99 protein-coding genes and 3 tRNA genes (2 of these 102 cut by a window edge) are annotated in these 115,343 nt (G+C 68.5%); 40 read left to right on the forward strand and 62 right to left on the reverse strand.

What is annotated here, in order from left to right; translation table 11 throughout:
• Positions 1-64, forward strand: the final stretch of a protein-coding gene (locus OHB23_RS04400; RefSeq protein ID WP_027505916.1) for a histidine phosphatase family protein. It extends 554 nt beyond the left edge of the window; the window shows 64 of its 618 coding nt (coding positions 555-618); the start codon falls outside the window, past its left edge; the stop codon is at positions 62-64.
• An 87-nt stretch (positions 65-151) separates the two neighbouring features.
• Positions 152-1,744: a phage infection protein gene (locus OHB23_RS04405; protein ID WP_328810965.1), complete on the forward strand. Its 1,593-nt coding sequence runs from the start codon at positions 152-154 to the stop codon at positions 1,742-1,744.
• A 1-nt stretch (position 1,745) separates the two neighbouring features.
• On the opposite strand, the gene OHB23_RS04410 is transcribed toward OHB23_RS04405, so the two are convergent.
• Positions 1,746-2,030 (reverse strand): putative quinol monooxygenase, encoded by a 285-nt coding sequence (locus OHB23_RS04410; RefSeq protein ID WP_027505918.1) that lies wholly within the window; start codon positions 2,028-2,030, stop codon positions 1,746-1,748.
• A gap of 97 nt (positions 2,031-2,127) precedes the next feature.
• Entirely contained in the window at positions 2,128-2,994 is an 867-nt protein-coding gene (locus OHB23_RS04415) for an NAD(P)-dependent oxidoreductase (RefSeq protein WP_328810966.1), read from the reverse strand.
• A 114-nt stretch (positions 2,995-3,108) separates the two neighbouring features.
• Here OHB23_RS04415 and OHB23_RS04420 point away from each other — a divergent pair, with 114 nt between their 5' ends.
• Positions 3,109-4,620 carry an MFS transporter gene (locus tag OHB23_RS04420; protein WP_027505920.1) on the forward strand — a complete coding sequence of 504 codons (1,512 nt, stop codon included), beginning with the start codon at positions 3,109-3,111 and terminating at the stop codon, positions 4,618-4,620.
• Positions 4,621-4,698: 78 nt separating this feature from the next.
• On the opposite strand, the gene OHB23_RS04425 is transcribed toward OHB23_RS04420, so the two are convergent.
• The 3 genes from OHB23_RS04425 to OHB23_RS04435 form a co-directional block, all read right to left on the reverse strand.
• Positions 4,699-6,165, reverse strand: coding sequence for a glutamate synthase subunit beta (locus tag OHB23_RS04425; RefSeq protein WP_027505921.1), 1,467 nt, complete (start codon positions 6,163-6,165; stop codon positions 4,699-4,701).
• Positions 6,158-10,759 (reverse strand): glutamate synthase large subunit, encoded by a 4,602-nt coding sequence (gene gltB, locus OHB23_RS04430; protein WP_222632497.1) that lies wholly within the window; start codon positions 10,757-10,759, stop codon positions 6,158-6,160. The genes OHB23_RS04425 and gltB overlap by 8 nt, the downstream gene beginning before the upstream one ends.
• Positions 10,760-11,203: 444 nt before the next feature.
• A tRNA-Leu gene (locus OHB23_RS04435) sits at positions 11,204-11,289 on the reverse strand.
• 275 nt (positions 11,290-11,564) lie between these two features.
• On the opposite strand from OHB23_RS04435, the gene OHB23_RS04440 reads away from it, so the two are divergent.
• From OHB23_RS04440 to pknB, 7 genes are all read left to right on the forward strand, one after another.
• The gene (locus tag OHB23_RS04440; protein ID WP_328810967.1) at positions 11,565-13,214 is read left to right on the forward strand and encodes an FhaA domain-containing protein; all 1,650 of its coding nucleotides are present in this window, start codon (positions 11,565-11,567) and stop codon (positions 13,212-13,214) included.
• 138 nt (positions 13,215-13,352) lie between these two features.
• On the forward strand, positions 13,353-13,814 hold the full coding sequence (locus tag OHB23_RS04445; RefSeq protein ID WP_027505924.1) for an FHA domain-containing protein FhaB/FipA: 462 nt from the start codon (positions 13,353-13,355) through the stop codon (positions 13,812-13,814).
• The gene (locus OHB23_RS04450) at positions 13,811-15,271 is read left to right on the forward strand and encodes a PP2C family protein-serine/threonine phosphatase (protein ID WP_328810968.1); all 1,461 of its coding nucleotides are present in this window, start codon (positions 13,811-13,813) and stop codon (positions 15,269-15,271) included. The genes OHB23_RS04445 and OHB23_RS04450 overlap by 4 nt, the downstream gene beginning before the upstream one ends.
• Positions 15,271-16,755: an FtsW/RodA/SpoVE family cell cycle protein gene (locus OHB23_RS04455; protein WP_222650098.1), complete on the forward strand. Its 1,485-nt coding sequence runs from the start codon at positions 15,271-15,273 to the stop codon at positions 16,753-16,755. The genes OHB23_RS04450 and OHB23_RS04455 overlap by 1 nt, the downstream gene beginning before the upstream one ends.
• Positions 16,752-18,239, forward strand: coding sequence for a penicillin-binding transpeptidase domain-containing protein (locus OHB23_RS04460; protein ID WP_222637829.1), 1,488 nt, complete (start codon positions 16,752-16,754; stop codon positions 18,237-18,239). Before OHB23_RS04455 ends, OHB23_RS04460 begins: the two co-directional genes overlap by 4 nt.
• 7 nt (positions 18,240-18,246) lie before the next feature.
• A complete protein-coding gene (locus OHB23_RS04465) occupies positions 18,247-19,659 on the forward strand; it encodes a serine/threonine-protein kinase (RefSeq protein WP_328810969.1) in 1,413 nt (470 codons plus the stop codon).
• Complete coding sequence (pknB, locus tag OHB23_RS04470) at positions 19,656-21,590, forward strand: Stk1 family PASTA domain-containing Ser/Thr kinase (RefSeq protein ID WP_222646461.1); 1,935 nt, start codon at positions 19,656-19,658, stop codon at positions 21,588-21,590. Before OHB23_RS04465 ends, pknB begins: the two co-directional genes overlap by 4 nt.
• 18 nt (positions 21,591-21,608) lie before the next feature.
• Here pknB and OHB23_RS04475 read toward each other — a convergent pair whose 3' ends face one another.
• Positions 21,609-22,241 (reverse strand): aminodeoxychorismate/anthranilate synthase component II, encoded by a 633-nt coding sequence (locus tag OHB23_RS04475; protein ID WP_222632479.1) that lies wholly within the window; start codon positions 22,239-22,241, stop codon positions 21,609-21,611.
• A 126-nt stretch (positions 22,242-22,367) separates the two neighbouring features.
• Between OHB23_RS04475 and crgA the strand changes: the two genes are divergently transcribed.
• Entirely contained in the window at positions 22,368-22,631 is a 264-nt protein-coding gene (gene crgA / locus OHB23_RS04480; RefSeq protein ID WP_027505930.1) for a cell division protein CrgA, read from the forward strand.
• 78 nt (positions 22,632-22,709) lie between these two features.
• Positions 22,710-23,171 carry a PH domain-containing protein gene (locus OHB23_RS04485; RefSeq protein ID WP_328810970.1) on the forward strand — a complete coding sequence of 154 codons (462 nt, stop codon included), beginning with the start codon at positions 22,710-22,712 and terminating at the stop codon, positions 23,169-23,171.
• On the opposite strand, the gene OHB23_RS04490 is transcribed toward OHB23_RS04485, so the two are convergent.
• Positions 23,168-24,061 (reverse strand): rhomboid family intramembrane serine protease, encoded by an 894-nt coding sequence (locus tag OHB23_RS04490; protein ID WP_328810971.1) that lies wholly within the window; start codon positions 24,059-24,061, stop codon positions 23,168-23,170. The two genes, OHB23_RS04485 and OHB23_RS04490, sit on opposite strands and share 4 nt — an antisense overlap.
• 39 nt (positions 24,062-24,100) lie before the next feature.
• Positions 24,101-24,628 (reverse strand): peptidylprolyl isomerase, encoded by a 528-nt coding sequence (locus OHB23_RS04495; RefSeq protein ID WP_027505933.1) that lies wholly within the window; start codon positions 24,626-24,628, stop codon positions 24,101-24,103.
• 41 nt (positions 24,629-24,669) lie between these two features.
• On the opposite strand from OHB23_RS04495, the gene OHB23_RS04500 reads away from it, so the two are divergent.
• Entirely contained in the window at positions 24,670-25,032 is a 363-nt protein-coding gene (locus OHB23_RS04500) for a hypothetical protein (RefSeq protein WP_056695686.1), read from the forward strand.
• A 14-nt stretch (positions 25,033-25,046) separates the two neighbouring features.
• Here OHB23_RS04500 and OHB23_RS04505 read toward each other — a convergent pair whose 3' ends face one another.
• The 14 genes from OHB23_RS04505 to dnaA form a co-directional block, all read right to left on the reverse strand.
• Positions 25,047-26,360: an alpha/beta hydrolase gene (locus OHB23_RS04505; RefSeq protein WP_328810972.1), complete on the reverse strand. Its 1,314-nt coding sequence runs from the start codon at positions 26,358-26,360 to the stop codon at positions 25,047-25,049.
• Between the two features lie 110 nt (positions 26,361-26,470).
• Complete coding sequence (locus OHB23_RS04510) at positions 26,471-27,466, reverse strand: GGDEF domain-containing protein (RefSeq protein WP_231476347.1); 996 nt, start codon at positions 27,464-27,466, stop codon at positions 26,471-26,473.
• 121 nt (positions 27,467-27,587) lie between these two features.
• Positions 27,588-27,660, reverse strand: a tRNA-Ala gene (locus OHB23_RS04515).
• Positions 27,661-27,792: 132 nt separating this feature from the next.
• Positions 27,793-27,866 (reverse strand) — tRNA-Ile (locus OHB23_RS04520).
• 98 nt (positions 27,867-27,964) lie between these two features.
• Complete coding sequence (locus OHB23_RS04525) at positions 27,965-28,930, reverse strand: DUF3566 domain-containing protein (RefSeq protein WP_328810973.1); 966 nt, start codon at positions 28,928-28,930, stop codon at positions 27,965-27,967.
• Positions 28,927-31,449 (reverse strand): DNA gyrase subunit A, encoded by a 2,523-nt coding sequence (gene gyrA / locus OHB23_RS04530; RefSeq protein ID WP_222649992.1) that lies wholly within the window; start codon positions 31,447-31,449, stop codon positions 28,927-28,929. Before gyrA ends, OHB23_RS04525 begins: the two co-directional genes overlap by 4 nt.
• A 37-nt stretch (positions 31,450-31,486) precedes the next feature.
• Positions 31,487-33,526 carry a DNA topoisomerase (ATP-hydrolyzing) subunit B gene (gyrB, locus tag OHB23_RS04535; protein WP_027505936.1) on the reverse strand — a complete coding sequence of 680 codons (2,040 nt, stop codon included), beginning with the start codon at positions 33,524-33,526 and terminating at the stop codon, positions 31,487-31,489.
• Between the two features lie 253 nt (positions 33,527-33,779).
• A complete protein-coding gene (locus tag OHB23_RS04540) occupies positions 33,780-34,874 on the reverse strand; it encodes a PDR/VanB family oxidoreductase (RefSeq protein ID WP_222632697.1) in 1,095 nt (364 codons plus the stop codon).
• Positions 34,875-34,900: 26 nt separating this feature from the next.
• A complete protein-coding gene (locus OHB23_RS04545; RefSeq protein WP_231476351.1) occupies positions 34,901-35,764 on the reverse strand; it encodes a metal-dependent hydrolase in 864 nt (287 codons plus the stop codon).
• A gap of 154 nt (positions 35,765-35,918) precedes the next feature.
• On the reverse strand, positions 35,919-36,464 hold the full coding sequence (locus OHB23_RS04550) for a DUF721 family protein (RefSeq protein ID WP_027505939.1): 546 nt from the start codon (positions 36,462-36,464) through the stop codon (positions 35,919-35,921).
• A complete protein-coding gene (gene recF / locus OHB23_RS04555; protein WP_222632468.1) occupies positions 36,461-37,726 on the reverse strand; it encodes a DNA replication/repair protein RecF in 1,266 nt (421 codons plus the stop codon). The genes OHB23_RS04550 and recF overlap by 4 nt, the downstream gene beginning before the upstream one ends.
• Positions 37,727-38,632, reverse strand: a complete 906-nt coding sequence (gnd, locus tag OHB23_RS04560) for a phosphogluconate dehydrogenase (NAD(+)-dependent, decarboxylating) (protein WP_027505941.1) — start codon at positions 38,630-38,632, stop codon at positions 37,727-37,729.
• 46 nt (positions 38,633-38,678) lie between these two features.
• On the reverse strand, positions 38,679-39,863 hold the full coding sequence (dnaN, locus tag OHB23_RS04565; RefSeq protein ID WP_027505942.1) for a DNA polymerase III subunit beta: 1,185 nt from the start codon (positions 39,861-39,863) through the stop codon (positions 38,679-38,681).
• Between the two features lie 498 nt (positions 39,864-40,361).
• On the reverse strand, positions 40,362-41,924 hold the full coding sequence (gene dnaA / locus OHB23_RS04570) for a chromosomal replication initiator protein DnaA (protein ID WP_027505943.1): 1,563 nt from the start codon (positions 41,922-41,924) through the stop codon (positions 40,362-40,364).
• Between the two features lie 549 nt (positions 41,925-42,473).
• Between dnaA and rpmH the strand changes: the two genes are divergently transcribed.
• The 9 genes from rpmH (at position 42,474) to OHB23_RS04615 (ending at position 49,076) form a co-directional block, all read left to right on the forward strand.
• Entirely contained in the window at positions 42,474-42,617 is a 144-nt protein-coding gene (gene rpmH, locus OHB23_RS04575; RefSeq protein ID WP_027505944.1) for a 50S ribosomal protein L34, read from the forward strand.
• Between the two features lie 24 nt (positions 42,618-42,641).
• Complete coding sequence (gene rnpA / locus OHB23_RS04580) at positions 42,642-43,064, forward strand: ribonuclease P protein component (protein ID WP_051613399.1); 423 nt, start codon at positions 42,642-42,644, stop codon at positions 43,062-43,064.
• A gap of 65 nt (positions 43,065-43,129) precedes the next feature.
• Entirely contained in the window at positions 43,130-43,453 is a 324-nt protein-coding gene (yidD, locus tag OHB23_RS04585) for a membrane protein insertion efficiency factor YidD (RefSeq protein ID WP_037186004.1), read from the forward strand.
• Positions 43,454-43,457: 4 nt separating this feature from the next.
• On the forward strand, positions 43,458-44,561 hold the full coding sequence (yidC, locus tag OHB23_RS04590) for a membrane protein insertase YidC (RefSeq protein WP_027505946.1): 1,104 nt from the start codon (positions 43,458-43,460) through the stop codon (positions 44,559-44,561).
• 71 nt (positions 44,562-44,632) lie between these two features.
• The gene (locus OHB23_RS04595; RefSeq protein WP_081821301.1) at positions 44,633-45,238 is read left to right on the forward strand and encodes a Jag family protein; all 606 of its coding nucleotides are present in this window, start codon (positions 44,633-44,635) and stop codon (positions 45,236-45,238) included.
• A gap of 188 nt (positions 45,239-45,426) precedes the next feature.
• Positions 45,427-46,131: a 16S rRNA (guanine(527)-N(7))-methyltransferase RsmG gene (rsmG, locus tag OHB23_RS04600; protein ID WP_027505948.1), complete on the forward strand. Its 705-nt coding sequence runs from the start codon at positions 45,427-45,429 to the stop codon at positions 46,129-46,131.
• A 37-nt stretch (positions 46,132-46,168) separates the two neighbouring features.
• The gene (locus OHB23_RS04605; RefSeq protein ID WP_027505949.1) at positions 46,169-47,164 is read left to right on the forward strand and encodes a ParA family protein; all 996 of its coding nucleotides are present in this window, start codon (positions 46,169-46,171) and stop codon (positions 47,162-47,164) included.
• Positions 47,161-48,153 (forward strand): ParB/RepB/Spo0J family partition protein, encoded by a 993-nt coding sequence (locus OHB23_RS04610; protein WP_222632466.1) that lies wholly within the window; start codon positions 47,161-47,163, stop codon positions 48,151-48,153. Before OHB23_RS04605 ends, OHB23_RS04610 begins: the two co-directional genes overlap by 4 nt.
• Before the next feature lie 212 nt (positions 48,154-48,365).
• Positions 48,366-49,076 carry a hypothetical protein gene (locus OHB23_RS04615; protein ID WP_056440849.1) on the forward strand — a complete coding sequence of 237 codons (711 nt, stop codon included), beginning with the start codon at positions 48,366-48,368 and terminating at the stop codon, positions 49,074-49,076.
• 30 nt (positions 49,077-49,106) lie between these two features.
• Here OHB23_RS04615 and OHB23_RS04620 read toward each other — a convergent pair whose 3' ends face one another.
• The 8 genes from OHB23_RS04620 to OHB23_RS04655 form a co-directional block, all read right to left on the reverse strand.
• Positions 49,107-50,291 (reverse strand): N-acetylmuramoyl-L-alanine amidase, encoded by a 1,185-nt coding sequence (locus tag OHB23_RS04620; protein ID WP_027505952.1) that lies wholly within the window; start codon positions 50,289-50,291, stop codon positions 49,107-49,109.
• A gap of 187 nt (positions 50,292-50,478) precedes the next feature.
• A complete protein-coding gene (gene trxA, locus OHB23_RS04625; RefSeq protein WP_027505953.1) occupies positions 50,479-50,811 on the reverse strand; it encodes a thioredoxin in 333 nt (110 codons plus the stop codon).
• 45 nt (positions 50,812-50,856) lie between these two features.
• Positions 50,857-51,846 (reverse strand): thioredoxin-disulfide reductase, encoded by a 990-nt coding sequence (gene trxB / locus OHB23_RS04630; protein WP_328810974.1) that lies wholly within the window; start codon positions 51,844-51,846, stop codon positions 50,857-50,859.
• Between the two features lie 134 nt (positions 51,847-51,980).
• On the reverse strand, positions 51,981-52,658 hold the full coding sequence (locus tag OHB23_RS04635) for a hypothetical protein (RefSeq protein ID WP_307108039.1): 678 nt from the start codon (positions 52,656-52,658) through the stop codon (positions 51,981-51,983).
• 60 nt (positions 52,659-52,718) lie between these two features.
• The gene (gene sigM / locus OHB23_RS04640) at positions 52,719-53,297 is read right to left on the reverse strand and encodes an RNA polymerase sigma factor SigM (RefSeq protein WP_056440861.1); all 579 of its coding nucleotides are present in this window, start codon (positions 53,295-53,297) and stop codon (positions 52,719-52,721) included.
• A 76-nt stretch (positions 53,298-53,373) separates the two neighbouring features.
• Positions 53,374-57,195: a murein biosynthesis integral membrane protein MurJ gene (gene murJ, locus OHB23_RS04645; protein ID WP_442973031.1), complete on the reverse strand. Its 3,822-nt coding sequence runs from the start codon at positions 57,193-57,195 to the stop codon at positions 53,374-53,376.
• Positions 57,196-57,321: 126 nt separating this feature from the next.
• Positions 57,322-59,736, reverse strand: a complete 2,415-nt coding sequence (locus tag OHB23_RS04650) for a DUF6049 family protein (RefSeq protein ID WP_328810976.1) — start codon at positions 59,734-59,736, stop codon at positions 57,322-57,324.
• Positions 59,733-60,455: an NUDIX hydrolase gene (locus OHB23_RS04655; RefSeq protein ID WP_328810977.1), complete on the reverse strand. Its 723-nt coding sequence runs from the start codon at positions 60,453-60,455 to the stop codon at positions 59,733-59,735. The genes OHB23_RS04650 and OHB23_RS04655 overlap by 4 nt, the downstream gene beginning before the upstream one ends.
• 78 nt (positions 60,456-60,533) lie before the next feature.
• Between OHB23_RS04655 and OHB23_RS04660 the strand changes: the two genes are divergently transcribed.
• Entirely contained in the window at positions 60,534-61,985 is a 1,452-nt protein-coding gene (locus OHB23_RS04660) for a CCA tRNA nucleotidyltransferase (RefSeq protein ID WP_328810978.1), read from the forward strand.
• Here the strand turns inward: OHB23_RS04660 and OHB23_RS04665 are convergent.
• Positions 61,930-63,270: an MFS transporter gene (locus OHB23_RS04665; RefSeq protein WP_328810979.1), complete on the reverse strand. Its 1,341-nt coding sequence runs from the start codon at positions 63,268-63,270 to the stop codon at positions 61,930-61,932. The genes OHB23_RS04660 and OHB23_RS04665 overlap by 56 nt on opposite strands.
• 73 nt (positions 63,271-63,343) lie before the next feature.
• On the opposite strand from OHB23_RS04665, the gene OHB23_RS04670 reads away from it, so the two are divergent.
• A complete protein-coding gene (locus OHB23_RS04670; protein WP_027505973.1) occupies positions 63,344-63,949 on the forward strand; it encodes a YqgE/AlgH family protein in 606 nt (201 codons plus the stop codon).
• A gap of 14 nt (positions 63,950-63,963) precedes the next feature.
• On the opposite strand, the gene OHB23_RS04675 is transcribed toward OHB23_RS04670, so the two are convergent.
• Together OHB23_RS04675 and OHB23_RS04680 are read right to left on the reverse strand one after the other, a co-directional pair.
• Positions 63,964-65,340 carry a glutamate decarboxylase gene (locus OHB23_RS04675; protein ID WP_328810980.1) on the reverse strand — a complete coding sequence of 459 codons (1,377 nt, stop codon included), beginning with the start codon at positions 65,338-65,340 and terminating at the stop codon, positions 63,964-63,966.
• A 49-nt stretch (positions 65,341-65,389) separates the two neighbouring features.
• On the reverse strand, positions 65,390-66,019 hold the full coding sequence (locus tag OHB23_RS04680) for a UdgX family uracil-DNA binding protein (protein WP_027505975.1): 630 nt from the start codon (positions 66,017-66,019) through the stop codon (positions 65,390-65,392).
• Positions 66,020-66,092: 73 nt separating this feature from the next.
• Between OHB23_RS04680 and OHB23_RS04685 the strand changes: the two genes are divergently transcribed.
• Positions 66,093-66,986, forward strand: a complete 894-nt coding sequence (locus OHB23_RS04685) for a glucose 1-dehydrogenase (RefSeq protein WP_204869424.1) — start codon at positions 66,093-66,095, stop codon at positions 66,984-66,986.
• Between the two features lie 82 nt (positions 66,987-67,068).
• Complete coding sequence (locus tag OHB23_RS04690; RefSeq protein WP_328810981.1) at positions 67,069-67,470, forward strand: hypothetical protein; 402 nt, start codon at positions 67,069-67,071, stop codon at positions 67,468-67,470.
• Here OHB23_RS04690 and OHB23_RS04695 read toward each other — a convergent pair.
• Together OHB23_RS04695 and OHB23_RS04700 are read right to left on the reverse strand one after the other, a co-directional pair.
• Positions 67,445-68,443: a bile acid:sodium symporter family protein gene (locus tag OHB23_RS04695; RefSeq protein ID WP_328810982.1), complete on the reverse strand. Its 999-nt coding sequence runs from the start codon at positions 68,441-68,443 to the stop codon at positions 67,445-67,447. The two genes, OHB23_RS04690 and OHB23_RS04695, sit on opposite strands and share 26 nt — an antisense overlap.
• Before the next feature lies 1 nt (position 68,444).
• Complete coding sequence (locus OHB23_RS04700; RefSeq protein ID WP_027505979.1) at positions 68,445-68,858, reverse strand: SdpI family protein; 414 nt, start codon at positions 68,856-68,858, stop codon at positions 68,445-68,447.
• A 66-nt stretch (positions 68,859-68,924) separates the two neighbouring features.
• Between OHB23_RS04700 and leuS the strand changes: the two genes are divergently transcribed.
• Complete coding sequence (gene leuS, locus OHB23_RS04705; RefSeq protein ID WP_328810983.1) at positions 68,925-71,780, forward strand: leucine--tRNA ligase; 2,856 nt, start codon at positions 68,925-68,927, stop codon at positions 71,778-71,780.
• Positions 71,781-71,837: 57 nt separating this feature from the next.
• On the opposite strand, the gene OHB23_RS04710 is transcribed toward leuS, so the two are convergent.
• From OHB23_RS04710 to OHB23_RS04725, 4 genes are all read right to left on the reverse strand, one after another.
• Positions 71,838-72,632 carry a DNA/RNA non-specific endonuclease gene (locus tag OHB23_RS04710; RefSeq protein WP_328810984.1) on the reverse strand — a complete coding sequence of 265 codons (795 nt, stop codon included), beginning with the start codon at positions 72,630-72,632 and terminating at the stop codon, positions 71,838-71,840.
• A 141-nt stretch (positions 72,633-72,773) separates the two neighbouring features.
• Positions 72,774-74,279 carry a tripartite tricarboxylate transporter permease gene (locus OHB23_RS04715; RefSeq protein ID WP_222646446.1) on the reverse strand — a complete coding sequence of 502 codons (1,506 nt, stop codon included), beginning with the start codon at positions 74,277-74,279 and terminating at the stop codon, positions 72,774-72,776.
• Positions 74,279-74,827 carry a tripartite tricarboxylate transporter TctB family protein gene (locus tag OHB23_RS04720; RefSeq protein WP_328810985.1) on the reverse strand — a complete coding sequence of 183 codons (549 nt, stop codon included), beginning with the start codon at positions 74,825-74,827 and terminating at the stop codon, positions 74,279-74,281. The genes OHB23_RS04715 and OHB23_RS04720 overlap by 1 nt, the downstream gene beginning before the upstream one ends.
• Entirely contained in the window at positions 74,824-75,807 is a 984-nt protein-coding gene (locus tag OHB23_RS04725; protein WP_231476358.1) for a Bug family tripartite tricarboxylate transporter substrate binding protein, read from the reverse strand. Before OHB23_RS04725 ends, OHB23_RS04720 begins: the two co-directional genes overlap by 4 nt.
• Positions 75,808-75,984: 177 nt before the next feature.
• On the opposite strand from OHB23_RS04725, the gene OHB23_RS04730 reads away from it, so the two are divergent.
• Positions 75,985-76,371, forward strand: coding sequence for a universal stress protein (locus OHB23_RS04730; protein WP_328810986.1), 387 nt, complete (start codon positions 75,985-75,987; stop codon positions 76,369-76,371).
• Positions 76,372-76,395: 24 nt separating this feature from the next.
• Here the strand turns inward: OHB23_RS04730 and OHB23_RS04735 are convergent, their stop codons facing one another.
• Both OHB23_RS04735 and OHB23_RS04740 read right to left on the reverse strand, forming a co-directional pair.
• The gene (locus OHB23_RS04735; protein ID WP_027505985.1) at positions 76,396-77,067 is read right to left on the reverse strand and encodes an SDR family oxidoreductase; all 672 of its coding nucleotides are present in this window, start codon (positions 77,065-77,067) and stop codon (positions 76,396-76,398) included.
• A 9-nt stretch (positions 77,068-77,076) separates the two neighbouring features.
• Entirely contained in the window at positions 77,077-77,535 is a 459-nt protein-coding gene (locus OHB23_RS04740) for a MarR family winged helix-turn-helix transcriptional regulator (protein ID WP_328810987.1), read from the reverse strand.
• A gap of 99 nt (positions 77,536-77,634) precedes the next feature.
• On the opposite strand from OHB23_RS04740, the gene OHB23_RS04745 reads away from it, so the two are divergent.
• The 3 genes from OHB23_RS04745 to OHB23_RS04755 are packed head-to-tail and all read left to right on the forward strand — an operon-like array spanning position 77,635 to position 79,599.
• The gene (locus OHB23_RS04745) at positions 77,635-78,141 is read left to right on the forward strand and encodes a VOC family protein (RefSeq protein WP_027505987.1); all 507 of its coding nucleotides are present in this window, start codon (positions 77,635-77,637) and stop codon (positions 78,139-78,141) included.
• Positions 78,142-78,186: 45 nt separating this feature from the next.
• The gene (gene wrbA, locus OHB23_RS04750; protein WP_027505988.1) at positions 78,187-78,786 is read left to right on the forward strand and encodes an NAD(P)H:quinone oxidoreductase; all 600 of its coding nucleotides are present in this window, start codon (positions 78,187-78,189) and stop codon (positions 78,784-78,786) included.
• Positions 78,787-78,816: 30 nt separating this feature from the next.
• A complete protein-coding gene (locus OHB23_RS04755) occupies positions 78,817-79,599 on the forward strand; it encodes a pirin family protein (protein ID WP_027505989.1) in 783 nt (260 codons plus the stop codon).
• A gap of 14 nt (positions 79,600-79,613) precedes the next feature.
• On the opposite strand, the gene OHB23_RS04760 is transcribed toward OHB23_RS04755, so the two are convergent.
• Both OHB23_RS04760 and OHB23_RS04765 read right to left on the reverse strand, forming a co-directional pair.
• Positions 79,614-81,044: an amino acid permease gene (locus OHB23_RS04760; RefSeq protein WP_328810988.1), complete on the reverse strand. Its 1,431-nt coding sequence runs from the start codon at positions 81,042-81,044 to the stop codon at positions 79,614-79,616.
• A 23-nt stretch (positions 81,045-81,067) separates the two neighbouring features.
• The gene (locus OHB23_RS04765) at positions 81,068-82,009 is read right to left on the reverse strand and encodes a universal stress protein (RefSeq protein ID WP_328810989.1); all 942 of its coding nucleotides are present in this window, start codon (positions 82,007-82,009) and stop codon (positions 81,068-81,070) included.
• A gap of 133 nt (positions 82,010-82,142) precedes the next feature.
• On the opposite strand from OHB23_RS04765, the gene ggh reads away from it, so the two are divergent.
• Positions 82,143-83,480, forward strand: coding sequence for a glucosylglycerate hydrolase (gene ggh / locus OHB23_RS04770; protein WP_204869410.1), 1,338 nt, complete (start codon positions 82,143-82,145; stop codon positions 83,478-83,480).
• Between the two features lie 27 nt (positions 83,481-83,507).
• Here ggh and OHB23_RS04775 read toward each other — a convergent pair whose 3' ends face one another.
• On the reverse strand, positions 83,508-85,562 hold the full coding sequence (locus OHB23_RS04775) for a PhoX family protein (protein ID WP_027505992.1): 2,055 nt from the start codon (positions 85,560-85,562) through the stop codon (positions 83,508-83,510).
• 153 nt (positions 85,563-85,715) lie between these two features.
• Between OHB23_RS04775 and OHB23_RS04780 the strand changes: the two genes are divergently transcribed.
• A complete protein-coding gene (locus OHB23_RS04780) occupies positions 85,716-86,546 on the forward strand; it encodes an alpha/beta fold hydrolase (RefSeq protein WP_328810990.1) in 831 nt (276 codons plus the stop codon).
• Positions 86,547-86,592: 46 nt separating this feature from the next.
• Here the strand turns inward: OHB23_RS04780 and fdhA are convergent, their stop codons facing one another.
• The 3 genes from fdhA to OHB23_RS04795 all read right to left on the reverse strand — a co-directional run bounded on the left by fdhA (position 86,593) and on the right by OHB23_RS04795 (position 90,508).
• Positions 86,593-87,813 (reverse strand): formaldehyde dehydrogenase, glutathione-independent, encoded by a 1,221-nt coding sequence (fdhA, locus tag OHB23_RS04785; protein ID WP_056440903.1) that lies wholly within the window; start codon positions 87,811-87,813, stop codon positions 86,593-86,595.
• A 112-nt stretch (positions 87,814-87,925) separates the two neighbouring features.
• Positions 87,926-88,681: an amino acid ABC transporter ATP-binding protein gene (locus OHB23_RS04790; protein ID WP_056440906.1), complete on the reverse strand. Its 756-nt coding sequence runs from the start codon at positions 88,679-88,681 to the stop codon at positions 87,926-87,928.
• A gap of 3 nt (positions 88,682-88,684) precedes the next feature.
• Positions 88,685-90,508, reverse strand: coding sequence for an ABC transporter substrate-binding protein/permease (locus OHB23_RS04795; protein ID WP_222632432.1), 1,824 nt, complete (start codon positions 90,506-90,508; stop codon positions 88,685-88,687).
• A 190-nt stretch (positions 90,509-90,698) separates the two neighbouring features.
• On the opposite strand from OHB23_RS04795, the gene OHB23_RS04800 reads away from it, so the two are divergent.
• Positions 90,699-92,063: an ammonium transporter gene (locus OHB23_RS04800; RefSeq protein ID WP_027505997.1), complete on the forward strand. Its 1,365-nt coding sequence runs from the start codon at positions 90,699-90,701 to the stop codon at positions 92,061-92,063.
• A 3-nt stretch (positions 92,064-92,066) separates the two neighbouring features.
• On the opposite strand, the gene OHB23_RS04805 is transcribed toward OHB23_RS04800, so the two are convergent.
• The 4 genes from OHB23_RS04805 to OHB23_RS04820 form a co-directional block, all read right to left on the reverse strand.
• The gene (locus tag OHB23_RS04805) at positions 92,067-92,834 is read right to left on the reverse strand and encodes an LLM class F420-dependent oxidoreductase (RefSeq protein ID WP_328810991.1); all 768 of its coding nucleotides are present in this window, start codon (positions 92,832-92,834) and stop codon (positions 92,067-92,069) included.
• 52 nt (positions 92,835-92,886) lie between these two features.
• Complete coding sequence (locus tag OHB23_RS04810) at positions 92,887-93,405, reverse strand: TIGR04338 family metallohydrolase (protein WP_328810992.1); 519 nt, start codon at positions 93,403-93,405, stop codon at positions 92,887-92,889.
• On the reverse strand, positions 93,402-94,217 hold the full coding sequence (locus tag OHB23_RS04815; RefSeq protein WP_056440912.1) for a DUF2786 domain-containing protein: 816 nt from the start codon (positions 94,215-94,217) through the stop codon (positions 93,402-93,404). Before OHB23_RS04815 ends, OHB23_RS04810 begins: the two co-directional genes overlap by 4 nt.
• A gap of 113 nt (positions 94,218-94,330) precedes the next feature.
• Complete coding sequence (locus tag OHB23_RS04820) at positions 94,331-97,780, reverse strand: ATP-binding protein (RefSeq protein ID WP_328810993.1); 3,450 nt, start codon at positions 97,778-97,780, stop codon at positions 94,331-94,333.
• 134 nt (positions 97,781-97,914) lie between these two features.
• On the opposite strand from OHB23_RS04820, the gene OHB23_RS04825 reads away from it, so the two are divergent.
• Positions 97,915-98,457 carry a hypothetical protein gene (locus OHB23_RS04825; protein ID WP_027506002.1) on the forward strand — a complete coding sequence of 181 codons (543 nt, stop codon included), beginning with the start codon at positions 97,915-97,917 and terminating at the stop codon, positions 98,455-98,457.
• Positions 98,458-98,524: 67 nt separating this feature from the next.
• On the opposite strand, the gene OHB23_RS04830 is transcribed toward OHB23_RS04825, so the two are convergent.
• From OHB23_RS04830 to OHB23_RS04845, 4 genes are all read right to left on the reverse strand, one after another.
• On the reverse strand, positions 98,525-99,616 hold the full coding sequence (locus OHB23_RS04830; protein ID WP_027506003.1) for an inositol-3-phosphate synthase: 1,092 nt from the start codon (positions 99,614-99,616) through the stop codon (positions 98,525-98,527).
• Entirely contained in the window at positions 99,609-100,247 is a 639-nt protein-coding gene (locus tag OHB23_RS04835; protein WP_027506004.1) for a PadR family transcriptional regulator, read from the reverse strand. Before OHB23_RS04835 ends, OHB23_RS04830 begins: the two co-directional genes overlap by 8 nt.
• 127 nt (positions 100,248-100,374) lie before the next feature.
• Complete coding sequence (locus tag OHB23_RS04840) at positions 100,375-101,214, reverse strand: DUF1707 SHOCT-like domain-containing protein (protein WP_328810994.1); 840 nt, start codon at positions 101,212-101,214, stop codon at positions 100,375-100,377.
• 9 nt (positions 101,215-101,223) lie between these two features.
• Entirely contained in the window at positions 101,224-102,021 is a 798-nt protein-coding gene (locus OHB23_RS04845) for a DUF1707 SHOCT-like domain-containing protein (protein WP_328810995.1), read from the reverse strand.
• Positions 102,022-102,159: 138 nt separating this feature from the next.
• Here OHB23_RS04845 and OHB23_RS04850 point away from each other — a divergent pair, with 138 nt between their 5' ends.
• From OHB23_RS04850 to OHB23_RS04860, 3 genes are all read left to right on the forward strand, one after another.
• Positions 102,160-102,579, forward strand: a complete 420-nt coding sequence (locus tag OHB23_RS04850; RefSeq protein WP_056695695.1) for a DUF5318 domain-containing protein — start codon at positions 102,160-102,162, stop codon at positions 102,577-102,579.
• A gap of 631 nt (positions 102,580-103,210) precedes the next feature.
• Positions 103,211-105,325, forward strand: a complete 2,115-nt coding sequence (locus tag OHB23_RS04855) for a transglycosylase domain-containing protein (protein ID WP_328811588.1) — start codon at positions 103,211-103,213, stop codon at positions 105,323-105,325.
• A gap of 125 nt (positions 105,326-105,450) precedes the next feature.
• Complete coding sequence (locus OHB23_RS04860; RefSeq protein ID WP_222632688.1) at positions 105,451-106,968, forward strand: glycosyltransferase family 87 protein; 1,518 nt, start codon at positions 105,451-105,453, stop codon at positions 106,966-106,968.
• On the opposite strand, the gene OHB23_RS04865 is transcribed toward OHB23_RS04860, so the two are convergent.
• The 7 genes from OHB23_RS04865 to OHB23_RS04895 are packed head-to-tail and all read right to left on the reverse strand — an operon-like array spanning position 106,931 to position 114,431.
• On the reverse strand, positions 106,931-107,398 hold the full coding sequence (locus OHB23_RS04865) for a universal stress protein (protein WP_027506008.1): 468 nt from the start codon (positions 107,396-107,398) through the stop codon (positions 106,931-106,933). The two genes, OHB23_RS04860 and OHB23_RS04865, sit on opposite strands and share 38 nt — an antisense overlap.
• A 22-nt stretch (positions 107,399-107,420) precedes the next feature.
• The gene (locus OHB23_RS04870) at positions 107,421-108,650 is read right to left on the reverse strand and encodes a TerD family protein (RefSeq protein ID WP_328810996.1); all 1,230 of its coding nucleotides are present in this window, start codon (positions 108,648-108,650) and stop codon (positions 107,421-107,423) included.
• Between the two features lie 38 nt (positions 108,651-108,688).
• On the reverse strand, positions 108,689-109,516 hold the full coding sequence (locus OHB23_RS04875) for a hypothetical protein (protein ID WP_056442152.1): 828 nt from the start codon (positions 109,514-109,516) through the stop codon (positions 108,689-108,691).
• A gap of 44 nt (positions 109,517-109,560) precedes the next feature.
• Positions 109,561-110,670 carry a cysteine protease StiP family protein gene (locus OHB23_RS04880; protein ID WP_328810997.1) on the reverse strand — a complete coding sequence of 370 codons (1,110 nt, stop codon included), beginning with the start codon at positions 110,668-110,670 and terminating at the stop codon, positions 109,561-109,563.
• Positions 110,667-111,941, reverse strand: a complete 1,275-nt coding sequence (locus OHB23_RS04885; protein ID WP_222646435.1) for a phosphoribosyltransferase family protein — start codon at positions 111,939-111,941, stop codon at positions 110,667-110,669. The genes OHB23_RS04880 and OHB23_RS04885 overlap by 4 nt, the downstream gene beginning before the upstream one ends.
• Positions 111,938-113,122, reverse strand: coding sequence for an HpcH/HpaI aldolase/citrate lyase family protein (locus OHB23_RS04890; RefSeq protein ID WP_328810998.1), 1,185 nt, complete (start codon positions 113,120-113,122; stop codon positions 111,938-111,940). Before OHB23_RS04890 ends, OHB23_RS04885 begins: the two co-directional genes overlap by 4 nt.
• Before the next feature lie 16 nt (positions 113,123-113,138).
• Positions 113,139-114,431: a hypothetical protein gene (locus OHB23_RS04895; RefSeq protein ID WP_056440935.1), complete on the reverse strand. Its 1,293-nt coding sequence runs from the start codon at positions 114,429-114,431 to the stop codon at positions 113,139-113,141.
• A gap of 77 nt (positions 114,432-114,508) precedes the next feature.
• Between OHB23_RS04895 and OHB23_RS04900 the strand changes: the two genes are divergently transcribed.
• Both OHB23_RS04900 and OHB23_RS04905 read left to right on the forward strand, forming a co-directional pair.
• Complete coding sequence (locus OHB23_RS04900; RefSeq protein ID WP_027506015.1) at positions 114,509-115,084, forward strand: TerD family protein; 576 nt, start codon at positions 114,509-114,511, stop codon at positions 115,082-115,084.
• A 171-nt stretch (positions 115,085-115,255) separates the two neighbouring features.
• A protein-coding gene (locus OHB23_RS04905) for a DUF475 domain-containing protein (RefSeq protein ID WP_027506016.1) crosses the window boundary here: on the forward strand, positions 115,256-115,343 show its 5' portion. The gene runs 1,028 nt beyond the window's last position; the window shows 88 of its 1,116 coding nt (coding positions 1-88); its start codon is at positions 115,256-115,258; its stop codon lies beyond the right edge, outside the window.

The following is a 115,343-nucleotide window of genomic DNA, read 5'->3' on the forward strand; positions in this document are numbered from 1 at the left end:
CGAGACGCAGCACGTGTGGGATCTGCTCCCCCGGAACCGTGCACGATCCTCACCGACTTCTTAATCGCGCAGGTCACCGGGCATTACGGGCGCGATCGGCGCTCGGCACGGTCCGTCGAGCGCGTCGGCACCGGTTAGCCTGAGCAGTATCATGACTTCTCCCTCAGCACACGGTGCCCCGCGTTCGGGTCTCGTCGCCACGTTGTCGCGGCCCGTGATCGTCGTTCTCGTGATCGCCCTCCCCCTGCTCCTGGCCGGCCTCTACGCGTCGTTCAGCGGGAACGACGTCGTTCCCCTGGCCTCGCAGAGCAGTTCCGAGACCACCACCTCGGCAGACGGTTCCGAGGCCACGGACGGCGGCACCCCCGCTGCGGGAGACCCGCTGGCGAAGACGCGCTCGGCTCTCACCCAGACGCAGTTGCCCCTGAGCCTGCTCAGCGGTGGACTCACTCAGCTGACCGACGCGGCGCCGCAGCTCACCGACGGAGTCACGCAGCTCTCCGACGGCCTCGGGCAGGCGCGCTCCGGGTCGCAGCAGCTCGCGGACGGCAACTCCCAGCTGGCAGGCGGACTCGTGCAGCTGCAGGGCGGAGTGGGCCAGCTCGGTGACGGCGCCGTGCAGATCAGCGGCGGCGTGAACCAGCTGACGACGCCCCTGCTGGCGCTCGGCGAGAAGCAGGCTCAGGTCACCTCGTCCATCGCGGACGTCGCGAACCGCATCGAGGTGCTGAACAACCCGATCACCACCGACGCGGCACGGCAGCTGCGTGAGCTCATCGACACGCTGAACGCGCAAGGCATCGGCCCCGACACCGTCTCCCAGATCAACCAGCTGCGCGACGGCGCCGCCCTGCTCGCGTTCCAGCTCGACGATCCGTCCAGTGAGTTCGTCACCGGCGTGAACACTGCCGTCGACGGCAGCGCGCTGCTCTCCACGGGCGCCGGCCAGCTGAACGACGGCATCATCCAGCTCGACGACGGCGGCAAGCAGCTCAAGGCGGGCACCGACCAGATCACGACCGGCATCGAGCCGATCGGCGGCGTCGTCAGCAGCCTGCAGACCAACGTGAAGACCGCGCAGACCTCGCTGCCCGCGGCCAACGCAGTAGCGGCGACCACGACCACCGACGAGAACGGTCAGACGCAGACCACCCTCGTCGTGCAGGGAAGCACCCCGTCGAACTACTACCTGCTCGCGGCACTGGTGGCCGTGGCCGCGGCTGCCGCCGTGAGCCTGATGCACCTGCTGACGCGTCGGGACCGCGTGGCGCGCATCGCACCCGTCCTCGGGGCCCTCGCGGTCACCGCAGCTGCGGGTATCTCCTACTGGTTCGTCGGCGACGGTCTCAGCTTCGGCTCGCTCCTCGGCGGCATCGTCTTCCTGTTCCTGGGTTCTGCGGCGTTCCTCGCCGCGGCGGGCGCCGTGCAGATGGCGTTCGGCCGTGCCGTCGGCCAGTCGATCAACCTGGTGCTGCTGCTCGTCCAGCTGGTCCTGGCAGGCGGAGCCCTGGTGGGGTCGCCCGACAGCTCCGTCTTCGGCAAGGCCGCGTCCTTCACGCCCGTCGGGTGGCTCGCCGCCGGACTCGAGCGCATCGCGGCGGACGCCATGGACTCGACCGGCTGGCTCGCCGTCCTCGTGATGGTCGCCCTGCTCGCGGTGTCCGGTCTCGTCTACTCGCTCGTCGCCCGGTCCGACCCGGAGGACGACCGCGCGGCCTACCGGGACGAACCGCGCCTCGCCTGACTCAGGCGGGCGTCAACGGGTGGATCGCCAGGGCGCCCAGCTTGGCGCCGTGGCGACCCATGACGTCGGCCATGTGCGGTGACGCCATGTGCCCGTCGAGGGCCGCCTGGTCCCGCCACACCTCGACGGTGACGATGGTGTCGGGCGCCGCGTTCGAGGTGTAGACGTCGTACTCCAGGCAGCCGTCCTCCTCGCGCGTGAGAACGGCGAACTGCCGCATCGCCTCCAGCACCTCGTCGAAGCCGTCCGTCACCGGAATGGTGGCCACCACGTGCAGATCACTCATCGTCGTTCTCGTCTCGCTCGTTCGTCATCGGTCCACCCGAACGTACGGCGAGGAGCGGCGGCGGGCGTCGGTTATCGCCCGACTGCCCCCTGACGACTCAGCCCTGGAACCCCTCGTCGTTCTCGAAGGCCGTGACGACGGCCGCCAGATCGTCGGCGCCGTGCCCCGCGACGCTCGCGTCCACGTACGCACTGCGCACGGCCTGCAGCAGGCGGGAGGTGCGCGGATCCACCGCATCGATCATCAGGTCGACGTCCTTGACCACGCCGTCGATCCCGAACGACGGGGTGAAGTCGCGCTCGATCATCGAGCGGCCCTTCATCTGTGTGTACGGCGCGTTGATCGGACCACCGTCGAGCGCCTCGAGGACGAGCGAGGGCTCCAGGCCCAGTTCCGACGCCATCGCGAGGGACTGCGCCGTGGCCGCCGTGAGCGTGGACACCATCGCGTTGCACGCCAGTTTGAGCGCACTCGCCCGGCCGGGTTCCGTCCCCGCGTTCACGATCTTCACCGTCATCGACTCGAGCACCGGGCGCACCGACTCGAGCGCCTCGGCGCGTCCGGAGGCCAGCGCCGTGAGCTTTCCCGACTCCGCCGGCTCCTTGGTCCCCAGCATCGGGCAGTCGAGAAAGGCGACCCCGTGGTGCTGCGCCAGATCGGCCAGCCGTCGGGCGCCGGCCGGACCGACGGTCGCGGACTGGACCCACACGGCGCCGTCCTTCACCGCTGACAGGAAGGTGGTGGCCGTGTCCGCGGTGGCCGACTCGTCGTAGAGCATCGTGACGATCACGTCGGCGTCGGCGACGCAGGCCGCCGGATCGTCCGCGAGGGTCGCCCCCTGGTCCTTCAGCGGCGCCGCGCGATCGGCGTTGCGGTTCCACACCGTCACCCCGTGGTCGTCGCGGAGCAAAGACCCCGCCATGCCCGCGCCCATCGTTCCGGTTCCCAGTACTGCCACCCGCATGTTCGTTCCCTCTCACCGGCTGGAGCGGATTCTTTTCCGACCCGCTCCGTGTGTTGCAATGCAGGGTGTTCCCCTCACGGAGCACCACCACACGCACTCTCGAACGGATCACGCATGACCAGCACCGACACGCCCGCCACCGAACGGGCGGGGCGTCGCGAGTGGTGGGGTCTCGCCGTCCTCGTCGTCCCCATCGTCCTCGTCTCGATGGACATGTCGGTCCTGTACCTCGCCCTGCCCTCGCTGACCGAGGACCTCCAGCCGAGCAGCTCGCAGCAGCTGTGGATCCTCGACATCTACAGCTTCATGCTCGCCGGCCTACTGGTCACGATGGGCTCGCTCGGCGACCGCATCGGCACCCGTCGGCTGCTCATGATCGGGTCGCTCGTCTTCGGCATCGCATCCGTCGCCGCCGCCTTCTCGCACACCCCGGAGGCCCTCATCGCCTCGCGGGTGCTTCTCGGGATCGGCGGCGCCACCCTCGCGCCGTCGACACTGTCGTTGCTGCGCAAGCTCTTCGTCGACCCCGTGCAGCGCGGTGTCGCCATCGGAATCTGGACGGCCGGATTCGCCGGCGGTGGCTCGTTCGGCCCGGTCATCGCGGGCGCGCTGCTCGAGTACTTCTGGTGGGGCTCGGTGTTCCTCATCAACATCCCGATCATGGTGGTCCTGCTGATCGCCGCGCCGGTGATGCTGCCCGAGGCGAAGAACCCGAACCCCGGCCGCTTCGACCTGCCCGCCGTCGGCGCCTCGATCGTCGCGATGCTCGGTATCGTCTACGCGCTCAAGCACGCCGCGCAGAACGGCCTCGACTGGCAGGTGGCCGCCGCGCTCGCGGTGGGGCTCCTCGTCGGCTGGTGGTTCGTGCGACGTCAACGCGCGAGCACGCACCCCGTCATCGAGTTCGACCTGTTCCGCACCCCGGCCTTCTCCGTCGCGGTGATCGTCATCCTCGTGTCGGTCTTCATCATCACGGGCTTCAATCTGATGCTGTCGCAATATCTTCAGCTCGTCATGGGGCTCGGCACCCTCGAGGCGGGACTGTGGTCGCTGATCCCGGCGATCGCGACGGCCACCGCCTCACTGACGGCCCCCCTGATCATGAAGCGCCGCCCGCCGGCCGTCATCCTCGTCGGCGCCATCTCCGTCATGTTCGTCGGTGCCGTCGTGATCGGTGCGGTGGCCCTCCCCTCGGACGTCGGGTCGGGCGCCACGCTCGCGATCCTGCTGTGCGGCATGGTGATCGCTGCGTTCGGTGTGGGTACCGGCACGACGTTCGGCTCGGATCGGGTGCTCGCCACCGCGGCACCGGAGAAGGCGGGCGCGGCCGGTGCCGTGTCGGAGACGGGCGCGGAACTCGGTGGGGCACTGGGCATCGCCGTGCTCGGCTCCATCAGCGTGGCCACGTACCGCCTGGTGCTGGGGCCCGCCGACACGTCCGGAGACGGCACGCTCGCCGGCACCCTGGCCGAAGCCGGCCGGATGTCACCCGACGTCGGGCCCGACCTCGCGTCCCGCGCCCGCGAGGCGTACGTGGACGGCATCGTCGCCGCGTCCGGGGCCACGCTCGTCACGCTGCTGATCGCCGGCAGCGCGGCCGCCGTCCTGTTCCGTCGAGCGCGCTGACGCACCGACTCCCGACACAGAACACCCCCTGCAGCAGGCTGCAGGGGGTGTTCTGTTCGTACCGGGTGTGTGGGCTCGCTACCGCTGGGGTGCCTGGGTGGGCACGATCGGCGCGGGCAGCGCCGTCTTTCCCATGAGGAACGAATCGACCGCGGACGCGCAGGAGCGGCCCTCGGCGATGGCCCACACGATGAGCGACTGACCGCGGCCCATGTCGCCGGCCACGAAGACACCGTCGACGTTGGTGTTCCACTTGTCGGTCCGCGACACGTTGCCGCGCTCGTTGAGATTCACTCCGAGATCGGTGAGCAGGCCCGGCTTCTCGGGCCCGGTGAAGCCCATCGCGAGGAACACGATGTCGGCCTCGAGGTGGAAGTCCGACCCCTCGACCTTGGCGAAGCGACCGTCCTTGAACTCGACCTCGTGCGCGTCGAGTCCGGTGACCATGCCGTTCTCGCCCGTGAAGCGCTCCGTGTTGACGGAGAAGACGCGCTCGCCACCCTCCTCGTGAGCCGAGGACACGCGGTAGACCAGCGGGTACGTCGGCCACGGGGTGGATCCGGCGCGCTCCTCCGGCGGGCGGGGCATGATCTCGAACTGGTGGACGCTGGCCGCGCCCTGACGGTGCGACGTGCCGAGGCAGTCCGCGCCGGTGTCGCCGCCGCCGATGATGACGACCTTCTTGCCCTTCGCCGTGATGGGCGGCTGGCCGTACTGGTCGACGACGTCGTCGCCGAGCTGAACACGGTTGGCCCAGGGCAGGAACTCCATCGCCTGATGGATGCCGCCGTACTCGCGGCCGGGGACCTCGAGGTCGCGGGCCTTGGTGGCACCGCCCGACAGGACGACCGAGTCGAACTCCTCTCGGAGCTCGTCCGCGGTGATGTCGACACCGACGTTGACACCGGTTCGGAAGATGGTGCCCTCGGCCTCCATCTGCGCCAACCGGCGATCGATGTGGCGCTTCTCCATCTTGAACTCGGGGATGCCGTAGCGCAGGAGTCCGCCGATGCGATCCGCTCGCTCGAACACGGTGACGGTGTGGCCGGCACGCGTGAGCTGCTGCGCTGCAGCGAGACCCGCGGGACCGGAACCGACGACGGCCACCTTCTTGCCGGTGAGGTACGTCGGGTAGACGGGCTGGACCCATCCCTCGTCGAAGGCGCGATCGATGATCTCGACCTCGACCTGCTTGATGGTCACCGGGTCCTGGTTGATGCCCAGGACGCACGACGCCTCACACGGAGCCGGGCACAGCCGGCCCGTGAACTCCGGGAAGTTGTTGGTGGCGTGCAACCGGTCGATGCTCTCGCGCCACCGGTCCTTGTACACCAGGTCGTTCCACTCGGGAATCAGATTCCCGAGCGGGCACCCGTTGTGGCAGAACGGAATGCCACAGTCCATGCACCGGCTGGCCTGGGTGCGGAGGGTGTCCGTGGAGAAGTCCTCGTACACCTCCTTCCAGTCCATCAGGCGCAGGTCGACGGGACGCCGCGACGGGAGCTCCCGCGACGTGTTCTTCAGAAATCCTTGTGGATCACCCACGAGCTGCCTCCATGATCGCCTCGTCCACGTCCGCGCCGTTCTTCTCGGCCTCGGAGATCGCGAGCAGTACCTTCTTGTAGTCGCGGGGCATCACCTTCACGAAGTGATTGACCTGCTGCGACCAGTCCGCGAGGATGCGCTCGGCGACCTCGGACCCGGTCTCGTCACGATGCCGCGTGATCGCATCCTTGAGCCACGCGAACTCGTCACCCTGGAGCTCCTCGATGTCGACGAGCTCGGTGTTCAGGTTGTCCTCGAACGTCGAGTTCGGGTCGAAGACGAACGCCACACCGCCGGACATGCCGGCACCGAAGTTGCGGCCGGTCTCGCCGAGAATGACGACCTTGCCACCGGTCATGTACTCGCACCCGTGGTCACCGACACCCTCGACCACCGCGACGGCGCCCGAGTTACGGACGGCGAACCGCTCACCGACGACACCGCGGATGAGCGCCTCACCCTCGGTGGCACCGAAGAGGATCACGTTGCCGGCGATGATGTTGTTCTCGGCGACGAAGCTCGAGTTGGCCTGGAGCGACGGGCGTACGACGATCCGCCCACCGGACAGACCCTTGCCGACGAAGTCGTTGGCGTCGCCCTGCAGTCGCAGCGTCATGCCCTTGGGCACGAACGCTCCGAAGCTGTTACCGGCCGATCCGGTGAAGGTGATGTCGATCGTGCCTTCCGGCAGACCGTCCTCGCCGTACGCCTTGGTGACCTCGTGGCCGAGCATCGTGCCCACGGTGCGGTTCACGTTGGTGATCCGCGTCGAGAACTCGACCTTCTCGCCCTTGTCCAGTGCCTCGCGGCTCTGCGCGATGAGTTGCTGGTCGAGAGCCTTGTCCAGTGCGTGGTCCTGCGTGCCGGTGCAGTAGAGATCCTGGTTCATGAACGCCGACTCCGCGACGTCCAGGATCGGCGACAGATCGAGCTTCGACGCCTTCCAGTGATCCTTCGCCGCGGTGGTGTCCAGCAGCGCGACCTGGCCGATGGCCTCGTCGAGCGTGCGGAAACCGAACTCCGCGAGGTACTCGCGGACCTCCTCGGCGATGTACAGGAAGAAGTTCTCGACGAACTCCGGCTGACCGGCGAACCGCTTGCGCAGCAGTGGGTTCTGCGTCGCCACGCCCACCGGGCAGGTGTCGAGGTGGCAGACGCGCATCATGATGCAGCCCGAGACCACCAGCGGCGCGGTGGCGAAGCCGAACTCCTCACCACCGAGCAGCGCGGCGACCATGACGTCGCGACCGGTCTTGAGCTGACCGTCGACCTGCACCACGATGCGATCGCGAAGACCGTTGAGCAGCAACGTCTGCTGGGTCTCGGCCAGGCCGAGCTCCCACGGTGCGCCGGCGTGCTTGACCGACGTCAACGGGGTGGCGCCCGTGCCGCCGTCGTGGCCCGAGATGAGCACCACGTCCGCGTGCGCCTTGGAGACACCGGCGGCGACCGTACCGACACCGACCTCGGAGACGAGCTTCACGTGGATGCGCGCCGACGGGTTGGCGTTCTTCAGGTCGTGGATCAGCTGAGCCAGATCCTCGATCGAGTAGATGTCGTGGTGCGGGGGCGGCGAGATGAGGCCGACACCCGGCGTCGAATGACGCACCTCGGCCACCCACGGGTACACCTTGTGCGCCGGAAGCTGGCCGCCCTCACCGGGCTTGGCGCCCTGCGCCATCTTGATCTGGATGTCGGTGCAGTTGGTCAGATAGTTCGACGTGACACCGAAACGACCCGACGCGACCTGCTTGATGGCCGAACGACGCCAGTCACCGTTCTCGTCGGGGAGGAAGCGTGCGGTGTCCTCGCCGCCCTCACCCGAGTTCGAGCGACCACCGAGGCGGTTCATCGCGATGGCCAGCGTCTCGTGCGCCTCGGCCGAGATGGAGCCGTAGCTCATCGCACCCGTGGAGAAACGCTTGACGATGTCGCGTGCCGACTCGACCTCGTCGATCGGGATCGGGGTGCGACCCTCGGTCTTGAAGCGAAACAGGCCGCGCAGCGACGCGAGCCGCTCGGACTGGTCGTCCACCATGCGGGTGTACTCCTTGAACACGGAGTACTGACCGGTGCGGGTCGCATGCTGAAGCTTGAACACCGTGTCCGGGTTGAACAGGTGGTACTCGCCCTCGCGGCGCCACTGGTACTCGCCGCCCGTCTCGAGCTCGCGGTGCGCGCGCTCGAACTTGTTGTCCAGGTATGCCACTCCGTGACGCACCGCGACGTCGGCCGCGATCTGGTCGAGGTCGATGCCGCCGAGCGGCGACTGCACGCCGTAGAAGTACTCGTCGACCAGGGCCTGCGACAGGCCGATGACCTGGAACAGCTGGGCGCCGGTGTACGAGGCGAGCGTCGAGATGCCCATCTTCGACATCACCTTCAGCACGCCCTTGCCGGCGGCCTTGATGTAGTTCTTGACGGCACTGTCGTAGTCGATGCCCTGCAGGGTGTCGCGATCGATCATGTCCTCGATCGACTCGAACGCCATGTAGGGGTTGACCGCTGCGGCACCGAAGCCGACGAGGGTGGCCATGTGGTGGACCTCGCGGGCGTCACCGGCCTCGACGATCAGCCCCACCTTGGTGCGGGTCTTCTCTCGGACGAGGTGGTGATGCACGGCCGAGGTCAGCAGCAGCGACGGGATCGGTGCCAGCCGCTCGCTCGACTCGCGGTCGGACAGGATGACGATGCGCGCGCCGCCGTCGATCGCCGCGGAGACCTGCGAACGAATGATCTCGAGCGAACGACGTAGTCCCTCACCGCCTTCGGCGACCGGGTAGAGGCCGCGGACCACCACGGAGCGCAGTCCGTCCTGGGTGCCGTCGTCGTTGATGTGGACCAGCTTGGCCAGCTCGTCGTTGTGCAGGATCGGGGACTTCAGCACGATCTGCCGGCATGCTTCGGCACTGGGCTGCAGGAGATCTCGCTCGGGACCGATGGTGCCGCCGAGGCTGGTGACCACCTCTTCCCGGATGGCGTCCAGGGGCGGATTCGTCACCTGGGCGAACAGCTGGGAGAAGTAGTCGAACAGCATGCGCGGGCGGTTCGAGAGCACGGCGACGGGCGTGTCGGTGCCCATGGACCCGATGGCCTCGGCGCCCGCCTTGGCCATGGGAGCGACCAGCATGGTCAGTTCCTCGGTGGTGTACCCGAAGATCTGCTGACGGATCAGCACGCGGTCGTGCGTCATGTGGACGTGCGGGCGCTCGGGCAGGTCGTCGATCTCGACGAGACCCTCGTCGAGCCACTCCTGGTAGGGGTGCTCGGCGGCGAGCTCGTCCTTGATCTCGTCGTCGCTGACGATGCGGCCCTGCGCGGTGTCCACCAGGAACATGCGACCGGGCTGCAGGCGGACCTTGCGCACGATCTTCGACGGCTCGATGTCGAGGACGCCGACCTCGGACGCCATGATGACCAGGCCGTCCTCGGTGACCCAGAGACGGCTCGGACGCAGGCCGTTGCGGTCGAGGACCGCGCCGATGACGGTGCCGTCGGTGAAGCACACCGACGCCGGTCCGTCCCACGGCTCCATCAGAGTCGAGTGGTACTGGTAGAACGCCCGGCGAGCCGGATCCATCTTGTCGTGGTGCTCCCACGCCTCGGGGATCATCATCAGCACGGCGTGCGGCAGGCTGCGACCGCCGAGGTGCAGGAACTCCAGCACCTCGTCGAAACGCGCGGTGTCCGACGCTCCGTGCGTGTTCACCGGGAAGATCTTCTCGAGCTTCTCCGGGCCACCGAAGACGTCCGACTCGATGAGGGCCTCGCGGGCACGCATCCAGTTCTCGTTGCCGGTGACGGTGTTGATCTCACCGTTGTGCGCGACACGGCGGAACGGGTGTGCCAGCGGCCACGAGGGGAACGTGTTGGTGGAGAAGCGCGAGTGCACCAGACCGAGGGCACTGACGACGCGCTCGTCCTGCAGATCGAGGTAGAAGCCTCGCAGCTGCGGCGTCGTGAGCATGCCCTTGTAGACGATGGTCGAGGGCGACAGCGACGGGAAGTACACGGACTCGCGTCCGGGACCGTCCTTGCCGGGGCCTTCGAGGCCGAGTTCGTGCTCGACGCGCTTGCGCACGACGAACGCGCGGCGCTCGAGATCGATGCCGGACAGTGCACGGTCGGGAGCGGCGACGAACAGCTGGCGGAACGTCGGCATGGCGTCGCGCGCCAGCGCGCCCAGGGAGGCGTCGTCCGTCTCGATGTCGCGCCAGCCGAGAACCTCGAGGCCCTCCTCGGTCACGACACGCTCGACACCGGCGACAGCCTCGGCGGACGCGGCGCGCGCCTGCGGGAGGAACGCGATACCGGTGGCATAGGAACCCTCGGGCGGCAGATCGAAGTCGACCACGGCGCGGTAGAACGCGTCCGGGACCTGGATCAGGATGCCGGCACCGTCACCCGTGTTGGGCTCGGCACCCGCAGCGCCGCGGTGTTCGAGATTGATCAGCGCCGTGATCGCCTTGTCGACGATGTCGCGGCTCCGTCGGCCGTGCATGTCGACCACGAACGCGACACCGCAGGAGTCGTGTTCGTTGGCGGGATCGTAGAGGCCGCGCGCTGATGGGTACCGGTGTCCGGGAAGCTGCATGTGTCTTGCCTAACTGACGAGTCGAGCCAAGATCCGCGAGAGCGCGGCCACGTCCGAGATTCGACGCGAGCCACCGCGGGGCGATGCGAGAGCGGGTTCACCGTTGAACACGCACTCCGATGGGGCTCCGGCCACTCTCGGACAACGATCCGTTCCGAGGTGGTGACCGAGTGTTTTCGGGCAGGGGCGATCCTTGTGGGTCGACCCCGCAGCTGAACGATAAGTCAGGAACCGGTCGAATTCACAAATCAGGGCATCCTCATTCGGGCCTGACCTGGTCGTTCCCCCGGCGGTGTGGGTGTGTGCGCGACGTTGCGCGGTACCTCGGCGTTCGTTCACGAGAATACTCCGGGAGCGCACGAGCTCGACGTCGGAGATCTCACACCGAGACGTACGTCCGATGAAAGACTACTGGCCGTAGCGATTTCTCGGCTACGGCCAGTGTGGTGGGCGAAGGGGGACTTGAACCCCCACGTCCCGAAGGACACTGGCACCTGAAGCCAGCGCGTCTGCCATTCCGCCACTCGCCCGAGCGACGGGACGAGATTAACACGACCCGTCACTCGGGCAGAAATCCATACCGTCGGTCCGGGTTTCCGGTCCCGAGGCGGGGCCGGGAACCGGTTCCGGGCGTATAGCATGGATCGGTAGTCGCACGACGGAAGGACACGCGAGGCCGCACGGCCTGCGCGGACGTCGGCGGCGTGGACGCCTCGGGGACGGTTCCAGCATCATGAGTCTCCGACGCACGGACGCAGTACCGATGTGAGACGCAGTACCGACGAAGACGGAGAAGGAGGGTGTCGTGGGAGTGGTTCAGCGATTCGAGAGAAAGCTGCAGAGTGCTGTCGGTGACGCCTTCGCTCGCGTCTTCGGTGGCGGTGTGGTGCCGCAGGAGGTCGAGGCGGCCCTCCAGCAGGAGGCCACCATGTCGGTCCGCACGCTGGACGGCGGACATCTGCTGGCACCCAACGCCTACGTCATCACCATCAGCCCGTCGGATCACGACAGGCTCGCGTCCGACCACGACCTCACCACTCGCGCCTTCTCACGCCATCTCCAGGACTTCATCACCGACCAGGGATGGCAGACGTACGGGCGCGTGGTGGTCCGCTTCGAACCGTCCACCACACTGCACACGGGACAGTTCCGCACGTCGGGAACAGTCGATCCCGACGCGTCACCCCAGCAGAGCGCTCCACCTCACCAGTCCACTGCACAAGACCGACCGTCGTCGACATCAGGAGCCGGCCCCATGACCCAGAACTCAGGGACTCAGAACCAGGGCGACGAGCCCGACCGCGACAACGATCGGCCCGCATCGGGCGTCGCCGCCCGTGCCCCCCGCAACGGCAGCGCGTACCCGTCCGAGGCGTACGACCCCGAGGCGTCGGGCCGCGTCGACCCGGCGGCGGAGAATCGGGTGCGCCCGCCCCGCGCGTACGGCGACTCCGAGCAGGACGCCCGCGGCTACGGCCGCCCGCCCGCCGGTCAGGAGCAGAGCGGATACGGACGCGCACCGTACGGACAGGGTCACGATCAGCAGGGCTACGGCCAGGCCGGGTACGACCAGCAGGGGTACGGCCAGGCCGGGTACGACCAGCAGGGTCACGAGCAGGGCGGCTACGACCAGGGTTACGGACGCCAGCCGCAGAACCGCGCCCCCTACGACTCGCGTGCCTACGGCCAGCAGCCTCCCGCTCAGCAGCCGTACGACCGCCAGGCCTACGGACAGCCGGCGGCGGATCCGCGCGGTCACGGCCGTCCTCAGTACGACCAGGGTGGACCCGATCCCCGCGCCTACGGCCAGCAGGGCTACGACCAGGGCGGGTACGACCAGCGCGGGTACGACCAGGGCGGCTATGACCAGCGCGGTTACGACCAGGGTGGTTACGACCAGCGCGGGTACGACCAGGGCGGGTACGACCAGCGCGGCTACGACCAGGGCGGCTACGACCGATCGGGCTACGACCAGCACGGTCAGGACCTGCACGGTCAGGACCGTCAGCAGGCGTACGGCGACTACGACCAGCGCGGTTACGCCGACGGTGGCCAGGCCGCACAGCCGCGGGCGTACGGCGCTGCGGCGGCGTACGACCAGCCGGCCACACAGGGCTACCAGCAGGTCGCGGACGGGGACGACTACGACCGCCCGGCCGCGTCTCGCGGGCTCGCCGCCACCCTGCAGCTCGAGGACGGCAGCGGCCGTCACTACCAGCTGCGCGAGGGCGGCAACGTCGTCGGTCGCGGCCAGGAGGCCCAGTTCCGGCTCCCCGACACCGGCGTCTCGCGTCGGCACTTCGAGATCCGCTGGGACGGCCGGGTGGCCATGCTGTCCGACCTGGGTTCCACCAACGGCACGACCGTGAACGGTGCACCGGTCCAGGACTGGCAGCTGGCCGACGGCGACATCGTCCGCGCCGGACATTCGGAGATCCTCGTCCGCATCGTCTGACACGACCGGACCGGCGACGGGTGCGACGGCCGACACCGGCCGTCGGCGCCTGCCCTTATGATGCTCCGAGACGGGACGTCCCCGGGCGACCGAGAAAGCCGTGACCCGGCTTCTGGTGACACGAGGAGGTGACACGCTGTGCAGGGATTGATTCTGCAGCTCACTCGAGCTGGCTTCCTCCTGATCCTGTGGTTGTTCGTCTGGGCAGTGCTGCGCACCCTGCGGTCGGACATCTATGCGGCCTCCGGGCTGCGCGTGGCACCGCGCTCCCGCACGTCACCGGTGTCGCTGCAGGGCCGCAAGGCGAAGGTGGCCAAGCAGCTGGTGGTCACGCAGGGTTCGCTGGCCGGTACCCGCATCACGCTCGGGTCGCAGCCGGTCCTCATGGGTCGGGCGGACGACTCGACGTTGGTCCTCACCGACGACTACGCGTCCACGCGCCACGCACGGCTGTCTCCTCGCGGGGGTGACTGGTACGTCGAGGATCTCGGTTCGACCAACGGCACCTACCTCGACCGGGCCAAGGTCACGACGGCGGTGCGCGTCCCGCTGGGCACGCCCGTCCGCGTCGGCAAGACCGTGATCGAGCTGCGCCCGTGACACTGGTTCTCCGCTACGCCGCGCGCAGCGATCGCGGTCTCGTGCGATCCAACAACGAGGACTCGGTCTACGCCGGTGCGCGCCTGCTCGCTCTCGCCGACGGCATGGGAGGGCACGCCGCCGGTGAGGTCGCGTCCCAGCTCATGATCGCGGCGCTCGCCCACCTCGACGACGACGAGCCGGGAGACGATCTCCTGGGCAAGCTCGAACGGGCGACGCGCGAGGGCAACGCCACCATCGCCGAGCAGGTCGAGGAGGATCCCGAGCTCGACGGCATGGGCACGACCCTGACGGCGATCCTGTTCGGCGGCAGAAAGATCGGGCTCGTCCACATCGGCGACTCGCGTGCCTACCTGCTGCGCGACGACGAGCTGACGCAGATCACGCGAGACGACACGTTCGTCCAATCCCTGGTCGACGAGGGCCGGATCACGGCCGAGCAGGCGCACTCGCACCCGCAGCGGTCGCTCATCATGCGCGCGCTCACCGGTAACGAGATCGAGCCGACGCTCACGGTGCGGGAGGCCCGCGCCGGGGATCGGTATCTCCTGTGCTCGGACGGCCTGTCCGACGTCGTCAGCAGCGAGACCATCGCCGACACGCTCCGCGAGGGCGAGAACGACGAGTGCGCCGATCGGCTCATCGAGCTGGCGCTGCGCAGCGGTGGCCCCGACAACGTCACCGTCGTCGTCGCCGACGTCATCGATCTGGACTACGGCCAGTCGCACCCCATTCTCGCCGGAGCCGCGTCGATGTCCGACGAGGAGGACGCGCCGCCGCCGAACACGGCAGCCGGCCGCGCCGCCGCCATGCGGCCGCCCCGCACCACCCCGAAACGTGTCGTGGCACCGCCGCCCGTGCCGGAGAAGAAGTCGCACAAGCTCCGGTGGTCACTCGCCGGCCTCGGCGTGGTCGCCCTTCTCGTCGTCGGTCTCGTCGTGGGATGGCAACTGCTGCAACGTAACTACTACGTCGGAACCGACGACGGTCGCGTGGTGGTGATGCGCGGAGTCTCCGGTTCGGTGCTCGGCTTCTCGCTGCAGGAGGTCGATCTGGTCGGCTGCGTACGCGACGGGGCGACGGCCACCGAGGACGCGACGGTCGAGCTGCGCGCTCCCGGCGATGCCGACTGCACGATCCTGGGTGTCGACGATCTCCAGCCCTCGGCACGCGAACAGGTGCGCTCGGGTCTGCCGTCGGGCACCCTCGACGACGCGCGCACCCAGGTGGCGCGACTCGCGTCCGGTGACCTGCTGCCCCCGTGCACGCCGCCGGCGAGCACCACCACCACGCCGAGCGCCACTCCCGAGGCCACGCCTGCTCCCACGGCCGCACCGCCCGCTCCGGACCCGGCGGTGCCCGTCGATCCGGCGGCTCCCGTGACCACCACGATCGAGCCCACCCCGGCACCGACGCCGACGCTGGTGGCGGGCCAGACCTGCAGGACGGGTTCGTGATGTCCGCTCCGAACCTGCCGACCCCGAACCGGCCCACCCCCAGCCAGTCGTCCGCCTCGTTCCCCAGCCCGCCCGGTGGGTTCGCCCCCGCCCCGCCGCAGTCGACGAGACGCGGTGTCGAGGCGGCACTGCTCGGCGCAGCCGCGGTCATCACCACGGTGTCGCTGGTGCTCGTCGAGGCGAGCCAGGAGCAGGCCATCACCTGGGACCTGGCGAAGTACGGCCTCGCCTACCTCGCGATGTTCGCGGTCGCCCACGCCGCGGTCCGTCGATTCGCCACCCACGCGGATCCGCTGCTGCTCCCGGTCGTCGCCATGCTGAACGGGCTCGGACTGGTGCTCATCCACCGGCTCGACCTCGCGGCGCAGCAGTCGGCGGTGTACCTCGGCATCGAGGAGCCGTCGGCCGACGCCACGCAGCAGGTGCTGTGGACGGCCCTGGGCATCGCCGGGTTCATCGCTGTCCTCGTGCTGGTCCGCGACTACCGCACCCTCGCGCGGTACGGCTACACCCTGGGCCTCGGCGGTCTGGTGTTCCTGGCCCTGCCGGCCGTCCTGCCCTCCTCGTTGTCCGAGGTCAACGGCTCGAAGATCTGGATCCGGTTGCCCGGCTTCAGCATCCAACCCGGTGAGTTCTCGAAGATCCTGCTGCTCATCTTCTTCGCCTCGGTGCTCGTGGCGAAGCGCGAGCTCTTCACCACCGCGGGCAAGCACGTGCTCGGCATGGACTTCCCGCGCGCCCGCGATCTCGGCCCCATCGTCGTCGCGTGGATCGTGTCCATCGGCGTCCTGGTGTTCGAGAAGGATCTCGGCACGTCGCTGCTGATCTACTGCACGGTCCTGGTGATGATCTACGTCGCCACCGAGCGCGTCGGCTGGATCGTCGTGGGTGTAGCGCTGCTCCTGCTCGGCTTCCTGCTCGCGTACCAGTTCTTCGGGCACGTGAAGATCCGCACCGACACGTGGCTGGATCCGTTCGCGGACTACAACGACACCGGCTATCAGATCTCGCAGTCGCTCTTCGGTCTGGCGACCGGCGGCATGGGCGGTACCGGGCTCGGCAGTGGCCGGCCGTCGCAGGTGCCGTTCGCGAGCACCGACTTCATCATCGCGACCATCGGCGAGGAGCTCGGCCTCATCGGCCTGGCCGCCGTGTTGATGCTCTATCTGGTCTTCGTGCTGCGCGGGCTGCGCACCGCCCTCGCGGTGCGCGACAGTTTCGGCAAGCTGCTCGCCGCCGGACTGTCCGTCACCATCGCGGTGCAGCTGTTCGTCGTCGTCGGCGGCGTCACCAAGCTCATCCCGCTCACCGGTCTCACCACACCGTTCATGTCCTACGGAGGATCCTCGCTGCTCGCGAACTACGCTCTGGTCGCCCTGCTCATCAAGATCTCGGACGCCGCGCGGGCGCCCGTCGTGCCGCAGAGACGCGGACCGGCGGCTCCGATCGGTGACGCTCCCACCGAGGTGGTGAAGCGCCCGTGAACACACCTCTTCGCAGAGTCGCCATCGGCGTCATGGCGATGATCGTCGTCCTGCTCGCCAACGCGACGTACGTCCAGGTCATCAAGGCGGACGACCTCCGAACGGATCCGCGGAACTCGCGGGTGCTGCTCGACGAGTACGCACGCCAGCGTGGGCAGATCTCGAGCGGCGGCCAGGTGCTCGCGGCCTCCGTCGCGACGGACGATCGCTACAAGTACCTGCGGACGTACCCCGCCAACCCCGCGGCACCGTCCAGCCCGGCCGCCAACGCACCGGTCACCGGCTTCTACTCGATGCTGTACTCGAGCACCGCTCTCGAACGGTCCGAGGACGCAGTGTTGAACGGCTCGGACAACCGACTGTTCGGCAAGCGGTTCTTCGACCTGCTCTCCGGTCGCGACCCCCGCGGCGGCAACGTCGTCACCACGATCGATCCGGTGATGCAGCAGGTCGCCTACGACCAGTTGACGTCGAAGGGCTACACCGGCTCCGTCGTGGCCATCGAGCCGTCCACCGGCAAGATCCTGACGATGGTGAGCACGCCGAGCTACGACCCCAACGAGCTCGCGACGCACGACGGCGAGACGTCGACGCAGGCGTGGGAGCGACTGAGCAGCGATCCGGGCGAGCCCCTGGTCAACCGCGCGGTCTCCCAGACCTACCCGCCCGGTTCGACGTTCAAGGTGGTCGTCACCGCGGCGGCGCTGGCGGCCGGCTCCACCCCGGACACCCAGCTCACGGCGGCGCCGACCATCACGCTGCCCGACACGTCGACGACGCTCGAGAACTACAACGGCTCCACGTGCGGCGGCGGCGCCACCGCGTCGTTGCGCGAGGCGTTCGCGCGCTCGTGCAACACCGCCTTCGTGGAACTCGGTATCGACGCCGGCACCCAGAACGTCAAGGACACCGCGTCCGCGTTCGGCATCGGCGAGGCGAACCAGGCCGTGCCGATCCCGGTCGCCGACAGCACCGTCGGGGAGATCCCGGACGACGCCGCCCTCGGTCAGAGCAGCATCGGCCAGCGCGACGTCGCACTGACACCGCTGCAGAACGCCGAGATCGCCGCCACCATCGCGAACGGTGGCGTGCGCATGGCGCCGCACATGGTGGCCCAGCTGCAGGGTCCGGATCTGTCGACCCTCGACACCACCGAGCCCACGTCACTGGGCCAGTCGATCTCTCCCGAGGTCGCGTCCACGCTCACCGATCTGATGGTCGGCTCGGAGAACAACTCCGGCGGCGAGGGCAAGATCGCGGGGGTGCAGATCGCATCCAAGACCGGCACCGCCGAGCACGGCAGCGATCCGCGCAACACCCCTCCGCACGCCTGGTACATCGCGTTCGCGCCGGCACAGGACCCGAAGATCGCCATCGCGGTCATCGTCGAGAACGGTGGTGACCGCGCACTCGCCGCCACCGGTGGGTCCGTCGCGGCACCAGTGGCGAGAGCAGTGCTCGGCGCCGGATTGCAGGGGAGGTGAGCCCCGCATGAGTGGAGGCCTGGGTAACGGAGCAGTGGTCGCCGACCGCTATCGACTGCTCCGACTGATCGCGACCGGTGGAATGGGACAGGTCTGGGAAGCGACGGACAACCGGCTCGATCGCCGCGTCGCCGTCAAGATCCTCAAGCCGGAGTTCTCGGACGACCCCGAGTTCGTCGAACGGTTCCGCGTCGAGGCGCGCACGACCGCGCTGTTGAACCATCCCGGCATCGCCAACATCTACGACTACGGCGAGGTGCGGGACGCCAACGGGCAGTCGCTCGCGTATCTCGTCATGGAGCTCGTCATCGGCGAGCCCCTCAACACGGTGCTCACGCGCATGGGTCGGCTTCCGCTGGTCCACGCACTGGACATGCTCGAGCAGACCGGCCGCGCCCTGCAGGCCGCGCACCGCGCAGGCATCGTCCACCGTGACGTGAAGCCGGGCAACATCATGATCACGCCCGACGGGACGGTGAAGATCACCGACTTCGGCATCGCGAAGGCCGTGGACGCCTCGCCCGTCACGCGGACCGGCATGGTCATGGGCACCGCGCAGTACATCGCCCCCGAACAGGCGCTGGGTCAGGACGCGACGTCCGCGTCCGACGTGTACTCGCTCGGCGTCGTGGGCTACGAGGCCATCAGCGGGACCCGTCCGTTCGTCGGCGACGGCGCGCTGACGGTCGCGATGAAGCACGTGCGGGACGCCGCGCCGCCGCTTCCCGGCGATCTGCCGCAGCCGGTGCGGGAGCTCATCGAGATCACCATGACCAAGGACCCGGCCGCACGGTACGAGAACGGCGGGGAGTTCGCCGACGCGGTCGCTGCCGTGCGCGCCGGCCGGCGCCCGCCCGCCCCGGGCACGGCGTCCGGTACCGGTCGGGTCGCCCCGCCCGTCGGCGCCGTCGGTGGGCCGTCCAGCACCCGCATGATGACCACGTCCGCCACCGGCTACGCCGCCGCGGCAGCGGCCACACCACGATCACCGGAACCTGATCGTGACCGCGAATCGGGCATGACCCCCGGGCAGAAGGCCCTGGCCTGGGCTGCCGGTGGACTGCTCCTGCTCGCCGCCGTCGTCGCGTTCGGGCTGTTCGTCTTCACCGAGAGCAACGGTTCGACGCCCGTCGTCACCTCGACCACCACGGCGGCGCCCACCACGGAGCCGACCACCACCACGACGCGGCCGACGACCACCACCACCGAGCCCACGACGACGACCACCACCACCCCCACGACCACCACGACGACGGAACCGACGACGACCACCACCGAGCCCACGACCACCGAGCCGACGACCACCACCACGACCACGACCGACGGGGGACTGTTCACCATCCCCGGTCTCGGCGGCGGGAACGGCAACGGCAACGGGGACGGCAACCCCTTCAACTACGCACCGGGAGGATCGCGATGACCACACCGCGCAAGCTCTCGTCCCGGTACGACCTCGGGGAGATCCTCGGTTTCGGTGGCATGTCGGAGGTCCACCTCGCGAAGGACGGCCGTCTCGATCGCGACGTGGCCATCAAGGTGCTGCGTCAGGATCTGGCACGCGATCCCACGTTCTACCTGCGGTTCCGCCGCGAGGCGCAGAACGCTGCGGCACTGAACCATCCGGCGATCGTGGCGGTGTACGACACGGGTGAGGCGGAGACCGAGACGGGTCCGCTGCCCTACATCGTCATGGAGTACGTCGACGGCGACACGCTGCGCGACATCGTCCGCGCCGAGGGGCCGATGGCTCCCAAGCGTGCGATGGAGGTCATCGCCGACGTCTGCGCCGCCCTCGACTTCAGCCACCGCAACGGCATCGTGCACCGCGACGTCAAACCGGCCAACGTGATGATCAACCGCGCCGGTGCGGTAAAGGTCATGGACTTCGGCATCGCGCGGGCCATCGCCGACAGTTCGTCTCCGATGACGCAGACCGCTGCCGTCATCGGTACCGCCCAGTACCTGTCGCCAGAGCAGGCTCGCGGCGAACAGGTCGATGCGCGATCCGACGTCTACTCGCTGGGCTGCGTGCTGTTCGAGATCCTGACGGGCGAGCCGCCGTTCACGGGTGACTCCCCGGTCGCGGTCGCGTACCAGCACGTCCGGGAAGATCCGCGACTGCCGTCGTCGGTGAATCCGGACATCCCGCGGGAGCTGGACTCGATCATTCTCAAGGCGATGAGCAAGAACCCGGCCAATCGGTACCAGAGCGCCGCGGACATGCGCACCGATCTCATCCGCGTCCTCGGTGGCCAGCGGCCCAGTGCGCCGATGGTGATGAACGACGAGGATCGCACCACCATCCTCGGCTCGATGGATGCGCCGCGGTCCGGCGCTCGGCCGGCGTCCGACAACTCCGGCGAGCCTCGCCGGATCGCCCGCCACGCGCATCCCGACGCGGACGACGACGGAGACCGACCGCGCCGCAAGGGCGTGCGCGTCGCCGTCATGGCGCTCGCCGCCCTCGTGGTCGTCGGCATCGTCGGCGTCTTCCTGTGGAATCTCGGCCCCGGTGCGGAGGCCCGTTCGGTGACCGTCCCGGACGTGTCCGCGCAGACCGCCGACGCCGCCCGCACCACCCTCGAGAACGCGGGCTTCCGCGTCGACGTCCAGCAACGCTCCGACGCGACGGTGCCCGAGGGGTCCGTCATCGGCACGCGACCCGTGTCCGGCACGACGGTCGACGAGAACAGCACCCTCGTTCTCGAGGTGTCCACCGGTCCGGAGCAGATCCAGGTCCCCCAGCTGGCAGGACTGACGCAGAGCGCTGCGGAACAGGCACTGGTGCAGGCCGGTCTCGCTCTCGACCCGTCGATCGGCCGGGCCGCGTCGTCTCGCGCGGACGTCGACAAGGTCATCGGTCAGGAGCCGGCTCGCGGATCGTCGATGGCTCAGGGCTCGTCGGTACGCATCACGCTCGGATCGGGACCGCGTCAGGTGCGGGTCCCCGACGTGGTCGGTCAGAACATCGAGGTCGCTCAGCCCAACATCGCGGGTGCCGGTTTCCTCGTCGACCGCCAGAACGTCGACTCGACGCTCCCGGCCGGTCAGGTGGTCGCCACGACGCCCGCGGGCGGCAGCAACGCCACCGACGGCGACACCGTGGTGGTGCGGGTGTCCAACGGATCGCAGTTCGAGATCCCGGACCTGGCAGGCCAGACCCCGGTCCAGGCCGTCGACCTCCTCCGCGCTGCCGGCTGGGAGGGCACCATCGCCGAGATCGACCAGGTCGACGTCCAGACGTCGGACCTCACGCAGGTCAACCGCGTTCAGCAGCAGGCGGTCGCGCCGGGGACGGCCATCGCCAAGACGGCGCGCGTCAACGTGACCGTCGGCAAGTTCGGGCTCTGACCCGACGCGGCGCCGTGCTCAGACGCGGGCGGCGCTCTCGAGCTCGGCCACCAGGCCCGGTTCGGGAGCCTCGCCGCACACGGCGAGCCAGTTCGCCAGCATGCGGTGACCACCCTGCGTCATGACCGACTCGGGGTGGAACTGCACGCCGTGGATCGGCAGCTCCCGGTGGCGCATCGCCATGACGATGCCGCTCTCGGTGCGCGCGGTCACCTCGAGGTCGTCCGGGATCGTGTCCTCCCGCACCGTCAACGAGTGGTAGCGCGTCGCGGTGAACGGATCCGGCAACCCTGCCAGCACGCCGTCTCCGGAGTGGTGGACGACGCTGGTCTTACCGTGCAGAAGTTCCGGCGCGCGTTCGACCACGCCGCCGAAGGAGGCACCGATGGCCTGGTGTCCGAGGCACACGCCCAGCAGGGGCGTTCCCGACGAGGCGCAGGCCTGCACCATGTCCATGGTGACGCCGGCGCGCTGCGGCGTGCCGGGTCCGGGACTGAGCAGCACTCCGTCCACCTCCGCCACGGCGGCCTCGACATCGAGCACCCCGGGGTCGTCGTTCCGCAGCACTCGGGCCCGTGTCCCCAGCTGGCCGAGGTACTGGACCAGGTTGAACACGAAGCTGTCGTAGTTGTCGACGACGAGGATGCGCATGTCACAAGACTAATGCCGCACGGGTGGGAGCTCGGCTGCAGGTTATCGTGGACGTGAGCAGTGAGCGTCCCCACCGTGGCTCACACCCGCCCGCCTGCAGTCCGGTACGAGAGTTCGAGGTCATCCATGCCCAAGTCGAAGGTCCGCAAGAAGCCCGACTACACGATCGATCCGGCGTCGCGGACGCCCGTCAAGGTCAAGGCCGCGCCGTCGAGCACGCTGTATCTGTCGGTCATGTTCGGTTTCATGGTGCTCGGTCTGGTGTATCTCATCGTGTACTACCTCGCCCAGGACAGCATCGGCTGGATGTCGGATCTGGGGGCCTACAACCTGCTGATCGGCTTCGGTTTCTGGATTGTCGGTCTCGTCATGACGATGAAATGGCGCTGACCGGGGCTTCCTCCGCCATGCGCGCCGAAATTACACGCGTGTTGTTCATCCACACTGTGGATAACTTCTGTGGATAACTTGTCCACAGGTGGCCGCGAGGCGCCGCAGTCCTGGTCCACACCCCTCGCCGCCGTGGCCGCGCTGGTGGTGGGAGCCGCTGCACTCGCCGCCGCTGCCGTCGCCACGACGGGTGATCCGGCCGGCCGCGCGCTCATCGGACTCGCCGCACTGGCAGCCCTGGCGCTGGCTGTGCTGGCCGCGGTCCAACGTCCGAAGTTGAGTGTCGACGGCGACGTCCTGCGCATCAGAACTCTGCGCGGAACCCGCGACTACGGGCGCGACGACGTGCTCTCACTGCGTCTGGTCCCGTACCCGCGGCTCGGTCGACGGGTTCCGATGCTGGAGATGGACGTGACCGACGGCGACGACGAGCGACTCGTCATCTTCGGTCGCTGGGACCTCGGGGCCGATCCGCGCGCCGTGTTCGACACCCTCGAGCTGCACGGGTGGGTCGACGCGGGCTGGTCGCAGCGGGACTAGCCCGCCACGAGAGTCGGAGCGAGCGTCGCGGCACGCAGACCGATCAGCGCCAGTGCGAGCAGCCCGACGCCGGCGATGCCGAACCATCCCAGTCGGCGTGACCGACGAGCGTCCGAACCGGTGACGAACAGCACCGCGGCCGTGGCGGCGGCACCGGCGGCGAGCCCGCCGAGGTGTCCCCACAGGGAGATCCCGGGGATCGCGATGCTCAGCACCACGTTGAGCCCGATCACGACGAGCACCGGGGTGGGACTGCGGCGCAGCCGGACGAGGATCACGGCCTGTGCACCGAGGAGGCCGAACACGGCGCCGGATGCTCCGACCGTCGCCACCAGGGGGCTGGACAGCCACATCACCGCCGCGGCGCCGCCCAGCAGCGCGACGACGTACACGGCGAGGTATCGCGACCGTCCGAGCACCAGTTCGCAATCGCGGCCGATGACGTACAGGGCGAACATGTTCACGGCGAGGTGCACGATGCCGGAGTGCAGGAAACCACTGCCCAGGATGCGGACGACATCGCCGTCGGCCACCAGGAGCGGAACGAGCTGCCAGCTGCGGAACAGCGAGCTCGACTGGTTCGCCAGGCCGCCGGACTGAGCGGCCGTGAGGGCGAACACGAGGATGTTCAGTGCCATCAGCGCGTAGGTGACGACGGGGGTGGAGACGGTCCTGCTGACACCGCCGGCCATCGTGCGGGCACGCGGGATCGACCCTGCTGCCTGTGCCACGCAGTCGACACAGTGCTGACCCACCGCGGCGGGCCGCAGGCATTCCGGGCAGGCCGGTCGGTCGCACCGGGTGCAGGACAGGCGGGTGGGCCGATCGGGGTGGCGCACGCAGGCAGGGAGGGGCGGCACCGGAGCGCCGCCCCATCCTGGTCCTGTCATGTCACACCGATCTCGCGACGGGGGACCGTGTCGGTCGAATCAGGCAATGGTGACGGATTCGATGACGACGTCGTTCACGGGGCGATCGCCGCGGCCGGTCGCGGTCGAGCCGATCTCGTCGACGACCTTCTGCGACGCGGGATCGATGACCTCGCCGAAGATGGTGTGACGACGGTTGAGATGCGGCGTCGGGCCGACGGTGATGAAGAACTGCGAACCGTTGGTGCCGGGGCCCGCGTTCGCCATGGCGAGCAGGTACGGACGGTCGAACGACAGCTCGGGGTGGAACTCGTCACCGAACTTGTATCCGGGACCACCCGTGCCGGTGCCGGTGGGGTCACCACCCTGGAGCATGAAGCCCGCGATGACGCGGTGGAAGATCGCGCCGTCGTAGAAAGGTCCCTCGGAGGAGCCCGACGCGTTCTTCGTGCTGTAGTCCTTGGTGCCCTGCGCGAGACCGACGAAGTTCTCGACCGTCTTCGGCGCGTGGTTGCCGAAGAGGGCGATCACGATGTCGCCGTGATTCGTGTGCAGGGTCGCGGTCTGAGTCTGTAGAGGTGAGGTCACAACACCATCGTGCCACCCGGGGAATGTGCAAGGGTGAACGGATGACGTCAACACCCGACAGTGCCACCGCCAAGAAGGCGCTCGGCATCGCCCGTGACACCGCCCTCACGCTCGCGAAGGGCCCCGCAGCAACAGGTTTCGTCGTCACTCGCAAGGGGGTGTCGGTCCTCCGGTCACGACGCGCCCAGCAGCGTGCCGCTCGTCCCGCACCCGTGCGTGCGGCGGCGCCCGTTCGACGCGGTCGGTTCGTGCCCGGCCGCCGCGCCGGCGTGATCGGACTGCTCGTCCTCCTCGGCGCCGGCGCTGTCGCGTTCTCCCGCTCGCGCCGCACCGAGCTGCCCCCTCCCGCCGCCGAGCCGCCGAGCCTGGGCACGCCGACGACCAACGGTCACCAGGCGCCCTGACACTGCTCCGCCGGTCAGAGCATCCCGAGCACGAACCGCGCCACGTCGGCCAGGTCCATGGTTCGTGGGCCGGGTGGGCTCGGCACTCCGGCCACCACCTCGGCCACGGCCCGCGCCGACACGCTTCCCGGTTCCAGGTAGTCGGCATGGCCCACGGTGCCCGCCGTGTCCAGCGCCTCGGTCTCGGGTCGCTCGCTGGGATCGGGCCCGAACCGTCCCAGGTCGGCGACGGGGTCCCACGCCGCCTCGGCGACGTGCACCGGGCCCGGCGCGGCTGCGGCGGCGCGGTCGCTCCATCCGGGCGAGCCCATCACCACCACGGCGTCGACGGGGGCACCGGCCTCGATGGCCTGCGCCGCGACGACGGTGCCGTAGGAGTGCGCCACCAGCGTCACCTCCGGAGCATCACCACCGTGTCGACGATCGCCGAGCGCCTCGAGAACGCCGACGAGTGCCGGCGCGCCGGCCGCGGCCGGTGCGGTCGAGGCCACGCTGCGCCCGGGCTCGACGAGCTCCGTGTTCCATTGCGGCGCTTCGTATCCGAGCCACGACACACCTGCGGTGACGGAGCCGGGTGACAGCGCACCCGCCTCGGTGACGAGTGCCGCCGTCTCGCCGTCGTGTCGCGCGATCGACCCCGCCACCGTGGTCCCGGCGCCCGGAACCACCACCGCCACCCGATCCGCACCGTCGAGGTCGCCGACGGACACCGCCGCCAGGGTGCGGCGCGCACCCGCCTCGTAGTGCACGAGACGGCGCTCGGGTCGCGCGAGCACCTCGATCAGCGCGTCGATGGCCGCCAGGCGCTGCCGCGTCTCGGCGAGTCCCGCGTCCACGTTCGAGAACGCGCCCCCGAACGCGGCGTCGAGTCGCGCGGACAGGTCCCGTTCGGCGACGACGAGGCGCTCACGGTCCTCGGCCATCCGCGCCCGGTTGGCGGTGTCGAGCACCGCCGCGGCCCTCGTGGGCGCCGAGTCCGGCGGCGCGTCTCCGCCTGCCCTGGTCAGGTCCTCGGCGACCGTGCGATCCAGTTCGGCGAGGGCGCCCGTCCGATCCGCGGGATCCCATCGCGACAGGGCTGCACGGTCGTCACCCGCGCGGGCGAGGACGTCCGCGATCCGACCCAACACGTCCGCTCGCGTCGACAGCTCCGCCGCCGTACCCACGACGGCCGACCGAGCGGCGTCGGCCGCCGCTCCCTCCCACCCGGGCAGCCGCCCGATCGCGGTCGTGCGATCGACCAGCACGCGCAGGCGAGTCCCCGCGGACACCACCCTCGTGTGCATGTTCCACATGTCCGGTGCTGTCCAGACCACCGACTCGCTCACGCCGACCCCCGTCGTTCCCGGACGGCACGTGGAGGCCGCCTCGAGCGGACAGTGGACCAGATGGAGCCGGCGGGCCTCGCTGCGTCGTCCACAGCCCGGGGAACGAGCCGTCAGCGCCGCTCGGCGGGCACTCCGGTGTCCTCGATGACGGCCCTGGGCACCGGCGTGGACATCTGCTGGGCACCTCGGCTGCGCTTGGCCTTGTAGAGCTCGGCGTCGGCGGCCCGGTAGATCTCCGACCACTTGCGCACGGTGGGCATGCAGACCAGTCCGACGCTCCACTCGGCCGAGTGCGCTGCCCGCAGCCGCTCCAGAAGGGTCGCCGCCTCGCCCTCACCGGTTCCCGGCATGAACAGCACGAACTCGTCGCCGCCGAGACGGCCCAGGACGTCGCCCTTGCGCAGCTGACCGCGCCACGCTGCCGAGACCCGCTCGAGCAGTACGTCGCCGGCGATGTGCCCGTAGATGTCGTTCACGGTCTTGAAGTTGTCGAGATCGAGAACCGCCATGCTCACCGGCAGACCACGAGAGGCGAAGACCGGGAGCAGTTTCTCGACGCGGTCCTCGAGGCCCTGACGGTTGAGGAGTCCGGTCAGGGCGTCCCGCGACGCCGAGTGCCGCATGCGCCGCGAGTGGGAGCCGAAGAACTCGGCGGCGGCCACGATGCCCAGCGCGGTGAGGACGTAACCCACCATCGGCATGGTCGACGGCGACAGCGCGGCCGCCACGACCGATCCCACCGTCAGCACGCTCACCCACACCCAGCCGCCGCGCTCACTCCAGTACCCCGCGAGCTGCATGCCCAGGAACATCGCCGCCTGACTCAGCAGCAGGTACGCCACCGGGCCGTCCGACGTGAGGAACATCGCGCACAGCGACGCGACGGCGCCGCCCGTCACGATGCCCAGCGTGCGAGGCGAGGTCGGACGCGGGCCGAAGTGCAGGACGGCCGCACCGAGGAGTTGGAGACCTGCCGCGAGGACCATGACCACGGTTCCGGTGGTCGTGCCCGAGAACGCGACGGCACCGGCGATGAAGAGAACGGCGGTGGGACAGAGATAGACCACCATCGCGGTGCTCGCTTCTGTTCCTCGTCCGGGGTTCACGCGTCAAGTATCGACGATGAGGCGCGCAGTGGTGGACGAAGCATCGCCGGTGGGCATGGTGACATGTCCAGAGACGAGAACACCCTGCTCCGGCATGCGGAACAGGGTGTGGTCGTGACTGTGGAGCCTAGGAGATTCGAACTCCTGACATCTGCCTTGCAAAGGCAGCGCTCTACCAACTGAGCTAAGGCCCCGGATCGACATCCGGCAGACGATGCCACCGCGTACTCTCCACGCGGATCGCGCGAACAGTGACGGCAACGACGACCGACGTCACGAGGGCGGGGAGAAGAATCCTCACGGACATCCTTTCTCGCTCTCGTTCGTGGGCCTAGGAGGACTTGAACCTCCGACCTCTTCCTTATCAGGGAAGCGCTCTAACCGCCTGAGCTATAGGCCCGCACTCGGCTCGCAGAGCACGGTGGAACGTGCTGTGCTGACCGAGGAACGAGATTACCGCACACACGGCGCGAGACCAAAACGCCGGTGTGCGGTGGGTCAGTCCCGGTCCGCCAGCGTCACTTCCAGGCCACCGACGAGGTCGGAGCACAGGTTGTAGATGAACGTGCCGATGGTCGTCAGTGCTGTGAACAGCACCACGTTGATGAGACCGATGACGGCGGCGTAACCGAAGATCTGGCCGGCCGACACCAACCCGGACTCGCCGGACGTGGCGACGATGTCGGAGAAAGCATTGTTCAGTCGATCCCACACGCCCATGCCGTCGAGCACCATGTACAGCAGCCCGACGGCCACCATCCAGACGAAGAACAGCGACACGGAGATCACGAGCGACAGCTTCAACATCGACCACGGATCGATCTTGCGCACCTGGACGGTCGCGCGCAGCGGCTCACCGGACTCCGACGGTCGCGCCGTCATCATCGGGGTGGCGCGCTCGGTGCGCTGCTCCTCCTGCTGCGGGTGACGGACCGTCGAGAGGTCCGGCATGTCGGTGGGCAGGTCGTTCCGCGCGATGTTGCGCGTCGGCCCGTCGATCACCGCAGCCTTGGCCGTCGCCTCGGCGGGACGCCCCTGGCGGGGACGGTCCTGACCGTCCGTCGGACGTGCAGCGGGCTGCACGGTCGTCCGGGCCTGACCCTGGTCCGGACGAGCCTGCTCGGGAGCGCGGCCCGTCGGAGCGGGACGGCTCTGCAGGTTCGTCTGCGGCTGCCGCTGAGGTGGCTGCTGCTCCCGCACGGGAGCCTGCTGGGAGTCCGGTGTCCGAGCCGGACGGGGACCCTGATGGCCGGGGTCCTGCCGAGCAGGGTCCTGTCGAGCGGAGTCCTGCTGCACCCCGTCCTGGCGTGCGCCGTCCTGCTGGGCAGGCGGCCACGCCGCGGGCGGGCGAGGTGCCGGGGGTCCGCCGGCAGGCCGTGGGGCCTGACGGTCGGACGTGGTGCTCGGCGCGGGGCGTCCGTTTCCGGTGGACCCGGGCTGTTCGGGAGTACTCACTGCGCTCATGACTCCTTGGATCCGTCGGCCTCGGCGATCGCGAGGTCCTCCGGCTCGTCCGCGTTGCGTGCGATGGCCAGCAGGTTGTCGCCGTCGCCGAGGTTCATCAGCCGAACGCCCTTGGTCTGGCGTCCTGCCTTGCGAACCTGACGAGCCGCGGTGCGGATGACACCGCCGCTCGAGGTGATGGCGTAGAGCTCGTCGTCGTCCTCGACGATGAGCGCTCCCACCAGGGTGCCACGACGCGGGTCGTACTGAATGGTCAGCACGCCCTTGCCACCGCGGCCCTGCGGGGGGTAGTCCTCCATCGCGGTGCGCTTCGCGTAGCCACCGGACGTGGCGACCAGCAGGTACGTGCCGTCCTTCACCACGTTCAGGGAGAGCAGTGCGTCCTCGCCGTTGAAGCGCATTCCCTGGACACCCGAAGTGGCGCGGCCCATCGGGCGCAGCACCTCGTCGGTGGCCGAGAAGCGGATCGACTGGCCCTGAGCGGACACGAGCAGCAGGTCGTCCGAATTGGTGCACAGCACGGCTCCGACCAACTCGTCGTCGCCACGCAGGTTGACGGCCACGATGCCACCGGAACGGTTGGAGTCGAAGTCGGCCAACTTGGACTTCTTCACCAGACCGGCCTTCGTCGCGAGCACCAGGTACGGCGCGTCGTCGTAGGTCTTGATCTGAATGATCTGCGCGATCCGCTCGTCCGGCTGGAACGCCAACAGGTTGGCGACGTGCTGTCCGCGGGCCGTGCGGTTGGCCTCGGGGAGCTCGTACGCCTTGGCCCGGTAGACCCGGCCCTTCGTGGTGAAGAACAGGATCCAGTCGTGCGTCGAGCAGACGAAGAACTTGCTGACGATGTCGTCCTGCTTGAGACCCGCGCCCTGCACACCCTTGCCGCCGCGCTTCTGCGATCGGTAGAGGTCGGTCCGCGTGCGCTTGGCATACCCCGTCTCCGTGATGGTGACCACGACGTTCTCACGCGCGATCAGGTCCTCGTCGCTGACGTCGCCGTCGGCCGCGATGATCCGGGTACGACGATCGTCGCCGAACTTGTCGACGATCTCCTTCAGCTCCGAGCGCACGATCTCCCGCTGACGCTCCGGACGGTCCAGGATGTCCTGCAGGTCCGCGATCTCGATCTCGATCGCGGCGAGCTCGTCGACGATGCGCTGCCGTTCGAGGGCAGCGAGGCGACGCAGCTGCATCGCGAGGATGGCGTCCGCCTGGATCTGGTCGACGTCGAGCAGGTCCATCAGGCCCTGGCGTGCGACATCGGCGTCGGCGGACCGGCGGATCAACGCGATGACCTCGTCGAGGGCGTCGAGCGCCTTCACCAGTCCGCGCAGGATGTGGGCCCGCTCCTCGGCCTTCCGCAACCGGTACCGCGTACGACGGACGATCACGTCGAGCTGGTGGGTCACGTACAGCTTGATCATCTGGTCGATCCGCAGGGTGCGCGGAACGCCGTCGACGATCGAGAGCATGTTGGCGCCGAAGCTCGTCTGCAACTGGCTGTGCTTGTAGAGGTTGTTCAGCACCACCTTCGCGACCGCGTCGCGACGCAGCTTGATGACGATGCGCATACCGACGCGGTCGGACGACTGGTCCTCGATGTCGGAGATGCCGGCGATGCGGCCGTCCTTGAGCTGCTCGGCGATCGAGGCGATCATGTTGTCCGGGTTCACCTGGAACGGCAGCTCGGTGACGACGATCTGCGTGCCGCCGCGCTCCCCCTCCTCGATGTCGACCACGCCGCGCATGCGGATCGATCCGCGACCTGTGCGGTACGCGTCCTCGATGCCCTGCGATCCGACGATGAGACCGTGAGTGGGGAAGTCCGGTCCCTTGATCCGCTCGATCATCGCCTCGAGGGCGATCTCTTCACTGGCCTCGTAGTTGTCCAACATCCAGTACACACCCTCGGCGAGTTCCCGAAGGTTGTGCGGCGGAACGTTGGTCGCCATGCCGACCGCGATGCCGCCACTGCCGTTGGCGAGCAGATTGGGGAAGCGGGCGGGCAGCACGGTCGGCTCGAGGGTGCGGCCGTCGTAGTTCGCGATGAAGTCGACGGTCTCCTCCTCGATGTCCGCGAGCATCTGCATCGCGAGAGGAGTGAGCCGACACTCGGTGTACCGCATGGCCGCCGGGCCGTCGTTGCCGCGGGAACCGAAGTTGCCCTGACCGTCGACGAGCGGGTACCGCATGGACCACGGCTGCGCCATGCGCACGAGGGTGTCGTAGATCGAGCTGTCGCCGTGGGGGTGGTAGTTGCCCATGGTCTCGGCCACCGGTCGAGCCGACTTCACGTATCCGCGATCGGGTCGATATCCGTTGTCGAACATGGCGTACAGCACGCGGCGGTGCACGGGCTTGAGACCGTCGCGCACCTCCGGGAGTGCTCGACCGACGATGACGCTCATCGCGTAGTCGATGTAGCTGTTCTGCATCTCCTGCTGGATGTCGACCAGCTCGATGCGGTCGGACGTGGGTCCGTCGCCGCCGGTGGGGGGCAGGGTGGTGTCTGTCATTGCATTCTCCTAGCGCGGCGCTCGGGGCGCGGAGCGCCTATACGTCGAGGAAACGAACGTCCTTGGCATTACGGGTGATGAAGCTGCGGCGGGCCTCGACGTCCTCACCCATGAGGATGGAGAAGAGTTCGTCGGCGGCGGCAGCGTCGTCCAGAGTCACTTGACGCAGCACGCGCACGCTCGGATCCATCGTGGTCTCCCACAGTTCCTTCGCGTTCATCTCGCCCAGGCCTTTGTAGCGCTGGATGCCGTCGTCCTTGTTGATCTTCTTGCCCGACGCCAGGCCGGCCTCGATCAGTCCGTCGCGCTCCCGATCGGAGTAGGCGAACTCGGGATCCGCACCTCGCTGCCACTTGAGCTTGTACAGCGGCGGCATGGCCAGGTAGACGTAGCCGTGCTCCACGAGAGGCCGCATGAAGCGGAACAGCAAGGTGAGCAACAGAGTCGAGATGTGCTGGCCGTCGACGTCGGCGTCGGCCATCAGCACGATCTTGTGATAGCGCAGCTTCGCGATGTCGAACTCGTCGTGGATGCCGGTGCCGAACGCCGTGATGATCGACTGGACCTCGGTGTTCTTGAGGACACGGTCGATGCGGGCCTTCTCGACGTTGATGATCTTGCCGCGCAACGGAAGAATGGCCTGATACATCGAGTCGCGACCGGACTTGGCGGAGCCGCCGGCCGAGTCGCCCTCCACGATGTAGATCTCGCACTTCGACGGATCGTTGGAACGGCAGTCCGCGAGCTTGCCCGGCAGTCCACCGATGTCGGTGGCGCTCTTGCGCCGCACCAGATCTCGCGCACGACGAGCAGCTGTGCGCGCCTGCATCGAGGCGACGGCCTTGGAGATGATGAGCTTGGCCTCGGCGGGATTCGCCTCGAACCAGTGCGTGAGGTGTTCGCCGGCGGCCTTCTGCACGAAGGACTTCACCTCGGTGTTGCCGAGCTTGGTCTTCGTCTGGCCCTCGAACTGCGGCTCACCGACCTTGACGGAGATGATGGCGGCGAGACCCTCGCGGATGTCGTCTCCGGTGAGGATGCCGTCCTTCTCCTTGACGAGCTTCTTCTCGTTGGCGTACTTCTTCACGACGTTGGTCAGCGCGGAGCGGAACCCCTCTTCGTGCGTACCGCCCTCGTGCGTGTTGATCGTGTTTGCGAACGTGTGCACGGACTCCGCGTACGTCGAGTTCCACTGCATCGCGATCTCGAGTTCGTGGCCCGGGCCCTTGGCCGAGAAACCGATGACCGACGGATGCTGCGGCGTCTTCGCACGGTTGATGTAGCGGACGTAGTCCTCGAGACCACCGGGGTAGTGGTAGGTCCGGGTCTTGATCTTGGCCGGTGCTCCCGACGGCTCCTCGGCGTCCGCCTTGGGCGTCTCCGCCAGCTCGCTCTCGGAGGCCTCGTCGGCGATGCGCTCGATGTCCGAGGCGCGCTCGTCGGTGAGGACGATGGTGAGTCCCTTGTTCAGGAACGCCATCTCCTGCAGGCGACGCGCGACCGTGTCGAACTTGAAGACGGTCTCCTCGAAGATGTCCGCGTCCGGCCAGAACGAGATCGCCGTACCCGTGCGCTTCGTCGGCTCGCCCTTGATCAGCTCGCCGGGGACGGATCGCGTGTAGGTCTGCTCCCAGTGGAAGCCGTCGTTGTCGACCTGCGCGAGCAGGGTCGTCGACAGAGCGTTGACCACGGAGATACCCACGCCGTGCAGGCCGCCGGACACCGCGTAGGAGTCGGAGTCGAACTTGCCGCCGGCGTGCAGCTGAGTCATGACGACCTCGATGGTCGGGATGCCCGAGGAGTGCATGCCGACGGGGATACCGCGACCGTCGTCGACGACCCGCACGCCGCCGTCGGCGAGAAGGGTGACCTCCACCGTGGTGGCATGACCTGCCATCGCCTCGTCGACGGAGTTGTCGACGACCTCCCAGATCAGGTGGTGCAGGCCGCGCTCTCCGGTGGAACCGATGTACATACCGGGTCGCTTGCGTACCGCCTCGAGTCCTTCGAGGACGGTGATCGACGACGCGTCGTATTCCTTCGGCTTGTCGCTCTTGCCTGCCTTGGGGTCAGCCACGGTCAGCTGTTCTCCTTCTCGACTACGCTCCCCCGACACTCACCTCGCTCGGTGAGGACGGCAGAGGACCTCGACCCGAAAAAATGCGCTCGGGGACGCATGCCCCTCGCGCTCGGTGGTCTTTACCGGTCCATCGTACCGGTAAAGCGTGGGTCGCGGCTCACGTCGACACCCGAAACGGCCCCTCATTGCGTCGGAGACGGACTTTTCTCGTGTTCCGCGGTTCATTTCGTGGGTACGAGGGCTCCGCGCGTCAGAGATCGAGCGTCAGCCGCTCGCCCGCGGAGCGCGACACACAGATCAGCATGTGATCCTCGCGCTCGTCGTCGGCGAGGCGTCGGTCCCGGTGCTCGGGAGCGCCGGCCAGAACCTTCACCTTGCACGTTCCGCAGAAGCCCTGGCGGCACGAGTACGGCACACCCGGGACGACCTCGCGGATCACGTCGAGTGCCGTCCGGTCCGCCGCGACGTCGAGCACCGTCCCGGAGGACGCGAGTTCGACACTGAACGGGGATCCGGCGACGACGGGCGGCGGCGAGAACCGCTCGTAGTGCAGACGCGTCGCTCCCGTCGCCGGGACACCCTCGCGCACCAGAGCCAGCATCGGGGGCGGACCGCAGCAGTAGACGGATCCGCCGTCCGGCGCGTGGCGGAGAAGATCCGCTGCGGTGGGCAACCCGTCGACGTCGTCGGTCCGGACGGTCACACGCTCCTGGTCCCACGTCGACACCTCGTCGAGGAACGGCATCGACTGCCGTGAGCGTCCGCTGTAGACCAGATGCCAGTCCATGCCGAGGGCACGGGCCCGCCGCACCATCGGGATGATCGCGGTGATGCCGATACCACCGGCCACGAACAACGCGGATCCGGACGCGTAGAACGGAAAAGCGTTGCGCGGACCGGTGACCGAGAGTCTGTCTCCCACCTCGAGGGTGTGCATCTCGGCCGAACCGCCGCCGCCGTCCGGTACCAGTCGCACCGCGATCGAGTACGCGTCCTTCTCGAGCGGGTCACCGCACAGCGAGTACTGCCGGCGACGCCCCGAGGGGAGCACGAGGTCGAGGTGGCTGCCCGGATGCCACGGCGGGACGTCGCCGCCGTCGACTCGGCGAAGCGTCAGCCCGACCACGTTCTCGTCCCGGCACAGCGTGAAACGCTCGGAGACCGCCATCGTGTGCGTCCGCGTCTGGACCGGCGCCGCACGCGCCTTGTACTTCGAGTGATCCAGGATGGCGAACAGCTTGTCCAGCCCGTCCGTGATCTGCGCCAGCGATTCGTCCATGCCGCCCTTGCCGAGCAGATCCTCGGGAATCGTCCGGGACGCGCGGTACTCGCGCACGGCCGCCATGGCTCGTGCGAACGTGCGATCGCCCATCAGACCGTGGCGGCCCTCGCCGCCGGGGAGGTGGCGAGGTACGCGACTGCCAACGAGGTGGATCCCTCCTTGGACGGGTGGTAGTCCTTCCGCAGGTACCGCACGGACGCCTTGCCGACGGCCTTGGCGGTGGGGAACAACCCGCGCTGCGTGACGGCCCTGATCTGCTTCAGCGTGTAGCTGCGCTGATCGTCCGTCAGCGTCGGATCGTTCTTCATGAGGAAGCGGAGACCGCGGCCCCACATGACCACGACGGTCGGTGCGACGAGAAGGTAGGTACGCGTGCGGCGGAACCGACGCGTGTCGAAGTACTGCAACACGTCGTAGGCCACGGCGCGGTGCTCCACCTCCTCGGCCCCGTGCCAGCGCACGAGGTCCAACATGCGGGGATCCACGTCCGCCTCGTCCAGGCCCTTCTCCGTCAGCACCCACATGCCGAGGAACGACGTGAGGTGCTCGATGGCGGCGATGAGAGCCAGGCGCTCGACGAGGCTGTTCTTGGTGTTCGTCGACCTCTTGTCGAGAGCGACCCGGAAGACGTACTCCATCTGCTTCACGTACGGCGCCGGGTCCAGGCCCTGGTCGGCCAGGAACGTGTGGATGCCGGAGTGCGCCTGCGCGTGCATGGCCTCCTGGCCGATGAAGCCGATCACGTCGGCGCGGAGCTTCTCGTCGTGGATCAACGGCAGCGCCTCCTTGAACACGCGCACGAACCACTCCTCGCCCTCGGGGAGGAACAGGTGCATCACGTTCATGAGGTGCGTGGCCAGGGGGTCACCGTCCATGTAGTGCATGCGCATGGACTCCCAGTCGAACGAGACGTTGCGCGCCTGCAGGACGACGGGTCCTGGATCGTCGTTCATCATCGGGTCCTTTCGTGGCTGATCATTCGATCATTCGCCGCAGAGCGCGAGTTCGGATCGGATCCACCGTGACGCTGTCCCCGATCACCACGTCCGGTCGTTTCCCCGTGAAACGCTACGCACCCTCGTGACATCGATCAATGGGCCCGGGGGTTCACCCGTAGGTGTCACGAGGTCCGCGACCCGACACGTGACGGTCGCCCTTCTTCCAACTGGGCGCAGCCGGGCCGGTGATACGGAGCGACGTGACCACACCGTGGCCCACGGACGCGGCGATCTTCGCGAGGATCTGCGACTGCATCAACCGCAACTGGGTCGCCCACGCCGTGGACTCCGCCGACACCGCCAGCACGCCGTCCCGGACGGACACCGGCTCCGCGTGTGCCGCGATGTCCTCACCCACCACCTGGGGCCACCGGCCGAGCACCGTGCCCTCGTCCACCTTCGCCGACCAGCCACGCGACGCGGCGAGCGTCTTCGCGAGCGACCCGAGTGCCTGCGGATCACGGTCGTCGGGCCTCGAGCCGGACCAGGTGCGCGACCGTCGCGGCCGGCGTTGCGTCGACGCGCGACCCTGCCCCACGGCCTTGCCGTTGGCCTTGGCCGCCGCACGCGCGTTCTCGAGCGCACGCCGCGCGATGTCCGCTCCGCGCAGCGGGGGCTCGGCCGGATCGCTGCCGGACGGCGTCTCGTCCGTCATGACTCCTCCTCCACGTGGCTCGTGTCGACATCAGTATCGGACGTGCCTCCGACAGAATCCGACCCGGACACCTCGGTCAGTTCCGATCTGCGTGCACCCTCGGTCTCGTGGGCACGCACGTCCATGCGGCGCGCTCGCAACTCGGGCGGCACGTCCTCGGGCACTGCCGCGGTCACCAACACCTGCTCCGCCGTCACCGCGACCCCCGCCAGGGCGGTCCGCCGCGCACGATCGAGTTCGGCGAAGACGTCGTCGAGGAGGAGCACGGGATCCGAACCCTCGGAACGCAGCAACTCGAAAGCGCCGAGCCGCAGGGACAGTGCGAAGGACCACGACTCGCCGTGACTCGCGAACCCCTTGGCAGGATCGGTTCCGAGTACGAGGTCGAGATCGTCACGATGCGGGCCGACGAGGGTGACACCGCGTTCGATCTCCCGTGTCCGCATCACCGAGAGCTGTTGCAGGAAGGCTGCTTCGAGCACCTCGACGTCGTCCGGTTCCTCCGTTCGATCCAGCGCGAGCATCTCGGGGGGCATGGCGTCGGCGAGACTGCTCCGGTACGCGATGGCCGCAGGCCGCGACGACGGTGCGATCCGGCGGTAGGCGTCGACGACGAAGGGACCGACGTCGCGTACCGCGCGCAGCCGGTGCTCCACGATCTCGGCACCGAAGCCGGCGAGCTGCCCGTCCCACACGTCGAGCGTGGCCAACGCGTTCGCGCCGTCGCTCGACGACGATCCGCGTCGCAGAACCCCGCTCGCGCTCTTGAGTAGCGCGGACCTCTGCCGGAGAACGCGGTCGTAATCCGCACGGACAGCGGCCATTCGAGGAGACCGCGCGACGATCAGCTCATCGAGGTAGCGGCGCCGCTCGCTCGGATCGCCGCGCACCATCGCCAGATCCTCGGGTGCGAACAGCACCGTGTTCAGGATGCCCAGCACCTCCCGTGTCCGCCGCACCGGAGAAGTGTTGATGCGAGCGCGATTCGCCCGCCCGTCGTTGATCTCCACGTCGACGGTGAGCTCGCGACCGAGGTTGACGACGGACGCCCGCACGAGAGCGCGTTCCGCACCCGTCCGGATGAGCGGAGCATCGGCCGACACCCGGTGCGACGACAGCGTCGCGACGTACCCCAGTGCCTCGAGAATGTTGGTCTTCCCGTGGCCGTTGGGACCGACGAACACCGTCACCCCCGGCGCGAGATCCACCGAGAGTTGTTGCCAGGAACGAAAATCGACCAGGGTCGCCGAGCGGACGAACACTTACGCGCCGGTGCTCTCCGTGTTGGGGGCACGCTGCACCGCGTGTCCACCGAACTGGTTGCGCAGCGCGGACACCGCCTTCATGGCGGGCGAATCCACCTGTCGCGACGCGAATCTCGCGAACAGTGCCGCGGAGATGACGGGAGCCGGCACCGAGTGTCGGATCGCCTCCTCGACGGTCCAGCGTCCTTCACCGGAATCCTGTGTGTAGCCGGAGATGTCGGTGAATCCCGGATCTTCCTGCAGAGCCTTCACCAGGAGATCGAGCAACCACGACCGTACGACGGTGCCCTTGGTCCACGCACGCACCACACCGGTGACGTCCTCGATGAGATCCTCCGCGGCGAGGAGCTCGTACCCCTCGGCGTAGGCGTGCATGAGGCCGTACTCGATACCGTTGTGCACCATCTTCGCGTAGTGACCCGCGCCCACCGGGCCGGCGTGGACGAAGCCGTCCGCCCGCTCGCCCTCGGGACGCAACGCATCGAACACGGGCATGGCGCGCTCGACGTCCGCAGCAGCACCGCCGACCATGAGGCCGTACCCGTTCTCCAGGCCCCAGACGCCGCCCGAGACGCCGGCGTCGACATAGCCGATGCCCTTCGCGGACAACAGTTCCGCGTGCACCGCGTCATCGGTGAAGCGCGAGTTGCCGCCGTCGATCACGAGGTCGCCCTCGGACAGCACGCCGGCCAGAGTGGTGACGGTGTCGCGTGTGACGGGGCCGGACGGCACCATCACCCAGACGATGCGGGGAGCGGGGAGCGCGGCGGCGAGGGCCTCGAGCGACTCGACGTCGGTGACCTCCGGCCGCGGATCGTAACCGGTGACCTCGATGTCGTGGCGCCGCAGGCGCTCACGCATGTTGAAGCCCATCTTGCCGAGACCGACCAACCCGATGTTCATGCGTGGCTTCCTTTCGATGGACCTGCGCCGGTGCCTCGCGAGCGACTCAGCCCGGAAGGCGTACCGGCATGAGCAGGTACGTGTACGCACTCTTCGGTGCGCTGAACGTTCCGGTCTCGTCCGGCTCGAGCTCGTCCTCACCCGCCGGGCGCAGCACTGCGGGCCGGCTCGGTGTGGTGAACCCGAAGGACACCCGCTCGGAGTGCAGCGAGTTGAGACCGTCGATGAGATACCCGGGATTGAACGCGATCACCAGGGGCTCGCCCTGGAAGTTCGCCTCGATCGACTCCTCGGCCCGGCCTGCATCGTCGCCGCCGGCGGACAGAGTGACCGTGTCGGCCGAGAACTCGAGGCGGACCTGCGCCCCACGCTCGGCGAGCAGAGCGACACGCTTGATGGCCTCGAGGAGGGGAGCGATGGGCACGCTGGCGACCGCGGTGTGCTCGGACGGCAGCAACTGCCGGAACTTCGGGAACTCTGCGTCGAGCAGACGGGTGGTGGTGCGGCGGCCGTCGCTGACGATGCCCAGGAGGCCGTCGTTGCCGATGTGCGATGCGGAGCCCAGAGCGAGCTCGACGCCCGATTCCGCGCCGCCACCAATGCTTTTCGCGGACTCGGACAGGGTCTTGGCGGGGATGAGGACCGCGGCGGCCGTGCCGGGTGCGGCCGGAGTCCAGTCGAGTTCGCGCACGGCGAGACGGAACCGGTCGGTAGCGGCGAGCACCACGGAGTCGCCGTCGATCTCCATGCGGATACCGGTGAGCATCGGGAGCGTGTCGTCACGGCCCGCGGCGATGGCCACCTGGCTGATGGCCTCGGCGAACACGTCGACCGGGACGGTGCCCGTCTGCGACGGCAGTTCGGGGAGTTGCGGGTAGTCCTCCACCGGCATCGTGGGAAGAGAGAACTTGGCACTGCCGCACGTGATGAGCACCTTGGTCCCGTCGACCGAGACGTCGACCGGCTTGTTCGGCAGCGAACGCGTGATGTCGGCGAGCAGCTTGCCCGACACGAGCACCTGGCCTCCACCGGCGACCTCCACGGGAACGCGTACCTGGGCCGACACCTCGTAGTCGAAGCCGGAGACCGTCAGTCCGGAGTCGTCGACCGACAGCAGCACACCGCCGAGGACGGGAACGGCGGGACGGGACGGGAGTGAACGCGCCACCCAGGCCACCGAATCGGAGAAATCTTCTCGAGCAACTCGAAACTTCACACTGCCAAGCTCCATCGCCCGGTTGATCCTCTCGCTGACCTGCTCCACACGAGTCGGTGGGCAAACCACACCGTATGCCCTCGAGCGCGTGCTGAAAAGTCGGGGTTCGTCTCGATCCGAGGCCTCGGAGGCGGTTGTGAATGGATCCGTCCCCACCCTGTTTTCAAAGAGATGTTCCTAGGAAGAAATACAAGCAGTAGTCATAGGTCCTGTGGAATCTGTGGACCGACCCTGTCCGGTGCTGGTGGCACGGCGTGGCGGCTCGAGGATGAACCCGGGCATCACGACGGGCTCGGTGCGGGTCACATGTGGACGGACGGTGGACTCGGCGCGAACTACAGATTTCATCCCCGGGGTATCCACGTTATTCACACAGTTGTCCACAGGTGTGTATCGAGCAGAACCGGCCCGGATTACGGCCGAACTCGTCTCCGTTCGGGGCTCCGTACCGACGAGAACGGCCGCCCGCATCGCCGCGGGGGCGAGTCGAACGGCCGTGCACACTCGGAGGGGTCAGCGCTTGGAGCGCTGCTTCACGCGAGCGGTGAGCTCCTGCACCTGGTTGTACGTACGGTGCCGCTCGGCCATCTCCTTGCGGATCTTCTTGTCGGCGTACATGACGGTGGTGTGGTCACGGCCGAACGTCTGACCGATCTTGGGCAGCGACAGATCGGTCAGCTCGCGGCACAGATACATCGCGATCTGTCGCGCCTGCGCCAGCGCGCGGGCCTTGCCGGGGCCGCACAGTTCCTCGATCGAGGTGTCGAAGTACTCCGCGGTGACGGCCATGATCGTCGCCGCCGTGATCTCCAGTCCCGTCGAGTCCGGCATCAGATCTCGGAGAACGGCCTCGGCGAGCGCGGTGTCCAGGTTGTGCCCGTTGAGCGACGCGAAGGCCGTGACTCGGATGAGCGCGCCCTCGAGCTCACGGATGTTCCGCTCGATCCGGCTGGCGATGAGTTCGAGCACCTCGTGGGGCACGTCGAGGCGGTCCATCTGCGCCTTCTTGCTCAGGATCGCGATACGCGTCTCGAGCTCGGGCGGTTGCACGTCGGTGATGAGGCCCCACTCGAAGCGGGTGCGCAGTCGTTCCTCGAGGGTCGCGAGCTGCTTGGGCGGCCGGTCGGAGGAGACCACGATCTGCTTGTTCGCGTTGTGCAGCGTGTTGAAGGTGTGGAAGAACTCCTCCTGGATACCTTCCTTGCCCTCGATGAACTGGATGTCGTCGACCAGCAGGACGTCCGTCTCGCGGTAGCGGCGCTTGAACGCCACCTTGCGGTCGTCTCGAAGGCTGTTGATGAAGTCGTTGGTGAACTCCTCGGTGGACACGTACTTCACACGCATGCCGGGAAACAGACGTTGGGCGTAGTGGCCGGCGGCGTGCAGCAGGTGCGTCTTCCCCAGTCCGGACGCACCCCAGACGAACAGCGGGTTGTACGCCCGCGCCGGAGCCTCCGCGATGGCGACGGCGGCCGCGTGGGCGAACCGGTTGGAGGCGCCGATGACGAAGGTGTCGAACGTGTACTTCGCGTTGAGGCTGGTGCTGCCCGTCGGAGTGGACGTCGAGCGCGGCGGCACCGTGTACGAGGTGGGCCACGAGTTCTGGACGCTGGTCAGAGCGTCCCGGTCGTCGTCGACCTCCTCGTGATCGCCGTAGTCACTGCTCTCGGAGTCGGACGGCTCGCCCGCGGTGGACTCGGTGAGCAGGCGCCGGCGATACACGGGTGCACTGTGTGCGGTGTCGGGGCGACGTTCGGTGTCGACGGGCGTGGGAACGTCCGAGAGGTCGGCGTCGGCTCCGGGCGCCAGCCGGACACCAAGCCCCTCGACCGGGCGGTCGAGGTGGCGACCGAGGGCCGCGAGGATGGGTTCACGCAGACCGCGCTCGACCGCCTCCTGCGCGATCGGCGACGGAACCGAGAGCAGAGCGAAACCTTGCGCCAGAGTGATGGGGCGGACGAGAGCGAGCCACGCCTTCTGGGCGCGAGACAGGGAGGACCCGGAATTCGACTCCGCGGTGAGCTCGGCGACGACGCTCGGCCATACAGCGGCCAAGACGTCCGGATCGTCCTCCACGGTGCCTCCCCAGGGCCGTGGCGTGACCGCGGCCGTCGATGATGCTGCGGTGCCTCGAGGGCCCCGCCGACGACACGAATATGCCACCCGACCTGTGTTTCCACATAATTATCCACAGCTGTGGACAAACGACACCGGTGTAGCTCGACGGCATCTCGCACGGAGACGGCCCGGAGCAGCGGCGTTCTGACCTGCGGCGATGCAGAGCCTTGGTGAGAGATCCCCACCGACGGGGCGAGACGTCGTCACCCGCACAGCGAAGTTAGCAGGCTCGTCGGTGCACAACAAGACGAACGGTCCTCTCCTGCCTCCGCGAGGTCGTCGTCGTGCTCGAGGCGTGTCATCGTGACAGGAGCACCGTCCCCGGGGTAGCGCGGTTTGACCTCGTTCGACGCCGTCAGTACCCTCGAACGGTCACCCGCGACATGCGTGGATCGGTCCTGCCGTTCTCCTGCGCGAGTGGCCACCGAACTCGAGTTCGCCGAACTCGCGACCATCAGCACACCACCGGCAGTCCTCGGGACTGCCGATATCTCGAGGAGTACCACCGTGGCCAAGGGCAAGCGGACGTTCCAGCCGAACAACCGTCGTCGTGCACGCGTGCACGGTTTCCGTCTGCGCATGCGCACGCGTGCCGGTCGCGCGATCGTGTCGGCTCGTCGCGGCAAGGGCCGCGCGTCGCTGACCGCCTGATTTCCCGGTAACCGGAACGCTCGGGTGTTACCTGAGCAGCATCGGCTGCACCAGTCGTCGGATTTCCAGGCGACGGTGCGCCGGGGCCGCCGTACAGGACGCCACGACATCGTCGTGCACCTGAGGTTCCGGGGGGACGAGAACGCTCTCGTCTCTTCCGGACACCCGCGTTTCGGGCTCGTGGTCAGTAAAGCAGTGGGGCCGGCGGTGACTCGACACAGAGTCGCACGCCGGCTTCGTCATATCTGCAGCTCGATGCTTCCTCTCGTCGAGTCGGATGTCGACGTGGTCGTGCGGGCACTGCCCGGAGCAGCGACCGCGGCGTCCTCCGAACTCGAACGCCAGCTGGCGTCGGGTCTGCGACGACTCGGAGCGATGCGCGCGATGAACTCCTCTCACCCGGTTCCCGCCGAGCGCCCCCGCGCCCTCGGCCGGTCCGAGACGTGATGACGGAGTCCGCGAATCCGGTCCCGGTCGAGCCTGCGTCCGACCGGAGCCTCCTGCGTCGGCTGATGTCTCTCCCGGCCCGATCGGTCATCCTCATCATCGAGGGGTACCGGTCCTACATCTCCCCTCTTCGCCTTCCGACGTGTCGATTCACGCCGACGTGCAGTGAGTACGCCGTGGAGGCGCTCCGCACCCGTGGGTTCGTCGTCGGTGCCGTTCTGGCGGTCGTCCGCCTCCTGAAGTGCGCGCCCTGGCACCCTGGTGGGTGGGATCCCGTTCCACCCCCGCGTCGTCTCCGGGGTGGTGCCGACGCGGTGCCCACCGACACCGACCACGCTTGCCCGCAGTCTCGTGACCCCGTGAGGGTGAATCAACAGAGGAGTACATAGAGCCGTGCTCGACTTCATCTACTACCCGGTATCCGGAATTCTCTGGGTCTGGCACAAAGTGTTCGGCGCCGTGCTCGGCGCGGACAGCGGTTTCGCCTGGGCGCTGTCCGTGGTGTTCCTCGTCTTCACACTGCGTCTGATCCTCTACAAGCCCTTCGTCAAGCAGGTGCGGACGACGCGCCAGATGCAGGAACTTCAGCCGCAGATCAAGGCTCTGCAGAAGAAGTACGGCAAGGACCGTCAAAAGCTGGCCGTGGAGATGCAGAAGCTCCAGAAGGAGCACGGCTTCAACCCGATCATGGGTTGCCTCCCCGTGCTCGCACAGGCGCCGGTGTTCATCGGCCTGTTCCACGTGCTCCGGTCGTTCAACCGCACCGGCACCGGAATCGGGCAGCTGGGTCTGAGCCCGGAGGTCAACGCCGAGACTCCGAACTACTTCTTCAGCGTCGAGGACGTCCAGTCCTTCCTGTCGGCACGTCTGTTCGGTGCGCCCATCTCGGCGGCCATCACGTCACCCGAGTCGCAGCTGCGCGCGTTCGAGCCGTTCGGCGGCATCCCGTCGATCGGTCCGATCCTCGCCGTCTCGATCCCGCTGATGATCATCGCCAGCATCGCGACCCACCTGAACTCGCGCGCGTCGGTGGCGCGTCAGAGCGAGGCAGCTGCGGCCAACCCGCAGTCCGCGATCATGAACAAGCTCGCCCTGTACGTGTTCCCGCTCGGCGTGCTCGTCGGTGGCCCGTTCCTCCCCGTGGCCATCCTCCTGTACTGGGTGAGCAACAACGTGTGGACCTACGCGCAGCAGCACCTCGTCTTCGGTCGCATCGACAAGGAAGAGGCGGCGAAGAAGGAAGCCGCTCTGGAGCGCCGGAACGAGAACGCTCCGAAGCCCGGTGCGCGCCCTGACGCTCTGAAGAAGAAGCCGGCACCGGGAGCCAAGCCCACCCGCGCCGTCGCGGCAGAATCGACCACGGACACCGGCAGTGACACGGCATCATCGGAGTCGAACCCGACACCGGGCACCGCGGCCACCAACGGCGCCACCACTCCTCGGAAGAAGAAGACTCCTCCCGGCAAGGTGCGACCCAAGCAGCAGAAGCGCCGCTGATCCGGCCGTCGTGACCCTGCCGGTCCGCCCGCGGACCAGAACCACGTGAAGTGATACGAGTGCGAACGGAAATGGACGACAACGTGACCATCGATTCGAAGACGGACGAGCAGAGCACACCCGAGGTCGAGGCCTCGGCAGACGACACCGTGGTGGCCGCTGCTCCCGTGACCCCGGAATCAGACACAGAGGCGGACGAGCCCGAGGGTGACGCCGAGGACTACCTCGTCGAAGAGGGCGAGATCGCGGGCGACTACCTGGAGCAGTTGCTCGACGTCCTCGATTTCGACGGCGACATCGACCTCGACGTGGAGGGTGACCGTGCAGTCGTCAGCATCGACGGCGGCAAGGATCTCAACAAGCTGGTCGGTCGCAAGGGTGAGGTACTCGACGCCCTGCAGGAACTGACGCGTCTCGCTGTGCAGCAGTCGACGGGCGACCGCAGCAAGCTGATGCTCGATGTGGCCGGATGGCGTGCGGGCCGCCGCGAGGAGTTGACGCGACTGGGAACCGAGGCCGCCGAGCGCGTCGCGGCGTCCGGTGACAGCGAACCTCTGGAGCCGATGACCCCGTTCGAGCGCAAGATCGTGCACGACGCTGTGGCGACGATCGCCGGTGTGACGAGTGAGAGTGACGGCGTCGAGCCGAATCGACACGTGGTCGTCGTCAAGGAGTGATCTGACGACGGAGTCGACAAAGGGGCGCGGTCCACGGACCGCGCCCCTTTCTCGTGCCCGGGGTCGGACGACGTCTCGGCGGGTGAGGAATGTCTGCGGTCGTCACTAGACTGCCTCCAGCGCGTGGCGCCCGGCGTCAGCAGAATTACACGAGTGTGGTTCACGACCACCCAGGACGACGCGAGAGGATGTTTCACGTGGAACATGAGGAAGAGTCCGCGACTCCAGCGTGGGTCGACGATGCCATCGTTCGAGTGTTCGGTGACCGTGCCGATACGGCTCGGGCGTACTACGACTCCCTGAAGGGTGACGGTGTCGTCAGAGGATTGATCGGTCCGCGCGAGGTTCCCCGGCTGTGGGAGCGTCATCTCCTGAATTGCGCCGTGATCGGAGAGCTCATCCCCGAGGGCGCCAGCGTTGTCGACGTCGGCAGTGGCGCCGGGCTGCCAGGGATCCCGCTTGCGATCGCTCGACCGGATCTGTCCGTGTTCCTCGTCGAGCCGCTCCTACGCCGCACGGTGTATCTCGCAGAGATCGTGGAGCAACTCGGTCTCGACGTGACGGTGGTGCGCGGACGAGCCGAGCAGCCGGGTGTCATCAAAGAAGCCGGCGGTTGTGACATCGTCACGTCGCGTGCGGTTGCCCCGTTGGAGAAGTTGGCGCGCTGGTCCCTGCCCCTCGTGCACGAGGGCGGCGTGATGCTCGCCTTGAAGGGCAGCACGGCGCAGGAGGAGATCGATCGCGACTCCGGGACGCTCACGCGGATAGGCGCAAAGAACTTCCAGGTGTTGCAGTGTGGTGAGGGCGTCGTTCCCACACCGACTATCGTTGTACGCGCGGAGCGCGCTGTGCGTGGTAACCGCGTCCCCAAGTTCTCCGCCGGCTCACGCTGACGTCTGCGTGGATCGATCGTTGTCGAAGGAGCAAGTCATGTCGGGTGAATCCGAAGCCGCTGTTTCACGTGAAACACCCGCCGTCGACGTTTCACGTGAAACACGATCGGCATCGGAGTCCTACGGCTACTCCCCCATCACGTCGGACGACACCCCCATCGGTGCGGCGGCGCAGCGCGCGAGCCAGGTTCTGCACAAGAGCGGCGTCGCTCTGCCGCGACCCCCGGTTCGGAGAGTGCTGACGATCGCCAACCAGAAGGGCGGCGTCGGCAAGACGACGACGGCGGTGAACATCGCCGCGGCACTCGCTGTGCAAGGACTGTCTGTTCTGGTCGTCGATCTGGATCCCCAGGGCAATGCGTCCACGGCTCTCGGCGCCGTCCACACGTCGGGCACCCCGTCCAGCTACGAGCTGCTCCTCGGTGAGATCACCGCCGTGGAGGCCATTCAACGCAGCCCGAAGAACGATCGCCTGATGTGCATCCCGGCGACGATCGATCTGGCAGGCGCCGAGATCGAGCTGGTCTCCATGGTGGCTCGCGAAGGTCGACTCAAGACCGCGTTGTCCAGCGCGGCGCTCGACGATCTGCAGATCGACTTCGTCCTCATCGACTGCCCGCCGTCGCTCGGACTCCTGACCGTCAACGCGATGGTCGCGGCAACGGAGGTGCTCATCCCCATCCAGTGCGAGTACTACGCACTGGAAGGCGTCGGTCAGCTGCTGCGCAACATCGAGTTGGTCCAGGCGCACCTCAATCCGCGTCTGCACGTGTCCACCGTGATCCTCACGATGTACGACGGCCGAACCAAGCTCGCCGACCAGGTGGCCGACGAGGTGCGCAAGCACTTCGGTGATGCCGTACTCAAGTCGGTGATTCCTCGCAGCGTGAAGGTCTCCGAAGCTCCCGGATACGGAATGACCGTCTTGGACTACGACCCGGGTTCACGTGGCGCCATGTCCTATCTCGACGCGGGGCGTGAGATGGCAGCGCGGAGCGCGAGCATGAACGCAGCAACGGAGGGAACGGCATGAGTTCGACCAAGAAGGGCGGTCTCGGCCGCGGTCTGGCGGCTCTCATACCGACATCCCCCGGTCAGAGTTCCGGCCTGGGATCGGCGGCCGCGGACGTCGTCATCGGTGGCGAGTCCCGCACGGCGACGGCTCCGTCCCCCACTCCGCCGTCCATCGTGGAGGACGACCTCTCGCCCGCCGGCGCGGTCTATCGGGAGATCGCACCCAGCAAGATCGAACCGAATCCGAAGCAGCCGCGCTCGGTGTTCGAGCAGGAAGCGCTCGACGAACTGGTGCACTCGATCCGCGAGTTCGGCCTCATGCAGCCGATCGTGGTCCGCCAGATCGGCGACGATCGCTACCAGTTGGTCATGGGTGAGCGCCGATGGCGGGCGAGCCAGGAAGCCGGACTCGACGCGATTCCGGCGATCGTGCGCGAGACAGCCGACGACACGCTCCTCCGCGACGCGCTCCTCGAGAACATTCATCGGGTCCAGCTGAACCCCCTCGAAGAGGCGGCTGCGTACCAGCAGCTCCTCGAGGAGTTCGACGTGACGCACGATCAGCTCGCTGCGCGGCTGGGTCGATCACGCCCCGTCATCACCAACATGATCAGGCTTCTGCGGCTCCCCATTCCCGTACAGAGGCGCGTGGCGGCGGGCGTTCTGTCCGCCGGTCACGCTCGAGCACTGTTGTCGCTCGAGGCGGGCGCCGCGGCACAGGAGGAGTTGGCGGCACGCATCGTGGCCGAGGGCATGTCGGTGCGAGCCACCGAAGAGGCGGTGACTCTCGCGAATCGGGAGGATCCGGCTGCGCCGGCCCCGGCTCCGAAACGCAAGCCGATCCAGATGCCGGGTCTGCAGGACGTCGCGGAGCGGCTCTCCGAATCGTTCGACACCCGTGTCACCGTGAGCCTCGGCAAGCGTAAAGGCAAGATCGTGGTCGAGTTCGGCTCGGTGGACGACCTTCAGCGCATCGTGGAGATGATGGAACGCCAGAAGTCGTCGTGACCGCGTCGATCGCGGGTATGGCCACCCCCGCTCCTTTCGTCACTGTGACGTAACTTCGCCATCGAAACCGAAAGTCAGTGCACTGCTTCGACTTTCGTCTGGCGGGCGACGTGGTGTCCTCGGGAGAGGCCTATCGCTTATCCTGAAGGGGCACACACAGTCGCGGAGGCTCGTCGCCGCCGCGAGTCGGGGTACGGAGGCTGAGTCAACGCGTGTCGATCGTCGTCTCCACACTCACCCTCGGCGGATTCGATGCGCTGCCGGCACACGACCGCCAGTGCGTCTTCTGGACCATGGATCCCGCGGCCCCCTCCACGGCAACTCTCGTCGACACCGAATTCGAGAAGGAAGCGTGGCTGTCGATGGTCATGCTCGAGTGGGGTCCGTGCGGACAGGTCGCCACCGATGTCGCGGGCGCCGATGTACCGGCATCCTCCGACTCGGTGGGGTGCGCTCTGTACGCACCTCCCGGCGCCGTGCCCCGAGTCGCGCACTTCCCCACCGCACCGGTCAGCCCGGATGCAGTCCTGCTGACGTCGCTCTACTCACCGCTGTCCGCGGAGGACGGTGACGGAATTCGGGACACGCTCCTGCACGCAGTGGTGCGCGATCTCGTCAACCGTGGTGTGCGAGCTCTCGAGGCGTTCGGAGTCCGGCTCGAGGATTCCGAGGTCGACGAACGCCGGTCCCTCATCGACACCCCGCCGTGCGGGGAGGCGACCTGCATGATCGACGCCGACTTCCTCGAGAAGTACGGCTTCGAGGTCGTGGCTCCGCATCACCGGTTCCCGCGGCTCCGGTTGGAGCTCGATCGGGACCATGGGTGGAAGGAAGACGTGGAGGCTGCGCTCGAGCGGTTGCTGGAGGCTGCAGCACTCACCGTGGTGGAAGCCGATGCTCGCGTGCCCGTCGGGGCTCGCTGAGCGACGTCCGGCCGGCCGGACGGAGGAGTGTCAGGCGCCCTCGGCGACAGACAGCTCGTAGGCGAGCAGCTCGGCGAAGGTGAACGTTCCCGTCGGCTGATCGTCCTGGCCGAGGAGATACAGGCGCTTCACCGCGACGAGCACGGCCTCCGCGATGATGTCGCGCATCCGCGGATCGGCGAGTACTTCGACGTCCTCGTGGCTGGTGAGGTAACCCAGCTCGAGCTGCACGGTCGGCATGTTGGTCAGACGCAGCAGGTCCCACGTGCGACCGTGACTCCGGCAGTCCTGCAACGAGGTCCGTGCCACGATCTCACGCTGGATGTAGCTGGTGAGCACCTGACCGATGAGCGACGCGGAGCCGTGTGAATTGCCGAAGTGGAAGCTGGCCACACCGTGCGCCACCGGCGACGGGTAGCTGCTGCAGCGCAGCGAGATCATGAGGTCGGCGCCGATACCGTTGGCGGTCTCGGCACGCTCAGCCGTGCTGGGATCCGCGGACCGGGCACGCGACAGGTACGTCTCCATACCGGTCGCCGCCATGCGCCCCTCGAGCCGTCCGGCGAGATCCCACAGGATCGCCTCCTCGGTCAGCGGACCGTCGGGGGTCTGGACGACCATGCCGGAGTTCACGCCACCCAGTCCCGGGTCGATCACGATGCGCTTGCCCGTCAGCTGCGGTCCCGACCGACGGACGAGCTCCTCCTCGGAGATCGCGTGCGGCGATCCGCCGGTGACCCTGGTGCCGAGCAGGTCGAGGGCACGCAGGGTGGCGGGTCCACAGATGCCGTCGGGCGACAGTCCGATCTCGCTCTGGAAGGACGACAGACCCTCGTGCGTCTCGCCACCGAAGTAGCCGTCGACCCGTCCGTTGTAGAACCCGAGGTCCTGCAGGCGACGCTGCAGGGTGGCGACGTCGTCGCCGTACAGCGGAGCGGAGAGCTGGTAGATCAGGGTGCGGGCGCCGAGTCGGAAGGATGCCTCCTTCACCGAGCGGTACGTGGCGGTGTCGACCTCGCCGGTGACCAGGAGGCCGCGCTGCTGTTGGAACGCGCGGACGGCCTCGTCGAGAGCGGCGTCGAACAGGACGTCCGGCTCCGCCCAGGCAGTGTCGCCGTCCACCGCGGCCGAGGGAGGCAGGAAGCCGAGACCCGAGAGGATGTCCCGGACCTCCGCGACGGCTGGACCTCGATCGCCGTGGCGGAGTGGCTTCATACTGTCGTCGACCCTTCTTCGTGACCGGTCGCAACGGCGACCGGCGGTACACGTCCCCGGTGGGTGTTCCTGATGGACGATTGTCTCAGAAGATCATGCTCCTCCCACAATCGTCCCGGCCGCAGAACGCACACACGCCCGGCGTGTCATGGACAGGCCGGGCGTGTGGTGGTGCGGGAATGTCAGGTCAGGCGAGGACGCCGTCCAGGTCGCGCAGCAGCGCGGCCTTACCCTTGGCTCCGACGATGGTCTTCACGGGCTCACCGTTCTGGAACAGGATCATGGTGGGGATGGACATCACCTTGAAGTCACGCGCTGCCTGCGGATTCGCATCGATGTCGAGCTTGGCGACGGTGATCTTGTCCGCGTGCTCTCCGGCGATCTCCTCGAGCACCGGTGCGACCATCTTGCACGGTCCGCACCACGTCGCCCAGAAGTCGACCAGGACGGGCTTCTCGCTCTGCAGGACCTCGGTGGCGAAGGTGTCGTCACTGATGGTGACGGTGTTCTTGTCGGTCATGTTCTCGTGCCTCTCGTGTGCCGGACGTAGCGGGATGGACGGTGCTCAGACACTCACGACGTCGACGTCGCGGTCGGCGTTCTCGAGCGTGTTCTCGGTGATGTCGCCCTGGTCGGCGAGCCAGCGCTCGGCGTCGATGGACGCGGCGCAGCCGGTACCGGCCGCGGTGATGGCCTGCTGGTAGACGTGATCCACCAGGTCGCCGGCCGCGAAGACACCGTCGATGGAGGTGGACGTGGTGGGCGCCTGAACCACCACGTAGCCCGCGTCGTCGAGCTCGACCTGTCCGCGGACGAGCTCGGAGCGGGGGTCGTGGCCGATGGCGACGAACACGCCGGTGACATCGAGGACGCGCTCCTCACCGGATCCCGTGTCACGGATCTTCAGACCCGTCACGCCGGACTCACCCTGCACCTCGACGACGTCGGCGTTGGTGACAAACGTGATCTTCTCGTTCTCCTTGGCGCGCTCGAGCATGATGCGCGACGCACGGAACTCCTCGCGGCGGTGCACGATGGTGACCGAGCGCGCGAAACGGGTGAGGAAGGTGGCCTCCTCCATGGCGGAGTCGCCACCACCGATGACGGCGATGTCCTGGTCGCGGAAGAAGAAGCCGTCGCATGTCGCACACGCGGAGACGCCGCGGCCGAGCAGCCTCTGCTCTCCGGGAACACCGAGGTAGCGTGCGGCGGCACCCATGGCCAGGATGATCGCGCGGGCACGGTACTCGGTGCCGTCGACGGTCACGGTCTTGACGTCACCGGTCAGTGACAGCTCCTCGACGTCCTCGGTGCGGATGTCGGCGCCGAAACGCATGGCCTGCTCGCGCATCTGCTCCATGAGGTCGGGGCCCATGATGCCGTCACGGAAGCCGGGGAAGTTCTCCACCTCGGTCGTGGTCATCAGCGCGCCGCCGAACTGGGTGCCCTCGAACACCAAGGGCTTCAGCTCCGCGCGAGCGGCGTACACCGCAGCGGTGTAGCCGGCGGGACCGGACCCGACGATGATCAGGTCGTGGATGTCCGAAGTAGTCATCTTCGCCTTCCGAGATCGTGTGTGGAACCAGGGTCGGCGCTCCAGCGCTCGCCCTCTGATGCCCTCAACACTAGGTCAGGAGACGTTGTTCCCTCACTCGAGGCAGGCGGCCCGAGGCGACGGCACCGGGCGTGTCAGCCGATCTCCGCGCGCGAGACCGTGTCCGGATCGTCCGGACCGCAGGAGTCGCCCACAGCGACCGCGACGAGCGAACCGGGCGTGGTCCCGGCCGTGACGAGAAGGGTCGCCTCGATGCCGTCCAAGGTGACCGGGCCGGATCCGACCACCGTGGCCGACGCCGGGATGCCGTTGGCCTCGAGGCAACCGGCCAGCACGGCGGCATCGACGAAGCGGCCTCGATCGACCGACCCGACGACGGACAACACCGTGCGGTCGTCGAGTGGCCGGGCCGAGGCGATCACCTGATCACCGCCCCCGACCGTCTCGATGGACGCGAGTGCCAGGCCGGCACCGGCCCCCACCAGCGCGACGATCGCCGCGGCCGCCGCGATGATCGGGATCCGAGTGCGTCGGCCCGAGCGTCGTGCCGCCAACTCGTCCCGCGGTACTCCGGTGAGCGCGCCCTGCAGTCGCTCGGCGACGTCGGGCGGCATCGTGACACCGGCGGTGAGATCGGCGCCCCGTGCGCGCACCATGTCGACGACGGCGTCCAGGTCGGCCAGACGGGCCGCTGCCTCGGGATCGGTCTCGACGCGCTGGCGGATGCGGGCGGCCTCGTCCTCCGGGAGCAGGCCCGCGTGCAGGTCGGCGAGGAGGTCGGGAGTGAGGGGAGCGCGGTCGGTCACGGACACGTCACCGCCTCGTCTGTCGCCATGACAGATAGGACGCTCGCGGCGGGTCCCCGGTTCCCCTCACTCGTCCGAGTTCTGCACACGGACGGAGGCTAGGACGACGGCGAGCTTCTGACGGCCCCGGGCGCAACGGCTCTTGATCGTGCCGACGGGAACCCCGAGCGCCGCGGCGGCATCGGCGACGGAGTACCCCTCCATGTCGACGGCGACGATCGCGGCGCGCTGGTCGGGAGGGAGTGAGAACAGTGCCTTCTCGACGACGAGGGAGAGATCGACGTCGGCGTAGCGGTCGAAGGGATCACGTGGCTCGCGGGTCTCCTCCCCGAGCGGCACGGTGGGTCGGACGCGATTGCGGCGGATGCGGTCGAGGCACGCGTTGACGACGATCCGGTGCAGCCAACTGCGGACGGCGGCGTCCGCACGGAACGAGGCGGCGGTGCGGTGCGCGGACAGCAGCGCCTCCTGGAGGGAGTCCGCCGCGTCCTCCGCGGAGTAGCTGGCCCTCCGTGCCGTGAGCCAGAGATGGTCCTGGTGGCGTCGTACGAGCACGGCGAAGGCCGTCGCGTCCCCCGCGATGTGCGCCGCGAGCAGCTCGCCGTCCGTGGCCTCACCACCCGCGACTCCCCCGATTTGTCGCACCCGCGGAGGCTAGCCCAGAAACGAACCGTCCGAGCTGGTCACGAAATCTGTTGTGACAGCGCACGACACGCGGCGATCAGGATGCTGCGGAGACCCCGATGTCCGCGATGGTGCTCTGGTTGCCGCCACCGGCTGTGCTGAGATCCGTGATCCAGAACAGCACGTATCGGACGGGTCCGTCGGGTGTGACGGCGATGTCGGTGAGGCCGTTGCCGAGCGTCGCGGACCCGATCACCTGGGTCTCGTCCAGGCTGGGTGTCGCGCTGGTGGCCGACCGGATCTCGACGACCGTGCCGGGCGACGGCGAGTTCACGTAGACGCTGGCGGGAGTGGTCTCCTGGTCGAGCGTCGCCATGATGCCGACGCCGGACTTGAGGGACGGGAACGGGTTGAAGTACGAATCCGTCTCCCACACCGTCCCCGCGTCGTTGTCGGCCACGTTGTCGACGGTGCCCGGGTTGTCCGGGGTGCCCTGCGGCGAGAAGACGTCGACGGACGACAGAGCGACGGGCACGGTGGTCGGCGCGGGTGCCGCCTCTCCGGGCGCGGCCGGAGCCGACGCGGACGTCGTGAGCCCGAAGTTCTGCTCGGTGAGAGGTTCGTCGGAACCGCCGCCGGCGAACAGGTTGGCGAGCCACCAGCCGACGAGGCCGAGCACCACGACAGTGAGGACTCCGAGGCCCACCAACGCGGCGACCATGACGTTGGAGCGGTCCGCGGGCGGCTCGTCGTCGGGGTCGGCGAGTGCGTGACCGGTCGATCCGGGCGGCCGTTGACCCAGCCGCAGTGCGGGGATCATCTCGGTCTTCTCGTTGACCACCGCGGCCTGGCCGAGGATGTGCTGCACGGTGGCGGCGGTCCGGATGCCGCTGTTCTGCTCGAGGGCACGCACGGCGACGGCGGAGATCTCGAACGGTACGTCGGGGCGGATCTCGCGGGGCTCGACGGCCGCACCGGACGCCGTGCGATCGGCGATGCGCATCCCGCCGACGGTCGCGGGGCCCGACGGGTCGCCCAGGGGCCACCGCGCGGTGATCAGGGCGTAGAGCATCGCGCCCAGTCCGCGTACGTCGGAGCCGGGATCGGCATCACCGAAGGTGGCCGGGAACGCGAGAACGGCGTCACCCTTGATGCTGATGCGCACACGGTCCGGGTGGTCGATGGACAGTGCGCCGCCGCCGCGATGGGCGGCCTCGGCCGCAGCGGCCAGCGACTTGATGGCGTTGGCGGCGCCCAGGGGCGACGGTTCCGTGTCGGCCATCTCGCGCAGGGATCGTCCGCGAGTCCACTCCGCGACGACGATGCCGCCCGAGCTGCCGCGGACGACGTCGAGGACGCGGGCGAGGCCGGGCGAGTTGATCCGGCCCAGGCGCAGAGTCCGGGACAGCACGGCCTGCGGGCCGTCGGCGCGCTCGGGGGCGTCGCCGGTCGATCGTTGGTCGGCGTCGACGAACGTCAGGGCCACCTCGCGGTCGAGCTTGACGTCGTGGGCCTGCCAGAACTTGAGGCCGCGTGCGCCGCCGTGCGGTGCGAGAAGGCGGTAGCGCCCGCCGGCGACCGACGCGCCGGGGATGAGCTTCGGTCCGCGCAACGGTGTGCGGGGCGACTCGGCGACGGGGACGGCCGGGGGCAGCGTGGGCGATCCGACCGGCATGACGCCGGTGTCGACGAGTCCGGACTCGGTCTCGTCGGCCGTGCGCTCGGTCTCGGTGACGTCGCCCTGGCCGGACACGTCGGGGCTCGACTCGATCGGATCCGTGGTGGACGCGTCGTGCTGCCGGTCGGTGTCCTCGGACGACCCGGTGGCGGCATCGGAGTCGGCGACGCGACGGTCGTCGGTGGACACGCCACCGGGCTGAGCGGCGTCCTCGGCCTCGGACGGCGTACGCCCCCGTGCACCCTCGTCGTCGGTCACTGACACTCCTTCGTCACTACTGGTCGTGAACGCGCCGGTGTACGCGGGGATGATCGTCGTCTCCGACTCGTCTCCGGTGTACGTCGGCGCGCGGGAACCGCCGTGTGCTCGCGGGTCCACTCGCCTGTCAGGGTACGGGAGCCGACCCGCGCCGGTGGCCCGACCGAACCCCTCGGTCGGCCGACCCACCGGGGGCATGTCGGGGCCGCCGATCGCGGGGATCAACTCGGTCTCCGCGTACATCGGATCGGTCCCGACATGCGCTGTCGTCACAGGTCCGGACGTCACGGCCGGGGCGCGGCCGAGGCGACGCGCCACCGCGACGGTGATGGATTCGATTTCCGGGATCCGTGCCCGGTACAGGCACAGACCGGTGATCAGCAGCATGACTGCGCCGTCGAAAGCGACGCGGAGCAGCGCGCCCGGTCCGGTCAGACGGTCGAGCCCGACGGCCGTGTCGGCCGCGAACACCGCGAGCATGCCGATCGCGGTGGAGATCAGCGTCGCCGCGACCGTCCGCCGGACTCCCGCGAGTCGTAGTTCGCCGAGGCTGCGACGCAGCAGCATCCATCCGATGATCGCCCCGGTGATGTAGCCGAGACCGTTGGCCGCGCCGAGCAACAGGACCACGGATCGATCCGACGTCGCCAGGAACGGCGTCAGGGCGGACAGCGCGATCTTGACGCCGGTGATGCCGAGAACGATCCACGTGGGCGTCCACGCCTGCTCGCGGGCGTAGAAGACCCGCAGGTGGATCAGGACGAGCGAGTAGGGAACGAGGGTGAAGGCCGACCAGCTGACGGCTTCGCCGAGTCGCTCGGCGTCGGCTGCGCCGAAGTTGCCGTAGCCGTACAGAGCCTCGCCGACCTGCGGGCCGGCCACGGTGAGGAAGCCGATGACCGGGATGAGCGCGAGCATGGTCATCCGGGTGGCCACCGACAGGTCGTCGACGACGGCCGGGGTGTCCTTGGCGGCGGCGTTGCGGCTCAGCCGGGGCATGATCGCCGTCAGCACCGTCACGCCGAGCACGCCGTACGGCAGCTGCAGCAGGATCCAGGCCTGGTTGTAGATGAGCGGGCCGGCGGGGTCGACGTGCGAGGAGATGCGCGTCGCGAACACCATGCCGGCCTGACTGATGACGACGTAGAGCACGATCGCGACGGCCATGCCGCCGAACTGACGCAGCCTGTCGTCGAGCCCCCACAGCGGGCGCAGATCGATCTTGTTTCGCCGCAGCGCGGGCACCAGGCTCAGGGCCTGGACCACGACGCCGAGCGTGATGCCGACGCCCAGCACCAGCAGCTTCGGGTCGCTGATGCGCACCGGATCGAGGGAGATCTCGCCCGGTACGACGAGGTAGATCACCAGGACGGCGAGCACCACCAGGTTGTTGAGCACGGGTGCCCAGGCACCGGGCTTGAAGTTCTGCCGAGTGTTCAGGATCGCCGTGAACAGAGCGGAGAGGCCGTAGAACAGGATCGCGGGCAACAGCAGGAGAAGGAGTGCGGTGGTGAGACCCGTGTTCACCTGGCCGTCCTCCGACAGGAAGACGTAGCGCGTGAGCAGTGGCGCCGCGGCCGTCGCCAGCACCGCCGCGAGGATCAGCATGGTCAGCGCAGCCGTGAAGAGCCTGCGCACGAAAGCACGGCCGTTGTCGGCGTCCTCGCTCTCCGCCCGCACCAGCACCGGCACGACGATGGCCGTCAGCACGGCACCGAGGACGAGCTCGGCGATCATGTTGGGGATGACACTCGCGACGGTGTACGACGTGGCGACGGTGGTGCCCAGCACCGTCACCAGCAGCAGTTGCTTCGCGAATCCGGTGATGCGGCTGATCAACGTCGCGAACGCGATCGCACCCGTCGCGGAGAGCAGGCGGGAGGAGCTGGAGCCGGACGCCGGCTGCGGTGACGCCGCGGCCGGGGGGATGCGGGTCGGGGCGGCAGGACGGACCGGGGGCGCGACGCTCGTGGGCACCATCATCGGATCCTGAGCCGCGTCGGAGCTGCGCTGCTGCGCCCCATCGGAGCTGCGCTCCCAGGGCGCGCGAGGCGCCCGCGGTACGGCGTCCCGTCGCCCGTGAGGAATGCTCCCCGTCATCGAGAATCCTTACTGTTCGTCGGCGGGATCCGGTTGGCCCCGGAACCGGTGCCACAACCGTCGGCCCGCGAGCAGCAGCAGGAGCGCACCGGCGCCTGCTGTGATGATCGCCAAAGCACGACCGTACGCATTGGACCGCACATTGACGGTCGCAGCCTGCCCGAGTCGCGTCCCGTCGGTGGTGCTCAGGGAGAACTCCACCACCATCTTGCGCGAATCGCTCACTCGAGCGGGGATCTGCAGAGAACGACTTCCCCGTGGGGGCAGCTGCTGCGGGCCGATGTTCTCGATCTGCATCGCGTCGGGCGCGTCGACCGCCAGGTCGACGGTGATGCCGATGGGCAGATCGTTCCGCGCGACCAACAGCAGCGGGCTGGCCTCCGAGGCGAGGGTGAAGACACCGCCGGGCGCGAGGATCGTCACGGATCCGTACAGCCGGTCCAGGCCGGCGGCAACGTCGGCGGCACGGCGGCGCGCGGCCTGTTCCGACTCCCCGCGCTGCCCGCCCCGACGATCCGACGTGGTCATCGCCCGCAGGAGATCCTCCCGCAGCGGAGCGACATACAGCGCGGGCGAGATCGCGGCACGCGAATCGTCGATCAGCGCGGCCGCCAGCGCACCGATGCGGGCGTTCTGGGCAGCCACGACATCGCGGACATCGGCCGGTGCGCCGTCCTCCACGGCCGCGTCCGGGTAGTCCGACTCGGCCGCCTCCAGCGGAGGCGGGACCGCCAGCAGGTCGGACAGGGAGCGCGGCGTCGCGAGTCCGCTACGGAACAGGCCCGCGATGGTGCCGAGCACCGCGGAGGCCTCGTCGCGGTCGGGAGTCCAGGTCTGTGGCGGCGCGACGGTGAGTGATCGTGGGCCGTCCGTGGCAGCGACCGTGTCCGGGGCGCCGGCGTTCAGCGCGTCGAAGTGCAACGCGCCGAGCGCGTCCTGCAATCGGGCCGTGCGCGAGTCCTCGGCCACGTCGTACACCTGCTCACGCGGTGTCACGGACGGGGTCGTCGGGTGCTCGCCCACCGCGGACAGCGCGGTGGAGACCTCGGTGTCGTAGAGCGCGGCACGCAGCGGAGTGGTGCCCGCATCGGTCGCGAGGGTCACCGTGTCGGGCGTACTGACGGTCTGCACGGCGTCCTGTGCGAGCAGTGCGACCGTCCGGCCCGACGCCGCGACCATGGCCGCCCCCGCATCGTCGAGAGCACCCGCGTCCGGCCACAGGACGTCGCGGCGGGACGTGACTCCGAGGATCGAGTCGGCGACGTCCGCCGGCGTCGTGATCGCGGCAGAGGTCAGAACCGGGTCGGCCACGGCGGCGACGGCCGCGAGATCGGTCTGGGCGAACGGCACCGCGGTGACACACATCGAGGACGCGAGGGTGCGGACGCGATCGAGCCACGACGCGGCGGCGACGGCGCCGCTGCCCTCGGAGGCAGGGCCGGTGGGATCGGCCGGGTCGTCGACCACGAGGTAACCCCGCGTCATGCTCGAGACGGTGACCAGCAGGTCGGGATCGACGGCGAGACACGTCGAGGACGCGAGTGCGCCCTCGGTGTCGACGGTCGGTCCGGTCGCGAACTCCAGTGCCGACACCAGTCCTTCGAGTCGACCGCCGGCGGAGAGCGAGGCGGCCAGGTCGTCGTCGTTCAGTCGCACCTCCTCGTCGACGGTGCCGGGCAGGCCCGCCGCCAGGTGTGGGCGGTCGGCCAGCGGCCAGAGCAGCGTCGTGGCGACGGGGCGTCCCGTGTCCGGTGGAAGCGGAACGGCATCGGGAGCGGCCGGATCGAGCACCGTGGTGTCGCGCGGCAGACCCGCGACGGGAAGCAGGAACGCGGCGTCGTCGAGCCGTGCCTCCTGCCCGTACTCGGGGTTGCCGTTGACGTTCACCATCATCGGATAGACACCCGGCCGATCCAGACCCAGCGACGGTCCGGTGGTCGAGCGCAGCGGCAGGGTCAGCTCGAACGGCAGCGTGTCGCCGCGTTGCAGCGCGGTGTCCGATCCGTCGCCGGTGAGCGACTCGAAGGGCCCGACCGTGTCGAAGCGGTCCTGATCCTCGGTGAGAGAGGTCCGGAGCTCGTCGGCCGTGCGTACCGCGGGTGCTCGCTGCAGCCGGACCGAGATGTCGCTGACCGCGCGGTCCCCGACGTTGGTCACCGTTCCCGTGACGGTGACGACCGGCGCACTGCTGGTGGAGACGGTGGTCGGCGTGACCTCGTCGACGGAGATCGACAGGAACGTGCCGTCGATCGAGGTGTCCGGTGGCGCCAGCGTGGCCGTGGGCGACGGTGTGCTCCGCGTCGTGGTGGGGTCGCTGGGCGGGGTGGAGGGTTGCGCTCCCGCGGGGACGGTCAGCCAGGCGAGCACGGCGAGGATCGCCATGACCACGGCGAGGCGCCGGGCCGTCGGTGCGGACCGGGTCATTCGGCGGCGGGAAGGTCGGAGACCGGTCGGGATGGTGCGGGAAGGTCGGAGACCGGTCGGGGGGAGGCGGGAAGGTCGGAGACCGGTCGGGGGGAGGCGGGAAGGTCGGAGACCGGTCGGGATGGTGCGGGAAGGTCGGAGACCGGTCGGGGATTCTGCGTGTCGGCGGACTTCTCGCGCGCCATCGAGTCGATCATCTCGCCGGCTCGCTCGGCGAGTTTGCGCTCGTCGGCGTACGCGAGCCGGGAGTGCAGCTCGCTGAGCGGCACCCAGGCCACCTCGGTGACCTCGACGTCCTCGTCCGACAGTTCGCCGCCGAGGGATCGCAGCAGGTAGTGGTGGACGGTCTTGTGGACGCGTCGTCCCTCGGTCACGAACCAGTAGTCGATGCTTCCCAGGGGCGCGAGGACGGACCCGGTGATGCCGGTCTCCTCCTCCACTTCCCGCTCGGCGGTCTGCTCGGGCGTCTCGCCCTGCTCGATGTGACCCTTGGGCAGCGACCACAGCAGGCGGCCGCGTCGGTCGGTGCGACCGATGAGGGCGGCGCACAGTCCGTCGCGGGGTCCGTCGAGTCCGTCGACGACCAGGCCGCCGGCCGAGGTCTCCCGAACGGTGCGCAGTGTGGGTTTGTCGGCCCCTCGTGTTCCGGGGTCGGCGGCGGCACGAGGACGCCGTCGCACACCGCGACGTGTTCTCTTGGCTCGCTCGGCACCGGACACCCGATCGATACTAGTTCCGTCCGCCCTGCTCCCGGTGGGACGCACCGCGAAGTGCGCGCCTCGGTAGGGTGTGACGTCGTGCCTCCCCCGCCTGCCACCGATCCGGACCGCCGCGCACGGCTCCTCGCGTCGGGTGCCGTGGCCCTGCGCGCGCACGACGACATCCTCGGTCCACTGGGGTCGCTGTTCGCTGCGGCGGGCCACGAGTTGTACCTCGTCGGCGGGAGCGTCCGGGACGCTCTCCTGGGCCGCTTGAGCAGTGACCTCGACTTCACGACGAACGCTCTGCCCGAGCACGTGCAGGCGCTGCTGGCGGGCTGGGCCGACCATCAGTGGGACACCGGCATCGACTTCGGCACCGTCAGTGCGGTCAAGCACGGTCGGCAGATCGAGATCACGACGTTCCGGAGCGACAAATACGACCGGGTGTCCCGGAATCCGATCGTGCAGTACGGCTCGACGCTCGAGGACGACTTGGTCCGGCGCGATTTCACGCTCAACGCCATGGCCGTGCGGATCGGGCCGGACGGGGCCGGTCAGTTCGTCGATCCCCTGGGTGGCCTGGACGCGCTGCTCGAGGGAGTCCTGGACACGCCGACCACCCCGGAGGCGTCCTTCGACGACGATCCGCTCCGGATGCTGCGCGCTGCGCGGTTCGTCGCCCAGCTCGGCTTCACGATGCTGCCGCGGGTCCGCGCGGCGATCGAGAACATGGCGGAGCAGATCGACCGGATCACGGTCGAACGCGTCACCGCCGAGCTGGACAAGCTGATTCTCGGCGAGTTCGCCGTCGACGGCATCGACGCCCTGTGCGAGACGGGGATCGCGGCACGCATCCTCCCGGAGGTGCCGGCGATGACGCTCGAGATCGACGAGCATCATCAGCACAAGGACGTCTATCAGCACTCCCTCACGGTTCTGCAGCAGGCGATCGACCTCGAGGACGGCGATCCGGACCTGGTGCTCCGATGGGCGGCGCTGCTCCACGACATCGGCAAGCCCGACACCAAACGCAACGAGCCCGGCGGCGGGGTGAGCTTCCACCACCACGAGGTGGTGGGCGCCAAGATGGTGCGTCGCCGCCTGCGCGCACTGAAGTTCCCGAAGAAGCTGACCGATGACATCGCGCAGCTCGTCTTCCTTCATCTGCGTTTCCACGGCTACGGCAAGGGTCAGTGGACCGATTCGGCCGTGCGTCGTTACGTCACCGACGCCGGCGATCTGCTGCCCCGGCTGCACAAGCTGGTCCGCGCCGACTGCACCACCCGCAACAAGCGCCGTGCAGCGTCCCTGCAGGCGACGTACGACGATCTCGAGCGGCGTATCGCGGCACTCGCCGAGCAGGAGGACCTGGCCAGGGTGCGTCCGGATCTGGACGGCAACGCCATCATGCAACTGCTCGGCATTCCGGCCGGCCCGCAGGTGGGAGAGGCGTGGAAGTTCCTGAAGGAGCTTCGTCTCGACCGCGGGCCGCTCAGTCGTGAGGATGCGGAGAAAGAGCTCCTGGCGTGGTGGGCCGCGAGGTCCTGACGCCGATCCGGAGCGCGATCGCCGCTGCCGCCGCGTAGGCGACGACGCCGGCGATCACGCAGACGATGGCTGCGGACGTGTCGACCGCGGTCGACCCCGGACCGATCACGAGGGCCGCGCCCGCCACGGCGCCGACGAACGCCACGTTGAACACGGTGTCCTGTACTCCGAAGACGCGTCCGCGGGTGTCGTCGTCGATGTCCGTCTGCATGGCCGCGTCGGCGGTCAGCTTGACCGTCTGACCTGCGAACCCCAGGAGAAAGGCCGCGAGGATCAGCAGGTCCGGCACCAGCCCGACGACGAGGGTGGCCTGGGTGAGCGTGGCCAGGACCAGCGCACCGACCACTGTGCGCGTGCGACCGAGGCGCGGCAGGAGAACGGGCGTGCCGAGTGCGGCGAGGAACATGCCCGCCGCGGCGGCGCCCACCGTCAACCCGAAGCCCGCCACACCGCCGGGCAGGACGGACGAGCGCGCGCCCTCGCGCAGCACCAGCACCATCACGAGGGTGTCGATGCCGAAGGCAACCCGGTGGGCACCCACTCCCACCAGCGCGGCGGCGACGGACGGGGTACGGCGCACCGCGACGAAGCCGGACACCCAGTCGGCGAGAACGCGGCGGGTCGGGGCGGACACCGAGGCGGCGCCGGGACCCAGCCGTCCGGAAGCGAAGCCGCGCGCGAGGAGAGTCGCCGCGACGGCACCGACGGCGGACACGGCCGTCGCGAGGGCCGTGGCCCGATCCGACGGCCCGACGAGTCCGAGCACCAGGACAGCCACCGACGCGCCGACGGCGGAGACGACTGCGCCGACGGTGACCAGGGCGGCGTTGGTCGCGACGAGCGATCGCACCGGAACGACGTGCGGTAGCGACGCGGACAGGCCTGCGAGGACGAACCGGCTCACTCCGACGACGGCGAGGGCCGTGATCAGGACGGCCGTCGTCGAGGCGCCCGCGACGAGTTGCCCGGTGGCGCAGAGGATGAGGAGCGACTTCACGATGCCTGCGCGGGCGAGCACGGTCGCTCGATCGACGCGGTCGAGGATCCGCGCGGCGAACGGGCCGATCAGCGAGTACGGCAACAAGAGCACCGCGAAGCCGGCGGCGATCGCAGCGGGATCACCACCGCGCTGTGGGTCGAAGAGAATCGCGCCTCCGAGGGCGGCCTGGAACATGCCGTCGCCGAACTGAGAGGCGACACGCAGCGCGACCAGACGAGGTGCTCCGGGCTCGTGTCGGACGGATCGCAGCGCGTCGACGGCGCCGGTCCGCTCCGTTCGGGTCACGCGGGTGACACTAACCGCCGCCTCTGCGCGTCATCTCTCGCACTGTCGAGGCTGCCGGTGCCATGATGAGGAGGTGGCACACGCAGAAGAACCGGAGGACCGGACCGCGTCGGCCGATCAGGTGGTGCGGCCGGGATCGCTGCTGGTCTCGTCCACGGAACTCGTCGAACCGACGTTCCGTCGCACCGTGGTCTACATCATCGAGCACAATGACGCCGGCAGCCTGGGCGTCGTCATCAATCGGCCGAGCGAGACCGCTGTGCACAACGTGCTCCCGCAGTGGTCGGATCTCGCTGCGTCCCCGAAAGCGCTCTACGTGGGCGGACCCGTCAAACGCGACTCCGCACTGTGTCTGGCCACGCTGCGGTCCGGCGTGGACGTCGACGACGTGCGGGGCATCCGTCGAGTGGACGGCCGTGTCGTGATGGTCGACCTGGACTCCGACCCGGCTGCGATCGCCCCGCTGGTGGAGGGCATGCGCATCTTCGCCGGCTACTCGGGATGGACGCTCGGACAGCTCGAGGGAGAACTCGAGCGGGACGACTGGATGGTGGTGTCCGCGCTGCCGTCCGACGTCGTGGGCCCGCCGCGCGTCGATCTGTGGGCGCAGGTGTTGCGCCGTCAGCCGCTGCCGCTGGCGATGCTGGCGACCCACCCGATCGACGTCGACCGGAACTGAGACCGAAGTTCTCGTCAGTGGGCGAAGTGCCGAGCGTGCGAGTGCCCGTCGCCGTCGGTGGAGAGCGACGCCAGGACGGCGTCGATCGCTTCGCACAGCATCCTACCCAGGTCTGCCGAGAAGCCCTCTCGCACAACGATTCTCAAGACCGAGACCGACTCGGCACGGGCCGGCATGGTGTACGCGGGAACCTGCCACCCGCGGGCGCGGAGTTCGTGAGAGACATCGAAGACGGAGAAGCCGCAGTTCTCCCGCAGCGCGAATGCCACCACCGGGATGTCGGACCCGTCGGAGATGACGTCGACGTCGCCGTGCTCGCGCAGGTGGTCGGCGACGCGGGTCGCGGTCGAGCGCAGCGAGGTCATGACATCCGTGTAGCCGGCGCGGCCGAGGCGGAGGAAGTTGTAGTACTGACCGATCACCTGATTGCCCGGGCGTGAGAAGTTCAGGGTGAACGTCGGCATGTCACCGCCGAGGTAGTTGACGCGGAACACGAGGTCCTCGGGGAGGTCCTCCTTCTCGCGCCACACGACGAATCCCAGGCCCGGGTAGGTCAGTCCGTACTTGTGACCACTGGCGTTGACGGACTTCACGCGCGGCAACCGGAAGTCCCACACCAGATCCGGGTTCAGGAACGGGACCACGAAACCGCCGCTGGCACCGTCCACGTGGATGGGGACGTCCGGCCCGCCGGCCGCGGCGATCTCGTCGAGCACGGCCGAGATCTCCTCGACCGGTTCGAGTTCGCCGGTGAACGTGGTCCCGAGAATCGCGAGCACGCCGATGGTGTTCTCGTCGACGGCGTCGCGCACCTGGTCGGCCGTGACGACGTAGCGGCCCGGCTCCATGTCGAGGTACTTCCGCTCGACGTCGAAGTAGCGACAGAACTTCTCCCAGACCACCTGGACGTTCGTCCCCAACACGAGGTTGGGCCGACCGGTGTCCGCACCGGCCGCGGTCCGACGTGCGCGCCACCGCCATTTCAGTGCCAGACCGGCGAGCATGACGGCCTCGGACGAACCGATCGTCGAGACGCCCGTCGCGCTGGACGGATCGGTCGGGTCGAGCCCGGGCGCGTTCCAGAGATCCGCCACCATGTTGACGCACCGCTCCTCGATCGCCGCGGTGGCCGGGTACTCGTCCTTGTCGATCATGTTCTTGTCGAACGTCTCGGCCATCAGCTTCTCGGCCTCGGGCTCCATCCACGTGGTGACGAACGTGGCGAGGTTGAGGCGGGAACTGCCGTCGAGCATCAGCTCGTCGTGGATGAAGCGGTAGGTGACGTCGGGATCCATGCGGTCGTCCGGCAGTCGCAGCGCCGGAACGGGATCGTTGGCCAAGCGCCCGGTGTAGGCAGGAGAGATCGTTCCGTCGCGCGGGATTCTCGTCACGACGCCACGCTACTGCGGTGACCGGGGCGGTGCCTGTGAACTTCCGGTGTCATTCCAGAAGTGATGCGGCCACTCGCAGATCGGCGACGAGTGCGTCGAACGCGGCATCGCGTTCGTCGTCCGGCGCTCGGAGGACGGCCGACGGGTGCGCGGTGGCAACAGCTCTCGCCTCGCCCACCTCGAGGACGCGCCCCCGGTCGACACCGATCCGGAACGAGGTCCCCAGCATCGCCTGCGCCGCCGTCGCGCCGAGGAGGACCACGACGGACGGGTCGACGGCGCGGATCTCCGCCTCGAGCCACGGGTGACACGCGACGACCTCCGAGCGCAGCGGCTTCTTGTGGATGCGCCGCGGGCCGCGGTCGGCACGCGTGAATTTGAAGTGCTTGACCGCGTTGGTGACGTAGGTCAGCTCCCGGTCGATGTCCGCCTGCGCCAGAGCACGATTCAGGAGCGCACCCGCCGGACCGACGAAGGGCTGTGCCCGTCGATCCTCCTGATCCCCCGGTTGCTCGCCGATGAGCATCATGCGAGCGGACGGGGTGCCGGCTCCGAACACCGTGTTCTCCGCGGGCTCCCACAGGTCGCATCCCCGGCAACTGCGGGCGGCGTCGGCGAGAACGCGGAGATCGTCGGACTCGGGCACGAAGGTGCCTGCGCCGGGAAACTTCGGGGCCATGTCTTCGGTGGTACCCGCCACGGACCCGGTGACACCTGTTTGGCACCCCCCACGGCCGGGGCATGCCACGGCGATGACCGACCAGTACACGTTCACCGATCCCGTCACCCAGTACCGACAGGACGGGTACCCCGAGCAGCACCAGGATCCGCCGGGCCTCGCCGCGGAACTCGAGCCCAAGGCCGACCACGGTGAGGGCAGCTACCGCGGCACCGGCCGGCTGACCGGGCGCAAGGCACTGGTCACCGGTGCGGACAGCGGCATCGGCCGCGCCGTCGCCATCGCGCTGGCCCGCGAGGGCGCCGACGTCGTTCTCAACTACCTGCCGTCGGAGGAGAAGGACGCGCAGGAGGTGGCCGACCTGGTGCGCACCGCCGGGAGGACCGCGGTACTCGCTCCCGCCGACCTCACGGACGAGTCCGCGGCTCGCGGCATCGTGCGCACCACCGTCGAGAAGTTCGGTGGCATAGACCTTCTCGTGAACGTCGCCGGCAAGCAGCAGTACGTCGAGAAGCTCGAGGATCTGAGCCCGGAGCAGTTCGACGCCACGTTCAAGACCAACGTGTACGCGCTGTTCTGGATCATCCAGGAAGCGGTTCCGCACATGCCGGCAGGATCGACCATCGTCAACACCAGTTCGATCCAGGCGTACACGCCGTCACCGGGACTCGTGGACTACGCGACGACCAAGATGGCGATCAACACGATGAGCAAGGCGCTGGCGCAGCAACTCGCTCCTCGTGGGATCCGCGTCAACGTCGTTGCTCCCGGTCCGTTCTGGACGCCCCTGCAGGCGTCCGGCGGACAGCCCACGTCGGCGCTGCCCGAGTTCGGCCAGGAGACGCCGCTCGGTCGTGCGGGTCAGCCCGCCGAGTTGGCCGGTGCCTACGTGTACCTCTCGTCGGCCGAGTCCGGGTACGTCACCGGCGACACGCTGAACGTCAACGGCGGCATGCCGACGCCGTAGTCGCCCGATCGTGGACTTCCGGCCCCGCATTCCGGGGTCGGGAGTCCACGATCACCGGAGCTCTCAGGCCTACCCTGGTGACATGACCGACTTCTCGTCCGACCAGGCCGCGTCGTTGCCCGATGCGGAGGTACTCGATCTCGTCGTCGCGCTCACGAGTGCCCGCCCGGCGCTGCGGGCGGTGTACGACGCCGCCGTGGCTCTGACTCCCGAGGCGTCGGTCGACCCCGACATCATGCCGCGCACGCCGTCGGTGTCCGACATCCCCCAGGTTCCGACGGACCCGGGTTTCACCGACGCCGGTGTCCCCACGTTCGACGCGGTGCGAGAGCGAATCGACGGGCGTTCGGGGCGTGCGGTGGGGTCCACCGAGCTGGATGCCGAGAGCGCGGTCGGCCGAACCGAGGCGGAGAAGTTCGCCGAGCGGGAACGCGCCGGCAAGGCGCGCCTGGACGAGATCAGGAAGTCGATGCAGCGTCCCTGATCGCCTCGCGCTCGTAGCGGCCCGCCAGGACGGCGCACACCACGAGTTGGATCTGGTGGAAGACCAGCAGGGGCAGAACGATGACCCCGACGGGTTGCCCCACGAACAGCACCGACGCGATGGCAATGCCGCTGGCCAGGCTCTTCTTCGACCCGCAGAACACCACGACGATGCGGTCGGCGCGAGACATGCGCAATGTTCGCGCGATCCCGGCTGTCGCCGCGAGAACAACAGCGAGCAGTGCACTGCACAAGACCACCACTGCGACGATCTGCCACGGCGTCGTGGCAGCCCAGACTCCCTCGACCCGTGACGCACTGAATGCGGCGTAGACGATCAGGAGGATCGATCCGCGGTCGACGAGCAGCGTGGTGGACCGATGCCGCTCCACCCGTCCTGCGAGCCATCGCCTCGCGCACTGTCCGGCCACGAACGGGAGCAGGAGTTGGAGCATGATGTCGACGATCGATCCGGCATCGATGCTCGCACCGCCCGTCGTGCTCATCAGCAGGACCACCAGCAGCGGCGTCGCGAACACTCCGATGATGTTGGACAGCGACGCGCTGACGACGGCGCCGGCGACGTTGCCGCGGGCGATCGAGGTGAAGGCGATCGACGACTGGATCGTGGACGGCACGAGGCAGAGGTAGAGCATCCCGGTGTACAGATCGTCGGTCAGCAGTCCCGGCGCGAGCACCCGTACGCCGAGCCCGAGGAGCGGGAACAGCAGGTACGTGCAGGCGAGAACCACTCCGTGCAGCCGCCAGTGCCGGACGCCGTCCATGGCGTCGCGAGGGGACAGTCGAACTCCGTAGAGGAAGAACAGCAGCGCGATACCGACAGTGGTGACCCACGACAGCACGTCGGCTGCGGTGCCCGAGACCGGGAACACGGTCGCCGCGATAGCGGCAGCGAAGATCGCGAGGACGAAGCCGTCGAGCGCTCTGATGGTGCCTGTCAGGGAGAACGCCACGTCAGGACGGCTGGCACGCGTCCTTGAGGCTGCACGAGATGCAGCTGTGGCCGCATCCACCGGTCTCCTCGACCGGCACTGCGGCCGCGGCGCGGGTGCCCATGGCACCGCCGTACGCAGCGGTGACGAGCGCGGCGACGGTGGTCAGCACGGCGGCGACCACGCCGAAGATGCCGCCCGGCGCGAGGGTCGCCACTGCGCCGACCAGCAGGAAGACCGCGGCGGCGGCCGTCGTCGGGCCGGCGACTCGGTTGGCGACGGTGAACGTCTCGTCCGAGCGCATGCTCGCTTCCGTTCGGACTCCGGCGACGGAGTTGCGCTTCAAGCGGCCGGTCAGACCGAGGAACGCCACCGCGCCCAGCGCCACGGCGCCGACGAGGAGTACGAGCAGAAGGATCACGGACACGACAATCACGAGCACCACTTTACGGCGTCGTGGCCGGGCGTCCGCGTGCGGATCGTCACGCTTTACGCTGGTCGGGTGAGTGAACACGGCGACACCTCCCCCGACACGACCCCCGGCCACCGCTACACGGCGGATCTGGCGGGTTCCCTCGAGTCGCGCTGGCAGGAGCGGTGGGCCGCCGAGGGGACGTTCGACGCACCCAATCCGGTGGGCGAGCTCAGCACCGGCGATCCGGTTCCGACCGACAAGTTGTTCGTGCAGGACATGTTCCCGTACCCGTCCGGCAGCGGTCTGCACGTCGGCCACCCGCTCGGTTACATCGCGACGGACGTGTTCGCCCGCTACCACCGCATGCAGGGCCGCAACGTGCTGCACACGCTGGGTTACGACGCCTTCGGCCTGCCCGCCGAGCAGTACGCGGTGCAGACGGGAACGCACCCGCGCACCACCACCGAGGCGAACATCGCCAACATGCGCCGGCAGCTGGGGCGGCTGGGACTCGGTCACGACACCCGCCGCTCGCTCGCCACGACGGACGTTGACTTCTATCACTGGACGCAGTGGATCTTCCTGCAGATCTTCGATTCCTGGTACGACACCGAGGCCGGTAAAGCACGACGGATCGTCGAGCTCGAGGAGGAATTCACCTCCGGTGCTCGGACTCTGGACGACGGGCGTGCATGGGCCGATCTCTCGGTCTCCGAGCGTCGCGACGTCATCGACGGTCATCGTCTGGTCTACCAGTCCAACTCGCTGGTCAACTGGTGCCCCGGTCTGGGCACCGTGCTGGCCAATGAGGAGGTCACCGCCGACGGTCGCAGCGACCGCGGCAACTTCCCGGTGTTCCGGAAGAACCTGCGCCAGTGGATGATGCGGATCACCGCATACTCCGACCGGTTGATCGACGACCTGGATCTGCTCGATTGGCCGGACAAGGTCAAGACGATGCAGCGCAACTGGATCGGGCGCTCCCGCGGCGCCGAGGTGACGTTCGTCGCCGGTCTGCCGCACGGGTCCGGCACCGCCGACATCGACGTGTTCACCACCCGCCCCGACACGCTCTTCGGCGCCACCTACGTGGTGCTGGCACCCGAACACCCGCTGGTGGACGACATCACGGCGGCGGCATGGCCGACGGACACCGACGAGCGCTGGACGCACGGTGAGGGAACTCCCGTGCTCGCGGTCGGTGCCTACCGTCGTGCGATCGCAGCCAAGTCGGACCTCGAGCGCCAGGAGAACAAGGAGAAGACCGGTGTGTTCACCGGCGCCTTCGCCGTCAACCCCGTCAACGGCGCGTCGGTGCCGGTCTTCATCGCCGACTACGTCCTGACCGGCTACGGCACCGGTGCAATCATGGCCGTCCCGGGTCACGACCAGCGTGACTGGGAGTTCGCCACGAAGTTCGGACTGCCTGTGGTGCAGGTGATCTCGGGTGGCGCTGTCGACGAGTCCGCGTGGACCGGCGACGGCGAGCTGATCAACTCCGATTTCCTGGACGGCCTCACCGTCGACGCGGCCAAGGCGCGTGTCATCGAGCACCTCGAGTCCGAGGGCCGCGGCAGGGGCACCATCCAGTACAAGCTGCGCGACTGGCTGTTCGCCCGTCAGCGGTACTGGGGCGAGCCCTTCCCGGTGGTGTACGACGCGGAGGGCAAGGCGCACCCGTTGCCGGATTCTGCTCTGCCGGTGGAACTTCCGGAGGTGGAGGACTACGCACCCGTGTCGTTCGACCCGGACGACGCGAACAGTGAGCCGTCTCCCCCGTTGGCGAAGGCGACCGACTGGGTGAACGTCGAGCTCGACCTGGGCGACGGGCTGCAGACGTACACGCGCGACACCAATGTCATGCCGCAGTGGGCCGGTAGCTCGTGGTACCAGCTGCGCTACATCGATCCGACCAACTCCGAGCAGATGTGCGCTCCGGAGAACGAGGCGTACTGGATGGGACCGCGCCCCGACGTTCACGGCGAGAACGACCCCGGCGGCCTCGACCTCTACGTCGGCGGCGTGGAACACGCTGTGCTGCACCTGCTGTACGCGCGGTTCTGGCACAAGGTGCTGTTCGACCTGGGGCACGTCAGCTCGAAGGAGCCGTACCGCCGCCTGTACAACCAGGGGTACATCCAGGCGTACGCGTTCACCGACGCGCGCGGCGTCTACGTCGCGGCCGACGAGGTGGAGGAGCGCGACGGCGGGTACTTCCACGACGGGCAGCCCGTCACTCGTGAGTACGGGAAGATGGGCAAGTCCCTGAAGAACTCCGTCTCCCCCGACGAGATCTTCACCGAGTACGGCGCGGACACCCTGCGCATGTACGAGATGTCGATGGGTCCGCTGGACACGTCCCGGCCGTGGGCGACCAAGGACGTCGTCGGCGCGCACCGTTTCCTGCAGCGCGTCTGGCGTCTGGTGGTCGACGAGGAGACCGGCGCCGTCCGGACCACCGACGCGACGCCGAGCGACGCCACGCTGAAGGCTCTCAACCGGACCGTCGAGGGTGTCGACGCGGATTACGCTGCGCTGCGCGACAACACGGCCGGCGCGAAGCTCATCGAGTACACCAACCACCTCACGAAGGAGTACCCGCAGGGCGCACCTCGGGACGCCGTCGAGCCGTTGGTGCTGATGCTGGCTCCTCTCGCACCACACATCGCCGAGGAACTGTGGAACACGTTGGGACACAGCGAGTCACTGGCTCACGGTCCCTTCCCCACGGTCGACGAGAAGTGGCTCGTGGACGACACGGTGGACTACCCGATCCAGGTCAACGGCAAGGTGCGCAGTCGTATCACGGTGGCGGCCGACGCGTCCCGCGAGGACGTGCAGGCGGTGGCCCTGGCCGACGAGAAGATCGTCGCGCTTCTCGACGGCAAGGATCCGAAGAAGGTCATCGTCGTGCCGGGCAGAATGGTGAACATCGTTCTGTAGCTCGGGAAGTCTCCACCTCCCCCCCGGCGTACTCGCGGGGAGGAGGCGGGACCGACCTCACCACACCAGGTCGTCGGCTCCCTCGATCTCGCGCCAGTCGACGGGCCGGACGCCGGGAACCAGGGCGAGGCGATCGGCCGCCGTCAGCTCGGCCATCGCCAGGCTGGTCGCAGCGGCGATGTCGGTGATCGGCACCTGATACGTGCGGTACGCCCCGAGCGGAGGGATGTCGCTCGCCAGGACGCCGCGTTCGAGAATGGGTGCCAGCGACTCCGACTGGTCGAGCACGTAGCCGGTCGCGGCGAGCACGTCGTTCTGCCACCAGGCCGCGATCTTGAAGAAGCGCCGCGGGATCGCGACACCGCGGTAGACGGGATCGTCCTCGGCGAACACGCAGCCGCTGAAGACGGAGATCGTCTGCCCGTACGTCCGCGCGTGCTCGAGCACGTAGTCCTCGAGGCCCAACCACAGTTCCTTGGACTGGTTGAGTGTCGCCGTCTGCGGTCCGCACACGGTGTAGTGGAAGGTGTCCTCGTTGGCCTGCTCCGCGACGTCGAGCGTGCCCCACACGGGATCGCGTCGTCGTACGAGGTGCCCACGGTCGATGTCGTTGTTCGCGTACAGCTCCGGGCCCGCCTGCGCGGTCGCCGGCAGTCGCGGATCGAGGCGCCAGTCGTCGCCGCGGTCCACCTCCTGCAACGCGCCGCCGTCGATGTTCACCGCGGTCACGGCGGCGAGGCGCCGTTCGGGGTCCATCGACACGGAGAAGTGCGTGTAGGTCAGGACGGTCAGGTCCGGCCGGGCGGGGAGCGGCAGCGGGGTGGTGGACAGGAAGGTCTCGTCGTATCCCATGCCGTCATTCAGCCACGGTGGGGTGACACGGGGGTGAACACCCACGAACCCCCCGCGAGTACGTCCTGACTGTCGTGATCAGCAGCTGGATCACGACACTGTCGACGTACTCGCGAGGGGTGAGGGGTGAAGCGGGGTGCTCTAGAAGTCCACCTTCGCCCGCGACCGCACCTTCGTCACGATGGAGAAGACCACCGCGATGACCATCAGTGTGTACAGGACGACGGTGATGCCACTGCCGACGAGGACGGAGACGTCCCCCTCACTGACGGCCAGGGCTCGTCGCAGCGAATCCTCGGCGAGCGGTCCCAGGATGACGGCGATGAGCACCGGCGCCAACGGGATTCCGAACCGGCGCAGCATGAATCCGATGATGCCGAGTCCGAGCATGGCGATGAGGTCCACGATCGAGGCGCTCACCGCGTAGACGCCGAGCGAGGCGAACACGGTGATGCCGGCGTACAGGTAGTTCTTGGGGATCTTGAGCAGCTGCGCCCACAGGGGGGCGAACGGCAGGTTCAGGATCAACAGGACCACCATGCCGACGAAGAGGCTGGCGAGCAGTGCCCAGACGACCTCACCGTTGCGCTCGAACAGCAACGGTCCCGGTTGGATCCCGTACTGCTGGAACGCTGCGAGCAGGATCGCTGCCGTCGCCGACGTGGGGAGCCCGAGGGCGAGAAGCGCACCCATCGCGGTACCGGCGGTGGAGTTGCCGGCGGCTTCCGGTCCGGCGACGCCGCGGATCGCGCCCTTTCCGAACATCGGGTTCTTGCTGCGTCGGTCCAAGCGGCGCTCGGTGCCGTAGGCCAGGAAGCTCGGCACCTCGGCGCCGCCGGCGGGGATGACGCCGAAGGGAACACCGAATGCGGTGCCGCGCAACCATGCAGGCATCGCTTCGCGGAACTCTGCCTTGCTCAGGAAGGGTCGACCCTTCGACGGGATCAGCGTGGTGTCGTCGGGCTTGCCGATCTTCGAGGCGATGAAGATGACCTCGCCGAGGGCGAGCATCGCGACGGTGATGACCACCACGGAGATGCCGTCGAACAGTGCCGGTACCTCGAACGTGAACCGTGATGCGCCGGAGGGTCCGTCGATACCGATGACGGCGAGTGTCAGGCCGATCAGCAGTGCGCTCAGACCCTTGAGGACGGAGTCGGACACCACTGCGGACGTCGCGATGAAGGCGAACACCGCCAGGGCGAAGTACTCCGCGGGTCCGAAGTTCGTGGCCAGGTCGGCGAGCGTCGGGGCGAAGAACACCACGAGGGTGGTGGCGATGATGCCGCCGATGAAGGCGCCGATGGCGGAGGTGGCCAACGCTTGTGGGGCGCGGCCGTTCTTCGCCATGCGGTGCCCCTCGAACGTTCCCGCGATCGCCGTGCTGTTTCCGGGGGTGTTCATGAGGATGCCGGAGATCGAGTCACCGAACAGGCCGCCGAAGTAGACGCCGGCGAACATGATGAGCGCCGAGGTGGGCTCGAGGGTGAACGTCACGGGCAGGAGCAGGGCGACAGCCATGGCCGATCCGAGTCCGGGGAGGACACCCACCGCGGTGCCGAGCAGGGCGCCGACGACGACCCACACGATGTTCATGGGCGTCAGCGCGGTGCCGAAGCCGTCGATGAGATTGGAGAGTGCGTCCATCAGAACACCGCCGCGAGGATGCCGCCGGGCAGCGTGAGCCCGAGTCCACCGGAGAAGACCAGCTGAACGATGGACGACATGACCAGCGCCACACCGGCGTCGAAGACGTACCGGGTGCCGCCGAGTCCGATCGAGACGCCCCAGAACAGCAGCGCACCGGCGAGAACCCATCCGAGCGGATTCAGCAGGGCGATGAACAGGGCGATCGAGCCGACGGTGATGCCGACGGAGCGCCAGTTGGACACGGTTCCGGTGTTGGGCTCGCCGGCCTCGTCGACGCCGAGGTCGACCTCGTCCGGAGTGCGCAGCAGTTGAACCGCGACGAGCACGGCGATCACGAAGCACAGTCCCGCGATGATGGCCGGGAAGACCTGCGGGCCGGGCGATGTCGCGGTGTCGGGTACGTCCATGGTGACGGTGCCGTAGATCAGGAACAGGCCGAGGGCGACGAGAAGCCCCGACACCACCAGTCCGCTCCGGCCGTGGAGGAAACCACGATCGGTATCGGGCGGCGACTCCACCCGCGTGGTCGAAACACTCTCACTCATACCAGGCCCAACTCTCGGAGGATGTCGGTGATGCGGGTCTGTTCGACCTCGAGGAAGTCACCGAAGTCGTCCCCGGTGACGAAGGACGGCTTCCATCGGTTGCGCTCGATGGCGGTGTCCCACTGTTCGGTCTCCTGCATCTCGGTGACGATCTCGATCAACGTCTGTCTGTCGGTGTCCGAGATGCCGGGAGGTGCGACGAATCCGCGCCAGTTCACCAGGTCGACGTCGTACCCGAGTTCCTTGAACGTCGGGGTGTCGATCCCCTCGACGGGCTCGGGTGCCGCCACCGCGAGGGCGCGGACGTTCCCGGATTCGATCTGATCGCGGAAGTCGTTGTATCCACTGACGGCGATGCCGACGGTGTTGGACAACAGCGAGGTCAGCACCTCACCACCGCCGGAGAACGCGATGTAGTTGATCGCTGCCGGATCGATGTCGACCTGCTGTGCCAGCTGGCCGGAGACGATGTGGTCGATACCGCCGAGCGAGCCGCCGCCGATGGGGAGACCGCCGGGGTTGGCCCGCCATGCGGCGATGAAGTCCTCGAGGTTCTGGTACGGCGAGTCTCGCGGTACGACGAAGACCTCGAAGTCCTCGGCCATCTTGGCGATGGGCACGGTGTCCTGCAGGGTGATGTCGGAATCGTTGATCGCGATACCACCGAGCATGACCGTGCCGGTCACCATGACCGTGGTCGACTGGCCCGTGAGATTCTCGAGCTGACTGAGCCCGATGGTCCCGCCGGCTCCGGGGACGTTCACCACCTGGGCGTTGTTCACGATGCCGTCGGAACGGAGTGCTTGCTGCGACTCACGCGCCACCAGGTCCCATCCACCTCCCGCGGCGGCGGGAGCGATCAGGGTCAACTTGGCGCGGGCGTCGGATCCGCTGGCGCTGCCGGCCGCGTCGATGCCGGCGACGGCGACGACAGCGACGACAGCGAGCGTGCCGAGCGCGCGCTTCACTGTGATCTGCATGGGCACGACAACTCAGGAGTGGTTTCGGTCACATCAGGAGGCTAGGTTCTGGATGTCCGAATAGTCCAGGGAATCCGAGTTGTGGCCATAGTGTGCACGGACGAATACCGCGAAACGTACGTCGCCGCGACGGAATCTCGGTGAACCTGGAGTCTCCCCGATGTGAAAGGCACCGTCATGACCGTTGCAGTAGCGATGAATTCGACACCCGAAGGCCGTGAGGCGCTCGTGCAGGGACAGGCGGAGGCGACGCTGAGGGAAACCGATCTCGTCGTCCTGTCGGTGATCGACGCCGATTCGGTCACCACTGCCCACCGGGACGCAGCCGAGGCGCAGGCACGCCAGGTATTGGGAGAGAACTCGTTCACGGTGCGCGTCGAACCCGACGGCGGCGATCCGGCGGGGGCTCTCGTCGATCTGGTCTCGGATGTCGGTGCCACGCTGGTGATCATCGGATCACGTCGCCGAAGCGCGGTCGGGAAGTTCCTGACCGGCAGCACGGTTCAGCGCGTGTTGCTCGACAGTCCGGTCCCCGTGCTGGTTGTCAAGGCGAACGAGCACTGAGTCACGCTCGCCCCTGATTCCCGATCACCTTGTGCGCAGGACGATCTCGGTGGGATGCGCATCGGCAGGGGTGTCCACGGCCTGGCGGACGGCGCGGGCGACGGTCTCGACGGTGAGGTACTTCGAGGCGTCGTACTCGTCGCCCTCGCCCGCGACGATCGCGCGCTGCATGTCGGTGTCGATGCGCCCCGGGTGGACGGACGTCACGCGCAGGGTCGGCTCCTCGAGGCGCAGTGCGTCGCCGAAGGCCCGCAGCGCGAACTTGCTCGCGGCGTAGGCACTCCACCCCGGGTTGGCCCTGATGCCGGCGCCCGAGTTGATCAGCACGACGTGGCCGCCGGCTGCTCGGAGCGCGGGCAGCAGGAGGCGGGTGAGCTCGGCCACCGCGAAGACGTTGGCCTCGAACGTGTGTCGCCAGTCCGCGAGCGTCAGCGTCTCCACCGTGCCGAGGTCGGCGACGCCCGCGTTGTGCACCAGGACGTCGAGGCTCGTGATGTCCGCGGTGGCCGCGGCGAGAGCGTCCGCATCGGTGAGGTCGACGGGCCACGGCCTCGCGCTGATCAGTTCGTCGGAGATGCCCGCGACGGAGTCGGCCGTCGATCCCCCGACCCAGACGTCGTGATCGGCGGACAACAGGCGAGCGATTCCCGCTCCCAGTCCGCGGGCGGCTCCGGTGACGAGTGCTGTGCGTGGCATACAGCGAGGCTATCCGGCGCCCTTCTGGATGTGCGTCCGCATGTCGGAGTACGCCCTCGCGAAGGTCGCGACGTCGTCGCCGGTGAGGACGTCGAACATCGACGCCCGGACTGCGCCGACATGGCCGGGGCTCGACGCCGCGAGCTTGTCCATACCCGCGTCGGTGAGTTCCGCGAGCATCCCCCGACGGTCGTCCTCGCACTCGACGCGGACGACCCAGCCGGCGTCGACGAGTCGGGTGATCGCCCGGGTGACGCCACTGCGGGTGGTGGTCACCGCATCGGCCAGGTCGCGCATCCGCATCTGTCGGCCGGGTGCCTCCGAGAGCACGACGAGCAGCTCGAAGTCGGTGAAGGAGATCCCGGAATCGCGCGTGAGCTGCCGATCGAGCGTCTGCATCAGCAGACGCGTCGCGTCGAGGTACGAGCGCCAGGCGCGCTGCTCGTCCTCGGTCAGCCACTGAGTCATGACACGAGTCTACCCAAGTAGTTGACAGCGCAACCATGTGCGGTACTGTTCTCGGTAGTTGACAACGCAACGATTCGATCGAAGGCGGAGACGATGAGCATGACAGCCGACGAGCAGCAGCGCTCGGACGAGTTCGAGGCCCGGCGCGACCGACTGCGGGGCCTGCACCTGCAGCCTGCGGAGTCCCGCCCGACGTCCTCGGCGCGCGGACTGCACCACACCGCGCTGATCAGCAGCGACGTCGAGCAGACCATCCTGTTCTACCAGGGTGTGCTCGAGTTCCCGCTGACCGAGTTGATCGAGAACCGCGACTACCCCGGCTCGTCGCACTTCTTCTTCGACATCGGGAACAGCAACCTCCTCGCCTTCTTCGACTTCCCCGGCCTCGACGTCGGCCCCTACGAGGAGGTGCTCGGCGGACTGCATCACGTGGCCATCAGCGTGGAACCCGACCGCTGGGAACACCTGCGCACCAAGCTGACGGATGCGGGCGTCGAGCTCACGGAGCACAGTGGAGTCTCGATCTACTTCCGTGATCCCGACGGTGCACGCCTCGAACTCATCGCCGACCCGCTGGGCGAGATGTACGGCCACCACGTTCTCTGAGTCCGAATCACCCCCGAACCACGTCCCTCTTCCGAAAGGTCACTCATGACGAAGCTCGCGATCCTCTACTACTCCTCCACCGGCCACGGCACCACGATGGCGGCCGAGCTCGAGAAGGCCGCTCAGGCGGCCGGCGCCGAGGTGCGCGTCCGGCACATCGCCGAGACCCGTGACCCGGCCACCTTTGCCGAGAACCCCGCCTGGACTGCCAACTACGAGGCCACCAAGGATCTGCCGGCCGCCACCGGTGACGACATCGTGTGGGCCGACGGCGTCATCTTCGGCTCGCCGACCCGTTTCGGCAGCGTCGCGTCCCCGTTCCAGACCTTCTTCGACACGCTCGGTGGCCTGTGGGCCCAGGGCAAGCTCGCCGACAAGGCCTACGCCGCGTTCACCTCGAGCCAGACGGCCCACGGCGGCCAGGAGACGACCATCGTCAACCTGTACACCTCGCTCATGCACTTCGGCGGCATCCTCGTTCCCCCCGGCTACACCGACGGACTGAAGTTCGCCGACGGCAACCCCTACGGCGTCGGCCACGTCACTGGACCCGACAACCAGAACGAACTGGACGACGCGACCCGCGCCGCCCTCGGACATCTCGCCACCCGCGTCGTCACCATCGCGGGCAAGCTCGCTCGGTAGTCTCACTGTCCATCCCGAGAAGGGACTCCCATGACGACCTCCACCGCACCCGAACTCGACGTCCGTCGCGCCGACGACCGGCCGGCCACGAACATCGGCTGGCTCGACTCGCACCATTCGTTCTCGTTCGGACATCACTACGATCCCGACAACACCCACCACGGGGTGCTGATGGTGAACAACGACGACATCGTGGACGCGGGTACCGGTTTCGACACGCACCCGCACCGGGACATGGAGATCGTCACGTGGGTCCTGCAGGGATCCCTCGTGCACCAGGACTCCATCGGGCACAACGGGCTCATCTACCCGGGGCTCGCCCAGCGGATGAGCGCCGGCACGGGAATCCTGCACTCGGAGAAGAACGACTCGTGGCGTCTCGCGTCGACGGAGAACCCGTCGCAGAAGCATCGGGACCCGGTGCACTTCGTGCAGATGTGGGTCGTGCCCGACGAGGCCGGCATCACCCCCGGGTACGAGCAGCTCGAGATCGACGACGAACTGCTCTCGGGCGGGCTGGTTCCGGTCGCGTCGGGAATGGACGCCTACAAGGACCACTCGGCGATCCGCATCAAGAACAAGTACGCCGCGATGCACGTCGCACGGTTGCGTTCCGACACCCCGGCTCAGGACCTTCCGGATGCTCCGTTCCTGCACGTCTTCGTCGCCCGCGGCGAGGCCTCGCTCGAGGGCGTGGGCCTGCTGCGCGAGGGTGACGCGGTCCGCATCAAGGGCGGTGGCGGACAGACACTGTCGACGACGTCCGCAGCCGAGGTCATCGTCTGGGAGATGCACGCCACCATCGGTCGCTGACCGTCACGCTTCGATCAGCCCTGGAGCCTGTTCGGCTCCAGGGCCGATCGCCGTCGTGAGTAGGTGAAGTAGAGCACCGACGTGGCCGCCAGCCAGACCGCGAAGAGGATCCACGTCTGGATGTGCAGGGTGCTGATGAGGTACAGGCATGCGCAGATCGACAGGATCGGGAGCACCGGGTACAGCGGAACCTTGAAGCCGCGCTCGATGCTCGGCTCGCGGCGGCGCAGAATGATCACTCCGGCGGAGACGACGATGAAGGCCACGAGCGTGCCCATCGACACCAGGTCCGCCAGGAAGTCCAGTGGCAGGAAACCCGCGAGCAGGGACACGAAGAACGCCACGATGATCGTGTTCTTCACCGGTGCGAGGCTGCGAGGGTTCACCTGCGAGAACACCGTCGGGATCAGACCGTCGCGGCTCATCGCGAACAGGATCCGAGTCTGCCCGTAGAGGGTGACCAGCGTGACCGAGAAGATCGAGACGACGGCGCCCGCCGACAGCACGATCGACGGCCAGCTCGATCCTGTGACGTACTGCAGGATCTCGGCGAGACCGGCCTCCTGGCCCTCGAACTCGGTGTACTTCTGCGCGCCGATCGCCGACATCGTCACCAACAGGTAGATCAGCGTGACCACCACCAGCGCGCTGATGAGCGCGATGGGCAGCGTGCGCTTGGGATCGTGCACCTCCTCGCCGGCCGTCGACACCGCGTCGAGTCCGATGAACGAGAAGAAGATCAGGCCGGACGCCGCACCGACACCGGCGACTCCGAACGGGGCGAACGGTTCCAGATTCTCGAGACTGAATCCGGTGAAACCGACGATGGCGAACATCGCGAGGATGCCGATCTTGATGACGACCATGACGGCGTTCGCACGAGCGGACTCACTCGTTCCGCGGATCAGCAACACGGCGCACAGCGCGACGAGAACGATGGCGGGCAGGTTGACGCCGAAACCGGCGCCGTCCCCGGGTGCATGCGACAGCACGTCCGGAATGCGTAGTCCGACAGTACGATCCAACAGGTCGTTGAGATACTGGGACCACAGCACCGACACCGCGGCCGTCGACACGCCGTACTCGAGAATGAGGCAGGCGCCGACGAGGATCGCGACGAACTCGCCGATGGTGGTGTACGTGTAGGTGTAGGTCGACCCGGAGGCCGGGATCGACGACGCCAGCTCGGCGTAGCAGAGCGCCGTCAGGCCGGCCGTGACGGCGGCGATGACGAACGAGAAGATGACCGCGGGGCCCGCCACCGGGACGGCGGACGAGAAGATGAAGAAGATGCCGGTGCCCACGGTCGAGCCGACGCCGATGCACGTCAGCTGGAACGTGGTGATCGACCGCTTCAGCCGACCTTCGCCCGTCGCCTCCAGGGCTGCGATGTCGCTGATCGACTTGCGTCGCAGCAATCCCGAACCGTTGCCCGGATCGCTCATGTTTCCTCCACTATCGGCGTGGTTCACCGAGCGAATCGGCTTCCACGGGGAACGACCAGAATTGGAACAGGGCTGTGCCGCAAGATCTTCGACGCGGTGGAGCCGAGGAACACCCGTGCGAGAGGTCCGAGGCGGGACGAACCGAGCACCAGCAGGTCCTCGGGCCCCAGCTCGACCGAGTCCACCACGTGCTGCCAGTCCCCGCCGGAACCCACCGCGCACGTAGGGGACAGGGCCGGGTAGGCGGACGTGACGTCCGACGCCGCGGAGTGCAGCATCTCGGTGGCCTGCTCACGCCACTGCGACGTCACCAGATCCTCCGCGTCGTAGCCACCGAAGGGGGGATACGTCGTCGAGCGTCGTGGTGCGAACGCCACCAGGCGCAGCGCGATGTTCCAGCGCACCGCGAGAGCCGCTGCGGAATACAGCGCATCCTTGGCTTCCGGGGTCCCGGTGTAGGCGCAGGAGATGCGGCAGACGGCGTCGGTGCGGCGGCGTGCTCCGCGCGGCGCCAGTGCCAGCGGAACAGCCGACGAGTGCAGCAGCGTCTCGCTCGTGCTCCCCGGCGTGAAGCGATCGTCGGGACCGTCGGAGCTCCCCAGCACCACCAGGTCGGCATGGTGAGTGGCCGCCGCCGCGGTGAGTGCGGCCGACTCGGCGGCGTTCTCGGCGAAGAAGGCGGAGGGCGATCCCAGATCGGCCGGAGTGAGCAGGTCCGCGATCGCCGCATCGGCCCGAGCGGCCGCATCCGTGCCGCGCTCCTCGAGCCAGCGTCGGTACTCCGCGTCCACGTGCGCCATCGACGGGAACGGCCACGTCCGCGGCAGGACGGTGCACGTGCGGACCGTCATCGCGCCGCCCGCGGCCCGAGCGGTGGTCGCCATGCGCGCGGCCAGACCTAGAGCATCGTGACCGGAGTCGTCCGGCAGCCACCCGACCAGCGCGGACATCGACGCGGTCGACACACCCACCACCCCCGACCAATTGCCCCGGCGCGTTCGACGCCGATGGCTCAGTATGCGACCGACGCGCCGGGCCCGCACCCCGACTCACCGGCGCGTCCTGCAGGATCGCGCCGTCCGACGGATGATGTCTCCCATGGCCGCCCCCGGATTCACCCCGACTCAGCTCGCGGCACGGGCCGCCTATCTCCTGCGCGGCAACGATCTGGGCACCATGACCAGCGCGGCTCCGCGTCTGTACCCGCACATGTGGAGCTGGGACGCCGCCTTCGTGTCGGTCGGGCTCGCCCCGTTGAGTGTCGAGCGGGCCGTCGTCGAGCTCGACACCCTGTTGTCCGCGCAGTGGTCCAACGGCATGATCCCGCACATCGTCTTCGCCAGCGGTGTCGACGGATACTTTCCCGGGCCCGCCCGCTGGCAGGTGAACGAACTCGCCGCGCACGCACCCGTCGGCGTCCACACCTCGGGCATCACGCAGCCCCCCGTGCACGCGATCGCCGTGCAGCGCATTCTCGATCACGCCCGTCGACGTGGGCGGACCACGCGGCAGGTCGCCGGTGAGTTCCTCGATCGGCGATGGCCGGATCTGGTGCGGTGGCACCGCTGGCTGGCACACGCACGCGATCAGAACCACACGGGGCGCATCACGCTGTACCACGGGTGGGAATCGGGCATGGACAACTCGCCGCGCTGGGACGCGGCGTACGCGAAGGTGATTCCGGGGGCGGTGCCGCCGTACATCCGGGAGGACACGTCCATCGTCACCGACTCGTCGCAGCGCCCGAGCAACATCGAGTACGACCGCTATCTCTGGCTGCTCGAGGAGATGAAGCTCGCCCGGTACGACGATCTCGCGCTGAACAGTGCCATGAGCTTCGCGGTGGAGGACGTGTTCGTCAGCGCGATCTTCGCCGTCGCCTGTGACGTGCTGGCCACCATCGGCGAGGACCATTCCCGGCCTCATGCGGACGTGCGGGACCTGCGCGCCTGGGCCGACCGGTTCCGGAGCGGCGTCGTCGCCACCACCGACGCGCGTTCCGGCGCGGCTCGGGATCGCGACGTGCGGTCCGGGGAGTGGATCAAGACCGACACGATGGCGATGTTCGCGCCGCTGCTGTGCGGTGGGTTGCCTCGTGACACCGAGCGGGCGCTGCTGCGACTCTTCGAGGGTCCGCGCTTCTGCGGGCACCCGGACTTCAAGTACGCCGTTCCCCCGTCGACGTCGCCGATCTCGCGGGACTTCCGACCTCGTGAGTACTGGCGCGGTCCCGTGTGGCCGGTGGTGACGTGGCTGTTCTCGTGGGCCTTCGCTCGACGCGGGTGGTCGGAGCGGTCGGCGATGTTGCGCGAGGAGGGGCTGCGGCAGGCCAGCGACGGCAGCTTCGCCGAATACTACGAGCCGTTCACCGGAGAGCCGTTGGGAAGCATGCAGCAATCGTGGACCGCGGCCAGCGTGCTCGACTGGCTGGGCTGACCGCGGTCCACGACGGCAGGGAGAAGGTCAGACCTTCCACACCGCGACGACCGACGGGCGGGGCTGCGAGTCGCCACCGTCGGGCCAGTGCGAGGCGGGGGCGTCGGCACTGGCGTCGTCCTCCTCGCCCGGGTGCTGCACGCTCACGACGACACGCTGCTCCTGCACGATCGGACCGCAGGTCTCGGCGCCCTTCGGCACGGTGAGGAACTGCTTCGTCTGGCCGCGGCGGTCACCGTCGAGAACCACCGAGAACAGGCCGTCGTTGGAGTCGAGGGCGTTGCCGTCCGTCGACACCCACAGGTTGCCGTCGGCGTCGAACGCCAGGTTGTCCGGGCACGAGATCGGGCTGACCTGCGACTTGTCGAAGCCACCGAAGTAGGTGTCGGCGGCTGCGGGATCGCCACAGACGAGCAGAAGGTTCCACGTGAAACTGGTCCCGGCGTGGTCGTCGTCGAGCTCGAGGACCTGGCCGTTCTTGTTCTTGTCCCGCGGATTCGCCTCGTCGGCGGCGGCCTTGCCCTCGGTGCCTCGGTTCGAGTTGTTGGTCAGCGCCACGTACACCTTGCCGGTGACGGGGTTCGGCTCGAAGTCCTCCGGCCGGTCCATCTTGGTGGCGCCGACCTTGTCACCGGCGAGGCGCGTGAAGACGGCGACCTCCTCGGCGGACATGCCGTCGACCAGGGACTCGCCGCGGCCGTCCTCGCCGGTACGCAACAACGGGATCCACTCGCCCTTGCCGGCGAACTGTCCCGTCGTCGGGAGCTTTCCGGAGCCGTCGATCTGGTCGGGCGCGTCACCGGAGAGCGTCGCGACGTAGAGGGTTCCGGCGTCGAGAAGCGTCACGTTGGACCGCAGTGCCGCAGCGCCGGTGCCCTGCATCATCTTCCGGCTGGAGACGAACTTGTACATGTAGTCGAAACGCTCGTCGTCACCGCTGTAGGCGACCACGGTGCCGTCGTCGGTCACGTGGATGGTCGCGGCCTCGTGCTTGAACCGGCCGAGTGCCGTGTGCTTGATCGGCGCTGCGGTGGGATCCCACGGGTTCACCTCGACGACCCAGCCGAAGCGATTCACCTCGTTCGGCTCCTGCGCCAGATCGAAGCGCTTGTCGAATCGCTCCCATTTGCGCTCGGACGCAGCACCTTCCACGCCGTAGCGCGCCAGACGCTCGGCGACCACGGGGTCGGTCACACTCTCGGCGTTGGCGAAGTACTGGTTGATGTTCTCCTCGCCGGACAACACGGTGCCCCACGGGGTGACGCCACCGGAACAGTTGTTGAACGTGCCGAACACCCTGGTGCCGGTGGGATCGGCGGAGGTCTTGAGGAAGTCACTGCCGGCCGCGGGTCCGGTGAGGACGAACTCGGTCGATCCGGTGATGCGACGGTTGTAGCGGCCCATCTGCGGGGTGAGCTTGCCCGAGCCGTTCTCACCGGCCACCTGGACCACCGAGAGACCATGGGCGGCAAGGCCGATGGCGACCTGCTCCGCGGTGGGGTTCTCCGCGTCGTACCCCTTGAAGAGGAACGGTTCCGTCGTGTACTCGTGGTTGACCACCAGCAGGTACTCGGTGGACGACCCGTCGATCGGCAGCAGACCCGCGAAGTCGTTGTTGAATCCGAACTGCTTCTCCTGGGCCGCCGAGGTCTGGTTGTCGAAGTCGAAGGCAGGCGCACCCTCGACCACCGGGTCGCCCCACCGGATGACGACGGCCTGCTCGTAGCCCTCCGGGACGACGACCGCGTCCTCGGTGTTGGGCGCGACGGCGGCGAAGTCGAGTCCACGCGGCTCCGGGGTCGGGGTGGCCGACGCGGTGGTGGCCGTGCCCGAGTCCTCTGTGCCGCACGCGGCGAGGGCGCTGGTGGCGCCGACGGCCAGCACGGCCATCGCACTACCGCGCAGGATGCCGCGGCGCGTCATCGCCGTCTTGACGATGTCGCCGAAGTACTCGCTCGACGACGTGTTGGGCACCTCGTGGAAGCAGGCGTCGCCGCACTTGTACTTGCACGTCAGCGACGACCGCGAGGAGCTGCCGTCGTGCTGATGGGAGACGATCAGGGGAAGCGGAATCGTGGTCACCGGTCGACCGTAGAAGTGCCGGGCAAAAGGCAAAGGGAAGGTAAGCAACTCCCCGGGTGCAGGAAGGTGAACGGTGGGCGAACGTGTGTCGTCGGGGCACGCTCCGGGTAGACCGAGAGCGACGCGGAGACACCGCGACGAAGGAGGCACGACATGCCGATGCTCTCGGTGGGAGTCGAGAACGACGCCCCGATCGACCTGCACTACCAGGACCGAGGCGAGGGCGCGCCGGTGGTGTTGATCCACGGCTGGCCGCTCAACGAGCGGTCGTGGGAGCCCCAGATCGTCGCACTGCTCGACGCGGGCCACCGCGTCGTCACGTACGACCGGCGTGGATTCGGCAGCTCGTCGCAGCCCGAGTCCGGTTACGACTACGACACGTTCGCCGCGGACCTGTCGGTCCTGCTGGAGACGCTCGACCTGCGGGACGTGACGCTGGTGGGTTTCTCCATGGGCGGCGGCGAGGTGGTGCGCTACCTCGCGAAGTACGGCAGCGACCGCATCGCGAAGGCGGTGCTCGCCGGTGCTGTTCCCCCGTACCTCTACAAGTCCGAGGACAACCCCGACGGCGGCCTCGACGACGAGACGATCGCGGGTTTCGAGAACGGCGTCGAGGAGGACCGTAACGCCTTCCTCGACGGCTTCGCCACCAACTTCTTCAGCGCGAACGGCGAGCTGAAGGTCTCGGAGGAGGATCGTCAGTACGCGGTGGACATGGCGGCCGAAGCGTCGACACCGGCGATCCTCGGCTGCATCGAGGCGTTCGCGCGCACCGACTTCCGTGAGGACATGCCGAAGATCGACGTCCCCACCCTCGTCATCCACGGCGACGCGGACGCCGTCGTTCCGTTCGAGGTGAGCGGCAAGCGCTCACACGAGGCGATCGCGAACAGCACCCTGGTACTCGTCGAGGGCGGCCCGCACGGGTTCAACACCTCGCACCCGGATCGGTTCAACCAGGAACTGCTCGCGTTCCTGGGCTGACGCGCACTCGCGAGGTGGGCGCCACAGCCCACCTCGCGAGAGTCGGTCAGGCCGCGCCGAGGAGCCCGTGGGGGTCGAGCACGAACTTCGTGGCCTCACCGGAGTCGAAGTCGGCGTAGCCCTGCGGAGCCTGCTCGAGCGAGATGGCGCGTGCGTTGACGGCCTTCGCGATCTGCACGCGATCGTGCAGGATCGCCATCATCAGGCCGCGGTGGTACTGCATCGTCGGGCACTGTCCGGTGGCGAAGGACAACGACTTGGCCCACCCGGTGCCGAGGCTCAGCGACAACGCGCCGACCTTGGCGGCTTCGTCGGATGCGCCGGGATCGCCGGTGACGTACAACCCCGGAATGCCGAGCGAACCACCCGCCGTCGTGATGTCCATCAGCGAATTCAGCACGGTGGCAGGCGCTTCCGTCGCCGACCCGTCACCGTGACCGCGTGCCTCGAAACCGACGGCGTCGACGCCGCAGTCGACTTCCGGCACCCCGAGCAGCTGCTCGATCTGATCCTTCGGATCGCCCTTGCTGACGTCGACGGTCTCGCAACCGAAGCTTCGGGCCTGCGCGAGCCGGCTCTCGTTGAGGTCGCCGACGATGACGACGGCGGCGCCGAGCAGTTGCGCACTGGCTGCGGCGGCGAGCCCGACCGGACCGGCGCCGGCGATGTAGACCGTCGATCCGACGCCCACTCCGGCGGTGACGCAGCCGTGGAAGCCGGTGGGGAAGATGTCCGACAGCATCGTCAGGTCGAGGATCTTCTCCATGGCCTGGTCTCGGTTCGGGAACTTCAACAGGTTCCAGTCCGCGTACGGCACCATGACGTATTCGGCCTGGCCGCCGACCCAGCCGCCCATGTCGACGTAGCCGTAGGCGGCGCCGGGACGATCAGGATTGACGTTCAGGCAGATGCCGGTCTTGCGTTCCTTGCAGTTCTTGCAGCGACCGCACGCGATGTTGAACGGCACCGAGCACAGATCACCCTGCTTGATGAACTCCACGTCGCGGCCCACCTCGATGACCTCGCCCGTGATCTCGTGCCCGAGCACCAGGCCCTCGGGTGCCGTCGTGCGGCCGCGAACCATGTGCTGATCGCTGCCGCAGATGTTGGTGGACACCACCTTCAGGATCACTCCGTGCGGACACTCGCGGCCCACACTCGCCGGGTTCACGCCGGGCCCGTCTTGCAAGGTGAAGCTGGGGAAGTCGATGTCGACGACCTCGACCTTCCCGGCTCCGGCGTAGGCGACGGCTCTGTTGTCGGCCATGTGTTCAGCTCCCGTTCGAGGTAGAGCGCCGACATTCTCGAGTGCGAATGTCGGCATCTCTCTCGACCGTACGCGGGATGCTGTGCGCCGCGTCACATTCGCGGCTCGGGGATCAGAGCACTTCGGACAGGAACCTCTGCAGTCGCTCGGTCTGCGGGTCGTCGAACAGCGCTGCGGGCGGGCCCACCTCGACGGCGCTGCCGTGGTCCATGAACAGCACGCGGTCGGACACCGAGCGGGCGAAGCCCATCTCGTGCGTGACGACGACCATCGTCATGCCGCCGGTCGCGAGGTCCGCCATGAGGGCGAGCACGCCCTTGACGAGCTCCGGGTCGAGGGCGGACGTGGCCTCGTCGAAGAACATCACCTGCGGTTCCATGGCGAGTGCTCGCGCGATGGCCACTCGCTGCTGCTGACCGCCGGAGAGGTTGCCGGGGCGCGAGCCCGCTTTCTCCTTCAGGCCCACCTTGTCGAGCTGGGCGAGCGCGGCGGCGTGTGCGTCGTCCTTGCTCAGTCCCTTCAACTTCCACGGACCGAGCGCGACGTTGTCGAGGACGGTCCGGTGCGGGAACAGGTTGAACTGCTGGAACACCATGCCGATGCGCTGGCGCAGCGCGTCTGGATCGTCCTTCAGCACCGAGCGTCCGTCGAGCAGGATGTCGCCCTGCTCGGGCTCGTGCAGTCGGTTGAGCACGCGCAGGAGCGTGGACTTGCCCGACCCGGACGGTCCGATGACAGTGGTGGTGGCTCCTGCGGCGACGTCGATGTCGACGCCGCGCAGGACCTTGTTGGTGCCGAAGGACAGGTGCAGGTCACGGCCGGCGAGTGAGACGCCGGTCAACGGCTCGGTCGAGGGTGCGGTGGTCATGTGTCAGCCTCTTTCCACGACGATGGCCTGCTCGACCGGGTCGAGTGTCTGCTCGGCCTTGCCGACGCGCAGACGCTTGTCGATGTAGTTGACCAGGTGGGTCAGCGGGACGGTCATCGCGAGATAGACGAGTCCGGCCGCCACCAGGGGTGACAGGTTTCCGGTCTGCGCGTTGAGGTCTCGGCCGACGGCGAACAGTTCGCGCTGCGTCGCCAGCAGACCCAGGAAGTAGATCAGCGACGAGTCCTTGATCAGCGAGATGAACTGGTTGACGAGTGCGGGAAGCACGCGCCGGACACCCTGCGGCACCACGACCAGGCGCATCGAGCGTCGGTAGCTGAACCCGAGAGCACGCGCTGCCTCGATCTGCCCCTTCTCGACGCTCTGGATGCCGGATCGGAAGATCTCGCCGATGTACGCGGCCGCGAGCAGCGACAACGCCACCGCACCGAGCCAGTACGGGTTGTTGCCGGTGATGCCGCTGACCACCGGTCCGATGCCGAGACCGATGACGAGGATGATCACGACGGCGGGCAGTCCGCGGAAGATGTCGGTGTAGACGCGTGCCGGCCAGCGCAGCCAGCGGGTGCGGGACAGGCCCGCCAGTGCGAGAAGCATGCCGAGAACCGTGCCGATGATGCCCGATGCCAGCGCGAGGATCAGCGTGTTCGGCAGGCCGGTCTTCAGCAGGTCCGGCAGCGCCTGCTTGTAGAGGTTCCAGTCGAAGAACGTGTCGCCGAGCTGCTCGAACGTCGACTTCGGTGCGACGGCCTGCGCGGCCGGGGCATTCGCGTCGTTCTCGGCGGCGATGGCCGCGAAGTCGGGAAGCTCGGGCTGCGGCGCTGCCTTGCTACCGGGCTTGAATCCCTCCGGGAGTTCGCGCGGCACCCAGTCGGAGTACAGCTGGGCCCAGGTCCCGTCCTCGATGATCGCGTCGAGGCCGGAGTTCAACGCGTCGATCAGCGGCTGATTGTCCCGCGCGACGGCCCACCCGACGAAGTTGTTGAGGCTGAACGTGTTCTGCGTGATCGCGGTCCCGTCCTCCGGCTTCACCAGGCCCTCGGCCTGCTGCGACGGTGCGACCCAGGCGTCGATCTGTCCGGTGCGGAGATTTGCGTACGCGGTGTTGTAGTCGGGGAACTTCACCGGGTCCAGGCCCAGGGTGTTGACGACGTAGTCGTCCTGCACCGTTCCCTGCACGACGCCGATACGGGTGTCCGGCCCCAGGTTCTCGAAGGCGGTGATCGGTCCGCCGGCCTTCGCGACCAGGGAGAAGTAGCCGAAATCGTAGCCGTTGGTGAAGCCGACCGTGTTGCGCCGCTCGTCGGTGGTGGTGATGGACGACGACCCGACGTCGAAGCGTCGGCCGGCGACCTGCGCGAGCAGACCCGAGAACTCGGTGCCCGAGAAGTTGATCTGCAGGCCGAGCTTCGCGGCGACGGCCTTCAGCAGCTCGTTGTCGTAGCCGGTGTAGGTGCCGGAGCCGTCGACGCAGATGCTCGGCGGCGCGTCGGAGAGCGTGCCGACGGTGAGCTGGCCGGGCGTGATCAGTCCGAGCTGCGAGGTGTCGATGCGATCGAGCGGCGTGACCGACGGCGTCGTGTACCGATCCTCGGTCGCGGCGGCGGCCGCGGCGTCGAAGTTGGTCGGCGTGGACGACGCGCTGTCCACACCGGGAGGTGAGCACAGTTCGGTCGGTGCCGCGGCAGCGGACGAGGAGCCGTCCGACGAGCCGCCGTCCGAGGTGCCGCAGGACGCGAGGAGGACGGCGAGGAGAAGTGTGGAGACGAGGACGATGAGTTTCCGTCCCACGCGGTGCGCAAGCATGAGATGAACACTAGGGCTCACGTGCCGGGATCACCGAAACGTCGAACGCGCAATGGTTGTGCTCAGTGATCTGTTGCCGGTGATCGCCGTGGGGACCGCTCCGACCAGGGGTCTAGTCTCCGTCGGGGCGCACGTCACCGACTATCCAGGACGCCTGGAGGGTGTGCGCCGGGGGACGGAAGGTGTTCGTATGTACTCCAGTCTCGAGTACCCGCTGACGGGCGCTCCGGATGCCGGCAACACGGCGTGGGTTCTGGCCAGTGCCGCGATGGTGCTGTTGATGACTCCGGGGCTCGCGTTCTTCTACGGCGGCATGGTGCGCGTGAAGAGCGTGTTGAACATGATGATGATGAGCCTGTCGGCCATCGGGGTCGTGTGGGTCCTGTGGGTCCTGTTCGGATACTCGATGGTGTTCGGCGACGACAGCGTCGGTGGGTGGATCGGGGACCCGACGCAGTTCGCCGGCCTCACCTCGTTGATCGGCGGCAGCTTCGGAGCAGGGGGCGGCGCGGTCGAGATCCCGCTGGTGGGAACCGTTCCGGCGCTCGCCTTCGTGGCCTTCCAGGCAGGCTTCGCGATGGTCACCGTGGCGCTCGTGTCCGGCGCCGTCGCCGACCGGATGCGTTTCATGCCGTGGGTGATCTTCGCCGGCCTCTGGGCGACACTCGTCTACTTCCCCGTCGCACACTGGGTGTTCGCGTTCGACGGTGTCACCGCGGAGACCGGGGGCTGGATCGCCAACCAGCTGAAGGCCATCGACTTCGCCGGGGGCACCGCGGTGGAGATCAATGCCGGCGCGGCCGGACTGGCGCTCGCCCTGGTCGTCGGCAAGCGTCGTGGGTGGCCACGGGAGGCGATGCGGCCGCACAACCTGCCCGCCGTCATGGTGGGTGCCGGGCTGCTGTGGTTCGGCTGGTTCGGCTTCAACGCCGGATCGTCGCTCGCGGCGGACGGCGTCGCCGCGGTCGCGTTGGTCAACACGATGGGCGCGGGCGCGATGTCGATGGTGGCGTGGCTGGTGGTCGAGAAGATCCGCGACGGGAAGGCCACATCCTTCGGCGCGGCGTCGGGTGTCGTCGCCGGTCTGGTGGCCATCACGCCGTCGTGCACGGCCGTCACCCCGATCGGCGCTCTGGGCGTCGGCGCTGCCGCCGGTGTCGCCTGCGCCCTGGCGATCGGCCTCAAGTACCGCTTCCGGTACGACGACTCGCTCGACGTGGTCGGAGTGCACCTGGTCGGTGGCATCGTCGGCACGCTCATGATCGGCCTCCTCGCGAGCAGCGACATGCCGCCCGGTGTCGACGGCCTGTTCTACGGCGGCGGCGTCACGCAGCTGGGTCGACAGGTGGTCGCCGTCGTCGTCGTTCTCGCCTATGCGTTCCTGGTCACCGCGGCCATCGCCACGGTGCTGAAGCTGACCATCGGGATCAGAGCGGATCCGCAGCACGAGACGGACGGCATCGACGAACACGAGCATGCCGAGTCCGCGTACGAGTTCGCCTCCTCGCACGGCGGACACGGCAGCTCGGGGCTGTTCGGAAAGCAGTCCGGCTGACTGTCAACCCTGGTGCGACCGCGCCCAGGAGATCGCGCCGGTCAGCTCGGTGAGGTCGTAGTCGGGGCCGTTGACGCCGACGGTGAAGAGGGTGGCTCCGGCGTCGACGAAGGCCTGCGCGTCGTCCGCGCCCGGCCACGCCACCGATCGCTCGATCTGCGACACGTCGCGGCCGACGGTCTCACCGTGTCCGGCCAGGACCTCCAACTTGTGCTTCAGCGCGTCCAGGTCGGCGAAGCTGTGCCAGACGTCGGCGTAGCGGGCGACCATCTTGAGCGTCTTCTTCTCACCGCCACCGCCGATGAGAATCGGGATGTGGCGAGTGGGCGCCGGATTGCCGACGGCGAGACGCGAGGTGATGCGGGCGAGACTCTCGTCGAGCAGTGCCAGGCGTGAGCCGGCGGTGCCGAAGTCGTAGCCGAAGTTGTCGTAGTCCTTCTGGTTCCACCCGGCGCCGATGCCCAGGATCAGCCGTCCTCCACTGATGTGGTCCACGGTGCGCGCCATGTCGGCCAGCAGGTCGGGATTGCGGTAGCCGCCGCCGGTGACGAGCGCGCCGATCTCGACGTTCGAGGTCTGCTCGGCCCAGGCGCCCAGCATCGTCCAGCACTCGAAGTGGGCGCCGTCGAGGTCGCCGTACAACGGGTAGAAATGATCCCAGTTGAAGACGATGTCCACGCCGGCGTCCTCGGACCGCAACACCGCGTTGCGGATGAGGCCGTAATCGGGGGCGTGTTGGGGCTGAAGCTGAACTCCGATGCGAACGGACATGTGTGATCCTTCGGTGAGTGCGCTGGCTGTCGCTTCCATGGTGCCCGGCCTGTCAACCGATGCGCACTCCACACGCGTGCATCGTCGCGCGGAGGACGAAACCTGCCTCAACGCCGATGATCTCCGAGACCAGGGTGAGATAGCGATCGACGAACGCGCCGCCGTGGGCCGGTTCGCGGTGGTCGTCCGGATCGCCGGGTTCGAGATGGTGCGCGATCTCGTGCAGCACCACCATCTCGCGCAGGGCCCAGGCGCGTCCCCGTACGTGGAGTGGGACAGCGATGGTGGCGGTGTCGACCTCGTAGTGCGCGGCGCCCGCGCCCGAGCGGGCCCGGACCCGTACCGGGACCGCCGCGCGTGGCCACTCGCTGCGCACCCAGTCCAGAGCGGTGACGCCGTCGACGTAGGTCTGGACCGAGTCGAGCGAGGCGAAGCGCCGCTCGATCGGCAGGGTGACCGTGGACCCGAGGATCTCGACGGTGCGCAGGCCCCGTTCGTCCGCGCGGTCGAACATGGTGCGGACCTGATGCTCGGCGTCGTAGACGCGGGAGCGCTGGCTGTCGCGGGTCACCGTTCGAGTTGTCCTCGGGGGCCGCCGATCTCGCTCTGATTGCCCAGGCGTGCACGTCGACCGGCGTGGTCTCCGGCTCGCCGAGCCTCCGACGAGTACGAGCGACCCGAGCTGCCGCGCCAGGTACCCCGGGCGGTGGAAGCGGACCGGTAGAAGTCGCGCAGCTCGATCTCCTTGTCACGCAACACCAGTGCGGTGCCGGCCTCGGGAGCTTCCGTGGCGACCGCCTCGGCCTCGGCCTCCTTCTTGACGGCGGCCAGGCGCTCGCCGACCCGGTGCGCGAACGCGGTCTGGAACTCGATCCTGGCAGTGACGCCGGCGAGCGGCGCCCGCTCGACCGTGCGATAGCGCCGGCGTCCTCGGACGACGGTGACCTCACGGTCCACGGTGGCGTCCCGGTACGCACCCGACGAGATGTACGTGTCGCTCGCGCGCACCATCTGCACGAGCAGGCTCGCGTACAGGGCCTCGCACGTGTCGATGTCGCTCTCGAACCCGTACGCGAAGACCTGCGTCGACGACTGCGCCACGTCGCACTGCACGTCGTTCGCGCGGGCGATGGCCACGAACAGCAGGACGTAGGTGCGCAGGCCCTTCTTGCCGTGCTCCCCGATGTGGACGACGCGCTGCACCGGCGTCGCCCGCTTCTCGCGCGAGGCGGTGTGCGAGCGTGCCACGGCCAGATCGACCGAGGCGGCGGTCGCGAGACGCTGCGCGGCCTCCATGAACGCCTCGGCCTCGTGGGGATTGTCCGTGGACTCGGCCTGACGCAGAAGCCCACCGATGCGGGCCACCATCCTGTCTGAACTCACGGGCCGAGAGTACGCCCGGACCAGCCGTGAGCCGGGCCCACCGAGCGTCCCCGGGGACGGCCGTCCACAGGCGCTCGCAGGGTCTTGCGGACGGCCGCGTCGGCGAGTAGCAGTCAGCGCTCGGAGTTCTCCACCAAGGCCGCGACGGCGTCGATGCGCCGCCGGACCGCCGAGGCTCCGATGACGTCCGCACGGGTGCGGGCCGACGCCAGAGCGCGGGCCGCGAGCCGTCCGGTGCGGGCGTGCTCGATGCGGAGACCGAGATACGCGTCCTCCGCGCTCCATCCCTCGAAGCCGCGGGCGACGTGCAGGCGCCGCGCGGCGTGCAGATGGCGACCCGCTCGCTCGACGTGACCGGTGGCCAGGGACGCGTCGGCCAGGTGGTGGTGCACCACGCCGAAGACGCTCGGGGCGACCGACACGGTCTGCTCCGCGTAGGGCAGCAACCGTTCGTACACGTCGGTGCACACCAGTGTGTTGCCCACCGTGGCACCGGCACGGGCGATGAAGGTCATCGACATCAGCCAGAGCATGTCCGGGGCGATCGCCGCGAGCCGTTGCTCGTCGTACCAGTCCATCAGCTCGCGCGCCTCGTCCATGCGTCCGACGTCGGCGAGCGAGGACGCCACGACCGGGCGGAACGCCGGGATCAGGTCGAACATCGTGGCCATCTCGTCGCGCCGATCCGCGAAGTGCCGGAGATCTCCGCGCATCGTCCGGAGGGTGAGGATCGACGTGTGTTCGCGGCCGTAGGTGTGGCTGCCGAGCGCGGCGTCGGGCGTCTCGCAGATCCGTGCCAGCACGGTCTCCGCGCGCACCAGTCGTCCTGCCGACACGTCCACGCCGAACTTGGAACACACCATGGCCCAGGTCATCTCGGGGTCGTCCGCGAGATCGGCCCGGGTCACCGCCGCGAGTGTCGAGTCGGCGCCGCCGAGGTCGCCGAACGCCTGCTGGGTCCTGGCCAGGATGGTGGCGGCGGACGGATCGCGATGCCGCCGAGACGATGTCGACTCCAGCTCGACGAGGCGCGTCATCGCCTCCTGGCGTAGATCCCAGCACTGGGGCACCAGGAGGCACCACAGCATCGCGCGCAGCGCCGACTCGAGGGCACTGCGGTCTCCCACCGAATGCGCCAGCGTCACAGCCTGTTCGAGAAGGTCTCGGCGTTCCTTCCAGTCATCGGTCCAGCTCAGCTCCATGGCCAGCAGTACCAGGACCTTGGCCGTGGCGGCGCTGTTCGAGCGGCCGGAGTCCTCGAGGACGTGCAGTGCGTCGTGCAGGCTGTCGAGTCGTTCCGGCAACGGGTCGAACATCTGGAACAGGCCCGCACCACTGATCGTGTCCGCCAGCGTCGCGTCGACCTGTAGGTCGACGTCGCCCAGTCTCCGCGCCATGGCGATCGCGTCGAAGAGAGTGGCCCGGTAGGACCGGTCGATGCACTTACGCTGCGCCCGGCCGAGGTCGATCAGCAGTCGGCACCGCTCTCGGGAGTCGCCGTGCGGCACCATCTTCCGAAGGGCGGTCCGGTACCCCACCACCGCGTCCTCGTACGCGGACACCGCGTAGGCGGCGTCGCCGGCACGCCGCGCGTAGAGCGCGGCCTCGGAGCGGTCGGAGTCCAGCGCCCTGCCGAAGTGGTACGCGATGCGCGCGAGTTCGTCGGCGGTGGTGTCGGCACCGAGATCGACCAGGGCCCGAGCCACGTCGGAGTGCATCTGCGCTCGCCGCGCCCCGGGTATCGCGTCGTACAGAGTCGACTGCACGAGAGCGTGTCTCATCACCAGCTCGTCGTCGGTGTCGCCGGCGACCAGGAAGTTCACGGCCAGCAGTTCGTCGAGGGTCTCGGCGAAACGGAGATCGGACGGGATCGTCGAGGCGGCCCGCAGCAGCGGGCGCGAGACCGTCACCCCGGTCACCGCGCACAGTTCGAGCAGAGTGACTGCGTCACAGCTGAGTTCGCGACTCGCGAGACGCACCGCGTCCGTGACCGTGAAGGGGAGCGAGCCGCCGGGTTCGCGCTCGTGTGCCGCGATGACGGCTGCGACCAGCAGGGCGGAGCCACCGGTCCGTGCCACGATGGCCTCGGGGTCGAGGGTCGAGTTCTGCTCGCGGAGGAGGTCGTGCACCGCGGCCAGAGACAGTCCGCCCAGGGTGATCTCGCGGAACCCCGCCGACAACCGGATGACGTCGAGGGTCGCCTGGAGTTCCGGGGACACGAGGTTCTCGTCCCGCATTGTCGCGAGGATGCAGAGTCGGTCGTTCTGCGTCGACCGCGCGAGATGGCGGACCAGGGCGGCCGTCGTGCCGGAGGCCCACTGCAGGTCGTCGATCACGAGCAGGGTCGGGGCCTGTCGAGCGGGCCCGACGAGCCACCGCTGCACCGCGTCGGACGCCCCTGTGCGGTCGTCGTCCACGTGCGGGGGGATGAGGTCCCCGAATCGACGTGCGGCCCCGGGGATGATGCCGAGGATGTCGGCGCCGTTGGTCCGCAGCCACTGACGCGCTCCGATGACGCCGCGCGAGTCGAGGTCGCGGGTGACCGCCTCCACGAACGGTTCGTACGGGATGGTCGAGTGTTCGCTGCAGCGACCCGACACGACGTCCGTGCCGGCGGCGCGGGCACGCTGCATCACGGCGCGGGCGAGTGACGTCTTCCCTGCCCCCGGCGGACCCGAGACCAGGAGAAACCGTCCATGACCGGCAGCGGCCGCCTCGAGGTCCTCGACGATGCGGCTCATCTCGACATCGCGTCCGACGAAGGCGGATCCCACCGGCGGCTCCTCGCGCTGCGCTGGGGTGGTCTCGGTATCGTCCTCCAACAACTCCAGGTACAACGACTGGGTCTCGCGTGAGGGGCTCACCCCGAGCCGGTCCGCCAGCACCGCTCGGCATCGCGCCGCCGCCCCGAGAGCCTGTCCGCGGTCGCCCAGTGCCACGTAGCCACGCATGGCGATGCGGTACGCGCTCTCGCGCAGGGGGTCGGCTGCCAGCAGGGACTCCGCGGAGGACACGGCGTTCTCGAACGCACCGAGATCCATCGACGCGGTGGCGTCCGCTTCGAGGGCCGTGAGCCGCAGGTCGTCGAACTCTCGCCGGACGTCGTCCGCCCACGCGCCGTTGGCTCCGACGAGCACGGGTTCGGCGAGCAGACGCAACGCCGTCCGGGCATCGCGGGCACGGTCCGCGGGTGATCCCTCCGTGCGCCGGCACGCGTCCCGGATCTCCTCGAGATCGACCGTGGTGTCCGGCGGAAGAGTCAGACGCACCATGCCGGTACGGGACACGATCGACGTACCCGCGATGTCCGCGGCGTCGAGAACGTCCCGCACCTTCGAGATCACCCCACGCAGCACAGAATTCCAGGTGCGCGGCCGCTTCTCGGGCCAGAGCAGGTCCGCCAACTCGTCGTGCGAGACCTCTCGATGGCGATTGAGCGTCAGATACGACAGCAGTTCGACGCAGCGCGGTCCACCGATGATGCGGGGATCGACCACCCGAGAGCCACGCTCGACGGTGACGGCACCGACGAGTCGGACGGAAGCGGGTGAGTCACTCGTCACCTGACAAGTCTAGTCAGCTGTGCGTATTCGCGCCGCACGCAGGCACTTTTGCACTTCTTGTGCACGCGTCGGGCACGGTGAGTACAGGAGAATCCGGCCGACCCGGCCGGCGCACGACCCTCAGGAGCGACCCCATGCCTCGAACCTCCGTCACGGCCTGCCTGCTGGCGGGGTCCGTCGCCTCGCCCCTGTGCACACAGCGGAGCCACCGACTGGGTTCCGGCCCGTCCTGCGGTACCGCGGACGTCGCGTCCGACGGGATGTTCACCTACTCGCGTACGGCGTCTGTGGACCGGTGGGAGGACGACCCGTCGTCCTTCGGCTCCGATCGCTTCACCATCGTCGTCACCGACGGGGACCACGAGGTGGGGGAGATCGTGATCACGCCGGTGTTGTCCACGAGTGCGACGGAACCGATCACGGCCGTCGGCGTGGTCACCACCGAGGGCACCGTCGTGACGTACGAGCACGACGCGGCGGCGTCCGCACGTCGCCGACCGCTCACGGAATCGTCTCCTCCGAGGGGGCCGCGCGTGACGGGTGCGCATCATCGACTCGCCGTCGTCCGCTTCGGTACCGAGACCTGCGATCAGACGTTCCAGGTGTTCGTGTCCGACGGTGTCCGCGGCACCACGTCGTACCTGCTCGGCGTCCCCGACGGCCCGCTCGACCGGTGAGACGCCGACGGGGTCGCCGCGGCCGAGTGATCGACCGTGACGACCCCGTCGGGACGTTCGCGAGTGGCTACTGCTCGTCGGAGCCGATGATGAACGCCTCGAGCTGCTGACGAGCGATGTCGTCGGCGAGCTGCTTCGGCGGGCTCTTCATCAGGTACGCGGACGCGGGCACGACAGGTCCGCCGATTCCGCGGTCCTGAGCGATCTTCGCTGCGCGCACGGCGTCGATGATGACGCCGGCGGAGTTCGGGGAGTCCCAGACCTCGAGCTTGTACTCGAGGTTCAGCGGGACGTCACCGAACGCGCGACCCTCGAGGCGGACGTAGGCCCACTTGCGGTCGTCGAGCCAGCCGACGTGATCGGACGGGCCGATGTGCACGTCCTTCGCATTGAACTCACGCTGCAGGTTGGACGTGACGGCCTGCGTCTTCGAGATCTTCTTCGACTCGAGGCGCGTGCGCTCGAGCATGTTGAGGAAGTCCATGTTGCCGCCGACGTTCAGCTGCATCGTGCGATCGAGCTGGACGCCGCGATCCTCGAACAGCTTGGCCATGACGCGGTGGGTGATGGTGGCACCGACCTGGCTCTTGATGTCGTCGCCGACGATGGGCACACCGGCGTCGGTGAACTTCTTGGCCCAGACCGGATCGGACGCGATGAAGACGGGCAGCGCGTTGACGAACGCGACCTTCGCGTCGATGCAGGCCTGCGCGTAGAACTTGTCGGCCTCTTCGGATCCGACGGGCAGGTAGGAGACGAGCACGTCGACCTTCGCGTCACGCAGTGCCTGCGCCACGTCGACCGGCTCCGCGTCGGAGATCTCGATGGTCTCCGAGTAGTACTTGCCGATGCCGTCGAGTGTCGGGCCGCGCTGGACGCTGACGTCGCTCGGGGGCACGTCGGCGATCTTGATGGTGTTGTTCTCGCTGTTGAAGATGGCTTCGGACAGATCGAAGCCGACCTTCTTGGCGTCCACGTCGAACGCGGCGACGAACTCGACGTCGCGGACGTGGTACTTGCCGAACTTCACGTGCATGAGGCCGGGAACGGTGGTGTTCTCGTCGGCGTCCTTGTAGTACTGCACGCCCTGTACCAGGGACGACGCGCAGTTACCCACGCCCACAATGGCCACGCGCACCGCAGTGCTGTTGTCACTCATGGTCGGGTTCTCCTTCTTTTCCGTATCGGGTGGCCGGAGCCGACGTGCTCTCCGGGTGTGCCACGGCCGAGGTGTCGGTCGTGGGTGCGGGCGGTGGACTCTCCGAAGTGATCGCCATTGCCTCGGCAGCGATCAATTCGTTGAGCCACCGCACTTCGCGCTCGCTCGACTCGAGGCCGAGCTGATGCAATCCGCGCGTGTACCTGTCCAACGACCCACTCGCACGGCCGATGGCGTCGCGGAGCCCCTCACGGCGCTCCTCGACCTGGCGACGCCGACCTTCGAGTATCCGCATCCGCGCCTCAGCGGGGGTGCGCCCGAAAAAGGCCAGGTGTACGCCGAATCCATCATCTGTGTAGTTCTGCGGACCCGTGTCCGCGACCAGCTCGGTGAACCGAGCTCGGCCGGCCGGCGTGAGTTCGTAAACACGACGTGCCCGACGCTTGACGGCGCCCTGGACTCCGGGGTTCTCGACGATGAGCCCGTCCGCCTGCATACGACGCAAGGTGGGGTAGAGCGAACCGTACGAGAAGGCCCGGAAGGCACCGAGAAGTCCGGTGAGTCGCTTACGAAGCTCGTAACCGTGCATGGGTGTCTCCAGGAGCAGGCCGAGGATCGCCAGTTCGAGCATGTGCGGTCCCCTTCCCGTTCCGACCCGAGTCCGCGTCGAGATGACGCTCGCTCACTATAACCGCCACATGTATCGGGCCGATATATGGGGGTACATGTAACTGTCGAGAACATGAACACGGGCCCCGTCAGGGACGGTGGGGGCTGACCCGCGTGACCTCACCGGCCAGGGTGGCCTGCAGGTATCCACCGCGGCCGTCCGCATCCGCGGCGTAGACCAGTACCTCCGGCACTCCCTCGTTGCGCACGAGCACGTGGGTGACCGACGCGTCCGGTACCTCGACGAACGACGCGGAACCCGCCATCAGGCCCGCCAGTGCCGCGACGTCGAGCGCGGTGAGGTCGAAGGGCAGCTCGTCCGTCTCCCTCGGGCTCGTCGCGGCGGACTCCTCGAAACCGCCGCGGACCGACACCTCGCGCACGCGGTCGCTCTCGGCGAGGCGGGTCAGAGAGGCGCGATCGTCCGACGGGTACAGCACCAACTCGGTGACCTCGGGGTCGCCGAATCGTGTGATCCACCGGTCGCGGAAGTCGGCCAGGCCCTCCGGGGTGTCGAACACGAAGGGTCGCGCGACGATCGGCGTCACGGTGCCCGCGGCCGTCGCTCCCGGGCCGACGGACGACGACGGAGCCGCGACGCTCGGCGACGACGGTGCATCGGATCCGCGGACCGCCAGCACGACGGCGACTCCGAGGACGAGGACCACGACGAGCAGACCCACGATCACCGGGCGCCGGGACGGTCCGGGTGCGGGCCGTATCGCCTCGGGCAGCGGTACGGCCGCCTGCAGATCGGCGGCCAACGCGTGGAGATCGCCCAGTGTCGTCGCCGTTCTCGCCGCCGCCACCCGTGACCGGTGCTCGTCGAACGTCAGTTGCCCGTCCGCGTACGCGGTGTCGAGAGCGGTCGCGACCACGGCGCGATCGATGTCACGGGCGCGCAGTCGTCGATCCTGTCCGGTCGCCATCGTCGTCTCCTACTCGGTCGGATCGAACGGGGTGACGCTGAGGAAGTCGCCCGACAGGGACGCCTCGAGGTATCCGTCCTCGTTCGCGGCCTCGTTGCTCGCGTGCAGGCTGATCGCGGGGCCGGCGCCGGTGTTCCGGACGAACAGGTACAGCGAGTCGATCTCGGCGATGTTCAGGCTCGCGCCGGCGCCCAGAACCAACCCGCCGAGCACGCCGGGGCCCAGGTCGGCGAGGTCGACGGTCGCCGTCTCTCGGTCCCTGTCCGCGTCGTCCGACTGTCTCCACTCGCCGTCGCGGTACTGATAACGCCTCTCCCGGCCCGGATCGTCGGGACTCGGCGCCCTCAGCAGCACGTACTCGGAGTAGAACATCAGCTCGTCGACGACGGTGGTTCCCAGCAGCATGCCCGTCGACGCCACGATGTCGTCCATCGCGCGCGGTTCGAGGTAGCCGGCCGAGCCGTAGGTGCCGGTCGCGCTGTCGTCGGACGCACAGGCGCGGACACCGAGGAACAGGAGTGCGGCGACGACCAGGAGAACAGCCCACCGGATCACCGCGCTCAGCACGCTCGGCCGACCCCGACGGGAGAGCCCCGCGGCTGCCGTCCCGGGCGACGCCATCGGAGCCAAATCCGACTCGCCCTGCAGATCGCCGATCAGATCGTGGAGGTCCTCGAGCGCACGTGCATCGGTGGCGAGGGCGATACGGGTGGCGTGCTCCTCGGCGTCGATCTGGCCGTCCGCGAGCGCACGGTCCAGCGCGGCGCACGCGTGCACTCTGTCCTGGTCACGCGCTCTGACACCCACAGATCGGACCGTCGGCATCGCCAGATGGTAGGCCCGTGGACCGGGTCCCTCAAGTGCTCCGGCTCCACGGCTCCGCTCCAGCGCACGGGACGGGGTCGAGCACCACCCCACCTCGACGGCGCACGTACTCTGGTCACCGTGAGATCACAGCGGCAGGTGGTGGACTACGCGTTGCAGCGCAAGTCGCTGCTCGCCGAGGTCTACTCCGGACGAACGGCGATGGCCCAGGTCTGCGACGCCGATCCCTACCTCCTCCGAGCGGCGAAGTTCCACGGTCGGCCGTCCACCGTGGCGTGTCCCATCTGCCGGAAGGAGCAGCTCACGCTGGTCTCCTGGGTGTTCGGGGAGAAGCTCGGGACGATGAACGGCTCGGCCCGGACCGCGGACGAGCTCACCCGCCTCGCCGGCACGCAGGAGGAGTTCTCCGTGCACGTCGTCGAGGTCTGCCGAACCTGCAGTTGGAACCACCTCGTGCAGTCGTACGTCCTGGGCGCCGTTCCGGCGCCCAAGAGCCCCCGCACACGCTCCGCCTCCCGCCGACGCACGGCCAGTGAGTGACGGACGCAGGTCGTCGGCGGTACCGTCCGTCGGTGGTCCCCCGCGCAACCGAGTCGAACGAGCCCGACGCACACGTGACCGTCGCCACCTGGTCACACGTGCGTCCTGACAGTGGAGTACGTGAGTGAGTTCCCCCTACGACAGTTCCGGTGACGATCGCGGGCGTCCGTCCGGCCGCCACGGTCGACCCGACGGGCCCGGGGAACCACCGCGTCACGGGCGCCCGAGCCACGAGCCGGTCCGCGATCCCCAGCAGCGGCCGTCGGGCCCACCCCCACCGCGTGCGCCTCGCCGGGACGGCCCCGGTGGTCCCCCGCCGAGCTGGCCGCCGGCCGATCACCCGCGGCGCCCGGCCTACGGTCCGCCGTCCTACGACGATCGTGGACCGGACACCACCCAGATCCCCCCGACCGCGCCCCCGCCGCGGTCGCAGGCGTTCTCGCAGCCGCGCCCGTACTCGGACGATCCACGGGCGACCGACGTTCCACCCTCCCGGCCCGTGACGTCCCACTCGCGTGGCGACGCCGACGGTGACCGGGACCGGTTCGGTGGAGGACCCACCGAACCGCCATCAGGAGGTACTGCCACGAAGACGAAGAAGAAGTCGAAGTGGAAGGTCCTGCGGCGCACGATGTACGGCTTGATCGCGCTGGGCATGGTCGTTCCGGTCCTGGTGTTCATGGTCGCGTACGTCGTCGAGGACGTTCCGCGGCCCGGTGACATCAAGACCAACCAGGTCGCCACCGTCCTCGCATCGGACGGAACGTCCGTCCTCGGCACGGTGGTCCCTCCCGAGGGCAACCGCACCGACGTCGAGATCGGACAGATCCCCGAGCACGTCCGCAATGCGGTGTTGTCGGCCGAGGATCGTGACTTCTACTCCAACCCCGGATTCTCGGTCACCGGCTTCGCACGCGCCGCTCGCGACAACGTGCTCGGGCGCGACAGCGCCGGTGGTGGATCCACCATCACGCAGCAGTACGTGAAGAACGCGCTCGTGGGGTCCGAGCGGACGCTCACCCGCAAGATGCGCGAGCTGGTCATCTCCTCGAAGATGGCGCGTCAGTGGACCAAGGACGACATCCTCGCCGCGTACCTCAACACCATCTACTTCGGCCGCGGCGCGTACGGCATCGCGGCGGCGTCGAAGGCGTACTTCGACAAGCCCGTCGAGCAGTTGAGCGTCGAGGAGGGTGCCGTGCTCGCGGCCACCATCCAGCAGCCCTCCGGACTCGATCCGGAGAACAACCCGACGGGTGCGCAGAGCCGCTGGAACTACGTCCTCGACGGCATGGTCACGATGGGTGCGCTCGATCAGACCCAGCGTCAGGCGATGCAGTACCCGCAGTGGCGACCGCTCGCCTCGGTGGACAGCGGCGACGCCGCCGACGCCGGCCCGAACGGACTGATCAAGAACCAGGTGCTCAAGGAGCTCACCGCGTCGGGCATCAGTGAGCAGGACCTGAACACCGCCGGACTGCAGATCACCACGACAATCGATCCGCAGGATCAGCAGGCCGCCATCGACGCCGTGAACTCCAACATGGAGGGCGAACCGTCCGAGCTGCGCACGGCGTCGGTGTCGATCGACCCCCGCACCGGTGCGGTGCGCTCGTACTACGGCGGTGTCGACGGTCGCGGCTTCGACTTCGCGCAGTCCGGCCTGCAGACCGGTTCGTCGTTCAAGGTCTTCGGCCTGGCGGCGGCTCTGGATCAGGGCATCCCGCTGTCGCAGATGTACGACAGCTCGCCGCTGACGGTCAACGGCATCTCCATCGGCAACGTCGAGGGCGAGTCCTGCGGCACCTGCACCATTGCCGAGGCTCTCAAGCGGTCGCTCAACACGAGCTTCTACCGGTTGCAGCTCAGCCTCGACGGCGGCCCGCAGGCAGTGGCCGACATGGCGCACCGCCTCGGTATCCCGACCGAGGTCGAGGGCATCGGCGAGACCCTGACCGAGCCGAACGGCGCCGGCCCCAACAACGGCATCGTGCTCGGGCAGTACCAGTCCCGTGTCATCGACATGGCCAGCGCCTACGCGACGCTCGCCGCATCGGGCACCTACCACGCACCGCACTTCGTGCAGAAGGTCGTGACGGCCGACGGCACCGTGTTGCTCGATCGCGGAGCGGACCCCGGCGAGCAGCGGGTCGACCCCGCCGTCGCGGACAACGTCACGGCGGCCATGCGTCCCATCGCGGGCTACTCGAACGGCCACAACCTAGCGGAGGGACGCGCCTCCGCCGCGAAGACCGGTACCGCGCAGCTCGGTGACACCGGCGAGAACAAGGACGCCTGGATGGTCGGGTACACGCCGTCTCTGGCGACGGCCGTGTGGGTCGGTACCGAGCAGGGTCTCCCGCTGGAGAACAGCTACGGGGGACCCATCTACGGCTCCGGACTTCCGTCGGACATCTGGAAGGACACGCTCGACGCGTCCCTCGAGGGCTCGCCCGTCGAGTCGTTCCCTGCACCGGGTGCTATCGCCGGCCAGGCCGGTGTGCCGCAGTACTCGGCACCCGCGCCGACACGGACCGCGGCGCCGCCCACATCCTCTTCCGCAGCGCCGGAGCCCACGACGCCGGAGCCCGTCGCTCCGCCGGTCGTCGTCCCGTCGCAGGTCGAGATCCTGCCGGGCATCACCATTCCGGTTCCCGGTCTGGCCCCGGCGCCGGCGGAACCTTCCGCCGTCACCCCGCCCGACGACGGGGCGGCTCCGGAGCCGGCCACGCCGCCCGGCGGCTAGGGGTGGCGGGCAGGCCGGAGGCCGGTCGGGACGACTCGTCCGACGAGTTGTTGGCGAGTCCGGGTGAGTTGGCGACGGATCGACGCTCCGCTCGTCGGCGCGATCGGCCGAGTCTGACCGACCCCATGGTCGCGGAGTTGTCGACGGTGGTGGGCGGCCCTGTGGGCAAGCACGCGTTGGTGGGGCGGCAGCGCCACATCACGCCACTGCGCGTGATCTTCGCGTTCACTGTCGTGTTTCTCGCGCTGGGCTGGTTCGGGAAGGCCGCGTGCATCCAGCAGGCCCCGAACGGCCCCGGCGGCGAGCTGGGACTCGACTGGAGCGGGAGCCGTCAGTACGTCGCGATGTGTTACTCCGACGTGGTCCCCCTCTACGGCGCGGAGCGACTCGATCAGGGCGCGTTCCCGTACAAGAAGTCGTGGGAGGAAACGGGTTCCGACGGTTCCACGATCACCCGGTACATGGAGTATCCGGTGGTGGCGGGGCTGTACCAGTACGTGTCGATGCAGGTGGCCCACGCGTGGTCTGCGGTCCCGTGGTTGCCGCAGGCGCTCACGGTCGCGCTGTATTTCAACGTGGTGGCGTTCGGCTCCGCCCTCGCCTGGCTCGTGACGATCTGGGCGACCACGATGTTGGCGGGACGTCGGGTGTGGGACGCCGCGCTGGCCGCGTGTTCCCCTCTGGTGATCGTGCACGTCTTCACCAACTTCGACGCCCTCGCAACGGCATTCGCCTCCGGTGGGTTGCTGGCGTGGGCGCGACGCAGGCCGGTGCTGGCCGGTGTCCTGCTCGGCATCGGGGGCGCGACGAAGCTGTACCCGCTGTTCCTGCTCGGTCCGCTCCTCGTGCTGTGCATCCGCACGGGGAACATCAGGGACTGGTCGCGGACCACGGCGGCGGCGCTCTCGGCGTGGGTTCTGGTCAATCTGCCCATCGCACTGCTGTTTCCGCGTGGCTGGTCGGAGTTCTTCCGACTGAACTCCGACCGCGGCGCCGATCCGGACTCGCTCTACAACGTGGCCCGGTCGTTCACCGGCTGGGCCGGATTCGACGGCCCGCTCGGTCCCGGCGAGAAGCCGGTGATCCTCAATCTCGTGACGGCGCTGCTCTTCGTGGTCGTGTGCCTCGCCATCGGCTGGGTGGCGCTGACGGCTCCGCGGCGTCCTCGCCTGATGCAGCTGTGTTTCCTCGTGGTCGCCGGTTTCCTGCTGACGAACAAGGTGTGGAGTCCGCAGTACTCCTTGTGGCTGGTGCCGCTCGCGGTCCTGGCTCTGCCGCACCGGCGAATCCTGTTGGCGTGGATGACCATCGACGCACTCGTCTGGGTTCCACGGATGATGTACTACCTGGGCGTGGCCGACAAGGGCCTGCCCGAGCAGTACTTCACGGCGACCGTCCTGGTGCGCGATCTCGCCGTCGTCGGATTGTGTGTCCTGGTGGTGCGGCAGATCTACCGGCCGGTGGACGATCTGGTGCGTCGCAGCGGCGACGACGATCCGGCCGGTGGTGTGCTCGACGGAGCACCCGACGCGTATCCGTCGTGGGTGCCGGCGATGGTGCGTCCGCGGCCCGTCGAGGTTCCGATCGCGGATGCGGCGCCACCGCCTAGGGCACCACGGTCACCGGCCACCGACCCAGCTTGACCAGTCGGACGGCGACGGAGCCGAAGATGCGGTGCCCGGCAGACTCGGACGTGCCCACGACGATCGCGTCGGCACGCAGTTCGTCGCCGACGGCGGCGAGTCCCATCGCCGGGTCGCCGCGGAACGTCCGGAACTCCCAGTTCACGTGCTGGTGCTCGCCGAAACGCACCACGTGGTCGCGGATCTCGGTGAGCAGCTGGTCCGCCACCTGGCTCCCCGAGTCGTAGACCACGCCGCTCGCCTGCGCGAAGGCGCCGGCCGCCAGCGTCTGCACGTAGACCAGCACGAGCTTGGAGTGCTGCCGGCGCGCCAGTCCGGCGGCGTACGCGGCCGCCCGCCAGGAGGAGTCGGAGCCGTCGAGGCCCACGACGATCAGCTTGGGGCCGTCCACTCCGTACTCGAAGACGGAGGGATCGTTCGACGAGGTCACGACCCGAGCCTACGACTCCTCGTCAGGAGAGGTACGGACGGAGCTGCGGCAACGCTTCGCCCGCGTGCTTGGCGTTGATGCCGTCGCCGATCGCCTGCAGCTTCCACTCGCTCCCGGCTCGGTACACCTTGGCCATGACCAGCCCGGTGAACGGCATGCCGCCCTGCAGCGTGAAGCGTGCCAGCTCGGTGTTGATCGTGTTGTCGACCAGGCGGGTGAAGGCGTTCGCCACCTGCTCGAACGTCTGCCCGCGGTACGAGGTCACGATGAAGACGATCGAGCTCACATGGGCGGGCACCCGCGTCAGGTCCACCGTGATCACCTCGTCGTCGCCCTCGCCCTCGCCGGTGAGGTTGTCGCCCTGGTGGACGATCGACCCGTCCTTCGACCGCAGCTGGCCGAAGTAGACGACGTCGGCGTGCTTGTCGCCGGAGAACATCAGCGCCGAGGCGTCGAGATCGACGTCCGCGCTGCGCCCGCCTCCGAAGAAGCCGGCCTTCTTGATGGGGTCCCAACCGAGGCCCATGCGGATGGTGGTCAGTGCGACGCCACCGTCCTTCTTCAGCGTCACCTTCTGACCCTTGGTGAGACTGACGGGCCGAGCCTTCGTCAGGCTCACCTCGGCGGGGGCCGCGGGCACGGAAGGTGCCGGGGGTGCCGCGGGCGGCGGCGTGGGGGCCGGCGGAGGTGTGGGAGCGGCAGGCGGAGGTGTGGGTGCAGCAGGCGCAGGCGCCGCTGCGGGAGCGTCGTCCACCGAGACCCCGTGGTCACCGACGAGAGCGGCGAACCCGCCCGCGTAACCCTGGCCCACGGCACGGACCTTCCAGCCGTCGCCGCGCCGGTACAGCTCGAGCGCGATGACGATGGACTCCGTCGTGAGGCCGTCCACGGTGTACGAGTAGAGCGTCGCACCGGTGCCGCCGTCGATCACGTGGGCGGTGGGCGCGGAGACGCGTCCGAAGCTGCTCGACGAGTCGTCGAGCGTGACGACGACTCGGATCTGCGTGATGTCGGCCGGGACCGCGGCGAGGGTCACGGCGACTTCCTGCGGCCCACCCTGGCCCGGAACCAGCTGCACACCGGGGCCGGAGGGCTGGTTGAAGAAGACGAAGTCGGCGTCGGAGCGAACCTTGCCGCTGTCGGTGACGAGCAGGGCGGAGATGTCCGCCGGTGCGGTCAGCTCGAGACCGATGCGAACGGTGGCGGTGGACAGCGGAGCATTCTGTCCCTTGGTCAACGGCTGTGCAGCCACGTCTCGTCCTCTTCCGGGGTGGTCGGGTACGTCCGAATTCAGCGTACGTGTGTCGGCGGGGCAGCGGCGGAGCCCGACGTGCCGGCCGTTGCCCGGAACCAGTGCAGGATCTCCTCGCTCGCAGCACCGCCGGACCGTTCGGTGACCACGAGCCCGGGGGCGTCCCACTGCAGCAGTTCCAGTTCACCGTGCCGCGGACGGATGGCGGCGGTCGCGGCACGAAGCATCTCCGCGTCGAGGGCTCCGTCCCCGGCGGCGAGCACCGGGGCGTCGGCCTCCAGAGTTCCCGCGTTCACGCACCGTCGGCGCACCTCGGCGACGGCATGCGACTTGCACACCGCGTCGGGCATCGCATAGACCTTGCGGCCCTGCCGGGACACGCCCCAGCCGCGCTCGGTGCACCAGTGTGCGAACTCGTCGACGAAACCCTCGGGCATCGTCTCCACGTTCACGACGAGGTAGCAGAACAGATCGTCCGCCGTCCGCTGCGTGAGCACCCACGAGTCGTCGCCCCGCCGTGTCATCTCCGCGGTCACCTCCGCGAGCGGCACCGCGGACCCGGCGACGGCGTCCTCGACGGCGCGGCGCCAGTCGAGATCCGGCTCACCGTCGACGAGGATGGTGGCCCCGTTGGTCGTGATCGCATGCCGCCAGGGTGCTCCCGGCAGGGCGATGCGTCGGAACTGCTCGACGGTGCGCGTCGTGGTCGGCACCACCACCACCTCGGACGCGAGGCTGGTGAGCAGGTCGGCGGCGCGTGTGGTCATGTACGACAGCGGAGCGCCCTCGTAGTACTCGACGCAGCGCACGTCGTCGTCCTGTCCGTCCGTGCGACCCTCCGCCAAGGCGGTGGCGCTGTAGATCATCGTGCGGTCGAGATCGGTCGCGACCAGTGCGGTCCTCGCCTCGGTCACGAGACGTCCCGGACGAGACCCATGCAGGAGTAGGCGAGATCGGGAACGACGTCCACGGGCACTCCCCTCGCCTCGGCGAGCATCCGGATGTGGCGGTGCTCCGGCGCCCGCGCGTCGCGCACGAGAACGCGCCACGGGACCCGGCGGAGCAGCACGCGGGTGGTCTCTCCCACTCCGGGTTTGACGAAGTTGACCGTGCTGATGCCGTACTCCTCCCGTACACGCTCGACCGAGGCCCAGCCACTCCACGTCGGTGTCCGGTCGGCGGACCGTACCGTCGACAGTCCCTCTGCCACGGCGTCCGCGACATCGTCGAATCTGGCGGACACGCTGTCCAGCAACAGGTTCGACACGTCCACCGCGGCGAGGTCGGCGTATAACTTGGCGCCGTGGAACTCACCGGGCCCGATGAGCGTGTCGTTGAGCACGGTGCGGGAGATCAGGCCCGACACCGTCGAGTTGAGGCATGCCGACGCGATGAGGAAGTCGTCGCGGGTGCCGTAGGTGGTCACACAGTGCCCGGGGTCCGCCAGTACCGCGAGCCGGTCGTCGAAGCGGGGGCCTCCCGCCCGGTGCACCGCGTCGAGGGCGGCGGTCAATTCCCGAGTGATGGCGCCCTTGCCGGTCCACCCGTCCACGAAGACGACGTCGGCCGGGTCGTGGTGACGGGCGAGATGATCCAGTGCGGCCGAGTCGATTCCGCGATCGCGCACGATGGACACGGCGTAGTGCGGCCACGTCAGACCGCGCACGTCCCGCGCCCAGCGGCGCATCAGGATGCCGATGGGGGTGCCGGCGCGGGCGAGAGAGGCGAGCACCAGGTTCTCACCGCGCTCGGCGATCACCAGATCGGTGACGATGCCGACCGCGGTGGCGAGGCGCGTCGCGCTCTCCTCCAGGACGGTGGCGAACAGGTCGCGGTAGGCGGCATCGGGTTGATACTCGACGGGCAGGCTCTCGGCATAGTGCGCTGCGCCCGACTGGATCTGCTGCTCCCGCGACGCGGTGTCCGCCTCCAGCGAGACGTGCGAGAGATCCTTCAGGAGCCAGGACACCTCGTCCGCCGCGTAGGACCCGAACGCCGGACCGTGCAGCGGTGCCGTCATCGAGACTCCGTCCGCAGCGAGTGCGGATCCGCCGCCACCACGGCGACGGTGACGTCGATACCGGTGCGGGTGAGGGCGTCCACGAGACCGTCCGGACCCGTCAACGCCTCGGTGTCCGCGGGCGGATCCACGACGAGAAGAACGGGGCTCGGCGCCTCCTCGTCCGGTACCCGAGCGTTGTAGAGATGACGTCGGCCACCGGCCGCGGGTTCCGGTGCGACGAACGAGAAGCCGCGCCGCAGCGGGTAACCCGGCTCGTCGAGCACATGAGCGGGTGAGCGGGTGGTGGTCTGGAACAGTGTCGGCGTTCCGCGGTCCGACAGTGCGCGGGCGATGCGGAGCGGGAGGTACATCAGTTCCTCGTGCCCGATCACGACGGTGGTGCCCGAGCCGAGGTGCGGTCGCAGCAGATCGGCCGACTCCTCGACCGCGGCGTCGAAGGCGGCGACGTCCTCGGCCCGAAAACCGTGGCGACCGCCGTCGGGCACTCCGGCCGGCCAGGGCACGTCGACCCTGGTGACGGTCCCTCGGTGGGGAGCATCCACCGGTGCAGACGCAGCGGGTAGCGCTTCCACGACGGCGATGATGTCGTCGGGCAGATGCACGGTGCCCGTCGCGAGCGACACCGAGTCGATGACCACCCCGAGTTCCGCAGCGACGCGGTCGGTCTCGCGGCGCTGATCCGCCGAGCGCATGTCGACGAGCGAGGCGATCACGTAGCGCGCCCGCGGCGCGAGTGCGTGCACCGCGCGAATGGCACCGAGGGCCGTCGTTCCCGTGGAGATCTCGTCGTCGACCAGGACCATCGGGAGGTAAGAGGGCAGGTCGCGCTCCGGATCGGTGGGTAGGAGGCGATGATCCGTCGCGTGCGAGTGGCCCTCCTCGAACTCACCGTGCACGGCGAATCCCTCGACGGGTCGACGGGTCGAGTGGATGTAGGACCGTGCGCCGAGGCGCGTCGCCACGCAGTGGCCGAGTCCCGTCGCGGTCTCGGCGAATCCGAGTACCACCACGCCGTCGTCGTGCCCGGCGAGCACGTCGGCGCACAGGGAGCCCAGGAGCTCACCTGCTCGGATCACCTCGGCCGGGTCCTGCGGGATGTGTTTGCCCAGAACGGTCGACACCAGCAGGTGTGCCCGGCGCGGGTTGCGCCGCAGCCCCGGCTGCACCAGGTCGCCCACCCGCCGGCCCACCGACGAGGTGCCGTGCTCGAGGACGAGCCCCAGTTCCGCTGTCGCCCAGGGCAGTCGACGGCCCATCGCGCGGCTCATCGTGCAGTGCCGGTCGTGGACGCGGGACGCCTGGCCAGTGCCTGCATCACGTCGACGAACGACACACCCTCGGCGGTGACGCCGAAGACGGCGGCCCGGCGCAGCGTCTGCTCGGCCCACGGCCGGTGCGGACCGAGTTCGTTCATCTTGTTGCCGTAGCCGGAGGCGAGGACGCCGCCTCCGCCGGAGGACGACGCGATGGCCTGTGCATCCTGATACTCCTCGTGGGTGACCACCGACAGCGAGTGCACGGCGGCGACGTGGGACGGGTGGATGACGGTCTTGCCGTGCAGCCCGTTGGCACGGTCGAGCGCGACCTCACGGAGCAGACCGTCGATGTCGCGGCTGACCAGCTGCTGGCGGAAGCGGACGGCGTCGTGCTCGGCGAAGGGCGTGGCTCGCAGCATCGGGCGGAACAGCCGCTCGTGGTCGGCGAAGTACTCCCAGACCGGGCCGGTGACGACGAAACCCGTTCCGTCACTGCGCCCGAGGTTGTTGACGATGGCGCCGATGGTGTCCGCGACCACCCGCACGTCGTAGATCGTCAGGTCGCGGTCGCGTCGGATCCCGAAGGCGCCGCTCATGTCGGTGGCACCGACTCGCACCGCCAGGACGCTGTCGCGGTATCGGTCGAGCACGTCACGTGCACCGGCCAACTCGTCGTCACGGGTCTCCCGGTAGACCATCTCGCGGGACTCCATCACGGGCATGACCACCAGGTGTCTGCCCGCTGCGGCCGACCGAGCGGCCACCTCCTCGAGAAACTTCTCGCCGCTCTCCGGCCGGAACTTGGGAAGAACGAAGCCGTGCAGGACGTCGATGCCGGTGGTGAGACGGTCGCAGACGTGGTGCATGTCCTCCGCCGTGCGGACGCGGACGAAGACGGCGGCCTCGGGCGGATCGACGGCGAGTGCGTCCAGCGCGGCGACGACGTGTCCGCGCGCCGCTTCGAGGTCGGCGTCGGCAACGGCGTCCTCGAGATCGAGCACGACGGACCGGGAGCCCTCGGCCGCGCGCTTGCGTACCGTCTCCACCAGGTTCGCCCTGGTGGCCGGGACGTAGAGCGTGGCGCCCAGGGCGAGCGCCCGCGTCGTGAGGTCGCTCTCCGCGGTCACGGCGACGGGCGGGCGGTGGAACAGGTACTCGAGTGTGGCGGGTTCCAGGTGAGAGAAGTGCTGCACTGCAACCCCTTTCGTATCAGGTCCGACTCTGTCGGCCGCGGATGCGGTCGACCACACCGGAGATGAAGTCCTCGACGGAATCGAGTTCGCGCAGGTACGCCCAGTAGTCGGGTCGGCCCGTTCCGAGTGCCGCGGCGGCCCTCTCGATCCGTGCGAGCTGAGCATCCAACACCGAGCCCCATTCGGCAACCAGTCCCCGGTCGACGGCCAGCAGCTGCGCGTCGCGCAGCCGGAACCGGACGCGGCGATCCACGGCCCCGGGGTCGTCCCGCACCTCGCGCAGGCGTGCCAGGCGTCCGGTGACGGCCTCGATGTCCGCCTCCGCGTCGGCCAGATGCTGCCGTGCGGCGGTGATCCGGTCGAGTGCCTCCTCCGGATCGCCTCGGTCGCGTGCGGTCGCCGCGTCGTCGATGTCGCGGGCCGCCTCGACCATGTGGGTCTCGCAGTTCTCCCGAGCTCGGGAGAGATCGTCCGAGCTGGCGGCCACGAACTCGCGCAGCAGGGCGGAGTAGGCGGGCGCGATGTACTCGGCCTTGGTGCCGACCGCCTGGAGCCGAGTGCGGACCGATGCCAGGGCGGTGGACGCCGATCCGGCGCGGCCGGGTGCCTCGGCGAGTGCCTGGCGGAGATCGTCCGCGGCGGAGCGCACCTGCGCTGCGCGGCCGGTGACCGCGGTGCCGCTGCCCCCGGATTCCGCCGCCGCGAGACCGTCCAGTGCACGGTGTACCGCGGCGACGGCGTCACGCACGGAGCGATAGGAGTGGTGCGGTTCCGATCCGGTGACGGTTGCCAGCACCGAGGTCGCCGCGGTGCGTGCGTCGTTCGCCAGGCGCGGGACCGCGGCGTACTCGAGCGTCGCGTGCTCGAGCCGTGCCCGGTGCGCCTCGTAGAACTGGTCGACCGCGGCGCTGGCGGCGGAGAGGTGGGCGATGGCGGTGGCGAAGGCGTCGTACGCCTCCTCGCTCGCGTCGGACTCGGGGCGCTCCGTGGCCGCCAGATACGAGGCACCCGCTGCGAAGCACTGCTCCTCCACCGGCCGCCAGCGCGCTCGCAGACTGTCGTCCGACCTGCCCAGTCGTTCCAGCGCGTCGACCCCCGCGGATGCGATCGACTGACGCTTGTCCATGTCGAGGAAGGTCCGGACCGTGTCGGCCCGGATGGCGGCGACCGCCTCGGTGCGCGCCCGGCCGCGGCTCAGGCGCCCGGGCCAGCGGTGTGTCACCCGCCCGATGGTACTGGCGGCGCCGTTCTCGGACGCGCCGGCGATCTCGAGTCGCACCGGCTCGCGGGAACGCTGGTGCGATGCCACACGTTGGGGGTATGAACGCGAGTGGACAGCACTTTCCAGCACGCGACCGGTAGCACGCAACCGAAAGGACTCGAGCCATGGGCGTCAGCCTGACCAAGGGTGGCAATGTCTCCCTCACGAAAGCCGCACCGAACCTCACGGCCGTCTCGGTGGGTCTCGGATGGGACATCCGCACGACCACCGGCACCGACTTCGACCTCGATGCCAGCGCCATCGCGCTCGGTACGGACAAGAAGGTGGTCAGCGACCAGCACTTCGTGTTCTTCAACAACCTGAAGAGCCCCGACGGGTCGATCGAGCACACCGGTGACAACACCACCGGTGAGGGCGACGGCGACGACGAGGTCATCAACGTCGAGCTCTCCGCCGTGCCGCCGAACATCGACACCATCAACTTCCCGGTGTCCATCTACGAGGCCGACGCACGCTCGCAGTCGTTCGGCCAGGTCCGCAACGCCTACATCCGCGTCGTCGACAAGTCCAACGGCACCGAACTCGCCCGCTACGACCTCAGCGAGGACGCCTCGACGGAGACCGCCATGGTGTTCGGCGAGCTCTACCGCAACGGTGCGGAGTGGAAGTTCCGCGCCGTGGGACAGGGCTACGCCTCCGGTCTGGCCGGCATCGCCCGCGACTTCGGAGTGAACGTCTGACCCCTGTGAAGGAGTAATGTCCCGCTCGACGGGGCATTCGGTCCGAGTACCGGAGAGTGTTGCGCGTCGTCCTCGTCGGACGGCGCTGCGACACTCTCCGTTGCATGTCGGGGCAACGACGCCCCGTCGCCGGAGCCCGCAGGGATCGACACCAGAGAAAGGCCACCACCCGTGGTTCTACGCATCTTCGGATGGTCGTTCGCGATCACCGCGCTCGCCATCGTGGTGGCCTTCATCTACGGGAGCTGGCAGGCCGTCG

Origin of the sequence: Rhodococcus sp. NBC_00294, from assembly GCF_036163995.1 — a bacterium.
Classification (GTDB): Bacteria; Actinomycetota; Actinomycetes; order Mycobacteriales; family Mycobacteriaceae; genus Rhodococcoides.

Bases quoted from the DNA above. Each gene is read 5' to 3' on its own strand.
- OHB23_RS04880 (WP_328810997.1), bottom strand. From the start codon at position 110,670: ATGACGGCACCGCTGCACGGTCCGGCGTTCGGGTCCTACGCGGCGGAC.
- OHB23_RS04680 (WP_027505975.1), bottom strand. From the start codon at position 66,019: ATGGCCCCGAAGTTTCCCGGCGCAGGCACCTTCGTGCCCGAGTCCGAC.
- OHB23_RS04410 (WP_027505918.1), bottom strand. From the start codon at position 2,030: ATGAGTGATCTGCACGTGGTGGCCACCATTCCGGTGACGGACGGCTTC.
- OHB23_RS04525 (WP_328810973.1), bottom strand. From the start codon at position 28,930: ATGAGCGCAGTGAGTACTCCCGAACAGCCCGGGTCCACCGGAAACGGA.
- OHB23_RS04500 (WP_056695686.1), top strand. From the start codon at position 24,670: ATGACGTCAACACCCGACAGTGCCACCGCCAAGAAGGCGCTCGGCATC.
- crgA (WP_027505930.1), top strand. From the start codon at position 22,368: ATGCCCAAGTCGAAGGTCCGCAAGAAGCCCGACTACACGATCGATCCG.
- OHB23_RS04900 (WP_027506015.1), top strand. From the start codon at position 114,509: ATGGGCGTCAGCCTGACCAAGGGTGGCAATGTCTCCCTCACGAAAGCC.
- ggh (WP_204869410.1), top strand. From the start codon at position 82,143: ATGGCCGCCCCCGGATTCACCCCGACTCAGCTCGCGGCACGGGCCGCC.
- OHB23_RS04605 (WP_027505949.1), top strand. From the start codon at position 46,169: ATGTCGGGTGAATCCGAAGCCGCTGTTTCACGTGAAACACCCGCCGTC.
- gnd (WP_027505941.1), bottom strand. From the start codon at position 38,632: ATGAACATCGGGTTGGTCGGTCTCGGCAAGATGGGCTTCAACATGCGT.
- OHB23_RS04795 (WP_222632432.1), bottom strand. From the start codon at position 90,508: ATGCTTGCGCACCGCGTGGGACGGAAACTCATCGTCCTCGTCTCCACA.
- OHB23_RS04885 (WP_222646435.1), bottom strand. From the start codon at position 111,941: ATGAGCCGCGCGATGGGCCGTCGACTGCCCTGGGCGACAGCGGAACTG.
- rsmG (WP_027505948.1), top strand. From the start codon at position 45,427: ATGTTTCACGTGGAACATGAGGAAGAGTCCGCGACTCCAGCGTGGGTC.
- OHB23_RS04610 (WP_222632466.1), top strand. From the start codon at position 47,161: ATGAGTTCGACCAAGAAGGGCGGTCTCGGCCGCGGTCTGGCGGCTCTC.
- OHB23_RS04455 (WP_222650098.1), top strand. From the start codon at position 15,271: ATGTCCGCTCCGAACCTGCCGACCCCGAACCGGCCCACCCCCAGCCAG.
- OHB23_RS04725 (WP_231476358.1), bottom strand. From the start codon at position 75,807: ATGCAGATCACAGTGAAGCGCGCGCTCGGCACGCTCGCTGTCGTCGCT.
- OHB23_RS04405 (WP_328810965.1), top strand. From the start codon at position 152: ATGACTTCTCCCTCAGCACACGGTGCCCCGCGTTCGGGTCTCGTCGCC.
- OHB23_RS04540 (WP_222632697.1), bottom strand. From the start codon at position 34,874: ATGGCGGCCGTGCGCGAGTACCGCGCGTCCCGGACGATTCCCGAGGAT.
- OHB23_RS04720 (WP_328810985.1), bottom strand. From the start codon at position 74,827: ATGAGTGAGAGTGTTTCGACCACGCGGGTGGAGTCGCCGCCCGATACC.
- OHB23_RS04710 (WP_328810984.1), bottom strand. From the start codon at position 72,632: ATGGGATACGACGAGACCTTCCTGTCCACCACCCCGCTGCCGCTCCCC.
- dnaN (WP_027505942.1), bottom strand. From the start codon at position 39,863: ATGGAGCTTGGCAGTGTGAAGTTTCGAGTTGCTCGAGAAGATTTCTCC.
- gltB (WP_222632497.1), bottom strand. From the start codon at position 10,759: ATGCAGCTTCCCGGACACCGGTACCCATCAGCGCGCGGCCTCTACGAT.
- OHB23_RS04780 (WP_328810990.1), top strand. From the start codon at position 85,716: ATGCCGATGCTCTCGGTGGGAGTCGAGAACGACGCCCCGATCGACCTG.
- OHB23_RS04790 (WP_056440906.1), bottom strand. From the start codon at position 88,681: ATGACCACCGCACCCTCGACCGAGCCGTTGACCGGCGTCTCACTCGCC.
- OHB23_RS04800 (WP_027505997.1), top strand. From the start codon at position 90,699: ATGTACTCCAGTCTCGAGTACCCGCTGACGGGCGCTCCGGATGCCGGC.
- yidD (WP_037186004.1), top strand. From the start codon at position 43,130: ATGTCTCTCCCGGCCCGATCGGTCATCCTCATCATCGAGGGGTACCGG.
- wrbA (WP_027505988.1), top strand. From the start codon at position 78,187: ATGACGAAGCTCGCGATCCTCTACTACTCCTCCACCGGCCACGGCACC.
- pknB (WP_222646461.1), top strand. From the start codon at position 19,656: ATGACCACACCGCGCAAGCTCTCGTCCCGGTACGACCTCGGGGAGATC.
- OHB23_RS04760 (WP_328810988.1), bottom strand. From the start codon at position 81,044: ATGAGCGATCCGGGCAACGGTTCGGGATTGCTGCGACGCAAGTCGATC.
- OHB23_RS04715 (WP_222646446.1), bottom strand. From the start codon at position 74,279: ATGGACGCACTCTCCAATCTCATCGACGGCTTCGGCACCGCGCTGACG.
- OHB23_RS04690 (WP_328810981.1), top strand. From the start codon at position 67,069: ATGACCGACTTCTCGTCCGACCAGGCCGCGTCGTTGCCCGATGCGGAG.
- OHB23_RS04650 (WP_328810976.1), bottom strand. From the start codon at position 59,736: ATGACCCGGTCCGCACCGACGGCCCGGCGCCTCGCCGTGGTCATGGCG.
- OHB23_RS04730 (WP_328810986.1), top strand. From the start codon at position 75,985: ATGACCGTTGCAGTAGCGATGAATTCGACACCCGAAGGCCGTGAGGCG.
- OHB23_RS04550 (WP_027505939.1), bottom strand. From the start codon at position 36,464: ATGACGGACGAGACGCCGTCCGGCAGCGATCCGGCCGAGCCCCCGCTG.
- OHB23_RS04465 (WP_328810969.1), top strand. From the start codon at position 18,247: ATGAGTGGAGGCCTGGGTAACGGAGCAGTGGTCGCCGACCGCTATCGA.
- OHB23_RS04735 (WP_027505985.1), bottom strand. From the start codon at position 77,067: ATGCCACGCACAGCACTCGTCACCGGAGCCGCCCGCGGACTGGGAGCG.
- murJ (WP_442973031.1), bottom strand. From the start codon at position 57,195: ATGATGGTGCCCACGAGCGTCGCGCCCCCGGTCCGTCCTGCCGCCCCG.
- OHB23_RS04860 (WP_222632688.1), top strand. From the start codon at position 105,451: ATGGTCGCGGAGTTGTCGACGGTGGTGGGCGGCCCTGTGGGCAAGCAC.
- OHB23_RS04595 (WP_081821301.1), top strand. From the start codon at position 44,633: ATGGACGACAACGTGACCATCGATTCGAAGACGGACGAGCAGAGCACA.
- OHB23_RS04620 (WP_027505952.1), bottom strand. From the start codon at position 50,291: ATGAAGCCACTCCGCCACGGCGATCGAGGTCCAGCCGTCGCGGAGGTC.
- OHB23_RS04840 (WP_328810994.1), bottom strand. From the start codon at position 101,214: ATGGCGACCGGACAGGATCGACGACTGCGCGCCCGTGACATCGATCGC.
- OHB23_RS04420 (WP_027505920.1), top strand. From the start codon at position 3,109: ATGACCAGCACCGACACGCCCGCCACCGAACGGGCGGGGCGTCGCGAG.
- OHB23_RS04855 (WP_328811588.1), top strand. From the start codon at position 103,211: ATGTACGGCTTGATCGCGCTGGGCATGGTCGTTCCGGTCCTGGTGTTC.
- OHB23_RS04490 (WP_328810971.1), bottom strand. From the start codon at position 24,061: ATGACAGGACCAGGATGGGGCGGCGCTCCGGTGCCGCCCCTCCCTGCC.
- OHB23_RS04830 (WP_027506003.1), bottom strand. From the start codon at position 99,616: ATGAGTGACAACAGCACTGCGGTGCGCGTGGCCATTGTGGGCGTGGGT.
- OHB23_RS04755 (WP_027505989.1), top strand. From the start codon at position 78,817: ATGACGACCTCCACCGCACCCGAACTCGACGTCCGTCGCGCCGACGAC.
- OHB23_RS04740 (WP_328810987.1), bottom strand. From the start codon at position 77,535: ATGACTCAGTGGCTGACCGAGGACGAGCAGCGCGCCTGGCGCTCGTAC.
- trxB (WP_328810974.1), bottom strand. From the start codon at position 51,846: ATGACTACTTCGGACATCCACGACCTGATCATCGTCGGGTCCGGTCCC.
- gyrA (WP_222649992.1), bottom strand. From the start codon at position 31,449: ATGACAGACACCACCCTGCCCCCCACCGGCGGCGACGGACCCACGTCC.
- OHB23_RS04475 (WP_222632479.1), bottom strand. From the start codon at position 22,241: ATGCGCATCCTCGTCGTCGACAACTACGACAGCTTCGTGTTCAACCTG.
- fdhA (WP_056440903.1), bottom strand. From the start codon at position 87,813: ATGGCCGACAACAGAGCCGTCGCCTACGCCGGAGCCGGGAAGGTCGAG.
- OHB23_RS04805 (WP_328810991.1), bottom strand. From the start codon at position 92,834: ATGTCCGTTCGCATCGGAGTTCAGCTTCAGCCCCAACACGCCCCCGAT.
- OHB23_RS04825 (WP_027506002.1), top strand. From the start codon at position 97,915: ATGCCTCGAACCTCCGTCACGGCCTGCCTGCTGGCGGGGTCCGTCGCC.
- OHB23_RS04745 (WP_027505987.1), top strand. From the start codon at position 77,635: ATGACAGCCGACGAGCAGCAGCGCTCGGACGAGTTCGAGGCCCGGCGC.
- OHB23_RS04545 (WP_231476351.1), bottom strand. From the start codon at position 35,764: ATGAACGACGATCCAGGACCCGTCGTCCTGCAGGCGCGCAACGTCTCG.
- OHB23_RS04875 (WP_056442152.1), bottom strand. From the start codon at position 109,516: ATGATCTACAGCGCCACCGCCTTGGCGGAGGGTCGCACGGACGGACAG.
- OHB23_RS04415 (WP_328810966.1), bottom strand. From the start codon at position 2,994: ATGCGGGTGGCAGTACTGGGAACCGGAACGATGGGCGCGGGCATGGCG.
- trxA (WP_027505953.1), bottom strand. From the start codon at position 50,811: ATGACCGACAAGAACACCGTCACCATCAGTGACGACACCTTCGCCACC.
- OHB23_RS04685 (WP_204869424.1), top strand. From the start codon at position 66,093: ATGACCGACCAGTACACGTTCACCGATCCCGTCACCCAGTACCGACAG.
- OHB23_RS04835 (WP_027506004.1), bottom strand. From the start codon at position 100,247: ATGCTCGAACTGGCGATCCTCGGCCTGCTCCTGGAGACACCCATGCAC.